This is a genomic window from Chitinimonas lacunae (assembly GCF_042650885.1).
Taxonomy (GTDB): Bacteria; Pseudomonadota; Gammaproteobacteria; order Burkholderiales; family Chitinimonadaceae; genus Chitinimonas_A; species Chitinimonas_A lacunae.
The window spans coordinates 626,166-741,508 of sequence record NZ_JBHSBU010000001.1; the positions used below are offsets into that span (position 1 = coordinate 626,166).

General features: G+C 61.9%; 99 protein-coding genes and 1 tRNA gene (2 of these 100 cut by a window edge). 61 read left to right on the plus strand and 39 right to left on the minus strand.

The window, feature by feature from the left end:
- From ACFOW7_RS02790 to ACFOW7_RS02885, 20 genes are all read left to right on the plus strand, one after another.
- Nucleotides 1-186, plus strand: the 3' portion of a protein-coding gene (locus ACFOW7_RS02790) for a head maturation protease, ClpP-related (RefSeq protein WP_378160779.1). Its footprint begins 966 nt before the window's first position; only the last 186 of its 1,152 coding nucleotides appear in the window; its start codon lies beyond the left edge, outside the window; the stop codon is at nt 184-186.
- Nucleotides 187-537, plus strand: coding sequence for a head decoration protein (locus tag ACFOW7_RS02795; RefSeq protein WP_378160781.1), 351 nt, complete (start codon nt 187-189; stop codon nt 535-537).
- A gap of 65 nt (nt 538-602) precedes the next feature.
- The gene (locus ACFOW7_RS02800) at nt 603-1,604 is read left to right on the plus strand and encodes a major capsid protein (protein ID WP_378160783.1); all 1,002 of its coding nucleotides are present in this window, start codon (nt 603-605) and stop codon (nt 1,602-1,604) included.
- A 4-nt stretch (nt 1,605-1,608) separates the two neighbouring features.
- Nucleotides 1,609-1,917: a head-tail joining protein gene (locus ACFOW7_RS02805; RefSeq protein ID WP_378160785.1), complete on the plus strand. Its 309-nt coding sequence runs from the start codon at nt 1,609-1,611 to the stop codon at nt 1,915-1,917.
- Nucleotides 1,918-1,919: 2 nt separating this feature from the next.
- Nucleotides 1,920-2,447 carry a hypothetical protein gene (locus tag ACFOW7_RS02810; protein WP_378160787.1) on the plus strand — a complete coding sequence of 176 codons (528 nt, stop codon included), beginning with the start codon at nt 1,920-1,922 and terminating at the stop codon, nt 2,445-2,447.
- Nucleotides 2,448-2,520: 73 nt separating this feature from the next.
- The gene (locus ACFOW7_RS02815) at nt 2,521-2,871 is read left to right on the plus strand and encodes a hypothetical protein (protein ID WP_378160789.1); all 351 of its coding nucleotides are present in this window, start codon (nt 2,521-2,523) and stop codon (nt 2,869-2,871) included.
- Between the two features lie 59 nt (nt 2,872-2,930).
- Nucleotides 2,931-3,137 carry a DUF7210 family protein gene (locus ACFOW7_RS02820; RefSeq protein ID WP_378160791.1) on the plus strand — a complete coding sequence of 69 codons (207 nt, stop codon included), beginning with the start codon at nt 2,931-2,933 and terminating at the stop codon, nt 3,135-3,137.
- Nucleotides 3,134-3,910: a phage tail tube protein gene (locus ACFOW7_RS02825; protein WP_378160793.1), complete on the plus strand. Its 777-nt coding sequence runs from the start codon at nt 3,134-3,136 to the stop codon at nt 3,908-3,910. Before ACFOW7_RS02820 ends, ACFOW7_RS02825 begins: the two co-directional genes overlap by 4 nt.
- 61 nt (nt 3,911-3,971) lie before the next feature.
- Nucleotides 3,972-8,882, plus strand: a complete 4,911-nt coding sequence (locus ACFOW7_RS02830; RefSeq protein ID WP_378160795.1) for a phage tail tape measure protein — start codon at nt 3,972-3,974, stop codon at nt 8,880-8,882.
- Nucleotides 8,879-9,274: a hypothetical protein gene (locus ACFOW7_RS02835; protein ID WP_378160797.1), complete on the plus strand. Its 396-nt coding sequence runs from the start codon at nt 8,879-8,881 to the stop codon at nt 9,272-9,274. Before ACFOW7_RS02830 ends, ACFOW7_RS02835 begins: the two co-directional genes overlap by 4 nt.
- A complete protein-coding gene (locus tag ACFOW7_RS02840) occupies nt 9,271-12,786 on the plus strand; it encodes a hypothetical protein (RefSeq protein WP_378160799.1) in 3,516 nt (1,171 codons plus the stop codon). The genes ACFOW7_RS02835 and ACFOW7_RS02840 overlap by 4 nt, the downstream gene beginning before the upstream one ends.
- A 16-nt stretch (nt 12,787-12,802) precedes the next feature.
- The gene (locus ACFOW7_RS02845) at nt 12,803-13,942 is read left to right on the plus strand and encodes a hypothetical protein (protein WP_378160801.1); all 1,140 of its coding nucleotides are present in this window, start codon (nt 12,803-12,805) and stop codon (nt 13,940-13,942) included.
- Nucleotides 13,933-14,943 carry a hypothetical protein gene (locus tag ACFOW7_RS02850; protein WP_378160803.1) on the plus strand — a complete coding sequence of 337 codons (1,011 nt, stop codon included), beginning with the start codon at nt 13,933-13,935 and terminating at the stop codon, nt 14,941-14,943. The genes ACFOW7_RS02845 and ACFOW7_RS02850 overlap by 10 nt, the downstream gene beginning before the upstream one ends.
- On the plus strand, nt 14,940-15,347 hold the full coding sequence (locus ACFOW7_RS02855; protein ID WP_378160805.1) for a hypothetical protein: 408 nt from the start codon (nt 14,940-14,942) through the stop codon (nt 15,345-15,347). The genes ACFOW7_RS02850 and ACFOW7_RS02855 overlap by 4 nt, the downstream gene beginning before the upstream one ends.
- 7 nt (nt 15,348-15,354) lie before the next feature.
- On the plus strand, nt 15,355-17,334 hold the full coding sequence (locus ACFOW7_RS02860; RefSeq protein ID WP_378160807.1) for a hypothetical protein: 1,980 nt from the start codon (nt 15,355-15,357) through the stop codon (nt 17,332-17,334).
- Nucleotides 17,331-17,561, plus strand: coding sequence for a hypothetical protein (locus ACFOW7_RS02865; protein ID WP_378160809.1), 231 nt, complete (start codon nt 17,331-17,333; stop codon nt 17,559-17,561). Before ACFOW7_RS02860 ends, ACFOW7_RS02865 begins: the two co-directional genes overlap by 4 nt.
- A 481-nt stretch (nt 17,562-18,042) precedes the next feature.
- Nucleotides 18,043-18,255, plus strand: coding sequence for a hypothetical protein (locus ACFOW7_RS02870; protein WP_378160811.1), 213 nt, complete (start codon nt 18,043-18,045; stop codon nt 18,253-18,255).
- Nucleotides 18,248-18,934 (plus strand): lysozyme, encoded by a 687-nt coding sequence (locus tag ACFOW7_RS02875; protein ID WP_378160813.1) that lies wholly within the window; start codon nt 18,248-18,250, stop codon nt 18,932-18,934. The genes ACFOW7_RS02870 and ACFOW7_RS02875 overlap by 8 nt, the downstream gene beginning before the upstream one ends.
- A 164-nt stretch (nt 18,935-19,098) precedes the next feature.
- The gene (locus ACFOW7_RS02880; protein ID WP_378160815.1) at nt 19,099-19,368 is read left to right on the plus strand and encodes a hypothetical protein; all 270 of its coding nucleotides are present in this window, start codon (nt 19,099-19,101) and stop codon (nt 19,366-19,368) included.
- Between the two features lie 134 nt (nt 19,369-19,502).
- Nucleotides 19,503-19,670, plus strand: coding sequence for a hypothetical protein (locus tag ACFOW7_RS02885; protein ID WP_378160817.1), 168 nt, complete (start codon nt 19,503-19,505; stop codon nt 19,668-19,670).
- Nucleotides 19,671-19,816: 146 nt separating this feature from the next.
- Here ACFOW7_RS02885 and ACFOW7_RS02890 read toward each other — a convergent pair whose 3' ends face one another.
- A complete protein-coding gene (locus ACFOW7_RS02890; protein ID WP_378160819.1) occupies nt 19,817-20,563 on the minus strand; it encodes a hypothetical protein in 747 nt (248 codons plus the stop codon).
- A 1,138-nt stretch (nt 20,564-21,701) separates the two neighbouring features.
- Between ACFOW7_RS02890 and ACFOW7_RS02895 the strand changes: the two genes are divergently transcribed.
- A complete protein-coding gene (locus ACFOW7_RS02895) occupies nt 21,702-21,962 on the plus strand; it encodes a phage antirepressor KilAC domain-containing protein (RefSeq protein ID WP_378160821.1) in 261 nt (86 codons plus the stop codon).
- A 64-nt stretch (nt 21,963-22,026) separates the two neighbouring features.
- Nucleotides 22,027-22,515 carry a hypothetical protein gene (locus tag ACFOW7_RS02900; RefSeq protein ID WP_378160823.1) on the plus strand — a complete coding sequence of 163 codons (489 nt, stop codon included), beginning with the start codon at nt 22,027-22,029 and terminating at the stop codon, nt 22,513-22,515.
- A gap of 198 nt (nt 22,516-22,713) precedes the next feature.
- Here ACFOW7_RS02900 and ACFOW7_RS02905 read toward each other — a convergent pair whose 3' ends face one another.
- The 6 genes from ACFOW7_RS02905 to ACFOW7_RS02930 form a co-directional block, all read right to left on the minus strand.
- Nucleotides 22,714-23,292 (minus strand): hypothetical protein, encoded by a 579-nt coding sequence (locus ACFOW7_RS02905; protein ID WP_378160825.1) that lies wholly within the window; start codon nt 23,290-23,292, stop codon nt 22,714-22,716.
- A gap of 67 nt (nt 23,293-23,359) precedes the next feature.
- Nucleotides 23,360-23,686 carry a hypothetical protein gene (locus tag ACFOW7_RS02910; protein WP_378160827.1) on the minus strand — a complete coding sequence of 109 codons (327 nt, stop codon included), beginning with the start codon at nt 23,684-23,686 and terminating at the stop codon, nt 23,360-23,362.
- Nucleotides 23,687-23,819: 133 nt separating this feature from the next.
- Complete coding sequence (locus ACFOW7_RS02915) at nt 23,820-24,140, minus strand: hypothetical protein (protein WP_378160829.1); 321 nt, start codon at nt 24,138-24,140, stop codon at nt 23,820-23,822.
- On the minus strand, nt 24,140-24,424 hold the full coding sequence (locus ACFOW7_RS02920; RefSeq protein WP_378160831.1) for a hypothetical protein: 285 nt from the start codon (nt 24,422-24,424) through the stop codon (nt 24,140-24,142). The genes ACFOW7_RS02915 and ACFOW7_RS02920 overlap by 1 nt, the downstream gene beginning before the upstream one ends.
- A 385-nt stretch (nt 24,425-24,809) precedes the next feature.
- Nucleotides 24,810-25,136, minus strand: a complete 327-nt coding sequence (locus ACFOW7_RS02925) for a hypothetical protein (protein ID WP_378160833.1) — start codon at nt 25,134-25,136, stop codon at nt 24,810-24,812.
- Between the two features lie 222 nt (nt 25,137-25,358).
- Entirely contained in the window at nt 25,359-25,919 is a 561-nt protein-coding gene (locus ACFOW7_RS02930) for a hypothetical protein (RefSeq protein ID WP_378160835.1), read from the minus strand.
- A gap of 505 nt (nt 25,920-26,424) precedes the next feature.
- Here ACFOW7_RS02930 and ACFOW7_RS02935 point away from each other — a divergent pair.
- A complete protein-coding gene (locus tag ACFOW7_RS02935; protein ID WP_378160837.1) occupies nt 26,425-28,599 on the plus strand; it encodes a putative bifunctional diguanylate cyclase/phosphodiesterase in 2,175 nt (724 codons plus the stop codon).
- Between the two features lie 26 nt (nt 28,600-28,625).
- Here the strand turns inward: ACFOW7_RS02935 and ACFOW7_RS02940 are convergent, their stop codons facing one another.
- The gene (locus ACFOW7_RS02940; RefSeq protein WP_378160839.1) at nt 28,626-29,444 is read right to left on the minus strand and encodes a TatD family hydrolase; all 819 of its coding nucleotides are present in this window, start codon (nt 29,442-29,444) and stop codon (nt 28,626-28,628) included.
- Between the two features lie 201 nt (nt 29,445-29,645).
- On the opposite strand from ACFOW7_RS02940, the gene ACFOW7_RS02945 reads away from it, so the two are divergent.
- Nucleotides 29,646-30,074, plus strand: a complete 429-nt coding sequence (locus ACFOW7_RS02945) for a DUF2147 domain-containing protein (protein ID WP_378167971.1) — start codon at nt 29,646-29,648, stop codon at nt 30,072-30,074.
- Between the two features lie 147 nt (nt 30,075-30,221).
- Here ACFOW7_RS02945 and ACFOW7_RS02950 read toward each other — a convergent pair whose 3' ends face one another.
- From ACFOW7_RS02950 to ACFOW7_RS02965, 4 genes are all read right to left on the minus strand, one after another.
- Entirely contained in the window at nt 30,222-30,818 is a 597-nt protein-coding gene (locus tag ACFOW7_RS02950; RefSeq protein WP_378160842.1) for a BON domain-containing protein, read from the minus strand.
- A gap of 76 nt (nt 30,819-30,894) precedes the next feature.
- On the minus strand, nt 30,895-31,485 hold the full coding sequence (locus ACFOW7_RS02955; protein WP_378160844.1) for a phosphoheptose isomerase: 591 nt from the start codon (nt 31,483-31,485) through the stop codon (nt 30,895-30,897).
- A 12-nt stretch (nt 31,486-31,497) separates the two neighbouring features.
- A complete protein-coding gene (locus ACFOW7_RS02960) occupies nt 31,498-31,836 on the minus strand; it encodes a YraN family protein (RefSeq protein ID WP_378160846.1) in 339 nt (112 codons plus the stop codon).
- Nucleotides 31,833-32,957 carry a penicillin-binding protein activator gene (locus ACFOW7_RS02965; RefSeq protein WP_378160848.1) on the minus strand — a complete coding sequence of 375 codons (1,125 nt, stop codon included), beginning with the start codon at nt 32,955-32,957 and terminating at the stop codon, nt 31,833-31,835. The genes ACFOW7_RS02960 and ACFOW7_RS02965 overlap by 4 nt, the downstream gene beginning before the upstream one ends.
- On the opposite strand from ACFOW7_RS02965, the gene rsmI reads away from it, so the two are divergent.
- Together rsmI and ACFOW7_RS02975 are read left to right on the plus strand one after the other, a co-directional pair.
- A complete protein-coding gene (gene rsmI, locus ACFOW7_RS02970; protein WP_378160850.1) occupies nt 32,952-33,830 on the plus strand; it encodes a 16S rRNA (cytidine(1402)-2'-O)-methyltransferase in 879 nt (292 codons plus the stop codon). The genes ACFOW7_RS02965 and rsmI overlap by 6 nt on opposite strands.
- Nucleotides 33,820-34,257 carry a DUF1801 domain-containing protein gene (locus ACFOW7_RS02975; RefSeq protein WP_378160853.1) on the plus strand — a complete coding sequence of 146 codons (438 nt, stop codon included), beginning with the start codon at nt 33,820-33,822 and terminating at the stop codon, nt 34,255-34,257. Before rsmI ends, ACFOW7_RS02975 begins: the two co-directional genes overlap by 11 nt.
- Before the next feature lie 519 nt (nt 34,258-34,776).
- Here ACFOW7_RS02975 and ACFOW7_RS02980 read toward each other — a convergent pair.
- Nucleotides 34,777-34,861: transfer RNA gene (locus ACFOW7_RS02980), tRNA-Leu, on the minus strand.
- Nucleotides 34,862-35,011: 150 nt separating this feature from the next.
- Here ACFOW7_RS02980 and ACFOW7_RS02985 point away from each other — a divergent pair.
- From ACFOW7_RS02985 to ACFOW7_RS03005, 5 genes are all read left to right on the plus strand, one after another.
- Nucleotides 35,012-37,027 (plus strand): methyl-accepting chemotaxis protein, encoded by a 2,016-nt coding sequence (locus ACFOW7_RS02985; protein ID WP_378160856.1) that lies wholly within the window; start codon nt 35,012-35,014, stop codon nt 37,025-37,027.
- A 313-nt stretch (nt 37,028-37,340) separates the two neighbouring features.
- Entirely contained in the window at nt 37,341-39,539 is a 2,199-nt protein-coding gene (locus ACFOW7_RS02990) for a YgiQ family radical SAM protein (protein WP_378160858.1), read from the plus strand.
- A gap of 80 nt (nt 39,540-39,619) precedes the next feature.
- The gene (locus ACFOW7_RS02995) at nt 39,620-40,165 is read left to right on the plus strand and encodes a YaeQ family protein (protein ID WP_378160860.1); all 546 of its coding nucleotides are present in this window, start codon (nt 39,620-39,622) and stop codon (nt 40,163-40,165) included.
- Nucleotides 40,166-40,175: 10 nt separating this feature from the next.
- Complete coding sequence (locus ACFOW7_RS03000; RefSeq protein WP_378160862.1) at nt 40,176-40,388, plus strand: SlyX family protein; 213 nt, start codon at nt 40,176-40,178, stop codon at nt 40,386-40,388.
- 499 nt (nt 40,389-40,887) lie between these two features.
- Nucleotides 40,888-41,511: an OmpW/AlkL family protein gene (locus tag ACFOW7_RS03005; protein WP_378160864.1), complete on the plus strand. Its 624-nt coding sequence runs from the start codon at nt 40,888-40,890 to the stop codon at nt 41,509-41,511.
- 113 nt (nt 41,512-41,624) lie between these two features.
- On the opposite strand, the gene ACFOW7_RS03010 is transcribed toward ACFOW7_RS03005, so the two are convergent.
- From ACFOW7_RS03010 to ACFOW7_RS03030, 5 genes are all read right to left on the minus strand, one after another.
- The gene (locus ACFOW7_RS03010) at nt 41,625-42,866 is read right to left on the minus strand and encodes a TIGR03862 family flavoprotein (protein WP_378160866.1); all 1,242 of its coding nucleotides are present in this window, start codon (nt 42,864-42,866) and stop codon (nt 41,625-41,627) included.
- Nucleotides 42,867-43,008: 142 nt separating this feature from the next.
- The gene (locus tag ACFOW7_RS03015; RefSeq protein WP_378160868.1) at nt 43,009-44,556 is read right to left on the minus strand and encodes an alkaline phosphatase D family protein; all 1,548 of its coding nucleotides are present in this window, start codon (nt 44,554-44,556) and stop codon (nt 43,009-43,011) included.
- Nucleotides 44,557-45,040: 484 nt separating this feature from the next.
- Nucleotides 45,041-45,814: a ferritin-like domain-containing protein gene (locus ACFOW7_RS03020; protein WP_378160870.1), complete on the minus strand. Its 774-nt coding sequence runs from the start codon at nt 45,812-45,814 to the stop codon at nt 45,041-45,043.
- Nucleotides 45,815-45,860: 46 nt separating this feature from the next.
- A complete protein-coding gene (locus ACFOW7_RS03025) occupies nt 45,861-47,036 on the minus strand; it encodes a hypothetical protein (RefSeq protein WP_378160872.1) in 1,176 nt (391 codons plus the stop codon).
- 442 nt (nt 47,037-47,478) lie between these two features.
- The gene (locus ACFOW7_RS03030) at nt 47,479-49,050 is read right to left on the minus strand and encodes an ABC transporter substrate-binding protein (RefSeq protein WP_378160874.1); all 1,572 of its coding nucleotides are present in this window, start codon (nt 49,048-49,050) and stop codon (nt 47,479-47,481) included.
- 173 nt (nt 49,051-49,223) lie between these two features.
- Between ACFOW7_RS03030 and ACFOW7_RS03035 the strand changes: the two genes are divergently transcribed.
- From ACFOW7_RS03035 to ACFOW7_RS03045, 3 genes are all read left to right on the plus strand, one after another.
- The gene (locus ACFOW7_RS03035; protein WP_378160876.1) at nt 49,224-52,313 is read left to right on the plus strand and encodes a hypothetical protein; all 3,090 of its coding nucleotides are present in this window, start codon (nt 49,224-49,226) and stop codon (nt 52,311-52,313) included.
- Nucleotides 52,313-53,983: an SWIM zinc finger family protein gene (locus ACFOW7_RS03040; RefSeq protein WP_378160878.1), complete on the plus strand. Its 1,671-nt coding sequence runs from the start codon at nt 52,313-52,315 to the stop codon at nt 53,981-53,983. Before ACFOW7_RS03035 ends, ACFOW7_RS03040 begins: the two co-directional genes overlap by 1 nt.
- Nucleotides 53,984-54,328: 345 nt before the next feature.
- Nucleotides 54,329-56,218 (plus strand): reverse transcriptase family protein, encoded by a 1,890-nt coding sequence (locus tag ACFOW7_RS03045; protein ID WP_378160881.1) that lies wholly within the window; start codon nt 54,329-54,331, stop codon nt 56,216-56,218.
- Nucleotides 56,219-56,280: 62 nt separating this feature from the next.
- On the opposite strand, the gene ACFOW7_RS03050 is transcribed toward ACFOW7_RS03045, so the two are convergent.
- Both ACFOW7_RS03050 and ACFOW7_RS03055 read right to left on the minus strand, forming a co-directional pair.
- Nucleotides 56,281-56,640: a hypothetical protein gene (locus tag ACFOW7_RS03050; RefSeq protein ID WP_378160884.1), complete on the minus strand. Its 360-nt coding sequence runs from the start codon at nt 56,638-56,640 to the stop codon at nt 56,281-56,283.
- Between the two features lie 430 nt (nt 56,641-57,070).
- On the minus strand, nt 57,071-57,955 hold the full coding sequence (locus ACFOW7_RS03055) for a hypothetical protein (protein WP_378160886.1): 885 nt from the start codon (nt 57,953-57,955) through the stop codon (nt 57,071-57,073).
- Nucleotides 57,956-58,055: 100 nt separating this feature from the next.
- Here ACFOW7_RS03055 and upp point away from each other — a divergent pair, with 100 nt between their 5' ends.
- Genes upp through ACFOW7_RS03070 form a run of 3 tightly spaced genes read left to right on the plus strand, consistent with a single transcriptional unit; the run spans nt 58,056 to nt 59,841 of the window.
- Nucleotides 58,056-58,688, plus strand: coding sequence for a uracil phosphoribosyltransferase (upp, locus tag ACFOW7_RS03060; protein ID WP_378160888.1), 633 nt, complete (start codon nt 58,056-58,058; stop codon nt 58,686-58,688).
- A gap of 53 nt (nt 58,689-58,741) precedes the next feature.
- Nucleotides 58,742-59,482: an alpha/beta fold hydrolase gene (locus tag ACFOW7_RS03065; RefSeq protein ID WP_378160890.1), complete on the plus strand. Its 741-nt coding sequence runs from the start codon at nt 58,742-58,744 to the stop codon at nt 59,480-59,482.
- 20 nt (nt 59,483-59,502) lie between these two features.
- Nucleotides 59,503-59,841: a hypothetical protein gene (locus ACFOW7_RS03070; RefSeq protein WP_378160892.1), complete on the plus strand. Its 339-nt coding sequence runs from the start codon at nt 59,503-59,505 to the stop codon at nt 59,839-59,841.
- A gap of 50 nt (nt 59,842-59,891) precedes the next feature.
- Here ACFOW7_RS03070 and acnA read toward each other — a convergent pair whose 3' ends face one another.
- Entirely contained in the window at nt 59,892-62,591 is a 2,700-nt protein-coding gene (gene acnA / locus ACFOW7_RS03075) for an aconitate hydratase AcnA (RefSeq protein WP_378160894.1), read from the minus strand.
- Between the two features lie 151 nt (nt 62,592-62,742).
- Complete coding sequence (gene gcvA, locus ACFOW7_RS03080; protein ID WP_378160896.1) at nt 62,743-63,642, minus strand: transcriptional regulator GcvA; 900 nt, start codon at nt 63,640-63,642, stop codon at nt 62,743-62,745.
- Nucleotides 63,643-63,829: 187 nt separating this feature from the next.
- Between gcvA and acnB the strand changes: the two genes are divergently transcribed.
- Entirely contained in the window at nt 63,830-66,415 is a 2,586-nt protein-coding gene (acnB, locus tag ACFOW7_RS03085) for a bifunctional aconitate hydratase 2/2-methylisocitrate dehydratase (protein ID WP_378160898.1), read from the plus strand.
- 171 nt (nt 66,416-66,586) lie between these two features.
- Here acnB and ACFOW7_RS03090 read toward each other — a convergent pair whose 3' ends face one another.
- The 3 genes from ACFOW7_RS03090 to ACFOW7_RS03100 all read right to left on the minus strand — a co-directional run bounded on the left by ACFOW7_RS03090 (nt 66,587) and on the right by ACFOW7_RS03100 (nt 70,137).
- Nucleotides 66,587-68,308 (minus strand): response regulator, encoded by a 1,722-nt coding sequence (locus ACFOW7_RS03090; RefSeq protein WP_378160900.1) that lies wholly within the window; start codon nt 68,306-68,308, stop codon nt 66,587-66,589.
- A 140-nt stretch (nt 68,309-68,448) separates the two neighbouring features.
- Nucleotides 68,449-69,042 (minus strand): CheB methylesterase domain-containing protein, encoded by a 594-nt coding sequence (locus ACFOW7_RS03095; RefSeq protein WP_378160902.1) that lies wholly within the window; start codon nt 69,040-69,042, stop codon nt 68,449-68,451.
- A 237-nt stretch (nt 69,043-69,279) separates the two neighbouring features.
- Nucleotides 69,280-70,137, minus strand: a complete 858-nt coding sequence (locus ACFOW7_RS03100; protein ID WP_378160904.1) for a DMT family transporter — start codon at nt 70,135-70,137, stop codon at nt 69,280-69,282.
- Nucleotides 70,138-70,278: 141 nt separating this feature from the next.
- Here ACFOW7_RS03100 and ACFOW7_RS03105 point away from each other — a divergent pair, with 141 nt between their 5' ends.
- The 3 genes from ACFOW7_RS03105 to ACFOW7_RS03115 all read left to right on the plus strand — a co-directional run bounded on the left by ACFOW7_RS03105 (nt 70,279) and on the right by ACFOW7_RS03115 (nt 72,588).
- The gene (locus tag ACFOW7_RS03105) at nt 70,279-70,839 is read left to right on the plus strand and encodes an NAD(P)H-dependent oxidoreductase (protein WP_378160906.1); all 561 of its coding nucleotides are present in this window, start codon (nt 70,279-70,281) and stop codon (nt 70,837-70,839) included.
- Between the two features lie 31 nt (nt 70,840-70,870).
- Nucleotides 70,871-71,665, plus strand: a complete 795-nt coding sequence (locus ACFOW7_RS03110; RefSeq protein WP_378160909.1) for an MOSC domain-containing protein — start codon at nt 70,871-70,873, stop codon at nt 71,663-71,665.
- Nucleotides 71,666-71,814: 149 nt separating this feature from the next.
- Nucleotides 71,815-72,588: a substrate-binding periplasmic protein gene (locus ACFOW7_RS03115; RefSeq protein ID WP_378160911.1), complete on the plus strand. Its 774-nt coding sequence runs from the start codon at nt 71,815-71,817 to the stop codon at nt 72,586-72,588.
- 96 nt (nt 72,589-72,684) lie between these two features.
- On the opposite strand, the gene ACFOW7_RS03120 is transcribed toward ACFOW7_RS03115, so the two are convergent.
- The 4 genes from ACFOW7_RS03120 to dapC form a co-directional block, all read right to left on the minus strand.
- Nucleotides 72,685-73,815, minus strand: coding sequence for a DUF4272 domain-containing protein (locus ACFOW7_RS03120; RefSeq protein WP_378160913.1), 1,131 nt, complete (start codon nt 73,813-73,815; stop codon nt 72,685-72,687).
- Nucleotides 73,816-73,940: 125 nt separating this feature from the next.
- Entirely contained in the window at nt 73,941-75,557 is a 1,617-nt protein-coding gene (locus ACFOW7_RS03125; RefSeq protein ID WP_378160915.1) for a GGDEF domain-containing response regulator, read from the minus strand.
- Nucleotides 75,558-75,661: 104 nt separating this feature from the next.
- The gene (dapD, locus tag ACFOW7_RS03130) at nt 75,662-76,489 is read right to left on the minus strand and encodes a 2,3,4,5-tetrahydropyridine-2,6-dicarboxylate N-succinyltransferase (protein ID WP_378160917.1); all 828 of its coding nucleotides are present in this window, start codon (nt 76,487-76,489) and stop codon (nt 75,662-75,664) included.
- Between the two features lie 73 nt (nt 76,490-76,562).
- On the minus strand, nt 76,563-77,771 hold the full coding sequence (gene dapC / locus ACFOW7_RS03135; protein WP_378160919.1) for a succinyldiaminopimelate transaminase: 1,209 nt from the start codon (nt 77,769-77,771) through the stop codon (nt 76,563-76,565).
- Between the two features lie 199 nt (nt 77,772-77,970).
- Here dapC and ACFOW7_RS03140 point away from each other — a divergent pair, with 199 nt between their 5' ends.
- The 4 genes from ACFOW7_RS03140 to mltG all read left to right on the plus strand — a co-directional run bounded on the left by ACFOW7_RS03140 (nt 77,971) and on the right by mltG (nt 81,765).
- Nucleotides 77,971-78,372: a hypothetical protein gene (locus ACFOW7_RS03140; RefSeq protein WP_378160921.1), complete on the plus strand. Its 402-nt coding sequence runs from the start codon at nt 77,971-77,973 to the stop codon at nt 78,370-78,372.
- 71 nt (nt 78,373-78,443) lie between these two features.
- Nucleotides 78,444-78,632, plus strand: a complete 189-nt coding sequence (locus tag ACFOW7_RS03145; RefSeq protein ID WP_378160923.1) for a putative motility protein — start codon at nt 78,444-78,446, stop codon at nt 78,630-78,632.
- 121 nt (nt 78,633-78,753) lie between these two features.
- On the plus strand, nt 78,754-80,715 hold the full coding sequence (locus ACFOW7_RS03150) for an ATP-dependent DNA helicase (RefSeq protein ID WP_378160925.1): 1,962 nt from the start codon (nt 78,754-78,756) through the stop codon (nt 80,713-80,715).
- A gap of 27 nt (nt 80,716-80,742) precedes the next feature.
- Nucleotides 80,743-81,765: an endolytic transglycosylase MltG gene (mltG, locus tag ACFOW7_RS03155; protein ID WP_378160927.1), complete on the plus strand. Its 1,023-nt coding sequence runs from the start codon at nt 80,743-80,745 to the stop codon at nt 81,763-81,765.
- A gap of 363 nt (nt 81,766-82,128) precedes the next feature.
- Here mltG and ACFOW7_RS03160 read toward each other — a convergent pair whose 3' ends face one another.
- The 3 genes from ACFOW7_RS03160 to ACFOW7_RS03170 all read right to left on the minus strand — a co-directional run bounded on the left by ACFOW7_RS03160 (nt 82,129) and on the right by ACFOW7_RS03170 (nt 83,581).
- A complete protein-coding gene (locus tag ACFOW7_RS03160) occupies nt 82,129-82,602 on the minus strand; it encodes an SDR family oxidoreductase (protein WP_378160929.1) in 474 nt (157 codons plus the stop codon).
- Nucleotides 82,560-82,895, minus strand: a complete 336-nt coding sequence (locus ACFOW7_RS03165) for an SDR family NAD(P)-dependent oxidoreductase (protein WP_378160932.1) — start codon at nt 82,893-82,895, stop codon at nt 82,560-82,562. Before ACFOW7_RS03165 ends, ACFOW7_RS03160 begins: the two co-directional genes overlap by 43 nt.
- A gap of 485 nt (nt 82,896-83,380) precedes the next feature.
- Nucleotides 83,381-83,581 (minus strand): hypothetical protein, encoded by a 201-nt coding sequence (locus tag ACFOW7_RS03170; RefSeq protein WP_378160934.1) that lies wholly within the window; start codon nt 83,579-83,581, stop codon nt 83,381-83,383.
- Here ACFOW7_RS03170 and ACFOW7_RS03175 point away from each other — a divergent pair.
- Nucleotides 83,580-85,373 (plus strand): ABCB family ABC transporter ATP-binding protein/permease, encoded by a 1,794-nt coding sequence (locus tag ACFOW7_RS03175; RefSeq protein WP_378160937.1) that lies wholly within the window; start codon nt 83,580-83,582, stop codon nt 85,371-85,373. The two genes, ACFOW7_RS03170 and ACFOW7_RS03175, sit on opposite strands and share 2 nt — an antisense overlap.
- Before the next feature lie 110 nt (nt 85,374-85,483).
- On the opposite strand, the gene ACFOW7_RS03180 is transcribed toward ACFOW7_RS03175, so the two are convergent.
- The 5 genes from ACFOW7_RS03180 to ACFOW7_RS03200 form a co-directional block, all read right to left on the minus strand.
- Nucleotides 85,484-87,709 (minus strand): S8 family serine peptidase, encoded by a 2,226-nt coding sequence (locus ACFOW7_RS03180; RefSeq protein WP_378160939.1) that lies wholly within the window; start codon nt 87,707-87,709, stop codon nt 85,484-85,486.
- Nucleotides 87,710-88,116: 407 nt separating this feature from the next.
- Nucleotides 88,117-89,145, minus strand: coding sequence for an anthranilate phosphoribosyltransferase (trpD, locus tag ACFOW7_RS03185; protein WP_378160941.1), 1,029 nt, complete (start codon nt 89,143-89,145; stop codon nt 88,117-88,119).
- 101 nt (nt 89,146-89,246) lie between these two features.
- Nucleotides 89,247-90,113, minus strand: coding sequence for a TIGR02452 family protein (locus ACFOW7_RS03190; RefSeq protein WP_378160943.1), 867 nt, complete (start codon nt 90,111-90,113; stop codon nt 89,247-89,249).
- Nucleotides 90,106-90,675: an aminodeoxychorismate/anthranilate synthase component II gene (locus ACFOW7_RS03195; protein WP_378160945.1), complete on the minus strand. Its 570-nt coding sequence runs from the start codon at nt 90,673-90,675 to the stop codon at nt 90,106-90,108. Before ACFOW7_RS03195 ends, ACFOW7_RS03190 begins: the two co-directional genes overlap by 8 nt.
- A gap of 325 nt (nt 90,676-91,000) precedes the next feature.
- A complete protein-coding gene (locus tag ACFOW7_RS03200; RefSeq protein ID WP_378160947.1) occupies nt 91,001-91,321 on the minus strand; it encodes a thioredoxin family protein in 321 nt (106 codons plus the stop codon).
- A gap of 231 nt (nt 91,322-91,552) precedes the next feature.
- On the opposite strand from ACFOW7_RS03200, the gene ACFOW7_RS03205 reads away from it, so the two are divergent.
- From ACFOW7_RS03205 to ACFOW7_RS03230, 6 genes are all read left to right on the plus strand, one after another.
- On the plus strand, nt 91,553-92,707 hold the full coding sequence (locus tag ACFOW7_RS03205; protein ID WP_378160949.1) for a glycosyltransferase family 4 protein: 1,155 nt from the start codon (nt 91,553-91,555) through the stop codon (nt 92,705-92,707).
- Nucleotides 92,708-93,077: 370 nt separating this feature from the next.
- Nucleotides 93,078-93,533, plus strand: coding sequence for a ferritin-like domain-containing protein (locus ACFOW7_RS03210; RefSeq protein ID WP_378160951.1), 456 nt, complete (start codon nt 93,078-93,080; stop codon nt 93,531-93,533).
- Nucleotides 93,534-93,774: 241 nt separating this feature from the next.
- Entirely contained in the window at nt 93,775-95,892 is a 2,118-nt protein-coding gene (gene katE, locus ACFOW7_RS03215) for a catalase HPII (RefSeq protein WP_378160953.1), read from the plus strand.
- 222 nt (nt 95,893-96,114) lie between these two features.
- On the plus strand, nt 96,115-96,348 hold the full coding sequence (locus ACFOW7_RS03220) for a hypothetical protein (RefSeq protein ID WP_378160955.1): 234 nt from the start codon (nt 96,115-96,117) through the stop codon (nt 96,346-96,348).
- 53 nt (nt 96,349-96,401) lie between these two features.
- Nucleotides 96,402-96,560 (plus strand): DUF3309 family protein, encoded by a 159-nt coding sequence (locus tag ACFOW7_RS03225; RefSeq protein ID WP_378160958.1) that lies wholly within the window; start codon nt 96,402-96,404, stop codon nt 96,558-96,560.
- A 181-nt stretch (nt 96,561-96,741) separates the two neighbouring features.
- Nucleotides 96,742-97,287 carry a DUF6939 family protein gene (locus ACFOW7_RS03230; protein WP_378160960.1) on the plus strand — a complete coding sequence of 182 codons (546 nt, stop codon included), beginning with the start codon at nt 96,742-96,744 and terminating at the stop codon, nt 97,285-97,287.
- A 192-nt stretch (nt 97,288-97,479) separates the two neighbouring features.
- On the opposite strand, the gene ACFOW7_RS03235 is transcribed toward ACFOW7_RS03230, so the two are convergent.
- Nucleotides 97,480-98,007, minus strand: a complete 528-nt coding sequence (locus tag ACFOW7_RS03235) for a hypothetical protein (protein WP_378160962.1) — start codon at nt 98,005-98,007, stop codon at nt 97,480-97,482.
- Between the two features lie 273 nt (nt 98,008-98,280).
- Between ACFOW7_RS03235 and ACFOW7_RS03240 the strand changes: the two genes are divergently transcribed.
- The 9 genes from ACFOW7_RS03240 (at nt 98,281) to ACFOW7_RS03280 (ending at nt 114,293) form a co-directional block, all read left to right on the plus strand.
- Nucleotides 98,281-99,444, plus strand: coding sequence for a mechanosensitive ion channel family protein (locus ACFOW7_RS03240; protein ID WP_378160964.1), 1,164 nt, complete (start codon nt 98,281-98,283; stop codon nt 99,442-99,444).
- A gap of 311 nt (nt 99,445-99,755) precedes the next feature.
- On the plus strand, nt 99,756-100,409 hold the full coding sequence (locus tag ACFOW7_RS03245) for a paraquat-inducible protein A (protein ID WP_378160966.1): 654 nt from the start codon (nt 99,756-99,758) through the stop codon (nt 100,407-100,409).
- Entirely contained in the window at nt 100,406-101,083 is a 678-nt protein-coding gene (locus ACFOW7_RS03250) for a paraquat-inducible protein A (protein ID WP_378160968.1), read from the plus strand. Before ACFOW7_RS03245 ends, ACFOW7_RS03250 begins: the two co-directional genes overlap by 4 nt.
- Nucleotides 101,046-102,761 carry a PqiB family protein gene (locus ACFOW7_RS03255; protein WP_378160970.1) on the plus strand — a complete coding sequence of 572 codons (1,716 nt, stop codon included), beginning with the start codon at nt 101,046-101,048 and terminating at the stop codon, nt 102,759-102,761. The genes ACFOW7_RS03250 and ACFOW7_RS03255 overlap by 38 nt, the downstream gene beginning before the upstream one ends.
- Nucleotides 102,758-103,372, plus strand: coding sequence for a PqiC family protein (locus ACFOW7_RS03260; RefSeq protein ID WP_378160972.1), 615 nt, complete (start codon nt 102,758-102,760; stop codon nt 103,370-103,372). Before ACFOW7_RS03255 ends, ACFOW7_RS03260 begins: the two co-directional genes overlap by 4 nt.
- 531 nt (nt 103,373-103,903) lie before the next feature.
- Nucleotides 103,904-107,437 carry a response regulator gene (locus ACFOW7_RS03265; protein WP_378160974.1) on the plus strand — a complete coding sequence of 1,178 codons (3,534 nt, stop codon included), beginning with the start codon at nt 103,904-103,906 and terminating at the stop codon, nt 107,435-107,437.
- Complete coding sequence (locus ACFOW7_RS03270) at nt 107,427-108,251, plus strand: CheR family methyltransferase (RefSeq protein WP_378160977.1); 825 nt, start codon at nt 107,427-107,429, stop codon at nt 108,249-108,251. The genes ACFOW7_RS03265 and ACFOW7_RS03270 overlap by 11 nt, the downstream gene beginning before the upstream one ends.
- 13 nt (nt 108,252-108,264) lie before the next feature.
- The gene (locus ACFOW7_RS03275) at nt 108,265-109,479 is read left to right on the plus strand and encodes a hybrid sensor histidine kinase/response regulator (protein ID WP_378160979.1); all 1,215 of its coding nucleotides are present in this window, start codon (nt 108,265-108,267) and stop codon (nt 109,477-109,479) included.
- A 275-nt stretch (nt 109,480-109,754) separates the two neighbouring features.
- Nucleotides 109,755-114,293 carry a response regulator gene (locus tag ACFOW7_RS03280; protein WP_378160981.1) on the plus strand — a complete coding sequence of 1,513 codons (4,539 nt, stop codon included), beginning with the start codon at nt 109,755-109,757 and terminating at the stop codon, nt 114,291-114,293.
- Between the two features lie 569 nt (nt 114,294-114,862).
- On the opposite strand, the gene egtB is transcribed toward ACFOW7_RS03280, so the two are convergent.
- Nucleotides 114,863-115,343 carry the 3' portion of an ergothioneine biosynthesis protein EgtB gene (egtB, locus tag ACFOW7_RS03285; RefSeq protein WP_378160983.1) on the minus strand. The gene runs 806 nt beyond the window's last position, so only the last 481 of its 1,287 coding nucleotides appear in the window; its start codon lies off the right edge, out of view; it ends in the stop codon at nt 114,863-114,865.

Here is a 115,343-nt window from a genome sequence, read left to right on the forward strand (position 1 = left end):
CGCGAAGGCAAGACGCTGGAAGAAGTGCAGGCGCAGCTGCTGGACAAGTACGTCGCGGCGGCCGGGCCGGAGATCGACAACACGCCGCCGGCTGATCCGCCAGCCCCCGCGCCGTCGGCTCTCTCGAAACTCAACCCGCTGGCGACGTTCGAGAAGCGCAAACAGCAAACTAAAGGAGTGAAGTAAATGGCTTACACCATCAAGACCGAAGGCCGGCATGCCGGCGAACACCTGCTGTCCGAAGGCAATGGCGAGATTTCCCGCGAAGGCATCGTACTGGCCGCCGGCCCGGCGCTACCCGCTGGCCAGGTGCTGGCGACCAAAACGGCGACCGGCGAATACATGCCCTACAAGAAGGGCGAGACGGGCGGCGTCGGCACGGCTACCGGAATTCTCTTCGCCCCCAAGCCCGAATCGGCCACGCCGCAGCGCGCTGTTGCCCACGTCCGCAATTGCGAGGTGGCGCAGGCTTGCCTGACCGGTCTCGACGACAAGGCCATCGCCGACCTTGCTGCGCGCAGTGTGATCGTCCGCTAACCCCGCACCCACCCAACCCAAGACCCCGCAATCGCGGGGTTTTTGCATTTCTGGAGCCGCAAAACATGGCCGATATGAACATCTTTCAGGACGAAGCTTTTTCGGTCCCGAACTTGACCTTCACCATCAACGACATGGAACCGGTGCCGTCGCGGCTCGGCTCGATGGGGTTGTTCGAGGAGGAGGGGGTCACCACCACTACTGTCCAGATCGAAAAAGACGGCGACACGCTGGCGCTTGTGCCGGCAGCCGAACGGGGCGCGCCTGGCCTGGTGGTCAACGGCAGCAAGCGCAGCCTGATTCCGTTCAACACCATCCACCTGCCCGAGCGCGCCACAATTGCCGCCGACCAGGTGCAGGGCATCCGCGCCTTCGGCAGCATGACCGAGCTGATGGGCGTGCAGGCCATCGTGAATAAGCGCTTGGCCAAGATGCGCAACCAGATCGACGCGACGCACGAATGGCACCGCATCGGCGCTGTAAAGGGTCAAATCCTGGACGCGGACGGTACGACCGTGCTGCTCGACCTCTACGACCGCTTCAAGATTCAGCAGACCGTGTTCAGTCTGGACCTGGACAAAGCCGATACGGACATGCGGCTGAAGTGCGCTGAGCTGCTCGACCTTATCGAAGACCTGCTGCCCGGCCAGACGACGACCGGGGTTCGGGTGCAGTGCGGCCGCCAGCTCTGGATGGCCCTGCTCGCCAACAAGTCCATCAAGGAAACCTACCTGAACACCCAGATGGCGGCGAGCCTGCGCGGCGATCCGCGCGAAGCCATCGACTTCTGTGGCGTCGTCTTCGAGCGCTATCGCGGCAAGGTGGGGAAAACCGCTTACGTGGGCGATGACGAGGGTTATGCAATTCCTATGGGTGTGCCGGGGCTTTTCCAGACGAAATTTGGCCCGGCCGACTACATGGATACCGTCAATACGATGGGCCTACCGTACTACGCCCAGCAAGAGCCGATGGACTTCAAGAAGGGCATCATGCTGGAAGCTCAGTCGAACCCCTTGCAGATCTGCACCCGTCCCGGCGCCATCGTCAAAATCAAGCTGAAGAAGTAGCACGATGGACGATTTTCGCGACCTGTTCGCCGAAGCCGACGCGACCATTCGCGAACACCTCGGCGACGACATCGAAATCGCCGGCCACCTGGTGCGCGGCTACTTCAGCGAGCCGACCACCGGGTCGAAGCTGGGTAAGTCGAAAACCCTGCTGACGCAGCCGGTAATCGAGATCCCCGACGCGGATGCTGCAACGGTTCAAAAGGGGGCCGTGGTCACGATCAAGGGCAGACCCAACACCTATAGGGTGCTGGGCCTGCCCGAGCCAGACGGGACAGGCATGTCCGCCATCCCTTTGCGCCGGGAGTCCTGATCATGGCCGCCACACTGAGCGCCCAGCTCGATATCCAACCGGCCCGCGAGATGTTCAGTTGCCTGACCGAAGCCGCCTTTGCTGCTGCCCAGCGTCGCGCGTTGCGTAAGCTGGGCGTCTGGTTCAAGGGGCAAGCCGCGCGGGCCGTTGCGAAAGAAACCGGCGTGCCGCAGAAGGCACTTCGGCCGCGCCTCGCCTTTTACTTCAAGACCAACGAAGTTGGAAAAGTCTGGTTCGGCATTAACGCCATACCCGCTGCCCGGCTCGGTACGCCGCGGCAAACCCGCACGGGTGTGAGCGTCGGCAAGTTCCGCTTCGATAAAGCATGGTTAGCGCGGAGTGGACGCGGCGCTGTGTTCCGTCGCGTCGGGCGGGATCGGCTACCGATCGAAGTCGTGACCGAGGACATTGAGGGTGAAGCGCGCGCCGCATGGCACGTCCACACGGCTGAAGTCGAAGCCCGTTTTCTGGCGCTACTGACGCAGGAATTGAATTTTGAGGAGCTGAAACGAAATGGCCGCATTACCTGATGACCACCGCACGAAGGTGCTGACGCGGGCAATCGTGGCCGGCATCCAGTCCCGGATCAAGGACTGCCCGCCCGTGGAGGCTCACCCCGAGATCGACGGCGCGCTGCCCGTTCCCCTGATCGCCATCGAGCTGGCGTCGATAGAGCCGGTCGAGATTCGGGACGGTGCCGGCGACTTCCGCCTGCTGTATCAGGCGCGCGTGGTTCTCGATCCTCTCGTGCCCGGCGCAGCACTCGAAGCGCCCGCCATGGCGAGCGACATCGCTTGCGCGGTGGCCGGACAGGACTGGGGGCTGGCCGTCGGCCCGGCCCAACTGGTCGGCGACATCGGCCAGGACGGCATGGACCCCAAGCTCGACGCCTATCTGGTCTGGCTGATCGAGTGGACGCACTTGGTCTGGCTCGACGGTAAGCCCTGGACCTGATCACCACCAACCACACCCGAGGGGCCGCAGACGCGGCCCTTTTCCTTTTGGAGAACCGCATGCGCGTCACTCGCGAATTGCTGAAACCGCATATCCACGCCGGCCAAGAGCTGCAGCCTGGCGCCCAGATTTCCCTCCTGCCCGGCCAAGCGCAGTGGCTCGACGGTCTGGGCGTGACTGGCCCGCCCACTGCCGCCGCCGCACCCGCACCGACAGAACCCGAAGGCGACGCCGTTCGCCGCACTACGAAGAAGGAAAAAGCATGACCCCGTTGATTGACCGCAAGACCGAGTACTACCAGGGGCAGGGTTCTGCCTACGTGGCCGAGGTGGTGAATGGCGTGCCCGGAAAATTCCGCCATTTGGGTAACCTCGCCAGTCTCAACGTGACCCAGAAGCGCAATGTCTCGAAGCACAAGGAGAGCCAATCGGGTATGGGCATGACCGACCTCGTGCTGTACGACGACCCCGAGATCGAGATCGAAATCCCGCTACAGAAGCTGAACGTCGCCAACCTGCTTTGGATGGTGAAAGGCTCGGCCCATGAGCTGCCGGAGCGCACCTCCACGGACGAGGCGTTCGAGGCGGGGCTGGTGGCGGGCGATCTGATCCGGCTGCCGTACCCCAACGTCTCGGACGTCCAGATTGTCGACAGCTCGGCGGCGCCGAAAACGCTGGAGCTGGGTAAACACTATCTATTCAGCCAGCAGGGCATGGTCGAATTCCTCGACCTGGATGGATTCACCCAGCCGCTCAAGCGCAGCTACAAGGCGGGCAAAGCCACCCGGGTCGCGATGCTGACCGATACGGAGCGGGAGCATTGGCTCCGGTTCGAAGGGCTGAACCGCGCGCGCAGCAACGAGCCGCTGCTGATCGAGTACTACCGGATTCAGACGGACCTTGCCGACAAGCTCGACCTGATCACCGACAAGTTGGCCGAATTCACCGTCAAGGCGCAGGCGCTGTCCGATCCGACCAAGCCACTGACCGGTGAATACGGTCAATTCGGCTCCATCACGAAGATGGCAAAAGCTGCATAACTCACCGTAACCCGAATAAGGCCACGCACTCGCGTGGCTTTTTCTTTTTCATGAGTCCGCCATGAGCCGCAATACTGCAATCGAAATGCTGATCCGCGCCCGCACGGAAGGACGTGCGGATCTGAACGCGCTGGCCGGCGAAATGGAAAAGCTGGGCGCGAAGGCGCGTGCCACCGGCGACCAACAGGCCCACATGTACGACCGGATCGCCGTCGGCCTGCGGGACGCTGCTGCGCGCACCGGGAAGCTGGGCGAGATGGGGCGCCAGCTACAGACGCTGGGCGAGACGGGCGCCGTAGTGGCGGACGAAATCGACGCGCTTGTCGACGAGATGAACAAGCTGGCCCGGGCTGACGAGGGCATTGCCAAGTTTCGCGCGCTCGATGCGCAGGCCAAGGCGGCAGCGAACAGCTTCGACAAGCTGCAGCTCGAGCTGCAGGCCACGCAGACCCGCGTCGCCACTACGGCCCAGTCTGTCGCTGGACTGAGCGCCAGCGTCAACACCCAGGCCACCGTTACCACGGCGGCAAAAGACAAGCTCGCTACGCTGAGGGTGGAAACCGCCGCGGCGGCCGAGGCGGCTAAAGCCGCTGGCGTGAGCACGAAGCAGCTGACCCAGAATCAGGGCCAGCTCGACGCGTCGATGGCGCCGCTGGTGCAGCGCTATCGCGACCTGGTAGCACAGGAAAGGGCGGCATCCGCTGAGCACGCCGCCGAGAAGGCCAAGCTCGAGCAGCTCCAGGGGCAGCTGGTCTCGGTCACGCGCGAGGAGGAAAAGCTTCAGCGATCGCTTAAGGCTCAGGCCGAGGCGAGCCGGTCAGCCCAAGGCGCAATGGAAACGATGAGGTCGAATGCGGCCGCTTTGGCTGCGCAGCTCAAGACGGCTGGCGTCGACGTCAACAATCTGCAGCGGGCCAATCAGGGACTGCGCGAGAGCTACGCTCAGTTGGTTCAGTCAGCCGCTCAGCTAAAGGTGCTGGGCGACGCCAGGCAGACCCTGGGATTGAAGGCTCACCAAGAGGTCGAGGCCGAGGTCCGCAAGTTGACCCAGGCGTACGAAACGCTGAAGAACAGCGGCAAGCTGACGGCGAAAGAGCTGACCCAGGCATACGTCGCCCTGAAACAGCAGACCGACGCACTGCGCCAGTCTGCCCAAGCTGCCGCGCAATCGTCCGGCGAGCTGCAAACCGTACTGGCCGCGACGGCGGCGAGCGCGGCGGGTTTGGCGTTCGCGGGCAAAGAAGCCATCTCGTTCGAATCAGCGATGGCCGAGGTGGCAAAAGTCGCCAACGGCACTGACGCTGAACTCGCTACGCTGGCGAATCGGCTCAAGCAAATGGCGTCGGAAGATCTGCCCTACGCCGCCACCGAACTCGCCCAGATCGCCGCTGCCGGCGCCAAGATGTTCCCGACGGCCGAGCTGGAAAAGTACGTCAGGATCGTCGGCGAAATCGGTATTGCTTTCGGGATGTCGGCCGAACAGGCCGGCACTGCGCTGTCCAACCTGCAGACCAACCTGGGGCTGAACCTCGACGAGTGCCTGAAGCTCGCCGACACCATCAATGCGTTGAACGGCAAGCTGGGCGTCGCCGAGGCGTCGATCACCGAAGTGCTGGTTCGCACGGGCAGTCTCGCCAAGCAATTCGGCCTCACCGCTGACGAGGCTGCCGGCCTATCTGCCTCGATGCTCAAGCTGGGCAAGACGCCAGAGGTAGCCGCAACAGCGCTGTCTGCCTTGCTCAACAAGCTGGCCAACGCCTCTTCACAGGGCGAGGATTTCCAGCAAGCCCTGGTCGCGATCGGGACGAGTTCGGAGCAGTTCGCCGCAGCGGTTCGGCGCAATCCTCAGCAAGCCCTGTCCGAGCTGCTGGGTACGCTCGAGCGACTCGACAACGCTACCCAGGGCCAGATCATCAGCCGCTTGTTCGGCCCCGAGTATGTGGCGTCCATTACCTCGCTGGTCAGCGCGGTTGGCACCTACAACAAGGCAATGGTCATTGCCTCCGACACCGCTAAAAACGCGGGCGCAGTGCATCGCGAGTTTAGTAACCGCATCAAGACCGCTGAAGTCCAATTGCAGTTCATGTCTAACTCGTTGCGCTACGCCGCGATCGAGCTGGGCACGACCTTTTTGCCACTCATTAAGAAGGTGGCAAATGGAGTGGGTGAAGCCGGCCAAGCTGTCGCGCAGTTCATCCAAGAATTCCCTCGCTTGTCGTTGGCTGCCGCGGCCATCGCCGCGGTTACATCGGCGCTGGCGGCGTTGGGGCTCGCATTCGTCGGGCTGGCAGGCATTGCTGGTCCGACGATTGCGACCGTTTCCTTGGCGATCGGCAAGCTCGCGCCGGTGATGGGAACGGCGCTCACCGCCGCTCGTGGGTTGGCGGGCGGATTGGCTGCTATCGGTGCCAGCGCGGCTGGCGTGCTGGCGGCCGGTGCCGCCGGCTACGGTCTTGGAAAGGTGCTGAGCGACAACTCGGTCTGGGCACGACAACTCGGCGTTGCGATGGTCGCGATGGTCGAAAGCACCAAGCTGGCGTTTAGGGGAATGGCCGAGACCGTTCGCGCCGCATTCAGCAGCACCGATACGGTGGCCGCTGCTGTGGCGCGCAACAGGCAGCAGTTCGACGACCTGAAGAAGACCCTGAAAGAGCTGTGGGATGAGGCTGAAAAGGGGCCGCCCAAGGCCGCCGAAGCCGCGCAGCAAGTCGCGACGGAGCTGGAGAAACACCGCGCCAACGTCAAGGCTACGGAGGAAGCCTACAAGGGGCTGAGCGAAGGGGCCAAGACCGCGCTAATCCAGCTGGCTGAGGCGGCAAAGGACGGCTCCGTCGGCGCACAGCAGCTATCCGACGCGATCGACAAAGCCATTCAGGCGGCCGACAGTCCCGAGGCGTTCAAGAAGATTCAGGAGCAGCTCAAGGGGTTGTTGGACAGCGGCAAGCTGACCCAGACCACGTTCGATGAGCTGTCCAAATCGATAACCATCACAGCCAACGCTCAAGCCGAGGCGCTGAGGCAGCAGCAAGAAGAGGCGCGTGCAAGTGAGGAAGCGCTGGCGGGCGTCTCCGGCAAAGCCAAGGAGGCGCTGGCCGCGCTGATCAAGCTGCGCGAAGACGGGAAGGCATCCGCCGATGAGCTGAAGACCGCGGTCGTGGCGGCGATCGACGCGGCAGACAGCCCGGCCGCCTTCGATGGGATTCGCAAGCAGCTCAGCGCGTTGATGGTCGATGGCAAGCTGACTCAGGCCACGTTCGATGAGCTGACGAAGTCGATCGAGGAGGCCGGCAACCAACTGGGCAAGCCGCTGGATCAGGCCGCCGACCTCGTCCGCGCGCTCAAAGGCGTGGGCGATGTTGCCAAGCAATCCAGCGAAGAAGCCGGCCGGCAGATTGAAGCCAACATCGGCGGTCGTCTCTCAAAGCTTCGCGACGAAGACCTGCCGGCAGTCGCGCGCGCCGTCGAGAAAGAGTTCGGGAAGATGTCGGCGGCCGCCAAGGTGGTCGCGGGCGAAGCGCTGAAGCGGCTGGGCATCGACGCCGATCTTGCGCTCGAGGGTATTTCGAGCGAAGCCAAGAAGGCGGCGGCCTCGCTCGAGGCATTGGGCGCCACAGGCGCAGCGACCGCGCGCGGATTGAAACTGGCGCTCGATGAGGCGCTGACGAAAGCCGACACGCCGGCCGCCGTGGACAAGATCCGAGTCGTCGTCAAATCCTTGGGCGAAGCGGGCAGGCTCAGCGGTGATCAGCTCGTCCGTGCGCTCGATGCCGTCAATCAGCGCGCTAAGGAGGTTTCGCTGTCAGTGTCCGAGCTGGAGGAAGACTTCCAGCGGCTGGGCATCACCAGTGCGGCAGCTATGCAGGCTCAAGCGGAAGCCGCGCAAACGTCGCTGCGCCGGGTTGAGGAAGCCTATCGATCCGGCAAGGCAACGGCGCTGGATTACGCCGGGGCAGCTCAAGCGGCGCTCGCCGCTGTAGAGAAAGTCGGTACCGATACCGAAGTGGCTATGGCGCGCGCCAAGGATGAGATGGCCGAGGCCGCCGTCACGGCGAGCGAGTTTAGAGGGGCGGCGGAACGAGCCGGGCTGATTGCCAAGAAAGCTGGCGAGGATGCTGCCACCGCCGCCAATAAGGCCAAGACCGCCGTCCAGGAGCAGGGGGCCGCCGCAGAGCAGGGCGCCGAGAAGCAAGCGAAAGCCGTCGAGAAAGTCGTCATCGCTTACGAAAAACTCGGCCTGTCGCTGAAAGCCTCTAAGCGTCTGGCCCAAGAAATCGACCTCGCCAACCAACAGGCCGGCGCCTCATCCGAAACCGCGATTGCGGCAATGGAACGGGCGCAGCAGTCCGTGAAATCCCAGCTCGCCGCAGCTGCTGCGCTGACCCAACAGTACGAGCAGATGCAGGTCGCGATCGGCGACCAAATCCCCACTCTTGATCGACTCCGCAACCAGTTCGACGCGCTCGATGATGCTCAACTGGAAGGGTTGCAGTCGGCGCTCGACGGCGCGCGCCAGCGCGTCATTGACCTTCGGAACGAAGTCCGCGACGCAGCGGCCGCGCTCGATGAAATGGCCGACGGTTTGCGCGACGAAATCGACCAGGAAGACGGGAACGACCAAGCCGTGCTAGCGCGTAAGTACGCGAAGGAGAAGGCGCGCCTGGACGAGCAGCGTGCCAAGGGCGGCGGAGATGCTGACGTTGAGCGGTCCTACCGGGAAGCTCTGACTCTGCTGCAAGAGAAGCAGCGGCGCGAAGAGACGGAGGCGAAAGCCAAGGCCGCCGAGCGCGCCAAGTCCGATATCGACAAGCCCAAGACAGCCCGGCCTGAAGCCACCCCATCCACCACAAAAACCGAACGCATCGAGATCGTCGTCGGCGGCCGCGAGCGGTCGATCGACGTCGCCGAGGGGCAGGGCGCCACCGTGCGCGACATCCTCGACGAGATCGCTCGAGCGAAACAGGTATCCCTATGACCCTGCGACACCACTACCTCGACGGCATCCGCTTGCCGGATCTGCCTTGGCCTGACGAGTGCGACTGGACGCCAGTCGGTCAGTCCGTCGAACGCGGCCTCGACGGCGCGCTAATCGTGCAAGTCAGCGCCTGCCAAGCCGGCAGGCCGATCACGCTTGCCGGCGGTGACGACCACGCATGGGTCCAGCGCGCCACGCTCGACCAGCTCTACAGCCTCGCCTTGCAGCCCGGCCGAGTCATGGCCCTGACGCTGGCAGACGGCCGACGCTGGTCCGTGATTTTCCGGCACGGCGAGACGCCGATCGAGGCTCGCCCCAAGCGCCGCAAAGTCGCCGCTGATCCGGACGACTGGTACACCCTCACCCTTCGATTTCTGAGCGTAGACGCATGATCAAAGACGACGATATCGTACTCGCGGAGCCTGAGCGGCTTGGCGACGATCCAGATGCAGGCGGCCCGATTAGCGGCCGCCTTATTATTTCCGGTCGCGAAAATAACCTGTTCGCCGACATCAGCCCGACCGACCGCATCAAAGGGTCCGTCGCGCTGGCGAAATGCTTCGTCGCAGTGCGTGGCATCGGCGCCGAACCCCTGTTCGATCCCCTTATATATATTAGTGCCCGACCCCGTGATCCCCGGGTCTCCGTGACCCTGTTCGGCACCCCGGATTCCACGGACCGCCGCCGCCACGCCCGTGACCGGGTCGAGCGCTATCTCGCGCGCGGTACGCGCTGGGCGGGGCAGCTGCTGGAGCGCCAGCTCCAGGGGCAGCGCTCGATTGCGATCATCCAGCGCGAGACGGCGCCGCTCCCGAAAATTGGTCAGGTTTTCGTGTTGATCCAAGACGAAGGCCGGCCCACGGAATACGAACAATACGTTCGCATCACCAAGCAAACCGACGTGGTCCGCGAGTTCACGGTCAACCTCGGCAGCTCGCTGCACACTTTCCGCCGCCGCGTGATCACCGCCGAGATTTCCGACCCGCTCCGTCGCGACTTCACTGGTACGGCACCGAGTCCGGTGGACGACGCCGGCGCTGGCGCAGTCATCCGCGAGACGGTCACCGCAAACGCTGCCCGCTACTACGGCGCCATGTCGTTGACCCGGCCCGGCAAGCCCGGCGAGTTCAGCATCCGCGTCGACAGCCCGTATAGCCGGCTCGTCCCCAGCGCGCAGACCGAGACGCAGCTCGTCCAGCTGTCGGCGGCAGGCCAAAGCGTTGCGCTCTTCGACGCGGGTAACAGCGAAGTCTCGCTCGTCGTGGCCAGCGCAGTCGCGCCCGGCGCGTCAATGCACGTCGGCTCCCCAATCCTGCCCGGCTCGCTCCAGATCTCACGCGGTGGCACCGACAAAATGACCGATGTCGGCGGCCGGCTCATGCTCGCCGGCGGCGAAGTCGGTCGCGTCGATTACGTTGGCGGCAAGATCGATTTCAACGTCGAGTGCCCGACGTGGCCGGGCGCAAAAACGGTCCGATTCATGCCGGCCGCCGCCGCCCACCGCGCGACGAATTCGTGGTCGATCCCAGTCACGGCCGAGTCGCGTGCGCAGAATCTGGTCGTGACCCTTGTGCCGGCGCCGGCTCCCGGCACCGTCACGCTGAGCTACCGTGCCGCTGAGCGCTGGACCGACCTGCGCGACGATGCGGCAGGTGGCATGCGTGCGGCGGAAGCAAGTCTCGGTGCCGGCACGCAGGACTACGAATCAGGAACGCTCGCCGCGACGCTCGGCGCGCTGCCCGATGTTGGTAGCGCGATCATCATTACCTGGTGCGGCCGAGTTGCGCTCTTCAACAGGGCAAACACACCGATGCACGTCGGCGTCCAGCTCCAGGCCGAGCTGCCGGCAGATAAACCGATGACTCCGGGCTCTGTCGCAATCGAGTGGCCGACCGACAATGGCACGGCGACGGCGGTGGACAACAAGATGGGCGGCCTGAGCGGCGACGCCACGGGACGACTCGATTATGCGCACGGCCGGATTCTGCTGCGGCCCGCGCGCCTGCCCTCCACCGGGCAGGGCTATCGCGTCACGCTGGGTGTCGCCGCATTACCCCTCAAAATCTACCAGCCCGGCCCGGTCTCCGAAACCGGCGATCCAGTCGGCGTCGTGCTGCCGGACGAGTGGGTGCGCGGCTCGCTGCGATTCGGCGTCGTGTATGCGCGCAACGGCAAACCGTACGAGCTGCAGCTCATCGATAACGGGGCAGGGCAACTGCTGGACCCCAATGGCGGGGCCGTCGGCACGATCAACTACGAAACCAAAACCGTCGGCATCCAGCGCTATCGCGAGTTTCCGGACGTTGGTTTCGGACTGTTCGCCACCGGCAATCAAGCGCCGACCGCCGTCACGATCGAGGCCGGCAGCCCGCAGTTCAGGTTGTCGAGCTTCACCGGTGCGCGCTACCAGGTCGGCACCGCTGCACCGCCGACCGTGATTGATGCGGTCGCGACCGAGATCGCCGTGGACCTCGTCAGCAATAGCGGCGAGCGGATCGTGCCCGGGTCCGTCCGCTTCAAGCTCGGCGGCCGGACCTACGTCGATCGCGTTGGCTCGCTCTACACCGATATCGACCCGGCGACGGGCTCGGGTATCCATGCGGGCGTAATCGACTACGGCTCGGGCCGCTGCGTGCTGTCGGTCTGGACGGTTGGCGCGCCGCTCGATCCCCAGATTGAATCGCTGGCGACGGCAATGGGTGGTCTTCTCGTTGGGGGCATTTCGTTCCGAACGCCTCTCGCGCCGATCAAGCCGAACTCGCTGAATCTGGTCGTGCCGGCGGATGGTGGTGGGACGGTATCGGTACAGGACAACGGCGATGGGACGGTCAGTGGCGCCGGTTTCGAGGGTACGGCAGACCTGCAGACCGGGGTGGTACATGTGCGGTTTGGGGATTGGGTTATCGCGTCCGGAAACGAAAAAGAGTGGTGGTTTAAACCTGATCTCGTTAGAGCTGATGGCAGGATTTTTAGGCCACGTCTCTATGACCCGGTGGGCATGCGCTACAACGCCATCGCCTACAGCTACCTACCCATGAGCGCCGAGCTTCTCGGCCTAGATCCCGTCAGGCTGCCGAGCGATGGCCGTGTCCCGATTGTCCGCCCCGGCGACGTGGTAGCGATCCACCACACGGCCCGAAAACTTGCCTCGGCTGCGGCACCCGGCGTCCGGATCGATGTCGGGCGGAATCGGCTCGTCGAAGTGCGCGTCATCGATGCCCTCGACAAAGAGCTGCCGCGCTCGATGTATGCGGCGGATCTCGACGGTGGCGTCGTGACGCTCGGCGCCGCGCTGGACCTGACCGGCTATACGCCGCCGCTCGCGGTGGAGCACCGCGTCGAAGATCAGTCGCTTTGTCTCGACGTGCAGATCAGCGGCGACATCGGCCTGATGCGCCCTCTCACCCACGACTACCCCGCAGGCGAAACCATCGTCAGCTCGTGCCTTGAAGTCGGCGACCTGATGGCGCGCGTCACGCCGCCGTTCTCGCAGCAGACCTGGACGACCGAGTGGTCTGACGGCCGGGTCGGCGCGGCAATCAATGCGCAGTACCAGACCGTCACGCACCCCATCGTCGTCTCGAATCTCGGCGCCGCCGACGAGCGCTGGGCCGTCGTGTTCGCCAGCCAGACGGGGTACCGCGTGATCGGTGAGCGGCTGGGCGAAATCGCGACCGGCTCGACGGCGAGTGACTGCGCACCGATCAATCCGGCCAGCGGCCAGCCGTATTTCGTCCTGAAAGCGGCCGGCTGGGGCGGCGCGTGGGCGACGGGCAACGTGCTGCGGTTCAACACCAGGTCGGCGTCTGCTGCGGTTTGGTTGGCACGCTCGGTCCAGATCGGGCCAGCCTCCGGCGGCAGCGACGGTTTCAGATTGCGCGTGTTCGGTGGCGTCGACGCATAACCATAAAGGTTTACCTATGAATTTCCCTGTTCACTACTACGACTCCGGCATGGCTGGTGCGCCGGTTCTCGCTGGCCAGCCCGGCAGCCTGCTCGCCCTGCTGCTCGGCTGTCTCGTCGATGGCTTCGGCCTGCGCTCGGTCGACAGCCTGACGCAAACCGGCGGCCTCGCCGTGGCGACGATCTCGACCGGCCACGGCCTGCGCCCTGGCGACGTGTTCGCGATCGCCGGTGCAAGCCCGACCGGCTGGGTCGGCGAATGGCGCGCGCTCCGCACGCCGACGCCTGCAACCGTCGAATTCGCCGTTCCGCTCGACCTGAATCTGCCGACGGCAACCGGCGCGATCACGATGCGTCGCCCCGGCGCGGGCTGGGAACGGCAGTTCACCGCACCCAATAAAGCTGTGTTCCGCAGCCTCGCCGGCAATCGTCGGCCGCTCCGCGTCGATGACTCTGACGCCCAATTCGCGCGCGTGCGCACGTACCTATCGATGGCCGACATCGACACGGGCGAGGGCGCTTGCCCACCGCTGGCGATTCGCCCGACCGGCCTGACCTGGCGCAAATCCTCGACGCGCGATGCGACGCCTCGGTCCTGGGCGCTGATCGCTGACGACCGGACCCTCTACCTCGTGATCGATGCAGCGGGTGATTTGTCTGCGGGGTGGTATGCATTCGGTGATTTGGCAGCACTCGGCGGCGCGGCCGACGCATACGGCACCGTCGTAACCGGCCAAGAGCACGACAGCCCCAGCTCCGCAGACATCGGATTCGCGCGCGACCAGCTCACAGCAGCAGACGAAACCGGTCGCTGGCTGATCAGCCGCGCGGGCGGGATGGGCGGCCCCGCACGCTTCACTGTGCAGGGTCATCGTGCAACTGACCGTCTGTGCGGGCAGGGGACGGTCCCATATCCGTGCCCACAGGGGGACCGCAATGCAGTGGTACTGCATCCGGTGCTGATCTTCGAGTCTGGCAGCCAGGTAGTCCGGGGCATGCTCCCCGGCGCGCTCCAATCGCTCCACGCGGCACAGGTCATCATGCCGTATGAGCGCACCAGCGGCCCCTCTGGCCGCGAGTATCGCTGGCTGCCAATGCGATCCGCGCCGCTGCCGTGGGGTACCGCCCCGCACGATGCGACGGGGCCATGGCGATGACGATTCTCGATGACGTACTAGCAGATCAGCCGGCAGCGCTGTGGGTATTCGATGGCGCCGGTCCGAATTTCCCGGACCGGACTGGGCGTGGGTTGGCGGCACAAGGCAAGGGAGTGCTGCAGGCGCAGCAGCGCATGTTCGACGGCGGTATCGGCGCTGGTTCATCCGGAGCCGGTTGGATTGAGCTGCCGGCGGACGCCGACTACTGCGGGGCGGATGGCGCGATCACGATTGAGCTGCTGGTGCAGCTCGGCCCAGCGCTGATATTTCCTCGCCGTCTGTTCGACTTCGGCGATGGCCCCGATGTGAACTGTCTGGTTCTGTTCTGCGGCCAGAGCGGAAACCTCACGTTCTATGCTGATGGCGGCACTGTGGTATCGCACCAGGCGTTCACTGGTTCACGTCTGGTGTACGCAGCAGTTCGGATCGCGAAGGAAGGACCGGCAACCCTGCTGATCAACGGCGCGTCGTGGTCGTTTACGATGCTGCCGAGGTCATCGGCGCGCCGCAAATTCTGGAAGATCCTTGCGAGCAACTGGCCCGGCGAAACACCAACGGACGGCATCGTCGCTTGGTGCGCGCTCTACCCGCGCGCGCTGCCTGTCGAGCGCCTGCTGGCGCGCCAGCAGCGGTATTGGTCTGACCTCGGAATCAGTGGCGCGGCGGCGCCCGGACCGGTCGTTCAGCTCGGGCAGGTACTCGCCGAGCCGACCACGGCAGCCGCGCCGCTGCCGCTCGCACTCACGCCGTGCTCGGGCGCCGGGTATTTGGAGGGCACGGTGGCCGTCGGCCCGTCGCAACTACCCGCGGCGCGCGCCGTGCGGATCTACGACAGGGAAACCGGGCTACTGGTGACGCACACCCGCAGCGGCACGGACGGCCGATACCGCGTCGACGGCCTGGACCCGACGCGGCAGTACTTCGCCGTTGGCATCGACGACCCCGCACCGGTCTGGCAAGCAGATGCCGCCGACGGTCTGATCCCGAGGTGCGCGCCATGATCGTCTACTCCACCGCAGTTCGCCGCGCCCGGGCCGCCGCTGTCCTGGGCGCGCTCGATGCCGGCAGCGCGCCGGCGAAACTGGCGATCTACGCTGGGGTGCCGCCGAGTGCTGGTGCGCCAGCGCCTGAGCTGCCGCTGATCACGTTCACCCTGGCGCGGCCAGTTGGCGAAGTGACTGACGCCGGGCTGGTGCTCGTGCCGCCGGCCGAGACCGTTTTGCTGCGCACGGGTGTCGCAACTTGGGCGCGGCTTTCGACGGGCGCCGACGCATGGGTCGGCGACGCCACCGTCGGCGACAAAGACAGCGGTGCTGATCTCAAGCTGGGCGTCGTCGGCGGCCCCAACGGCGTCATGCTCTACGCGGGCGGCTTGTTGCGCCTTCCTTCTCTGATCCTTCGGTAATCCCCCTATGACCAACTCCACCGCACGCCCAGTCAGCGGGGCGGGCGAGCTGATACTCGGCCGTCCGCTCGACGGCGCGGCGGACCTGCATCTGGGCCGACCGCGCGGCGATCCGGTTGAGGCCGTCGTCGGTGTGCTGGATGCACGAGACGATGCTGGCGCCGACGGCGAGCTGCAGGTCGTGGCGGCGGGAGTGCTGGCCGGCGCGGATGCGCGGGCCGACGGGTTTCTGTTGCCGGTGCTGTCTCTGGCCGGCTCTGGTGGCGACGCGGGGTCAGCCGCTGGCGTCCTCCATTACGACCACGCGGTGCCGCGCGGCGCTGGTGCGACGACGTCGAGCGGCTGGCGGCCAGCGGCTGGCCGGGGTGCTGGTGCAGCAGCAGGCTGGCGCGCGCACGACCCGGCCGGCACGACCTCCATATCGAGCTGGTCGCCTGCAGGTGCTGGTGCGGCATCGACATCGGCGCCCTGGGCGTCTCAGCTCGAGCGCGCCGGATCGGCGTCGAGCAGCTGGCGCGCCGCGGTCCCGACTGCTGCGGACTCCGCGGCGCCGTGGTCTGCGATGCCGGCACGCGCTGCGGCGTTCGAACTCGACCACCGCCACGCCTTGCCGGCCGGGATTGAGTCGGCCGCGCCGTGGATCGACCTCGTTCCTCGCGCCGGCGCCAGCACTCAGACGTGGCGCGAGGCTGGTTCTGCCGCGCTCGACATCAGCGCTTCAGCATCACCGGCCGCGCCCGTCCAGCTCGCCACCAGCATCCCCTGGCGCGAGGCGCGCCGGCCCGCCTATGGCCACACGCCGCCGATTCCCGTACCACCCACACCGCCCCCACCGCCGCCCGGCACGGTCCCACCGCCCCCGCCCGCCGGCTCAACGCCGACTCGCCTGCATCTCGCGCACCGGATCGAGCCGAGCGCCCCGACGCTGCTGTGGCTCGGCCGCGCCGACCCCGTCGGTATCCGTGTTCCTTCGCTCAGGGTTTATATCGTGGTCAACAAAATCAGGATGTGGCGCATCTCCGACGGCGCGCCGCTCAGCCCCACGTCGGTCTCCATTTCAACGGACGACGAGTCCTGGACGTGGTCGCTTACCGCGACGCTTCCCGGTAATCAGCGTCTGCTGGTCCTACGCCAGGACCCGCGCGAGCCGGTCGAAATCGGGGTCGAGCTGAATGGCTTGCGGTGGACGTTCGTGGTGACCGCGACCAGCGGCTCGCGGCAATTCGGCTCCGCCTCCGCCACGATCACAGGCCGTTCGCTCGCCGCTTATCTCGGCGACGGCTTCGCCGAAAAGCGTGCGTGGACAGAGTCGGCGCCGATCGCGGCGCGCCAGATTGCCGAGCGCGCCCTGGAAGGAACTGGAACCGCGCTCGACTGGCGGTTGCCGGATTGGCTGATCCCGCCTGGCTGTTGGTCGATGACGGATGCGACGCCGATCGACGTCATCAACCGGCTGGCTACGGCGGTCGGCGGAACCGTGCTCGCCGGCGCGGATTCGACATCCCTACGCCTGGCGCCGCGCTACCCGGTGGCGCCATGGGAGTGGGGCGCCGCTGTGCCCGACATCATTCTGCCGCCCGGGCCGGTCACGGTGCAGCAGTGGAACGACCAAGACATGCCCGACTACAACGCGGTCTACATCGCAGGCGATCGGACCGGCGGCGTTGTTGGACGTGTGGTCCGTCAGGGCTCCGCTGGCGACAAGCTGGCGCCGCAGGTGACCGACACATTGATCACCGATGTGGCCGCCGCGCGCGCCTGCGGCATGTCGATCCTCGCGAACACCGGCCCGCAGGCCAGCATCTCGCTGGAGCTGCCGCTGCTCCCCGATCTCGGTCGCGTCACTCACGGCCAACTGCTCGAATTCGACGGCCTGGGCGAGCTGTGGCGCAGCCTCGTGCGCGGCATCACGATCAACGCGCAGTCGGGCGGGGACCAGAAAACCGTCATCAAGCAGACCCTCACCGTGGAAAGACATTACACATGAACCCGTGGAAACAGCTCCAAGCCTTGCTCGCCGGCCCGCCGCGCTTGCTGGGCGACGTCGTGACCGATCACCAAGACGGCACCGTCACGGTCCAGCAGCTGGGCGGTGGTCTGCTACGCGTCGCCGTCGGCGAACAGTCGGCAGTCGAGGGCGCCCGCGTCTTCGTGCGCGACGGCCGGCTCGACGGCGAAGCGCCTGCGTTGCCGATGCACGAGATCGAGATATAGGAGGAGGGGATAAGCAGAAAAACTAGGAGGCGGTTAACACTTTTGATATGATTCTGCTAAAGCGTGTGTTTTTGCGTCCAGCAGTACCGTAGTTAACGAAGAGCCTTCCCCTGCAGCGGAGGGCTTTTGCTTTTTGTGGCTTGGGTTTTTGTAGAGGAATGTGCTCAGAGTGGCCGTAGACCGGCCTGCAAGACCCCAAAATAAGCTATTGCGACGTCGGGTCGACGCACGTAAAATGCGAAAAATCGCTATTGTTAGTTTTTGCGCCTGAACAAAACAGCTTGTTTTGTTTCAGCAAAACGATCAAAGCAAAGCCTTCCCGTGGTGGAGGGCTTTTTGTTTTTGGAATGGAAAGGCCCGGTTCGACTTTTGTCGCCCGGGCCTTTTGCATTTCTGCACCCAGATCCCTAGGTCCACTTACCGTAATTACTCACCATGCAGCCCGGCCATTGTGCCGGGCTTTTTCTTTGGAAGGTCCGAAATGCAGAAACACGAAATCGCCGCAGAAGCTGCGCGCGCTGTGCCGCCGGTCAGCGTTGCCGGCATCTCGCTGGCCGGCGTCGCGCTCGCCGATTGGGTGCTGATCGCCACCCTCGCGTACACCCTAGTGCAGCTCGGCTTCGTCGCCCACAAGTGGCACGTCTTCCGGCGCAAGCAACGCGCGCCGCAACAGGGGAGCGCCGACGATGAGTAAGCGCCGCGTCATTGCCACCGGGGTCGGCGTGCTGGCGCTGGCCGGCGCGCTCATCTTGCCCTTCGAGAGCGACCGGGAAACCGGGTACCGCGACGTCGTTGGCGTTGCAACGGCGGGAGCTGGGCATACAGGCGCCGACGTCGAAGTCGGCCAGCGCTACGACCTCGACCGCCGCCAGGCGTGGTTCGACGATGACCGCCGCGAGGCGCTGGCGACAGTCGATCGCTGTACACCCGGTTTGCCGGAGAAAGCGCGCGCTGCGTTCACGAGCTTCACGTTCAACGTCGGCGGCCGCGCCTATTGCGCTTCGACGCTTGCGCGCAAGGCGAACGCGGGCGACCTGCGCGGCGCCTGCGCTGAGCTGTCCCGCTGGACCTACGCCGGCGGCCGCGAGCTGCCCGGCCTGGTGCGACGGCGCGCCGCCGAGCGGAAGCTCTGCGAGGAGTCGCTCACAGCCGCTGTGGGTAAGTTCGCGTACAGCCGCTTGAAACCCGCGCCGAATCTCGCTTCTACCAGTCCGCCCAAAAAATCAGCTATAGAAAGGCCCGCTTATGTTCTCGCTCGTCCCTCTGCCGTACCGAATCGCGATCGGAGCTACCGCCCTGCTCGGGGCGCTGAGCCTGTCCGGTCTGGCCGGCTGGTCGATTCGCGACCGCGCCGCGCGTCTGGCCGCCGCTGAGCGCACAGCGGCGGAGCAAACCCGGCTCGCCGAGGCCATGGCCGCCGAGCGCCGCTCAGCCGAGCAGGTGCAGCAGCGCGTCGCCGCCGTCGATCTGGCCCAGGGTCAGCGCGTAGAGGCCACCCACAGCATCAACCAAACCATCACCCGCGAGGTAATCCGATATGTCCAAAGCCCTGACGCTCGCCGCTGTGTGCTGCCTGACCGCTGGCGGCTGCTCCACGACGCAGCCGCTGCCGGCGAGCTGCCCGCAGATGCCGACGCCGAGTGCTTCTTTACGGGTTGCTCCGGAGGAGCTGACGAGGCTGCCGGCCGGGCCGGTGGATGATGCCGTTGCTTTGGCAGTGGTGGCCGAGAACTACGGCCAGTGCCGGATCTGGCGCGATCGGTTGATCGGTTGGCAGTCGTGGCACAGAGCTATTTCGAGGGAGTGACGTCGACTGCGTTCCTCCCCTGTTTGCTGTGAATGAATCGCGCGACTATCGGTCGCGGCCAAAACAAAACCCCGCACGGTGGCCGCCGGCGGGGTTTCTGCATCTAACCCCCTAGTGCGAGTAGGAGATTGATCTTGTTCAAGTTTATCACCACTGATTTGAAGGTGAACGGAAAAATGGATAGTGACGGCGCAAACAAGGCCGGCTACCTGCAGGCTACGGCGGTGCTACTGGCCGTGGTCTTTGCCGGGGTCGGCGTGATATTGGGCGGTATTGCTGGGATTCTGGCTGTGCTGCGATAGGCTGATCTGGGCTGGTAACTTGAGCCGATTTCGCCAGCCCATGATTACTTTTCTATTAAGTGTATTAAGTGGATTGTTTTTTGGCTCTTAGGCAGGAGAATGCTCCGGATTTTATTAGCCACATCAAAAGAATTGAGTGTGTATTATCAAACCTTACTGTTGCGGAGCAAGGCTGATGCCTTTTGGATTATTGGGATATTGCTCCAATCAAACCACCGTATTACCATTGTGCCATTTTCTCTTAAGGTTATGGGGGCCATATTCAGGTTGGCATGAGATGAAGCGCTTATCCACCACCAAACGCCTCCATAAATAAAGCGATACCAACGCAAGCCATCAAATTTCTTTTGGTCTGCGCCAGCAATCAATTTACGAATACGATTGGTCTTGGGGTCAATGACAGCGTAGCCGAAGATTTGATAATCATTTTGCTTTCCCGGATTCAGTTCGAGAAGCATCTCCCGTAACTTTTCTTCATGAGAGCCGAGCCTAACACAATTGAATTGAGGGCGAGTGCTAACTCCAGCGCGAAATAGCACGCTCAGATGAAATAGTTTGAATAACGGATAATCTACTTTTATCTGCGCGATATGCTCTGTGCTAGGCCAAGGATCAGGTAAAGGATTGGCCTCTACCCACATAGCTTTAAATGCACTCTCTATCTTGTTTGCAAGATGCTGCTCACAGGATTCACAGAGAAGGTGTTCTCTCTCACCGATCTGGACAGGTTTCCATCCTTTGCGGAATCTTCCATTAATGCCCATCATCTGATGATTCTTGTTGTAAAGTTTCTTGTAAAGAAATTCGGGAATTATATGGGAATTGCACAGTTCGCCAACCTTTAAGCATAATTGGCAAATTCCAAGGATGGGATTGGTGTTTTGATTTTTCACAATTCAACCTCTGATTAACATAGACTTTGTTCTCTACTTATCTTAAAGGCCATTAACAAAAATATTCTGGCCTTGCTGGTTGGCCCCTAACTATTTTCCCTATCTCGAGACTTTTCCGTTCGGCCGATCCGATTCAACCTGAGGCGCCGGCTGTACGGGCTTAGGCTGCTTGTACTTGTAGGGGTGGATATACGGGTGCGACTTCCCGTGGCGACCACGGGCTTCTAATGGGACAGCGACAAGCACCGCCAGGACGGCAGGTGCCGGATAGACAGGACGCATACAGCCTCCGAGCTTCTTCTATTCTTCAGATCACTGTAGCGGGGATGGGGGAAATTGCTAGGCCGGGGGGGGGGAGGAAGACCATTGGTCGAGCGAGGGATAAAGTTTTTAGAGTCCCGTAGATCAGGAGGAGGCCTTGGCAAACGATAGAGTTCAAGAAACAGGCATGGTTTCGGGTTGTGCTGATACGATACCGAATGCTCTACCTCATTCGTAAATCGTTTCCGCATACTGGCTATCCACAAAATAATCCGGGATAGATCCAATAATTCGGCCAAGGATGGTTCGGAGTTCTGAGCAAGAAAAGCCCTAGCCCCTTGAACAGAAACTACCGTGTCCAAGTAGTGGCGTAAATTTTCTTGTTCAGATTCTTCATTCCATGACAGCATCAGCATTGTACCCTAGCAGCGCTACTTACTTTTTGGCGACCTGTTAAGCCTTAAGCAGTTTGCGGAGGTTCAAACCTCCTATTGCGAAAACGGTTAAGGAAAAAAATTAAGAGTCTTTTTTCTCATTGGCTTCCTTTTCTTTAGTTAAGTTGATTCGGTTTTTTGAAAAGGCACCCCAAATGCAGGAGGCCACAATTTGGAAAATGAAAAATACAATCGCTAATTCATCTCCTCTTTCTGCGTGAGCTATCAAGCGGTTGGGAAAATCAGACTTGGAAAGCGCGTGCAAGAAATTAAAAACTAGCACGGCTATTACGTTACGAAACTTCAGACTGCACCTCCAATAAAAACTGGAGGTTTGCTGCCCGTCGATGCAATAGCTAGGCGCTGCAGGACTAGCTATTGTCAGATTAGGGCGGCTCAAGAAAGTTTCTAGAGCAAATGCTGGCGTAGCAGGTCAACGTGTGATGACGGACGCGGCGAAGCAGCTTCAGATGCGCCCCAAGGATCTGATCGCGTGGCTGAGTCAACACCATTGGATTTACCGGCGCTCGGGCAGCGATGCGTGGACGGCGTACCAGGAACGGATCGAGCGCGGGTTGCTGGAACACAAGGTCACGACGGTCGAGCGGGAGGACGGGACGGAGAAGGTGGTCACGCAAGCGAGGGTGACGGCCAAGGGGTTGGCACGGTTGGCGGAGGAGGTGTCGCGGAGGGCGGCTGCATAAAGTTACTTGGCGAGACAGAAATTGTTTCGTCTGCTTCCTAATGTTTTGATTTGAGGAGCCAATAATGATTATTGAGGCGCATGAATTCTTAGTGGGGGTTAATGGATATTTCTACTTGGGGCCTATCCTTGGGGTTCTTGTTGGAGCATTCATTGGGTCTTTCTTTACTCGGTATCATAACGACAGAAATTCTTATGCTGCGGCTTGTGCAAAATTTCGAGCAGCTTTTGCTCCCCTGTTAGCAATTATTTATCTGGCAAGACACCATGGCTCGCACAACAAACCTTCAGTCCGGGCTGATGTGCAAAAGGCTCTATTGAGTCACGGAGCTGCTGTGGAAGAGTTCAGGCCATTTGTATCAAAGGGGAAAGCTAAGGCTTTTCAGGAGGCGTGGGAAGATTATCGTAAGAATGCTGCATTAGATGAATTTGAGGCTGCTGGGACAGAGTCGGCAGAATCCTCTTCTGGCAATGAGCTGCAGGCAGAAGAATTGCTTGAGGCGAAAATTAATAAATTACTAAGTTTTGCTAATTTTAAGAACTCTATAGTTTAGACGGGACGGAACTGAACTTTGTTCGGAATGTGATGGGGAAAGGCCCGGGAATTTGGGCCTTCTTGCTGGTGTTTTGACTTGGCACGGCTTTGTTGCATAAATATCTTCAAGTGTTTGATTTTTAAAGGAAATAACAAATTTTGTCGATCATAAAAAATCCATAACTTGGTTTGGGTTATGCAACAAAACCACTTGGCACTATAAGTTAATTAATAAAAAAACCATCTCATCTGGCCTCATCATCTTGACGGGGCGTGCTAATTTTGAGCTTGTCATGGCATTAATGCGCTCAAGGTTTCTGTGAAAGCCGCCGTCTATCGTGACGAAATAATCGTTGTCATACCAGATATGGCTCCATAGAGCGAAAACATCCCCCTTTGCATTCCTCACTTTTCTTTGTGTTTTGGGATCCTGAAGTTCCGCACACAAGTCAAGAGGCTCTTGAGGGGAAAGTATCGCATGAATTTCCTCCTCTAATGCCCAACCCTCTTCGGTGGCTGATGTGTGGCCCCATGATCCCATCTCCCAACAAAATGGATAATCAAGCATCTGAGGCTTGATTAACCCTATCCTTTCGCAATAGGCCAACCATTCTCCCTCAGGAACAATGTCTTTTCCTTCTTTGTTGTTTTCCACCAAATTGGCTGAGGAGATGCAAATCTGTATGGTCTGATCGTTATGAAGACGAAATAGCTCTCGCGCTGCTTCGGTGCAATCTTCTTCTTTTTCAGCAGCAAAAATAACGTTTCTGTCTATGGTGATCCTTGGCAGTTCCATATATCTGTTCTCCTGTTTAGTTAACCATGTCCGGTAACCAGTGTTGGGTTACCTTCTTTGCCTAGGGCTATCGCTGCATCCGCCTACGAACCAACGGCACCCACTGTCGCGCCGCCACCGATCCTGCGACAACAAGCGTCTGAACGAGCTGCGCCCCCTCATCGCCGATCCCATCCACCACTGTCGTAACGATCACCTCCGCGCCCACCGCCGGCCGCCGCTTTACCTCAATCACTTCCCCGCCTGCTACCGGTCGCCATGCCGTCCCCGCCTCGCTCTCGCGAAACCGTCTTTCCTCCGCTCGGAACAGTCGCATGATGGCGCCGCCCGTCATCCCTCGCGGCCCACAATCCGCCGCGCCGATTCGCACCGCCACCCGTTGATTGATCAACATGCCGGCCTCCCTGTCGTTGTTGAGCTGGATACGATAGCGCGGCCGGCCGGTGCTGTGACCCACCGTAAAGCGTTACGCGCGTCGAAAAGCAAAAAGCCCGGTTTCCCGGGCTTCTGTTCTGCTGCTGCACTCTTCAGCGCGACTCAAGCATAAAGCTCCAGGCGAAGCGCGCCGCGAAGCAGGCGGTGACCAGCCAAAGCACGGCCGCTAACCCCAATGCCACCGAGGATGCTTGAGCTTGGAGTACCAGCACCTCCGCGATCGAAGGAAGGCCGCCTATCGCTGGTGTGGCCGGGGGTTGCAACATCGCGCTGACCAGCACGGCAATTAGAGCGGGCGCGCCAAAGCCGATCATCCCCCGCACGGCGCCATATCGCATGATCAGAACCGGATCGCGCGGATGGGCCGTATAGGCATTCAGGATGCTCGAGAGAATGCCGAGGATGAACTCCATCACGCCGGATCCTTGACCGTGACCCGGACGGCCGTCTTGTCCTTCGGCGTCACCTCAACGTCGATATCGTCGACCTTCTTCGCGCCGTTGCCCTTGAGCGTGTATTCCACGCCGTCGAGCGTGACCTTCTTCGTCTCGCTCCGGCCAATCTGGGTCGTGTGCGTGCTGCCTTTAGGCGTCGCCAGATGGACTTCGATCTGGGGCTCCATCGGAAACGAGTTCGCGGCAAAAGCCGGGGCTAAGGCGAGTGCTGTGACGGTGGCGATAATAGTACGTCCGAACATTTTATTTTCCTCCTCAAGATGAGCCGGCGATTGTAGCCGGGCTGAGGTGGACCGGTGAAGCCGACCGTCGGTTCCGCAAGCAGGGCCCTGCAAATGGAGCTGCTTTCTGGCAAACTGGAGTGATGCAATTTCGTCAGAAAACGACGGTGTTGGGAAGCTTTCGGCTCGGGATGGTATTTTTCATGGCATGAACCCTATGACCCTCCCTGAGACCCGCATCAATCCTAGAGATTTTCCCCTCATTAACAATGGAGTGGGAATGATTGCGCCTCCGGTAACAGCGAGTACCCAAAAGCATTAAAATCCTCTGAAGCCCGCGTCACAGCGGGCTTCTTTATGTCTTGATCCAGTATTTTTGGTAATTGCGGGCGTCCTCACAGCTACTTCATTTACCCATCCGCTGGTGAGGCAGACGTTTTTTCAACGATGCCCGCTCTTGTGGTGTGCGTCCCTGGCGATTTGCACGGTGCTCGGCGATTTCGGCAAATTCCCGGGGAGACTGGTAATGGCGGCCGTCCTTGCCCATCTCCCATACCGTGCAGGCCTGGTTTTCCAGTAGGGGCAAATAAGCGCTCCAGGCTTCGGCAGAGGTGCCCGCCATCGCTGTGCGCTCAAGGGTACGCAGGCGGCGATGCCAGATTTTTTTCTCGTCCCGTTCGCTGGTGCAACTAGTGATGGCGAAAATAGGTTTTTTGCGGCGGCTGCGGCTCATAGTGCAGGGCTTGATCCCAAATCTTTAATTGTCATGCATTCATGCATTCGAGACGATCAACAGTCACGCACCTGGTCTTGTTGGCTGTGCATGCGTGATGTGCTCGTAAAAGAATAGAAAAGCAAGAGACCTGGAAAACCCAGGTCTTTTGCTTTGAAGCACTACCTTTTGGACAGGAGGATTGGGGGTGTTAATCAGTTCCAACCCACAAGATCTTATCTGTTACTCGTAGCGTTTTATAAATCCTGCCTGGGTCATGGTCGGATAAGCAGACCTTAACCAGACTCTGACAAAGGAAATCAGTGCCTGAAAGGTATTGAAGCTGGCCTGGCCATAATCCGGGTCGAAAAATTTATAAGACACGGCGTCGATTGCCAGCGCATGTCCAATAGGTCGGGTATTTGGAGCCATCCTGCTGGATATTCCTATGAAATAATAGCCTCGACCGAAAACCTTATTCAGCAGCGCATCTATTACCGATTCTGCTTGCGCCTCGAAATACTCAGTCTCTCTTATCCCCGCAAAGGACAGGTATTCTCCTACATAATCGACCATTGCCGGGGTGTGTTGGTTAATTTTCAACTGCATGACTTCATTTCGGCCCTCATCAAGAGCAGTATCGGCCTTGAAGTTGATGCCGATTTTGCGATTAAGAATCCACTTTGCCGCTAATGGTGCGCAAACACCATCCCTGCCGAAGGTGTTATTTCCTAGAAATCTATTCTGCGTCCACTTCTTCGCCGTTCCCCCATTTTCCTCTACGGTTTGTTTGAAACTAGCCATGCGACCTCCTTGATGGGTTGTTTTTTAGATGACCTGGATTGCCTATTGAATAGGCGTTCGAAAATCTTATCAGGAATGCCTGGGGAGCGCATGATGACTGTTGCTTTGCTTGTTGGATTTTTAAATGCACCGTTTTCAACGACGCGGCCTGAGAGGCAAGGTGTCAGACCCGCTGCTGTGGGAGGAGGGACTATATATTTCAATGATATATTTTGTTCGTCTGATGATAAAAAACGAGCAGCAAGGCTCTCTTGAGCCAACCATGGAGGAAATTCATTCCTTAAACTATCCATGGGTCGGACGTCAAGGATTCGTAGCGATCCGGAAATGCCGGTGCCGGTCGGATCGTAGAGGGGGGCGTCCGACCTTTGCTGGGTATCCTTGCTGGATCGGGCTTTGCTCTGCCCCATTGACCGAACTTTTGATAGCGGAAACCAGCTTTTCGCGCAGAGACGTCTACAATCGGAATCATTGCCGACCTAGAGGGTGGACAGGATTGGCTGCCGTGGTGCTATTGCTTTTCTGTTGCAGTGTCGGGGCGATTGGCCTGGTCTGGTACTTCCAGCGGCGCCAGGCGGCGACCTTCGCTGCCTTGGTGGATCGGACCGATGACCCTTGCCTGCTGTTACGGCGCGGCGGGTCTATTCTCTATGCCAATACTGCCTGCGCTCAGTTTGGTTGGCAAAACGGTGGCGAGACGGCAGCGGTACTGGCCAGTTTTGAGCCTGATCGGGGGCAGTCTGGCGAACCCTTGTTCGATCTGCTGGACCGTGAGGGCGAATACCGCAGTCTGCGCCGTTTGCAAAGCCGCACGGGCCATCTGCTGGAAGTTTCCCTTCATGCGGTGGCAATGGGCGATGGCCGCCGCTACTGGCTCACATTACGCGACGTCACTACGCATAAGGCCGCCGAACAGGCACTGCGCAAGAGCCAGGAACAACTGCGTGCGGCGCTCGACAGCTCCCATATGGCCCTCTATGACGTGGCTGCCAACGGGCGCGGCACCTGGACCATCAGTCCCGAATACGCCCGTATCCTTGGCGAAGACCCGGAAACCTTTGTGGTGACAGGGGAGAGCTGGGAAGAGCGCCTCCACCCCGATGACCGTGAAATGGCGGTTCAGACCTACGCCGACCATTATCGCGGCAAGACCGATTTCTACCTCAACGAATACCGCCAGCGCACCCGGCTCGGCAATTACCGCTGGTTGCAGGCGCGCGGCAGCTTCGTCGGTCAGCGCGAGGATGGACGGCCTGAACGGCTGGTTGGCGTCATCATCGATATCACCGAGCAGAAGGAAGCCCAGCGGCGTATTGCCGAGCTGGCCAATTTCGATCCGCTGACGGGGCTTGCCAACCGCAATCTGCTCAATGAGCGGCTGGGGCAGGCACTGCTGGCCGCCGAGCGCGACCGTAAGCGTCTGGCGCTGATGTTTCTCGATCTCGACCGCTTCAAGACTCTCAACGACACCTTGGGCCATTCGGCCGGCGACAGGGTATTGGCCCAGGCGGCCGATCGTCTGAAGAAGCTGGTGCGTCGTGCCGACATCCTGGCCCGGCTGGGCGGCGACGAATTCGTGATCGTGCTCACCGGTATCGACCATGCACTCGATGCGGTCCGGGTGGCAGAAGGCGCCTTGCTGGAGTTGGCGTTGCCCTTTGATATCGACGATGGCAATGCACCAAGCGATGCCACCATCGGCATGTTCACCACCTCAGGCAGCATCGGGATCAGCGTCTATCCCGACGACGGTCGCGATGCCGAAACCCTGGTACGCAATGCCGATACGGCCATGTACCAGGCCAAATCGGCCGGGCGCAACAACTACAAGTTCTACACCGCTGATATGAATGCCCGGGCGGCCGAGCGTCTGTCGCTCGAAGCCACTTTGCGTCGTGCCTTCGAAGGCAGCGAATTCCTGCTCCATTACCAACCTCAGCTCGATCTCGACAGCGGCCGCATTGTCGGTGCAGAGGCGCTGATCCGCTGGCAGAACCCCAAGCGTGGCCTGGTGCCGCCGAGCCGCTTTATCCCGGTTGCGGAGGAATCAAGGCTGATCGTCCCGATCGGCAACTGGGCATTGCGCGAAGCCTGCCGCCAGGCGCGTGAATGGCTCGATCGCGGTCTGCCGCCCCTGACCATCGCGGTCAATCTGTCGGCGCTTCAGTTCCAGCAGGCCAATCTGACCGAACTGATCGCCAGCATGCTCGACGAGTATGGTTTGCCGCCCAGTGCGCTCGAACTCGAAGTCACGGAGAGCGTCGTGATGCAGGAGGTTGACCGGGTGGTCAAGACCCTGGCCTCGCTGAAGGAGCTGGGCGTCAAGCTTGCCATCGACGACTTCGGTACCGGCTATTCGAGCCTGGCCTATCTGAAACGCTTCAGCTTCGACAAATTGAAGATCGACCGCTCCTTTGTGCACGATCTGGGGACTGATCGCAACGACGAGGCCATCTGTCTGGCCATCGTCGGTCTGGCCAAGGTGCTGGGGCTCAAATGTATTGCCGAAGGGGTGGAAACCCAGGCCCAGGCGATCTTCCTGCTGGCCGCAGGTTGCGACGAGATGCAGGGCTTTCTTGCCGCTGAACCGCTGACAGCCGATCGTTTTGCCACGCTGCTGGAACAGTCACGTCAACCTGATTTTCGCCTGATCCCTGCGGCGCAGGGGCTGACAGCCTGATCCTTCGGCAACCTCGGCTTGCCGCCTCAATGTGATATGACACTGGGCGCCGTGAAGGCCGCAGCACTTTTCAGCGTCAATCCCAGGACTTCACAGGCATTCGCGCTGGTGGCCGCGGCGATCCGTTCGGGCTCACTTTCACGCAGTTCTGCCAGGACCCGGGCAAGCCGCGCCAGATGGGCCGGTTCATTGCGATCGTGATAAGCCCAGGCGGGGGGAATATCGGGCGAGTCGGTTTCCAGCACCAATGACTCCAGCGGCAGATCGGCCGCCAGCCGGCGGATATTGCGGGCCCGCTCAAAGCTCATATTGCCGCCGAAACCGAGTTTGAAGCCAAGTGAGATAAAGGCTTCAGCCTGTTGCGGGCTGCCGTTGAAGGCGTGGGCGATTCCTCGGCGCAGGCCGAAGCGGCGCAGTTGCTTCAATACCTGATCTTGCGATTTGCGCACGTGAAGCAGCACCGGCAGATCGAAATCACGGGCCAGTTTCAGTTGCGCCGCGAAGAGATCGGTCTGGCGTTGGGCATCGAGACCCGGCACGAAGAAGTCGAGGCCGATTTCCCCTACCGCGATGGGGCGTTCGCGCTCCAGCAGCTCGCGTAAGGTGGTCAGATGCTCGTCGCGGTGCTGGGGCGTACAGATCGGATGCAGACCGAGCGCCACGGGGCAGCCATAGCGTCGCATCGATAAGCTCAACTCGAAGGTCGCGGCATTGATCGCTGGCACGACCACGATCGATACGCCGGCTGCCTGGGCTCGCTCGACCACAGCGTCGCGGTCAGGGTCGAATTCGGGCGCGTCGAGGTGGCAGTGGGTATCGATCAGCGGAGTGGATAGGGTGGTCATTGACGGGGCTTCCAAAGGCATCTGCGCCAAGTCTAGCAAGGGACGTGCGCCATTCCTGCCGGGTGGTGGTGAAAAGGGTTTCCGCTGCCCACTGGACAGCGCCGGGCAAGCGCTTGACCGATCGATCGGCAACCCCTAATGTTCGGCGCTGGACCGGCCGGGAACAGGCCGGTCGTCCATCGGGAGACAACATTGAAAGCAGTGATTTTCGCGCTGACGCTCGCGCTGGGCAGCCTTGCCCATGCTGCCGACCCTTCGCCGGTCGGACTGTGGAAAACCATCGATGACAGCACCGGTAAACCGCGCGGCATGGTCGAGTTGTTCCAGGAAGGCGGCGAACTCAAGGGACGGATTGTCAAAACCTTCCCCAAGCCCGGTGAGCCGGAAAATCCGGTCTGCGATCGCTGCAAAGGCGATCGACGCGGCAAGCCGGTGATCGGTATGGTGTTTCTATGGGGCCTCAAGGTCGATGGTGCCGGTTGGAGCGGCGGCGAAATCCTCGACCCCGACAACGGCAATATCTATAGCGCCAAGCTCGAATTGATCGACGAGGGCCAGAAGGCCAAAGTGCGCGGCTTTATGGGGCTCTCGCTGCTGGGACGCACCCAGGTCTGGCACCGCGAGAAGTGAGCGTGGATGCGGAAAGTGTTTCCGCACGGGCTTCTTATGTCGGGAGCCGCCGATATCGGAGCCGATAGTCATTTGGAAATAAATATGCAAAACGGGCGCTAGATATAGCGCCCGTTTTTGTTTGAATTTGAAAAAATCCACTAATTCTTATTCGATATACTCAAACAGCGTCACCACATTGTCGACACCTTGGGTGCGGCTGACGACTTCTGCTGCATCGCGGCCTTCCTGTACCTTGACCAACCCAAGCAGGAATACACTGCCGCGTTCGCTGACCACTTTGACATGAAGCGGTGAAAACTTGTTGGCTTCGACCATCCGGGCCTTGATCCGGGCGGTGAGGGCGGTGTCGGAGGCGCGGGCGGACAAGGTCGAGGGGAGGGCGACCTTGGTTTCATTGTGAACCTTGCGTACATCCTGGGTTTCGCGTGCCATGCGCTCGACTTCGGCGCGGGTGGCATCATCGGGCACTTCACCCGACAGCAGTACGGCACGGTTGAAGCTCGTGATATTGACATGGGTATCGGTGCCATAGCGGGCACGGATGCGTTCGGCGACGCGGCGCTCAATTTCCTGGTCGTTCCAGACCACTGAAGTGGCGCGGCGATCCTGTGCCACGGCAACACCGCCGGCGACCCCGGCGACCACCAGCCCGGCGCAGCCGCTCAGACCCACGCTCAGCAGCGTGGCGGCGGCAATGACGCCCAGGCGTTTAGGGGTAAAGAAGCTCGAAGGTTCGCGCATGGTTCCTCCTGGGGCGAATCGATGAAAAGGCTTTACGACCGGATGCGGCGCTGGTGGTTCTGGCCGGTCCTGCGGCTTATTCGCCGTCGAGCAGAATCAGGTCGATGGCGTCGCAGACGCTATGCATGAGCAGGAGATGTACCTCCTGGATCCGGGCGGTACGTTCGACTGGCACATTGAGCTGGATATCGTCGCCGGTCAGGATTTCGCCGATCTTGCCGCCGTCACGGCCGGTAAAGGCGATGACGTTCATCTGGCGCTCGTGGGCGGCATTGATCGCTTCGATCACATTGGCCGAATTGCCCGAGGTCGAGATCGCCAGCAGCACGTCGCCCGGCTGACCCAAGGCCCGGACCTGCTTGGAGAACACCAGATCGTAGTCGTAGTCGTTACCGATGGCCGTGAGGGCCGAGGTGTCGGTGGTAAGCGCCAGCGCGGCCAGCCCCGGGCGTTCGCGCTCGAAGCGGCCGACCATGCTGGCGGCGAAATGCTGGGCCTGGGCGGCCGAGCCGCCGTTGCCGCAGCACAGGATCTTGCGGTCGCTCATCATGGCAGCGACCATCCGTTCAGCGGCGGCAGCGGCCGGAGCGGCCAGCAGGTCGCGCACCTCGTCGAAGGTGGTGATGCTGTCGAGAAAATGCTGGTTGATGCGTTCGATCAGGTCCATGGTGGATTCGACTCAGGATTCGATGATATGGCGCAGCCAGCGTGGCGGTGCCGCGCCGTCGAGCAGGACGGCGTCGAAACGGCACGGGGGCAGCCGGGATAGGGTGGCCAGATAGCACTGGGCGGTGGCGATCAGCCGTGCCTGCTTGGCGGCGGTAATGCTGGCGGCGGCATCGCCGTAGCGGCCGCTGCCTCGCTGGCGGACTTCGACAAAGACCAGAGTGTCGCCGTCGCGGCCGATCAGGTCGATTTCGCCGAAACGGCAGCGCCAGTTGCGCGCCACGATCTCGACGCCTTGTTCGGCCAGATAGTGTGCAGCCAGGTTTTCTGCTGCCTGGCCGCGTCCGTTCATTGCACCGGGGCCAGCGGAACCGGCGCAGCTTCAGCCGTCGAAGCCTGCTCGGCTGGCGGTGCCGACGGGGCGTCGCCGCCGATTTCGCCGCTGCTCAGCTCGCGGCTGAATTGACGTTTTTCCGACAGACGCAGCGAGCCGGTAACCCCTTGCAGCTCGATGGCGGCATCGGGGGCGGCGACCAGCAGCATCAGGCTGAGCCGATAGGCATCGATGCCTAGCGCGTAGAAGCGCTCCAGATCGGCCGACAAAGCGCTCTTGTCGGCACGGCGATAGGGCAGATGGTCGCTGCGGTTGGGGTCGAGCAGCCAGGGCATATCGACAAAGCGCACGCCCAGCAGATCGACATTGGCAAGCGTTTTGCCGAACTTGCCGCCCCAGACTTGCGAAGTGGCATAGACCGGGCGGTCGTTGCCAAGGTAGGGGCGGGCAGTGCGGGCTTTCTTGAGGTCGGCGGCCAGAAATACCGAGTCGATCTCGGGGTTGGCGGCGCTGTCGCGCAGTCTGGGGCCTAGGGCGGTGGCAGAGGCGACGGTCGGGGCTTCGCCGCTGAGCAGTTTCCACTCTTCGACAAAGGCGGTACGCATCCGCTTGGGCAGCGGGCCGTCGGTTTCGACCACCAGGGGTCGGCGGCGGCCTTCGCCATGCATCAGGCGGGCCACCTGGCGTGATTCGGCTTCGATCGACAGGCCCAGCGCATAGAGATTATTGACGGGACGGTCGCCATCGACGCTGTTGAGGGCAAGGACCGGGATTTCCGGGCTGCCGAATTCGGCCAGTTTGGCGATGGCGCCACGCGTGAGTGGGCCGATCACGCCGACAGCGCCATTACGCAAGGCGTCTTGATAGGCCACGAGCGCCTCATCGTCGCGCTCGCCGGTCGGATAGAGCCGGACCCGCGGGGTGCGGTCGTCGCCGAGTTTCTGTTCGGCAGCAAGTACGCCCTGATGAACCGCCTCGGCGGCGCCGGCAAGGGGTTTGGCCTTGGTCGGCAGAATCACCGCCAGATGCGGGGCGGGAGCGGGGCCTTCGGCGCTGGCGTGGGTGGCGAGGCCAAGGTAGAGTAGCGCCGCCGCAACAAGCGGCGACACCATCCGTGCGAAAGGATGCCTGCGGTGCATGACGACTCTTTTCCGGTTGAGCGACCGGCATTATATGTGGTGGCTACGCCCATCGGGAACCTCGGCGATATCAGTCAGCGTGCGCTGGCCATATTGCGTCGGGTCGACTGGATCGCTGCCGAGGATACCAGGGTAAGCGGGCAATTGTTGCGTCACTTTGGCATTGATGCCCGTTTGCTGAGTCTACGCGAACATAACGAAGCCAGTGCCAGTGCAGCAATTATCGAGCGCTTGCGTGCCGGGCAGGCGGTGGCTCAAGTGTCTGATGCAGGCACACCGGCTGTCAGTGACCCCGGGGCCAGGCTGGTGGCAGCGGTCCATGCAGCGGGCTTCAAGGTGATTCCCCTGCCTGGCGCCTCGGCCACTTTGGCGGCCTTGGCCGCCGCTGGCATGCGCTCACCGCGTTTTCTGTTTCATGGTTTTCCCGAACCCAAGTCGGCTGCCCGGCGTGAAGAATTTTCCCGCCTGGCTCAATTGGATTGCTCGCTGGTGTTGTTTGAAGCACCACACCGGATCGAGGAAAGCCTGGCCGATATGGCCGCGGTATTCGGTCCTGCCCGCGAAGCAGTGCTGGCGCGCGAGCTGACCAAGACTTTCGAGACCATTCGGCGCGCCACGCTTGGCGAATTGCTCGAATGGGTCAAATCCGACCCCAATCAGCGGCGCGGCGAATTGGTGGTGCTGATCGAAGCGGCCCCTCCAGTCGAAGATGAGGACCTTGCCGTTCATGACAAGGTGCTGCTGCCATTGCTGCGTGAGCTGCCGGTCAAGCAGGCGGTGAAGCTGGCCATCGAGATCAGCGGCGCATCGCGTAATGCCCTGTATCAACGCGCCTTGGCCTTGAAGGCCGAAAATGAGGGCGATGATGCCTGATGTCGATGGTGTGAAAAGCATTTGCGGCGGACCCCGACTCCCCAACCTTTTCCCCTTCTATAAGCCCATGTCCGACTCCCGCGTTGAACAACTGCTGGAAGACATTAAGCTGGTCAGTGTCGCCCGCCACGATCTGGTTCAAGAAGTCAGGTCCTCGATTCTTGGCCTGAATGACCGGATCAGCGAACAGGTCAAATACGGCGGCATCCTGTTTTCTGCCGATCAGCCTTTTTGTGGCATCTTTTCCTATACCCACCATGTCTCGCTGGAATTCGGCGACGGTGCTGCGCTGCCGGACCAGTTCAAGGTGCTCGAAGGAACCGGCAAGCAGCGTCGCCATATCAAGCTGTTTACGCAGACGGATGTCGTGGACAAATGTGTGTCGCACTACCTTGGCTTGGCCTTGAGTGCGAGCCAGAAAGCCTAGCTGACGTAGCAGACCTGCCTGGAGTGGTGGAACTTGACGGGAATATGGCGTTGATCTGGCTGGTTGGGTGTCCTGCCTCAGCAGGTGAGGCGCCAGAATGCCATCCATATCCGGCTGGTGAATGAACTGGAAACCATACGCTCTGTGCTGTCAGCAAGGAACCGTGAAGTAAGCAGTAGCTTCACGCATCCCGCTGTTGAGGGAGGCTAAACAAGAACCCACCGTAGGGGCGTGAAGGGCATCCCTGCTCACGCAGGGAATATTCCTGGCTCGACCTTCGCGGCCATTCACTCCGGCCGATCCCCATGAACATAAGACGATCTCAGCGGGGGGATTGGTGCGGCAAAGGACCTGTTAGGCCATAGTACAGAGGCGATGACCAAGGACTATATTCGTCATCGTGCCGGCAAGCTTGCGACGCCGACGAAGTGAAAGATTGCGAAGCGCTCCGCAATCGGGCTTTTCCATGAAGGGAAAAACAAAGCGGCTTCCATTACTGGAAGCCGCTTTCTATCTAACTGGTGCCCAGAGACGGACTCGAACCGTCACGCCTTGCGGCGGGGGATTTTGAGTCCCCTGTGTCTACCGATTTCACCACCTGGGCAGATGGGAGGCGCGCATTGTGCAGGAAACCTGCCAGGATGGCAAGCGCCTCCATGCAGAAATTCAATGTATCTAGCGAGACAGCCTTGGAAACCCCTATCGAGCCTGCCATAACTATCTTGTCGTGCTTTACCGCGCCAAAGGGGAATAAATGGGCATTTTCAATCGCTTGTCACTGGGCGGTAAGCTGATTCTGGTCCAGGGTGGTGCGCTGCTGATTACCTTGGTGGCGGTGATGGCCGTGGCCACGACCAAGCTCTCCGAGAGCTATGGGCAAATGGCAAAGGATCAGTTCAATGCGCTCAGTAAGCTCTCGGTTGAGTTGGTGGGGGCTTATGACCAGAGTCTGCGCGAGCAATCCGAGCGGCTGTTGCGTGTATTTGCCGATGATCTGCCGCAACCGTTGACGCTCGATGAGACCAATACCGTCAAGATCGGCGATTTCGATACTCCCCTGCTGCAACTGGGCGGCCAGACCGCCAATCTGGACTTTACCGCCGTCGACCGCTTTACCGCTGTGACCGGGGCCGTGGCCACCTTGTTTGTGCGTAAGGGCGAGGACTATATCCGTGTCTCCACATCGGTCAAGAAGGAAAACGGCGATCGCGCCATCGGCACGGTGCTGGCGCATGACCATCCGGCCTATGCCATGCTCGGACGTGGCGAAACCTACACCGGCAAGGCCGTACTGTTCGGCCGCAACTATATGACTACCTACCAGCCGATCAAGGACGCCGGTGGTCGCACCATCGGCGTACTGTTTATCGGCCTCGATTTCAGCTCCGGCCTCAAAGCACTCGGTGACAAGCTGCGTAATATCCGGCTGGGCGACAGCGGCCATCTGTTTGTGGTCGATGTGGGCAAGGAACGCGGCAAGCTGGTGGTACACCCGACCCTGGAAGGACAGAATCAGCTCGACGTGCGCGATAGCGAAGGTGTGGCTTATATCGCCCGGATCGTGGAATCCCCGACGGGCGAGGTTCGCTATATCGATGCCCAGCGTGGCCCGATGCAAGCCGCCTGGACCAGCCTCGAATCATGGAATTGGCGTCTGGTCGCCGTGGCACCCGAAGCCGAGTTGCTGGCGGGTGCCAGGCAGATGCTCTACCTCCTGATCGGCGAGACTGTGGCGGTGCTGGCCCTATTAAGCCTCTTGCTATGGTTCTCGATCCGCATTCTGGTCAAACGGCCGCTGGCGGAGGCAGTGAAGGTGGCCGGACATCTGGCTGATGGCGAATTCAATTATCCGGTGCGGCCGCGCAGTGGCGATGAGGCGGGACAACTGCTGGCGGCGATGGATCGGACTGCACAAAAACTCTCCGATACCCTCAAGACCGTCAGCGATTCCACCTTGCAACTGGTCAGCGACGCCAATCAGCTTGCTCTGAGCGCCGAGCATGTTGCGACTGCTTCGCTGGCGCAGAAAGAGGCGTCTGCGAGCACGTCCGCTGCTGTCGAGCAGGTGGCGACCAGTATCGATGTGGTGGCTGGCAATACCCAGGATGTGGCCGAGCTGTCGACCCGTGGACTCAACGAAACCCGCCTGGGTCAGGAACGGCTGGGACATCTCAATGAAGCCATGGCGGCGTTGCAGCACGATGTCGAGGATATTGCCAACAAGGTACGCGAATTTGTCGACAGTACCGCGCGTATCGCCGTGTTTACCAATGAGGTCAAGGCGATTGCCGAGCAGACCAATCTGCTGGCGCTCAATGCCGCGATCGAGGCCGCTCGGGCCGGCGAGCAGGGTCGAGGCTTTGCCGTGGTGGCCGATGAAGTGCGCAAGCTAGCCGAGAAATCCGGCCATTCGGCTACCCAGATCGGCGAAGTCACCACTGCCATCGCCAACCAGTCACATACCGTCGGCACAGTCATGGACCGGGGTCTTCAGTCGCTGCGCGAAGGCCGCGAGGCCATGCAGGAATTGGTGGAAGTGCTGGAGCGGGCAGCCGGCGCAGTGGTCAAGTCGAGTGAAGGCACGCAGTTGATCGCTGTGTCGGTGCGGGAGCAGAGCAGCGCCAACGAGGAGATTGCCCGTAATGTCGAGCGTATTGCCCGGATGATCGACGAAAACGATATTGCCACCCGCGAAGTGGCGCTGGCAGCGGCCAATCTGTCAGGATTGTCCGAGCGACTGTCGGCGTTGACGGCGCGTTTTGTCTATTGAAGTGCTGGCCTGGCTAGGGAAATCGATTGTTGGGTCGGACGGTTGCGCTGGAAATGTATGCCGGATACTGACACTAAAGCCCTTATTCATGTTGATGAGGACGGTTCGGGCTTTACAGCTGGCCTGCCGTGAGCGATAGGGATCGGCCTGTCCGCTGGCAGACCCGGCGGAAAGGCCGCTTGGTCTTCTTCTTGAATTTTCAAGTGCTTGCTGTCGACTGGCGGCGCTATCTCACTGAAAACAAAAGATTTACCTGACGTTGCCCGGCAAATCTGCGAAAATGCGCGATTCCTTCCCGTCGATTGCGCCGTCCATGTCCGTGAGTCTGCCCGCTGCTAAGCCTATCCAGAGTTACCGACCCTTCTGGGGAACGCATGGCCGTACCGCCCCCTTCCTGCCGATGAGCCGGGCCGAGATGGATGAGCTGGGTTGGGAAGAATGCGACATCATCCTGGTCACAGGCGACGCCTATATCGACCACCCGAGTTTCGGTATGGCCCTGATCGGCCGCCTGCTCGAAGCGCAAGGCTTCCGGGTCGGCATCATCAGCCAGCCTGACTGGCAATCGGCCGAACCGTTCCGTGCCCTGGGCCGGCCGCGCCTGTTCTTTGGCATCACTGCCGGCAATATGGACTCGATGATCAACCGCTACACGGCCGACCGCAAACCACGCTCGGACGATGCCTATACCCCGCATGGTGCGGCAGGCAAGCGGCCTGATCGGGCGGTCACCATCTATTCGCAGCGCTGCCGTGAAGCCTATCCCGGCGTGCAGATCATGATCGGCGGCATCGAAGCCAGTCTGCGCCGGATTGCCCAATACGATTACTGGAGCGACAAGGTGCGCCAATCGGCGCTGGTCTATGCCAAGGCCGATATTCTGCTGTTCGGCAATGCCGAACGTGCCCTGGTCGAGATCGCCCACCGCGCCGCTGCCGGTGAAAAACTCAATCAGATCCGCGATGTGCGCGGCACCGCCTTTCTGGCGCCACAAGGCTGGCGGCCCGATGCCGAATGGCGGGAAGAGGATTCGAGCACTGTCGATCTGCCCGGTCGGGTCGATCCGCATCCCGACCCCTATGCCATGGAGCCGGAGCAGCCCAAGACCGCTGCGGCAGAAGCAGGTGCGCCGCAGCCGATCCGCTTGGTGAGCAAGGCCGAGCGGCTGGCTGCCAAGCTGGCCCAGCGCAGCAAGACCGTGGTGCGGATTCCCTCCTATGAGGCGGTGGCGTTCGATCCGGTGCTCTATGCCCACGCCAGCCGCGTGCTCCACCTCGAATCGAACCCCGGCAATGCCCGCGCCATGGTGCAGACCCACGGTGAGCGCGATGTCTGGCTCAATCCGCCGCCGATTCCGCTGTCGACCGAGGAAATGGATTTCGTCTACGGGCTCCATTACGCCCGCAATCCGCATCCGGCCTATCAGGGGGCCCGGATTCCGGCCTGGGAGATGATCCGGTTCTCGATCAATATCATGCGCGGCTGCTTCGGCGGCTGTACCTTCTGTTCGATCACCGAACACGAAGGCCGCATCATCCAGAGCCGCTCGGAAGGCTCGATCCTGCGCGAGATCGAGGAGATCCGCGACAAGACCGAAGGCTTTACCGGCCATATCACCGATCTGGGCGGCCCGACCGCCAATATGTACCGGCTGGCCTGCAAAGACCCGAAGATCGAATCGGCCTGTCGCCGTCTGTCCTGTGTTTACCCGGGTATCTGCGAAAACCTCAATACCGACCATGCGCCGCTGGTCCAACTCTACCGCAAGGCGCGGGCGATTCCGGGCGTGAAGAAGATCACCATCGGTTCGGGCCTGCGCTACGACATCGCGGTGCGCTCGCCCGAATACATCAAGGAGCTGGTGACGCACCATGTCAGCGGCTACCTCAAGATCGCCCCCGAGCATACCGAGGACGGACCACTGTCGAAGATGATGAAGCCCGGCATCGGGGCTTTCGAGCGCTTCAAGGAGCTGTTCGAGCGGTTCTCCAAACAGGCGGGCAAGCAGCAGTATCTGATTCCTTACTTTATCGCCGCCCACCCGGGCACGGCCGACGAGGACATGCTCAACCTCGCGCTATGGCTGAAGGAAAACAATTTCAAGCCAGACCAGGTGCAGGCGTTTACCCCGACACCGATGGCGCTGGCCACCACCATGTGGCATACCCGGCGCAATCCGCTCAAAAAACTCGGCCGCAGCTCGGAAAAGGTCGATGTGATCCGTGATGCACAGCGGCGCAAGCTGCACAAGGCGTTCTTGCGCTATCACGATCCGGTCAACTGGCCCTTGCTGCGTGAAGCCCTGCTGCGGATGGGCCGGGCCGATCTGATCGGCAATGGCCCGCAGCATCTGATCCCGGCCCAGCAGCCCGGTGAGCGGCTGGTTTCCGCGCCGCGTGAGCAGGGCGCAGGCGGACGTGGCCACGACCGGCCGCGCAGCGCGCCGCCCAAACGGCCCAATCTCGGCCAGGGGCGTGGTAAGCAGACCGGCAAGTCCTCGCGCGGCCGCTAGGTGCGTAAACACTTTTCCTTTTTCGTCGAGGCGGGCTGTGGCCCGCTTCGTTGTCCCTTTTCAATTTCCCGGACCCGTCTATGGCGCTTAAAGCCACGATTCACAAAGCCGAACTGTCGATCAGCGATATGGACCGAGGCTATTACGCCAGCCATAGTCTGACGCTGGCCCAGCATCCTTCCGAAACCATCGAGCGGCTGATGCTGCGGTTGGCGGTATTTGCCCTCAATGCCGACGAGCGGCTGAGCTTTACCCGCGATATCTGCGCCGATGATGAGCCGGCCTTATGGCGCAAGAACTATGGCGATGAGGTGGAGCTGTGGATCGATCTGGGCGAGCCCGACGAGCGTCGTCTGCGCCAAGCCTGCGGCCGCTCGCCCGAGGTGCGGCTCTATAGCTATGGTGGTCGGGCCGCTGATGTGTGGTGGAGCGGCATTCAAGGCAAACTCAGCCGGCTCAACAATCTGAGCATCTTCAGCATTGCCCCGGCAACGCTGGCTGAGCTGGCTGCGCTCAACCAGCGCAGTATGCAGTTGCAGGTGACGATCCAGGATGGGCAGATGTGGCTGTCAGATGGCACGACCACGGTGCTGCTCGAAGCGACCGTGCTGAAAGCGGCGCAATAGGAACAACCCGATGGAAAACGATTTCGAGTCGCGCCTGACCGAGTTGGAAATCCGCCTGGCCCTCCAGGACAACCTGGTCGATGAGCTGAACCGCGTCATTGCGCTCCAGCAACAGCAGATCGATCGCCTACAGGCGGAGTTGCGTTCGCTGCACCAGCATGTCCGCACGCTGGAACCTGCCGGGCGCGGTTCACCTGAGCAGGAAATTCCGCCACATTACTAAGTGCACTAGATATTAAAATAATGTGCAAAATATCTGCAAGGATTGATGCTTAATGAGTCAATATTTGAAAAATAAATGACTTGTTTCTTTGCAGGCCTCCCCCTCTGCCACCACACCCGGCCGGGCTCCTTATCGCTGTTTCGTTCAGCAACAACGGCCGTCTCCTCCACCTCTTCGCGCGCATCAGTCGCAACGCGGCGTCATGCCCTGGCCAATTTCCGCACCCAGGTCGAATTTGAGGCAAGGGCAGGTGATGGGCTGGTCAGAAGGGCTTCAGGGACGTCGTGTTTCTTCGGGCTCGTTGTGTCTCCAGACTCGGCGGCTGTTTCCTGCCAAAAGTCCGTTTACACAAAACTCAGTACACGCCCCTGACGCAGCGGCATTGGAGTCGTCTCAATCCTGCCTAAGCAGTCCTGCCTTGACTCAGGTCAACAGCCGTTTCTCACGGATGAGCTTCAATAGCGCCGAGGATTTTTCCCTCGGCAATAAAGGAAATCAGATGATGAGGACAACGATGCTCAAACGCGCCGCAACGGCCCTGACCCTGCTTGGCATGACGGCGCTGCCGCTGGTGGCCCAGGCCGATGAACCGTGGCTTGTGCGCGTGCGTGCCGTCAACCTCGACAGCGCTAACAAAGATTCGACCGGGCTTGGTCTGTCGATCAACGACAAGGTGATTCCCGAAGTCGATATTTCGTATTTCTTTACTCCGCAACTGGCGGCCGAGCTGGTGCTGACCTATCCGCAAAAGCACAAGGTCCGTTCCTATGGCGTTGAAATCGGCTCGCTCAAGCATCTGCCGCCGACGCTGATGCTCCAATATCACTTCACCAATGCCAGCGCCTTCAAGCCCTATCTCGGCGCCGGGGTCAACTACACCCGCTTCTCCAGCGTCCATTTCCACCCGGCCGTTGCCGCAGTGCTGCAACCGAGCGTGGACAAAAACAGCTTCGGCCTGGCCGCCCAGGCCGGTTTTGACTATCAGATCAACAAGAATCTGCTGCTGAACGTCGATCTGAAAAAGGTACAGATTCGCACCGATGTGAAATCGTTTGGTCGCAAGGCTGGCGAATTCCGGGTTGATCCGTGGTTGTTGGGCGTCGGTCTTGGCTGGCGTTTCTGAGAAAGCCCGATCCCGTCCAGACAAGATAGCGCAGATGGGATGATGGCCTGGCGTGCAAGGCCGGAAAGGTCGGAACTGGCCTGCACGCCAACGGTGCAAACACTTTCCGCCAGCTACTTCTCCTCGCGCTGCGACAACCAGTCGAGCGCGCCCAGCCCCGCCATGCGACCGCTGGCAAAGCAGGCCGTCAGCAGATAACCGCCCGTTGGCGCTTCCCAGTCGAGCATTTCTCCGGCGCAGAATACGCCGGGCATCGTTTTCAGCATCAAGTGGCTGTCGAGCGCTTCGAAGCGGACGCCTCCGGCGCTGCTGATCGCTTCATCGATCGGTCGTGGTGCGTGCAGGGTTAGCGGTAGCGCCTTGATGGCAGCAGCTAGACGCTTGGAGTCGTTGAAGGCTTCCTTGTCGAGGCACTCGCGCAGGAGACCGGCTTTGACACCGGTGAGGCCAAGCCGGCTTTGCAGATGGCTGGACCACGAGCGCGAGCCGCGCGGGTGGCTCACCTCGGCGTAAACCTTTTCCGCTGTGCGATCGGGCAGCAGGTCAAGCAGCAAGGTGGCGCTGCCTTGTTGCGTAATCGCTTTACGCAGTCGGGCTGAAAAGGCATAGATCAGGCTGCCTTCCACCCCGCTGGCGCTCACCACGAACTCACCCCGGCGCCGTTCGCCGGCGAATTCCACCGCCACGGTCTTGAGCGGCGCGCCGGCATGGCGTGCGCGGAAATGCTCGCTCCAGCCGATATCAAAGCCGCAGTTGGCCGGTTCAAGCTCGGCGATATCGACCCCATGCGGTCGCAACAGCGCTACCCAGGCGCCATCCGAACCTAGCCGCGACCAACTGGCCCCGCCCAGTGCGAGAATCAGTGCATCGGCCTCAAGGCTGTGTTCGCCATCGGGTCCGGCAAAGCGCAGCCGACCGGCTTCGTCCCAGCCCAGCCAGCGCTGACGCACATGGCATTGCACCCCGGCCTCGCGCAGCCGGTGCAGCCAGGCGCGCAGCAGTGGTGCAGCTTTCATATCGGTCGGGAAGACCCGGCCGGAGCTGCCGACAAAGGTGTCGATGCCAAGGCCATGTATCCAGTAGCGCAACTGTTCCGGACCCAAGCCATCGAGCCATGGCGCGATCTGTTCGGCCCGCTCGGCATAGCGGCTGAGAAAGGGGGCGAGCGGTTCGGAGTGGGTGATATTCATGCCTCCCACGCCCGCCAACAGGAATTTGCGGCCCAGCGAGGGCATCGCATCGAAAAGGTCGATCTGCAAGCCGTGACCGGCCAGGGTCTCGGCTGCCATCAGCCCGGCCGGGCCGCCGCCGACAATGACGACCCGGCGTGGCCGGTCAGAAAGGGAAGGGCGCATGCGTAGAGGCGAAAAGCGGAAAAGGGCGCCATTCTAGCCGCGCTGGCCATGATTGGGCGTGCCCGGCTGGCGGATGGGTGTCCAAGGGTTTGTGCGGTAGGAAGTGGTGGCGTCCTGTTTGGCTATTTTTGCCTGGTGGAGACTATGACTCTTGCAACGAGTTTTCCTTATTTTTTCCTCGGGAAGAGGTTTCCACTTCAGCCACTGGCGGCTCGAAGGCGACCGGATGGATGACCTTGGTAATCGGCGCGTCTTCTTCCTCGACATGCCAGTTGGCCCATAACCGTCCTTGCGTGTCGGGTTCGATGGCCAGCCAGTTGCGCTGTCCGATCAGATATTTGCGCCGACCGGCGATGGGAAGCATTGCAGCGGTAATGCCGCGGTCGATCTTTTCGATATGGCTGGCATTGGTTTCGAGCAGATAGCGCACCAGTGCAGGCGGCCCCGGGTGGACGACGCCCGAGGAGATCAGTTGATTGATCACCGCCGCATTGCCGACCGGGCCATGGCGGGTCGATTCGACGGCACAGGCAGCGCCGACATGGACATCACCCGACAGCAGCGTGACGCGGCAGCGTTTGGCGATGGCGAAATCGAGCAGGCGGTGGATCAGCCGCAGTCTTTCCTGTAGATGGGGCACGCTGCGCCAATGGTCGCGCAGATCGTCTTCGAGTTCCTGCTGGCCCGGCAGTGCTTCGAGCAGTTGTTCGAGCATGGCCAGATCGAGATAGGCCACCGGCACGCTCGACATCACCAGCAGATGCTGCTGCGGCGGCAGCCGGTCGAGCCAGTCGAACATCGCCTGCCACGACTGCGCCGATACAACCCGGTCTGGCGAGCGCTCGGAGCGCAGATCGAGTACCCACAGCGCCAGCTCGCCCAACTGGCTGAAGCCGAGATTGAAGGTCGTCTGGCCAGGGATGGCAGCCGGGTGTTTCTCGCGCAGGCCAAGTTGGAGCTGGAATATCCGGAAATAGTCGCGGGCCATCTCGAACAGCCCCTGAAATACCGGCGACTGATGCAGCTCAAGCGGGTAAGAGCCCCAGCCGTCGAAGATATCGTGGTCGTCCCACATCATCACGGTGGGAATCGAGCCCAGCGTCACCTGCGGTTCGGCCTGGGTCCAGCGCTTCAGGTAGACCTCGCAGAAGAACAGATCGGCCTGCTGCTGCATGGTGCGGCTCCAGGCCGACCTGATCCGGCGTTGGTAGGGCAGTTCGGTCCATTGGTAGAGGCTGTCGATGGTGCGCCACATCTCGTCGGAATAGATCTGGTCACCGCCAAGCAGCAGCAGATGGTAGGGCTCGCGCTGGTGCTGCGCCTGGAGATGCTTCCAGCGCTCGTTCTTGTCATCGACCTTCTTCATCAGCTTGGGGTCGGAGAAGCCGTTGCACGAGGCATAAGCGAGCCGTGGTGTAGCGGCCGGCACAGACAACTGGCGTTTAAGGCCGCCGATCTCGTACTCGACTTGACCCGCATCGAGTGGCAGATCGATATCGAGCCGCCAGACCTTATAGGCCGGTGCCGTAAACGGCACCTTGGCGATGGTGCGGGTTTTGACGATCAGCGCCTTGGCCATCTGGAGGACCGGCGCTGTCTTATCAAGCTCGGTGACGCAGAGCAGGGAAATGCACCAGCGCTTGGCGCGCAAACCACGAAATTGCAGGATGGGACCGAGAACCAGGGACATCGGGGGCTCCTGGGAAAAAGGAAGGGCCGCTCCGCCGGCCCGGGTGGAGGTATTGTACGATAGAAAAAATCATGAAATAAGTGTGCAAGGAATATGGCGACCTATGATTTGTTTATAAAATATTTAGTATCCGATCTTGGCAAGCCGCTCCATGCTCTCCAAGGCCATAGCCCAAGCACAAGAGAAGGGTATGCGGTCACTGCCAAAGCAGGACGCCAGGGAAAATGGCTTGACTCAGAGTGATGGACGAGGAGCCGGAAAGCATGCGCTTCCCCAGCATCCGGGCCAGGTTCCGGTCCCGCTGCCAGGTAAGCGCCATCAGTGCCCAAGCAGGTTCCGGCAGGCCGGGGCGCGAAGGTGGCGAGAGAGCGGGGGTAAGGGAGAGGCAGCAATAAGATCGGGAGGAAAACGGCGTGAGGCTGATCGCCCCCACCGCTTCCTCCCGCCAGCCGTCCGTTACAGCGCAGACGGCATTGATTCAGCCTCAGGCTGCTGCCAGCACCAGCTTCGACAGCCAGTTCTTGATGATGGCGAGGTGTTGCTGTTCCTGATGAAGTGCCTGGCGGAACTGAGCGGCCATATCGGGGTGGCCGGCCTGTTCGGTCAGATCAGCGAGCAGTTCCCAGCCGGCGTTGTCGGTCATCTCGGCAGTCAGGATGGCGTTGAGGCACTGCGGCAGATTGGTGCGTGGGTCGGTGAGGACTTGCATCACCCCAAGCGAAGACACGGCGCTGATATCGGCGCATGGGGTCTGGGCGGTGGGGTCGGCGCCAAGTTTTTCCATGGCATCGGACAGCAGTTTGAAGTGCTGCAATTCCTCCGAGCGGATGCGTTGCAGGGTATCGAGTGGCATTTCCGGCAGATCGCTGCCGGGAATGGCGCCCAGCTCGTTGCGTAGCGGTTCTTCGCCGGCTGTGGCGATGGCTGCCTGATATTTGGCGATCAGCGCGTCGTACAGCCGGGTACCGCTGCGCTCGAAAGCCAGTCGTTCGCCCAGTTTGTCGATCAGCATCTCGGGGTGTTTGCCGCTCAGTTTGGACACGGTCATATTGATCGCGCCCTTGAGGGAGCCCGGCATAGGTACCGAGCCGACGATGCCCGCGTCGGCAATATAGTTCTGCCGCTGGGCATCGAGGCCCAGGGCGGCGGTATCGGGCGTGGGCGAGCGTTCTTCGGCGGCTTCGAGCAGCTCCTCGGTATCGAAGGGCGACATTTGAAAGCCGGTACGGTTGAGTCCGATGGAAGGGGTGTTCTGCATGGTGATAGACCTCTCTCGATAAGGGGAAACCGGCCAGTCCACGTTTTCAGACTGGGGTGACGTCGCGGTTGAGTTCGGTGCCTGGGGTGAAGCGGTAGCCTTCGGCCACGATGCGCGACGGCGAACCCTGGGCGTTCATGGCACGGCGATAGGCCAGTGACACCTCGGACTCGGCTTCCTGGCCGACGAACTCAGTACCGGTGGCACGCATCCCCACTTCGGCATCGAGTACGCTGCGGACGAATTCGCGCTGACTGGTAAAGGGAATGGAGCGCGGCAACTGATCGGCCAGCAGCTCGGCCGGGTCACGGCGCTCGTACTGCTTGAACAGTTCGCCGACAAAGTGCAGATGACCCAGTTCGTAGTCGAGAAAGCGCTCCCAGAGCGCCTTGATGCGCGGATTGCTCTCCTGCTCGACGCAGGAGAAATAGTTGTAGACCTCGGTGGCTTCGTGGATCAGCCACTTTTCCAGATAACTCTCTTCCGGGTCCTGCAAGGAGCTGTACTGGGTGACGTGCTGCTCTTCGATCGAGGCGATCTCGGCATAGAGCTGGCGGGCAATCGGGTCGGCAAACAGCGGACCGACATTCATGTAGTAGTCATGGGTCTGATACTCGGCCGCCGTGATCATGGTGGCATGGAGCCGGGTAATCAGCGCCGCATTGTGGCGGTCGTAGGAGCGCCGGACATCGTCTTCCGGGGCACGGTGCTCATCGGGGGTGGGGCGGCCCGGCACGATATCGGTGTAGCCCTGGGTGATATTGTTGGCGTCCTTGCCTTCGAGCCGGTCGAGCAGGGCCGAGTAGCGGTACAGATGGTCGAAATCCTCAAGCAGACCAAAGCGGTACGCCTGGGCCTGATACGGATCGGGCTCGTTCTGCGCCACGGCCGCCGTCACTTCGATGGCCACCTGCTCGTAGGCAATGGTGGTTTCCAGCGGCGAGTGATCGGGGCCGAGCAGGCCGTTGATCAGCGTGGCCTGGTGTTGTTCCACCCGCCGGATCTGTGCCAGCGGCACGCGCAGCTCACGGTTGAAACGGGCGATCAGATGCTTGAGCCGCAGGGCATCGAGTTCCAGGCCATTCATCAGAATGATGCGGACCCGGGTAAAGGCATCGTCATCGAGTTTGCTGATCGGGTTCTGTACGAGATCGCGCCAGGTAAAGCGTTGCTGGTCGAGCGGACAGCCCTTGGCGTCGAACAGATGGGAAAGACTGGTCATGACGTCTCCTTTGCTGCGTCGGGAATCGAGTGTTTCTACGCAGCAAACCGGAGTCCTGGATGACTGAGCGCCTCAATTAGAGAAAATCTGCATCGAGTCACGGCTCTGTTGAAAATGCGTCAGCGTCGGAATGTAAAAAAGACGTCGTGAGGTGGGAGAGATGCCTGCTTGGGCGGAGGACGAGGATGGGTAGAAGGAGCTCAAGGAAATGTAAAAATATTTTATATTTTTCTCTTTCTGGCCTCCCATCTTGCGGGTATTTGGCACTTTTGTTGATCAGCTGTGCCTTCTACAGAATTCTCCTCCCCAACAGCGGTGATCCACGAAGTATCCACGCTACAGCAGGTCACTGCCTGCGGTCTTGACCGTCTGATGAGCCTGGTCGAATTGGACGCCAGCTTGAAGCGGATGGGTAGGAAACCCATCCGTAGCCCTCACTGCCTTAGCGCCAGCTCAGCCGTTCGACCTTGTAGCTGTCGTTGACCGTGGCCTCGACCCCCTTGAGATCGCGGTCGAACACCACGGTCTGGGTCGGGTAGGCGAGGGTGGCGAAAGGCAGCTCGTCGAGCAGAAGGTTCTGTACATTGAGATAGCGCCGGGTACGGGCGGCCTCGGTGGTGGCGAGGCGGCCGGCGTCGAGTTCGGCGTCGAGCCTGTTATTGCAGTATTGAGCGAAGTTGTAGCCGTTACGGGTGGCATCGCATGAGGCGAGGCTGCTGTAGAAGCCATCGGGATCAAGCGCTCCCGACCAGCCCGACAGCATCGACGGCGGCTCGCCGGCGCGGGCGCGCTTGACCAGCTCGGTCCAGTCGATCACCCGCAGCGTGGTCTTGACGCCGATCTTGGCCCAGTCAGCCTGGATCAGCTCGGCAGTCAGCTTGAAATTCGGATTGGTGCCCGAGCCGCCCGGCCGCACCCACAGCTCGACTTCGGTGCCGTTGGGGTAGCCTGCCTCGGCCAGCAGTTTTTTGGCGCGAACCAGATCCTGGCTGGTCGCGGCGACTTTCTCCACCCCCCACAGGCTGCGTGGCGAATAGGGCGTGCTGCCGACTTCGGCGCGCTGATCGTACACAGTCTTGACGATGGCTTCGCGATCGAGCGCCAGATTGAGCGCTTGCCGCACCCGCTTATCGTCGAACGGCTTCTTGCTGACATTGAAGAACAGGAAGCTCGACGCCTGACTGCGCTGCGGCGTGGTGCTCAGCTTGGGATGGTTCTCGACCCGCGGCAAATCCTGCGGCTTGATCGCATCGGTCAATTGGCACTCGCCGGCGAGCAGCTTCTGCACCCGCACCGATGCATCGCTGACCGGCACCAGCACCAGCCGTTCAATGGCCAGACGGCCACGGAAATAGTTGGGGTGCGCTTCATAGCGGATCGCCTGGCCCTTGTCGTACTTCTTCAGCAGATAGGGGCCGGTGCCGACCGGCTGGGAGGAAATCGCCAGCGGGGTATTGGCACGTTCGAGTTGGCTGGCGTATTCGGCCGAGACGATGGAGAGCGCCGGATGGGCGAAACGCTCGAGCAGCGGCGCGAACGGCCGGTGCAGTTCGAGCCGGATCGTGTAGTCGTCGACTTTCTCGACCCGCTTGAACAGATTGTTCCATTCGCCGCTCAGGGCATACGGAAAACCGCCTGGGGCGCCACGGGCGCCGGGGTGTTTGGGGTCAAGCTGACGTTGCAGGGTGAACAGCACGTCGTCGGCGTTGAAATCGCGGCTGGGTTTGAACCAGTCGGTGGTATGGAACTTGACGCCACGCCGCAGATGGAAGGTGTAGAGGCGGCCATCGTCGGAGATGGTCCAGCGTTCGGCCAGCGCCGGGTTGAACTTGAACGGGCCGGGTTCGTAATCGATTAGGGTGTTATAGATCTTCGAGGCCGAAGCACCATGGGTGGCATTATTGGCCGATTGGGCCGGATCAAAGCCATCGGGATCGGCATCGGTGCAGACCACCAGCGGCTTGGCGACCGCGGGCAGGGCGAAAGCGAGCAGCAAAAGGGTGGACAAACGCATAGAGTGGGTATCCGTTGCAGAAGAACGCAGGGTTATAGAGCGTATCGGCCTGTTCGGGGAACTGTCTAAGAATAGATCAGCTTGAATAAAGAACTATTGCAATAGGCAATGGCTATGCCCGCTTCTATAATCGGCCCCGACCTATCACAACCAGCGACGCAGGGGATGCAAGGGTGAACGCGAACGACACGGCCGCGATGACGGTTGAGCTCTACCGGCCCGGTCCGGCGCCACAGCAGGCCCAAGTCGCGCTGGAAGCCAGTGCTGGCGCTTATTGGGTGGTGCTGCGACAGCATGATGGCAACCAGTGGCGGACGCTGCGCAAACACAGCACTGCGCTTGCCTGGGAAGCTGCCTGCGAGCGGCATCGGCAGGCCGTGGCGGCTCTGCTCGACGATGGCTTTCTGGGGGTGGTCAGTATGGTGCCTCCTGTCGATACACCACCGTTTGAACTCCCCGCCGGTCAGCGTGCCACCTTGCTGGCAAGGCTTGAGGCCGAAAACTGGCGTCTGCTGAGTCCGCTGCGCCGCTCGCGTACTGCCTGGCGTCTGGGTGAATTACGGCTTGCGGCCGCTGTCCCGCGTCTTGTCGAGTTGCTGGGGACAGGCGAGGCCCTGCTCGACTATTCGATTGCCTGGGCCTGCGGCCGTTGTGGCGACCCTGGGGCCAAGGTCGCGCTGGACGAACTATCGCGTCGCTCGGCCGATGAGATGGTGCGGCGGATGGCCCGGCTGGCCTGGCTGGAGCTCGCTGAGACGAGCGAGCGTGAGGTGCTGGCCGCCCGCTTGATCGCCGACTGGCCGGCCGTATTGCGCGAAGCCTGGCGCGCGGGCGAGCCGGCGCGGCTGTATCCCGTCATCGACGCCCCCTCGACCTGGAAAAATTTTTCCTATGCCGACTGGCTGGAACAACTCGATCAGGTCGCCCGTATCGATCCCGCCATCCGTCCGCTGCTGCAACGCGAAATCGCCCGAATGCCACTGGAAGCCGGCTATTTCCGTACCCTGCGTCGGCTGTACAAAGCCGCTGAATTGCGGGGCGATGCGGAAATCTGGTCCTTGCTGCAACGACGCTTCGAGCAGACGTCCGGCCGTTTTCGCAGCGACCAGGGACTCTATCTCGATGGCCGCTGGGTCCGTCCGGAAAAAGAACTGAGCCGCCCGGACAGCCGGCTCGCCTATTCGGTCGATACCCGCAACTATCTGATCCGCCGTGGCTGGCGTCTGCTGCGCCGGCTTGGCGAAGCTGGCAGCCCCGAATTTGCCCTGCTGGCCTTTGCGGTCCTGCTGCGTTACGACGACCGGGATGGCGAGCCGCCGTTTCTGCGCACCTTCTATGTGCAGGAGGGCCGACGGTGGACTGCGGTGCAGCGCCACTACCACCGCCATAGCGAGGCGGTGCTGTTCAATCGTCTGCTCTACCGGCCCGGTGGCCCGGTTCACTTATCACGCCATGGTCTGCGCAGTTGGGCGCTCGACAAGCTGACGGCCGAGCGGGAACAGCGGGTTGAATCGCTGCCCGAGCAGTGGAACCGCCGGCCCGACCTGCTGCTGCGGCTGGCGCTGGAGAGCCACTCGGAGTGGGTGCAGGGTTTTGCGGTACGCGCCCTGGCCGACCAGCCGCTCTACTGCGCCCGGCTGGACGACCAGCTATGGCGCCGTCTGCTTAATAGTCCATTTGCCGTGACCGCCAACTTTGCCCATCGCCAGTTGAGCGAACGGATCGCTGCTGGCGCCGAGCGGCGCGAGGACTGGCTGGCCCTGCTGCTGGGCAGCCGCCATGAGGCGATTGCCCGTGCGGGACTGGAACTCCTGGCCGCCGATCCGGCCAGCCATGCGGCAAGCTCCCGCCTGGTCACGGCAGCGTTGACAGCCCGTCTGGCCGAAGTCCGCCGCCAGGCAAGGCTACTGGCTCAGGCGGCGACTGCGGTAGCCGGCGTGGCCGAGGCGGTGCTAGCTGCGCTGCTGGACTGGCTTGAAGCCGCCGACCCGTTTACCGAGTCGCTCGATGAGATCGCCCCTGAACTCACCTGGGCGCTGACTCAGCCGTTTCGCACCGCTGCGAGCCAAGTCGAGCGCCAGCGTCTGCTGGCCTTGCTCGACCATCCCTGTGTGGCCGTGCGCTGTCTGGCGGTCGAGTGGCTGCTGCTCTACCCGCAAGCGCCGCAGGATCTGCCCACCACGCGCTACCACGCGCTGCTCGACAGCGAGGACGAGCGCCTGGTGGCGGCGGGCATCCGACTGCTTGGCGCACTGCCCGAACCGGTGCTGTTTACCCAGGCCGAGCTGATCGCACGGTTCTGCCTGTCGCCCCATCGTTTGGCGCGGCAGGCGGCCTTGCAGGTGGCCGGGCGTCTGGCGGGGCACGATGCAGGCTTCTGCGCCACGCTGTTGCCCAGGCTGCTCGATGGATTGTTCCGCACCGAGTCCTCGCCTGACCTGCACGACGACCTGTACAGCGCGCTGACCGGTTCGCTGGCCGAACCGCTGCGGACTCAGCCGCTCGATCTGACGCTGCGGCTGCTTGAATCGCGCAGCCGTGGGGCGCAGCGTCTGGGGGCATGGCTGTTGGCAGGACGCGCCGATGGCGACCTGTCCGCCGCCCAATGGGCCAGACTGGCCCGCCATGAAACCCTGGCGATTCGCCAGCGTGCTGTGACGATCCTGACCGAGCACTTTGCCGAGATCGGCCTGGTTGACCTGTTGCCGGTGCTGGACAGCCGTTGGGACGACAGCCGGGCTGCGGTGTTGACCTTGTTGCGTGAGCGGGTCGAGGCGGCGGTCTGGACACCCGAGCAGTTGATCGCGCTGTGCGACCACGCTTATGGGGATGTGCAGCAGTTGGGCTGCGAGCTGTTGGCAGCGCGACTGGCGGCTGGACAGAACAGCCAGTGTCTGCTGGCGCTGGCGCAGCATCCCTCGCTGCGGATTCAGGGTTTCGTCGCCGACTGGCTGCAGCGCAGCGTCGGCGACCAGGCGGCCGAGCTGGCGCGCCTGCGGCCGTATTTCCTGACCGTGCTGTCGCAGGTCAACCGTGGCCGCGCCGCCAAAACGGCGCTGTTCGAGTTTCTGGGCGCACGGGCTGCCGCTTCCGAAGCCGCCGCCCGCGAAGTCGCGGCGCTGTTCGAGCGGCTGGCCGTCACGGTGGCGCTGACCGACCGGGCGCAGTATGTGGCGGGGCTTTATGCGATCCGGCGTCGCTATCCCGAGCTGGCCACGGCCTTGACCATCCATACGCCCACCGTCCGTCAGGGAGAGGCTTGATGCAGTTTCACTACCGTTATTACGGCGAGAGCCGGGTGGTCGACGACAGCGCCACGACGGCAATCTCGTTTGCGCCCGATACCTTGCGCAAGCCTGTCCACTTCGTCGCCGATATCGGCCGCCATCTGCCGTTTCGCGAAGCCATCTCGGCGCTACATTCGGTGGTGGTGTCCGATCTGCGTACCCGGACCCGCGATACCAGCGAGTATCAAGCTTGGCTGCGCAGTCAGGAAGGTGTGCTGCTGGCGCAATTCATGGCGCGCAGCGGCGAATTGCGCGGCCGGGCCGCTACGGTCAAGGCCGAGCTGGAAGCGGTGCAGCAGCAGAAGCAGGCGCTGCTCGACCCGTTCTGGCGCGCGCGGCGGCAATACTTCGAGCATCTGTATCAGAGCGATCGTTCGCTCTGGATCGTGCTCGACCCGGTGATTACCGTGCATCCGGACCGGGTGTTCTTCGAATGTTTCAGCCGCGACGAATCGACCTACGGCAGCCTGAGTTGCAGCCATGAGGTGTTCTCGCGTCTGGGCGACTTTTCCTGCGGTACCACCAATATCGATTACTCGGCGGCGCTGTACGACGAATTCCAGAAAATCCGCGACTACAAGACCACCCGTCTGGCCATCGAGCCGGGCGGCTTTGCGGTGCAGACCGGCGACGATCCGGGCTTTGTCGAACACAAGATCGATGTGCCCGACAGCTGGGTGCGCGGTTTTCTGCAAGTCAGCGCGGCGATGGCCCAGCCGGGGCGGCGGCTGAGTCTGCATCCGATGGACCTGCACAACTTCTGTCTGCTGTTGCGGCGGCGCAAGGAAAAGGTCGGGCCGCGCTCGATCCGTTTCGTGCTTGAGCCAGGACGGCCGGTCAAGGCGGTGTTCGAGCCATGGGGGACTGAGGTGGTCTGTCCGCGTTCGAGCCATGATGCCGCTGAGCCGGAAACCATACGCATCTGGGGCCGCCGCCGGCTGTTGACCCTGGAGCGGCTGATTCCGCTGGCTGAGCGGGTCGAGGTCCATCTGCTGGGAACCGGCCTGCCGAGCTTTTGGATGGTCGAAGGCAGCGATCTGCGCTTTACCCTGGGCTTGTCGGGCTGGACCGCCAACGATTGGTCGCGCTCCGGCCAGTTCGATCTGTTTGGGCCACGTCAGCACGCCGACGCGGCCACGCGCGAGCAGGTCTACGCCACCTTGGCGCGGCACTGGCGTATGACGCCGCAGCAGCTCGGGGCCGAAGCGGGGCTCGATCCGGTGCTGGCGGAGTCTTGTCTGCTGCTGTTTGCCGAAGCAGGGCGGGTCGTGTACGACCTGGGCGACCGGGTCTACCGGCTGCGCGAATTGTCGCGCGAACCGCTGCCGCTCGATCGGCTGCGCTTTGCCAATGAACGGGAAGCGGCGGCCAGCGAGCTGGTGGCGGGCGGTGCGGTGAGCGGACTCACGCTGAGCGACAGCAACGGTGGTCAGGTGATTGCGGCCGAGGTCAAGGACAGGCGTTCCTATCGCGTGCGGCTGGTGATCGACGGCGACGAGCGTCTGGTCGAGGCGGAGTGCCAGTGCGACGACTTTATCCGCCACCGGCTCTATCGCGGTCCATGTGCCCATATGCTGGCGGCTCGGCTGCTGGCACAGCGGCGGACCCGGCTGCAAAAGACGGTGGCAGAGGCTGCCAACGGCTGAATGAGGACCGGTCCGCGCCTCGGCCGGACCGGAATGTCGAACCGAATTTAATCGATTGAGGAGAAATCGCCGGGTCTGCTAGACTCGGGTCCGCGAGCGACGGGGTGGCTCTTGCAACCCGGACGGTGGATCGCCGTCCTTGCTTATAGCTGTCCCACGCGTCACTGGCCGACTCTTCACTGTGCCGGGGCTGTCACCTAGCGCGCATGACGGTGTGGCTTGTTCCAAGCCCATGCGCGCTAGGTGACGCCCCGGCGTCGAGTGGAGCCGTCCAGTCTACAAGGCTCTTCGATGAGAACCCCGTCGCTCGCTTCCCCTGTCTAGCCGTTCCGGCGTTGCGCCACCATGAGCGACGCCCCCTCCAGCCGCGATGCGGTGTTGGCGCGTATCCGCGCCGGCAGCAAAGATTCCGTGGTCCTTGAAGAAATGCGCCGACTGGGCTTCTGGCCGGTCGATCAGGCTTCGCCCGAAGAAGGTCGGGCCGCCGAACTGATCGGGCGTGAAACCGAGTTGATCCAGGAGCTCTATACCCTCCAGCGCGAACTGTCCCGCGTCGAAGACCCCGAGGCCGCCCTGAAAGCCATGCGGCGTGAACGGATGGACGCGGCACTGGCCCGGCGCGAGGAAACCCGCCGCCAGCATGCCCGGCAGCGCTATGAACGGGCACTGGCCTGGCAGGAGCGGCGCGGGCGCGAGATGCTCTATCTGGGCGCCGGTGTCTCCAGTGCGCTCAACGATCAGCGCAGCGACCCGGTGCGACTGGCCCGCAACGGCCTGCCCGATTTCGATTCCCCGCTGACGCTGGCCGGCGCCATGGGCCTCACCCTGGCCGAATTGCGCTTTTTGGCCTATCACCGCGCCGTGTCGCGCATCAGTCACTACCGACGCTTCGGCATCCCGAAAAAGACCGGTGGCGTGCGTCTGATCTCGGCGCCCATGCCCCGGCTCAAGCGTGTCCAGTACTGGGTGCTCGACCGGCTGCTGGCAAGCCAGGCGGTCCACGATGCTGCCCACGGCTTTGTGCCGGGCCGCTCCATCGTCGGTAACGCCATCCCACACGTCGGTCGGGCGGTGGTGGTCAATTTCGACCTCAAGGATTTCTTCCCCTCGATCGAATACCCGCGCGTGCGCGGTCTATTCCAGTCACTGGGCTATTCGCGGCAGATCGCCACGCTGCTTGGTCTGCTCTGCACCGAGACGCCCTGCGACGAAGTCGAACTCGACGGTATCCGCTACCACGTCCAGACCGGCCCGCGTTGCCTGCCGCAAGGGGCGCCGACCAGTCCTGCGCTGACCAATCTGCTCTGCCGCCGGCTTGATCGCCGACTGAGTGCCCTGGCGACCCGGCTGGGTTTTCGCTACACCCGCTATGCCGACGATATGACCTTTTCGGCCGACCAGGAAGCCGCCGCGCAACTGAGCCGGCTGTTGTGGCAGGTCAGGCGCATCGTGGCGGAAGAAGGGTTTGTGCTTCATCCGGACAAGCAGCGCATCATGCGTGCCGCGGCACGGCAGGAAGTGACGGGCATCGTGGTCAACCGTAAACCGTCGATCTGCCGTGAAACGCTGCGGCGTTTCCGCGCCACGCTCCATCAGGTGGAAAAGGACGGCCCGGTCGGCAAGCACTGGCAGGGCAGTGCCGATGTGATTGCAGCGTTAGAAGGCTATGCCCGCTTTATCCGGATGGTCGACCCGGCCAAGGGCCAGCCGCTGTGTGAACGTACCGCTGCGCTGCGGGCGCGTTATGCCACGGCCCCGACCACGACCGGCAGCCGATACCGCCAATTGTTCCGCGAGGCCAGCGCTGCCGGTCGACAGCCGCCAGGCCAGGTCTGGCGGCCGGCGGAGACCGCCGCGCCGCAACAGGAGAAGACCGCTCAGCAGCTCAAGGAAGAAAAGATCGCCGCCCGAACTGCGGCCCAAGCTGACCCGTCCGCTACGCCGACTGCCTCGCCGGCGCAATCCGAGGCCGATTCGGCCTCGGAAGCCGAGACCGTGCTGCTCGAAGAGACCGAGCCGCCTCTGCACGAGGTGGCGGAAATCTCGACCGGCCATTATCTGGTCATCGCCTTGCAGTTTGTGCTGATGGTGGTGCTGGGACTGTTGAGCAGAAACCTGTTTCTGCCGATCGGGGCGCTGATTCTGCTGTCGTGGTCGCTGCGGCGGCGGCGGGCCAGCTGGATCGGCTTTGCGCTGATGTTTCTGCTGTGCCGCTGGCTGTGGACCTTGGCTTGAGCGGGCCGGGCAATAAGGGCAGGGGCAGGGTGCCTATCCGTCGAGGCTCGACCCGTCGGGGTTCAGTGAAGCCGTTCGGCCAGGATGCGAAAGCCGGCCAGCAGACGCAGGGTGTCGGTAAAGCAACCCTCCTCGTCGCAGCCGGCGCGGCATTCGCGCCAGCGTTGGGCCAGACGGTCGTCGAGATGGCGCTTCCAGTCGAAATCCGGGTCGCGGAATACGCTGGCGATCCCATGTTCCTGTAGCGCGGCCTTGATCTGCGGGCAGATCACCAGATCGAAATACAGACGGCGAAATACCCCGTCGGAGATATCGTGATGGCTGACCAGCGTGGCCAGACGGGCCCGGAACAGTTCGGGAAAGCCCTCGGGCATCGGGGTGGGGAGGGCATGTGTGGCAGAGGTGCCTTGTTCGGTATTCATGACTGCGATCTCCTGTCTGATCACAAGACAGACAATGCAGAGAACATGCCACGGGCCTGGAAGTGCCTTGGTAATTCTGCGGGCACCATGGAGATTGGATGAGGTTGTTTTTGGAAAATTTTCTGAAAAACGTATGCCAGATCTGGTGCTGGAAATGTCTATTTTAGAATAAAATCTGCGAAGCCTATTAAGGGCAAGCTCGGCAAAGACTATTCACATCAGTTTGCCGCCAGACGGTCGAATAACGCCGCTTCTGAAAGTGTCCAGCAGATTACCGACTGATGAAATCCTGCTCGCCACGCCGTCCGCCTGAGCGGTTAACCGGCTCAAGAAGCGGAAACATGGCGGAGACGGCTTTTGCCGCTCCGCCGTGTAAAGCCTGCTGCGACAGCGGCTATTTACTGCATGGTTGACTGTAAAGCGAACAGGTCTACAGGCTGGGGAAGGCTTCGCCCTGCCAGTATTGCGGCGGCAGACGGCTGCCATCGGGGCGGACGTCTATGCTGTGGTAGGGCAGCACCGCCAGATTGAGCTGCCGGCGCAAGGTGGCCAGATCGACCAGCTTATAGCCGCGCTCGCGCCAGCCACTCAGCATCCGGTCGAACTGGGCCAGATAGCGGCCGCCATCGACGGCTGCGTCGCCGTTATAGACATGGCCGTGTGGCTCGGGACTGGCACTCAGATGGATCAGCCGTTCAGCCGCCGCATCGGGCTGGGCGCCGCTCTGGAGCAGTTCGAGCAGCGAGGGCAGGGTGACCGGCAGTTGCGGGCAGCGCACCGGTTCGCCATCGACCACCGGCCAGAACGGATGGCGACCCCGACAGTGGCTGGCATACGACAGTCCATAACGCTGATCGAGCCGGAACAGGCTGCGGCCGGCCCGGCAATCGGGGGCGGCGTGGGCGGCCGGCGCGGCGCCGAACAGCTGGGCAAAGCGACGGCGGGCGGTGTCGTACTCGCTGGCGATCCGGGATTGATCGGCCTGGCCGATGTCGCGCAGCCAGCGATAGCGGTCCCAGCCTTGCAGAATCATTTCGAAACCGGCGTTGTGGGCGGCCCGCAGTACCTCAAAGCCGCGCACGCCGATCTCGGGCGCGGGCAGCCAATTGCCCCAGCCTCGGCTAGCAAAACCCTGTAGACCGAAACGGCCGGCCGGATCGCGTCCCGTCAGCCAGGCACGGCCGCTTCGATCCTGGCCCAGCGACAGGGAAAACGTCGCGCCGCAACCATGGCGTTGCAGCACCTCGACCAGCCGAGGCAGCCCGTCGCGGGTGGCGAGACAGCTTCCGACATCGATTTTCAACGCAAGTAACATGGGGTTTTCCGGAACACAGAAGTGGTGGGCGGCAAACCCGTGATTTTCCCGTGCCACGACGCGAATCACAAGCGTTGTGGCCCATTTTCGAGGAGTTCGTATGGCTGTACATGAAATCAGGCATCCCCTGGTCCGCCACAAGATCGGTCTGTTGCGTGAAGCGGGCATCAGCACCGCCAAATTCCGCCAGCTCACCGCCGAGCTGGGACGCCTGCTGGCCTATGAGGCTTGCCAGGATCTGCCGCTGGAAAACGTCACCATCGACTGCTGGAGCGGTCCGGTGGAAATCCAGCAGATCAAGGGCAAGAAGATCAGCATCGTACCGATTCTGCGCGCCGGCCTTGGCATGATGGACGGGGTGCTCGATCTGATCCCGAGCGCACGGATCAGTGTAGTGGGGCTGTCGCGCAACGAAGAGACGCTGCAACCTGAGCCGTATTTCGAGAAATTCGTCGGTCAGCTCGATGAGCGTCAGGCGCTGATCGTCGATCCGATGCTGGCCACCGGCGGCTCGATGATTGCCACGGTCGATATGCTCAAGCGCGCCGGCTGCCGCTCGATCAAGGCGCTGACCCTGGTCTGCGCGCCCGAGGGCATCGCGGCCTTGCAGGCGGTCCATCCCGAGGTGGATATCTACACCGCCGCCATCGACAGCCATCTCAATGAACACGGCTATATCATCCCGGGTCTTGGCGACGCGGGTGACAAGCTGTTCGGCACCAAGCACGGTTGAACCACGGACGCCGACGCATACAGCCGGCGCCATTGAGGAGGAGAGCTTTCGCGATGCATCCCACCACTCCGCTTGTGATGATCCATGGCCTGTTGGGCTCGATCAGCTATTTTTCGCCGGCCGCCCGTCTGCCCGAGCTGGCTGTCTATACGCCCGACCTGCTCGGTTACGGCCGGCACAGCGGCTGTAGCGAGGTGCTGACCTTGCAGCGGCAGGCCCACCATGTGGCGAGCTATATCCGCACTCAGGTCGGCCGTCCGTGCCATCTGCTGGGTCATAGCGTGGGCGGCGCCGTGGCCATGCTGCTGGCCTGGCTCGAACCCGGACTGGTGCAGAGCGTGATCAGCGTCGAAGGCAATCTCACCCTCAACGACGCCTTCTGGTGTCGTCGCATTGCGCCGCTGGAAGAGTCGGAATGGGCCGCCGAATATCGCGAGATGCAGGCCCATCCCGAAAACTGGCTGATCGATGCCGAGATCGATCCCAATCCGCAACGGATCGGCTGGGCCCGCCGGATTCTCGACAACCAGCCGGCCAGCACGGTCCAGGCCATGGCGCGCGCGGTGGTCAGCGAGACGGTCGATCTGCTCGATCCGGTCAAGGCCCTGGTCGACCGTGGCCTGCCGATCCGCCTGCTGGCCGGCGAGAAATCGGCCGTCGGCTGGGATGTGCCGCCATGGCTGCGCGAGGCCGCCAGCGCCGATATGGTGCTGCCCGGGGTGGGACATATGATGATGCTGGAGCAGCCCGATCGCTTCTGCGCCACAGTGGAGGCGATGCTGGGCGACCGTTGAGTCGGCTCGGCAGTCTGCCTGTGGACGGGCTGAAAATCGTGCTGCTTTGGGGGCGTCCGCGATCGTTTGATCAGGCAGTTCAGATCCAACCCGGACGCTGGCGCATTTCCAGCCGATTCGGTGTCAGCGTGGGCGGACCTCAAAGCGCAGCCGTACGGCGCTCCACCGGGCTTGGCAGCGACGCCGATTCAACTGCCTATGCGCTGACCTGGCTGGGCGTGATGGGACGAAAAAAGCGGAAGTACGAGGCTTCCGCTTTCTTCATCTCTCAGTGTCCGAGGCTGAATGACCATGTGGACCTAATAATTTCATTTATTAATAAAACCGGCTACGTATCTAGAAAATGGTTTGCCGGATAGTTTCTATTGTCCCCGGGTCGAGGCTGGCTGCGCCTCCACCCATCCCCGTCTCACTCGCGTGCCATCAACTCCCGCAGTACATAGGGTAGGATGCCGCCGTGGCGGTAGTAGTCGACCTCGATCGGGGTGTCGATGCGGCACAGCAGGGTGACCGAAGTCTGGCTGCCGTCGGCACGATGGATCAGCAGGCCCAGCTCCTGTTGCGGCCGCAGATCGTCGCCCACGCCAACGATATCGAAGGTTTCGTTGCCGACCAGTTTGAGGCTGTCCACGCTTTCACCGGGCTTGAACTGCAAGGGCAGCACCCCCATGCCGACCAGATTGGAGCGGTGGATACGCTCGAACGAGCGGGCCACCACGGCCTTGATCCCGAGCAGTTGAGTGCCCTTGGCCGCCCAGTCGCGGCTCGAACCGGTCCCGTATTCCTCGCCGGCGAACACGATGGTCGGGGTGCCACGGCGCAGGTATTCCATTGCCGCTTCGTAGACCGTGGTCTGCCGGCCGTCGAGCAGGGTAAAGCCACCTTCGATGCGGCTGCCGTCTTCCTTGGGCGGCAGCATCAGGTTCTTCACCCGCACATTGGCGAAGGTGCCACGGATCATCACCTCATGATTGCCGCGCCGCGAGCCGTAGCTGTTGAAGTCGGGCTTCTGCACGCCTTTGGACAGCAGATAAAGCCCGGCCGGCGTGGTCTCCTTGAACGAGCCGGCCGGCGAGATATGGTCGGTGGTGACCGAATCGCCCAGGATCAGCAATGCGCGTGCATGCTGGATCGGGTTGACGGGCTTGGGCTGCATCGAGAAGCCGTCGAAGAACGGCGGGCGGGCGATATAGGTCGATTCGGGCCAGGTATAGACCTGACCTTCGGGCGCCGGGATGGCGTTCCACAGATCGTGTTCGCTGGTGAAGTCGCCATAGAGGCGGCGGAAGGTCTCGGGATCGAGCGCGTATTTCATCCCGGCGGCCACTTCCTCGGAAGTCGGCCAGATATCGCGCAGATAGACCGGCTGGCCATCCTGGTCGTGGCCAAGCGGCTCGGTATCGAGATCGATATTGACCCGACCGGCCAGTGCAAACGCCACCACCAGTGGCGGCGAGGCCAGATAGTTGGCGCGGATATTGGGGTGGATACGGGCCTCGAAGTTGCGGTTGCCGCTGAGCACGGCTGCCGCCACCACATCATGCTGAACGATGGCCTCGTTGAGTTCGGGCGCCAGGTCGCCGGCGTTGCCGATACAGGTGGTGCAGCCAAAGGCGGCGACGTTGAAGCCCAGCTGGTCGAGATAGGGTTGCAAGCCTGAGCGCATCAGATAGTCGGCCACCACGCGCGAACCGGGGCCGAGCGAGGTCTTGATATGCGGTTTGACCTTGAGGCCCTTTTCCACCGCTTTCTTGGCCAGGACCCCGGCTGCCAGCATCACGCCCGGATTCGAGGTATTGGTGCACGAGGTGATCGCGGCAATCAGCACATCGCCATGACCCAGATCGACTCCGCTCAGATGGGTGTGATGGCGCTGGGTCAGTTGCTCGGCCGGTTTGTTGAAGCCATTCTCGGCGACCGGCTTGCTGAAGCCGGCCTCGAAGGCTTCCTTCATCCGGTTGAGCTCGATCCGGTCCTGCGGCCGTTTCGGACCGGCCAGGCTTGGCACGATGCTGTCCAGATCGAGCACCAGGGTCTTGCTGTAGGCGATATCGCCGGCGGCAGGCATGCCGAACAGGCCCTGGACTTTGAAGTAGTGCTCGAACGCCTCGATTTCGGCTTCGCTGCGGCCGGTGCCGCGCATATAGTCGACCGTGCGGTCGTCCACCGGGAAGAAGCCCATGGTGGCGCCATATTCGGGCGCCATATTGGCAATCGTGGCGCGGTCGACCACCGACAGGCTGGCGCTGCCCTGGCCGAAGAATTCGACGAACTTGCCCACCACTTTCTCTTTGCGCAGCATCTGGGTGACAGCGAGCACCAGATCGGTGGCGGTAATCCCTTCGCGCAGCCGGCCCCGCAATTCGACCCCGACCACATCGGGCGTAAGGAAATAGACCGGCTGACCCAGCATGCCCGCTTCGGCTTCGATCCCTCCGACGCCCCAGCCGACCACGCCCACCCCATTGATCATGGTGGTATGGCTGTCGGTCCCGACCAGCGTGTCGGGGAAGGCCAGGTCGCCGCGAATCTGTACGCCACGGAACAGATATTCCAGATTGACCTGATGGACGATACCGATGCCGGGTGGCACCACCTTGAAGGTGTCGAAGGCCTGCATGCCCCATTTCATGAACTGGTAGCGCTCGCCGTTACGCTGGAATTCGAGTTCCATATTGCGACGCAGGGCATCCTGGCTGCCGTAGAAATCGACCTGGACCGAGTGGTCCACCACCAGATCGACCGGCACCAGCGGCTCGATGGTCTTGGGATTCTTGTTGAGATCACGCGCCACATTGCGCATGGCAGCCAGGTCGGCCAGCAGCGGGACGCCGGTGAAATCCTGGAGGACCACCCGGGCCACCACAAAGGGAATCTCGTCGGTACGCGCGGCCTCGGGTTGCCAATTGGCCAACTGGCGTACATGGGCCTCCGTCACTTTCTTGCCGTCGCAATTGCGCAGTACCGCTTCCAGCACGATACGGATCGACACCGGCAGCTTCGACACCGGGCCGATACCCGCGGCTTCGAGTGCCGGCAGGCTGTAGTATTTCAGGCTGCGGCCCGAGGGCAGTGACAAGGTTTGCAAGGTCTGTTCTAGGTGCGACATAAGCGGACTCCTTCGGGTAGGACGTGTGTCGTGTGATTGTTGTGATGCACGGCAGATGCAGGGGCCGACCAGTGGATATGACGGTGTTGCGGTGCAGCGGTTCTTTGTCCCTTATCTTCGACCATGGGGCGAGGGATGCAAGCAGCAAGCCTTAGACCGGCCGTTCGAGCGCGGCCGCCCGTTGTTCCAGCCATTGGCAGAAGGCCATCGCCGCGCTGTCGGCCAATACGGTGCGCGGCACGATCCAGCAATAACCACGCACGCTGACCAGCGGTCCGGCAAGTGGCGCCACCAGCAGACCGGCGTCGAGCTTGGGCCGCAGCATGGGCAAGGGGCCCAGTGTGACGCCAAGTCCATCGATCGCCGCTTGCAGGGCCAGATAGAAATGATCGAACTGCTGGCTGGCGGCCGGCTTGAGGTCGGGGACGCCGGCGAGCGTCAGCCAGCGCTGCCAGGCAGTCGGCCTGGTGTCGGCGTAGAGCAGGGTGTGGCGGGCCAGGTCGGCCGGCGAATCGATCGGCAGCCGCCCCAGCAGCGCCGGGCTGCACAGCGGCAGTTCCGATTCGGCCAGAAACGGCTTGCCCACATGGCCGGGCCAGTCGGCCGGACCGCGGCGGATCGCCACATCGAACGGGGCGTCGAGCCGGCTGATGTCGCGGTCTGACGTGGTCAGCCGCAGCTCCACATCGGGCCGCTGCTGGCGGAAATCGTCGAGCTGCGGCAGCAGCCAGTGCATGGCGAGCGTCGGGGTCGAATTGACCACCAGACGGCGCCGTTGGTCAGGTTGCATGATCTGGGCCGTGGCATTGGCGATGATATCTAGACCATCCTGCACTTGAACCAGATAGCGCCAGCCCACCTCGGTCAGCCGTACCCGACCGCCGCTGCGCTCGAACAGTCGTACACCGAGCCAGGCTTCGAGCTGTTTTATCTGTTTGCTCACAGCGCCATGGGTGACGAACAGCTCGTCGGCTGCCGCCGAAAAGCTCTGTAGACGTGCCGCCGCTTCAAAGGCACGCAGCGAGTTCAGGGGAGGAAGGGGGCCACTCATGGTGTGAGTTTACCTCACAGTCTGTGTGGCAAATACTCGTTTGTATCTTGTAACCGTTACAAGTACGCTTCGGCCACTTTTAAAAATGGCGTCGGCGACCGGGAATGCGTTTCCCGCAGCGTCGACCCAAGCGCGGGCTTTGCCCGTCCCGATGATTATCCCGTATCCGCAAGCAAAGGTTATCGCCATGCTAGAAGCCTACCGCCAGCACGTCGCCGAACGCGCCGCCCTCGGCATTCCGCCGCTTCCGCTCAACGCCCAGCAGGTCGCCGATCTGGTCGAGCTGCTGAAGACCCCGCCTGCTGGCGAAGAAGCCTTCCTGGTTGAACTGATCACCCACCGCGTGCCGCCGGGCGTTGACGATGCCGCCAAGGTCAAGGCGTCCTTCCTGGCTGCCCTGGCAGAGCGCAGCGTCACCAGCCCGCTGCTGTCGCGCGCCCAGGCCACCGAGCTGCTCGGCACCATGGTGGGCGGCTACAACGTCAAGCCGCTGATCGACCTGCTCGACGACGCCGAAGTCGGCCAGATCGCCGCCGCTGGCCTGAAGAAGACCCTGCTGGTGTTTGATTACTTCCACGATATCCAGGTCAAGGCCGAGGCCGGCAACGCCAATGCCCAGGCCGTGCTCAAGTCCTGGGCCGATGCCGAGTGGTTCACCAGCCGCCCCGAAGTCCCCAAGCAGATCACCGTCACCGTGTTCAAGGTTGGCGGCGAAACCAATACCGACGACCTGTCACCCGCTCCCGATGCCTGGAGCCGCCCCGATATTCCGCTCCATGCGCTGGCGATGCTGAAGAACCCGCGCGAAGGCATCGTGCCCGACGATTCGGGCAAGGTCGGTCCGCTCAAGCTGATCGATGAACTGAAGAAGAAGGGCCATCTGGTCGCCTACGTCGGCGATGTGGTCGGCACCGGCTCGAGCCGCAAGTCGGCCACCAACTCGGTGATCTGGCATACCGGCGAGGACATCCCCTTCGTGCCCAACAAGCGCTTTGGCGGTGTCTGTCTGGGCAGCAAGATTGCGCCGATCTTCTTCAATACCCAGGAAGACTCGGGCGCGCTGCCGATCGAAGTCGATGTCTCCAAGATGGAGATGGGCGATGTGGTCGATATCTTCCCCTATGAAGGCCGGGTCGAGAAAAACGGCGAGACCATCGCCCAGTTCTCGCTCAAGTCCGAGGTGCTGCTCGACGAAGTGCGCGCCGGCGGCCGGATCAACCTGATCATCGGCCGTGGCCTGACTGCCAAGGCCCGCGAAGCGTTGAAGCTGCCGGCATCGACCGAATTCCGCCTGCCCAAGTCGCCGGTCGATTCGGGCAAGGGCTTCTCGCTGGCCCAGAAGATGGTCGGCCGCGCCTGCGGTCTGCCTGAAGGCCAGGGCGTGCGTCCGGGCACCTATTGCGAGCCGCGCATGACCACCGTGGGTTCGCAGGACACCACCGGCCCGATGACCCGCGACGAACTGAAGGATCTGGCCTGCCTCGGCTTCTCGGCCGATCTGGTGATGCAGTCGTTCTGCCATACCGCCGCCTATCCGAAGCCGGTCGATGTGCGCATGCACAAGGAACTGCCGAACTTCATCTCGACCCGTGGCGGCGTGGCGCTGCGTCCGGGCGACGGCGTGATCCACAGCTGGCTCAACCGTCTGCTGATGCCCGACACCGTCGGCACCGGCGGCGATTCGCATACCCGTTTCCCGATCGGCATCTCGTTCCCGGCAGGTTCGGGACTGGTGGCCTTTGCCGCAGCGACCGGCGTGATGCCGCTCGATATGCCGGAATCGGTGCTGGTGCGCTTCAAGGGCGAAATGCAGCCGGGCGTGACCCTGCGCGACCTGGTCAACGCCATTCCGCTCTATGCGATCAAGCAAGGTCTGCTGACCGTGGCCAAGCAAGGCAAGAAGAACATCTTCTCGGGCCGCATCCTGGAAATCGAAGGTCTGCCCAACCTCAAGGTCGAGCAGGCGTTCGAACTGTCCGACGCCTCGGCCGAGCGCTCGGCTGCCGGCTGTACCGTGCATCTCGATCAAGCGCCGATCATCGAGTACATGCAGTCCAACATCACCCTGATGAAATGGATGATCGCCAACGGCTACGAAGACGCCCGCACCCTGGAGCGCCGCATCAAGTCGATGGAAGCCTGGATTGCCGATCCGAAGCTGCTGTCGCCTGACGCCGACGCCGAATACGCCGCCGTGATCGAGATCGATCTGGCCGACGTCAAGGAGCCGATCGTCGCCTGCCCGAACGATCCGGACGATGTGAAGACGCTGAGCGAAGTGGCCGGGACCAAGATCGATGAAGTGTTTATCGGTTCGTGCATGACCAACATCGGCCACTTCCGCGCCGCCGGCAAACTGCTCGAAGGCAAGGCCGATATTCCGGTGCGCCTGTGGGTGGCTCCGCCGACCAAGATGGACGCCCAGCAACTGACCGAAGAAGGCTATTACGGCATCCTCGGCCGTGCCGGCGCCCGGATGGAAATGCCCGGCTGCTCGCTCTGCATGGGTAACCAGGCCCAGGTGCGCGAAGGCGCTACCGTGATGTCTACCTCGACCCGTAACTTCCCCAACCGTCTGGGCAAGAACACCAATGTGTTCCTGGGCTCGGCCGAACTGGCGGCAATCTGCTCCAAGCTCGGCAAGATCCCGTCGTTTGAGGAGTACGCGGCCAATATCGGCATCATCAATGAGAAGGGCGCCGAGGTTTACCGCTATATGAACTTCAATGAAATCAAGGATTACCAGGACGTCGCCGACAAGGTGTCGGTCTGAGTCCAGCGCGCTAGACGCTGATCCGATTGAAACCCGCTGGAGCGATCCAGCGGGTTTTTTATTGCCGGAAGACCGATGGCGGCAGGGTAGTAATCATCCAAGACGGTGGACAGGCTGAACACCGGGCTTTTTCGGGCTGTCCGGGGTCAGGTTTGACGCGCGTCCAAACGCTCAGACTGACTTGGCGACATTGCCTTTGGGCAGCGAGAAATAAAAAGTCGCCCCTTCACCGGGTCGCCCATCGGCCCATACCCGGCCGCCATGGCGGCTGACGATCCGTTTGACGTTAGCGAGACCAATGCCGGTGCCCTGGAACTGCTGGTCGCTATGGAGACGCTGGAAGACCCCGAACAGCTTGTCGTAGTAGGCCATGTTGAAGCCGGCGCCGTGGTCGGCCACGGCGTAGATGGTTTCGATTCCGCTGTCGATGCCGCTGACTTCGATCTCGATCCGCTCGCGCTGGCCTGAATATTTGATGGCGTTGGACAGCAGATTGGTCCACACCTGGCGCAGCAAGGAGCGATCGCCAAAGGCGGGCGGTAGAGGTCTGAGCGAGAAATCCACCGGTTTGCCTTCGCACTCGCCGCGTACTTCCTCGAAAACATTGCGGACCTGCGCCGTTATATCGAATTCCACGGTGGCGAGCTTGGCGGTATTGAGATGGGAAAAGGCCAGCAGATCGTTGATCAGCTGGTTCATCCGGCTGGTGCTGTCGCGGATCACATTGAGCAGGCGCAAGCCCTCGCTGCTCAGGCTGTTGCTCTCCTTGGTCTGCAATAGCCTCGAGAAGCCGTCGATGGCACGCAGCGGCGAGCGCAGGTCGTGCGAGACCGAATAGCTGAAACTCTCCAGCTCGCGGTTGGCACTCTCGAGTTGTACCGCGCGTTGCTTGAGGCTGGCGAGCAGCCGGACCCGGGCCAGGGCGATGCTGATCTGGCTGGCGATGGTGCCGAGGATCTTCAGCTCCGCTTCCCCAAAACGCACGCCATGGGCAGGCACCACATGGATGGCACCGACGTTCAATTGATCGACGCGCAGTGAGGCACTGGCATGCGGTTCGCCGCCCAGGGTCGGGCAGGGCTTGACCCCGGGCGAGCCGGACGGCTGGCAGCCGCTGGCGCCGTGCTCGGCCACCTGCTCGGCGTTGACGCTGCCGGCGGCCTGGGTGGGCAGTGGCTCGTCGTACCAGTCTATCCAGCCACCGGCGAAAGCGGGCAGCGAGACCAGACCGGCCAATGCCCGGCGGCCGATCTCGGCGGCGGTGTCGGCGTCGAGCAGGGTGTCGACGATACGGTTGAGGCTGCGCAGCACCTGATTGGCATGGCTGATCTCACGCTGCCGCGCTTGCAGTTCCTCGTTCATGCGCAGGGTTTCCTGATAAGTGGAAACCAGCAGATCGACCATCTGCTCACGCTGGGTATTGATCAGATGGGTCTTGCCATCGAGCAGCAGCGGAATCTCCGCTTCGACCGACTGGGCCGGCCGGCGGCGGCGCAGTTCCTGATTCATCAGAATATGGTTGAGCCGCGACACCAGTATCTGTGGGTCGTAGGGCTTGCGGAGAAAATTGTCGGCGCCGCATTCGAGGCTGCGGGTCATATCGTCCCAGTTGCTCAGTGCCGTGACGATCACGACTGGAATATCACGCAGCGCCGGGTCAGCCTTGATCGCGGCGCATAGCTCATAGCCATCCATCTCGGGCATCACCACATCGGTAATGATGATATTGGGGCGCTGCCGGCTGGCTGTTTCAAGGGCGATCCGGCCATTGCCGGCCATCAGTACCGAGAAATGCTGCGATTCAAGCAGATATCTCAACTGTTCGGCCTGGGCCGGGCTGTCTTCGGCGATCAGGATGCGGACGGGGGAGCTTGGCTCCAACAGTTCCATCATGCGGCCTCCTTCCGCGCCGCTTGTCCGGGCGCGGTCATTATGCTGAGAACAAATGATCGTTTTGGGTGAAAAATTTGTTTTCTTATTTTTATGGCTCTATTGCTTGTAATGTTTTTGCTGAATATTTGAATTTTTGGCCATCAGCCTGCCAGCCGCCGCAACAGGTCGGCAATCGCTTGTGGCGGCAGAATATATTGGGCGGCATCGAGCCGGATCGCCGCGCCCGGCATGCCGAACACCGTGGCACTCGCTTCATCCTGCGCCACCGTCACGGCACCGGCCCGGCGCATGGTCAATAACTCGCCGGCGCCATCCTCGCCCATCCCGGTCAGCAGCACGCCGATGGCGTGACGACCATAGCGGTGGGCCACCGAGCGAAACAGATAATCGACCGAGGGGCAGGCACCATGCTCGGCAGGCGCGACTTCCAGGTTCAGTACGCCATATTCCCCTATCCCCAACTGCTGGCCGGCCGGCGCCAGATAGGCCCGTCCGGGCCGAAGCGGTGTGCCCTGCGTTGCTGCTTCGACCGGAAAGCCAGTTGCCTGACCAAGCCAGTTCACAAAGCTGCGATCAAGACGGGGCGCCATATGTTGCACGATCACGACAGGCGCTCGCAGCGTCGGCGGCATCTGCGCCAGGATGGTCCTGAGCACGGGCGGTCCCCCTGTCGAGGCGCCAATGGCGATCAAACGCGGCGAAGCGGTGAGGGATGGGTCCTGACGCTGGCTCATCGGGCCTCCTGGGGCCGGCTTGACCGATGCGTTGATTACTAGTTGCCGCTGAGCGGGAAATCCAGTCGAGCCAGCAATGCAAATCCGATGTCGTGGTGTTGACCGTCTGTCGTTTTTATTGGTGGGAGGTAGGGAAGAGCTTGGGGATGTGGAGATTAATAAAAAAACCAGCATACCGATTTCAAGGGAGGTAGCTGGTTTTGTTTATTTATAAATATATTCTGTTGATCTGGCTGTCTAATGGCGTTTTGCCATCCATACTCCGGCCACAATCACGGCGGCGCCGGCAAACTGAAGCGGCGAAATCTGCTCGCCAAACAAGGCCCAGGCCGCCAGCGCCGAGACGATGGGCTGGAACATCAGACACAGCGCCGACAGATGGGCCGGCAGATGGCCCAGGCCATAGGCAATCAAGGTCTGGCCCAGCACCTGGGTCACGATCGCCAGCCCCGCCAGCGTGGCCCAGCCGTGCAGCGAGGCAGGCACCAGCTTCTCGCCGCTCATCAGGGCCACCGCCAGCAATACCACAGCCGCGCCCACCCCGCTCACTGCCATCAAGCGTGCGACATCGACTTCGCGCCGCACGCTTTTCATCAGCAATAGATAAGCGCAATAGAACGCGGCTGCGACCGTGGCCAGCAGGTCGCCCCGAAAGCGCTCGGGCGACAGGGTGACGTTTTCGCCCGTGAGCAGCGCGACACCCAGCAAGGTGATCAGAAAACTGGGCACGAAGGCCCGCTCTATCTTGTCGCGCCAGATCAGCCAGCCAAGCAGCGGCACAAAGAACACCGGTACGCAGTTGGCAAGCAGGGTGGCATTGGCCACCGTGGTGATATGCAGGGAGTGATGCCATACCGCCAGATCGGCGGCAAAAAAAGCGCCAAGCAGGAGCGATGCGCCAAGCCGACTTTGGCCCGGACGGACGGCCGGGCTGGTACGAGCGCTCAGTAGCCACAAAAAAGGCAGCGCCAACGCCATCCGCCAGAAACCGGTAGCGGCGGGGCCAACCTCGCTGACGCGGACGAAAATGCCGGCAAAGCCGATACAGGCAGCCCCGAGAAGCAGGGCCGGGAAAGCGTAACGTGAGGCGGACATGAAGGGGTGCAACAAGGAAAAAGCCTTCGATTCTAGAACGGCCGTGCCGGGCAGTATAGGAAAAACCCTGCGTGTAACGGTGTTGTAAGCACCAGAGAAATAGGTAAAATACCCGACAAAATTACTCGGGAATAAACTTTTATGTCCAAACCGCTGGTAGTGGTTGCCCATCCGTCCCTGAACGGCGAGTCGCGCATCAATCTCGCCATGGCCGAGGTGGCCCGACAGGCCGGGTTGCCGGTACATGATCTGTATGCCTGCTATCCCGATTTCCGCATCGATTGCGCGGCTGAGCAGGCCCGCATGGCCGAAGCCTCGGCGCTGGTGCTGCAATTCCCGCTCTATTGGTACGCGGCGCCGGCGCTGCTCAAGGAATGGCTCGATGTGGTGCTGACGTATGGCTTTGCCTATGGCCGCGAGGCACGGGGTCTGCGTGGCAAACCTTTATTGCTGGCGGTGAGTGTGGGCAGCCCTGAAGCGGATTTCCGGGCCGAAGGCCGGGCCGGGGCCAGTCTCGATGAATTGCTGCTGCCGATCAGCCATACCTTTCGCTATTGCGATATGCAGCTTGAACCGAGCTACGCCATTTTCGGTGTCGATCGCATCGACGAAGTGGGGCTGGCGGCGGCGATGGTCGACTACCGGCGGCGTCTGGGCGCGCTGACCGCCTCAGCGCTTGCCGAAGCCCAACCCGTTTGTTAGCGTGGCCTCTTTTTTGATCGTGGGGCCGGGCATGCATCTTTCCGAGATTTTTGTTTATCCACTCAAGTCGTGCCGTGGCAATTCGCTGACCATGGCCGAGGTCGAGGCGATGGGGCTGCGTCATGATCGGCGCTGGATGCTGGTGGACGAACAGGGCAGTTTCCTGACCGGCCGTGCCCACCCCAGGCTGGTGCTGATCGAAGTCGAGATGAGTGATGAGGCGGTGGTATTCCGTGCCCCGGGAATGGAGCCGCTACAGATGGCGCCAGGCCGGCTGACGGATTCGATGCCCGTGACGGTATGGAGCAGCAACTTTGCCGCCCAGGTGGGCGATGACGAGGCCGATTTCTGGTTCTCGGAATTCCTGGGTCTGTCCTGCCGTCTGGTCTACACCGACCAGCAGACCACCCGGCGGGTCAAACGGGCGCCGGAATTGCCCGTCAGTTTTGCCGATGGCGCGCCGCTATTGCTGATCGGCTCGGCCTCGCTCGACGATCTCAATAGCCGGCTGGCCAAACCGGTCTCGATCCGCAATTTCCGCACCAATCTGCTGGTACAGACCGAGACGCCCTATATCGAAGACGGCTGGCGTTATCTGCGGATCGGCGAGGCGGTATTCGAGCAGACCCACCGTTGCAGCCGCTGCCTGTTCACCACGGTCGACCCCGATCTGGCCGAACCCGATCCGCAGCGCCAGCCGCTGGCGACCCTGAACGATTATCGCCGTGCCGATGATGGTGTCTGCTTCGGGGTCAATCTGGTGGCGAGACGGCTGGGGATGATCCGGCTAGGCGACACCGTCGAGTTGCTCGACAAACTCGACTGATAACAAATCCTCGAGTCTTGGCCGTGCGGTTTCTTTTGAGAAATCCAGGGTTTACTTGCACAGGGCTGTCGCAAATCAAAGCAGCGGCGCGACAATTGTCTACACTCCTTAGGTAGCGGGCCTTCACCGCATCACCATGGAGATTTCTGATGAAACCCTGTTGGATCCTGCTGGCACTGGCTGCGACGGCCCCGGTCGCAGCCTGGGCCGAAGACAAGCCGGCCTCGATCAAGCTGTGTTACGAGAACGAAGACGTCTATCCCTGGATTCTCAAAAGCGGCAAGGGCCTCAATATCCTGCATCTGGAAGCCGTTGCCAAAAAGACCGGTTTGAAGTTGGAATTGGTCGGTCTGCCCTGGAAGCGCTGCCTGTCCGAATTGCAGGCCGGGACCATGGATGGCGCTTTCGCCGCCAGTTACAAGGATGACCGCGCCGTCTACGCCGCCTACCCGATGAAGGACGGCAAACACGATCCGGCACGCCGCATGATGTTCGACAGCTACAGCCTCTATCGGACCAAGGGCAGCAATCTTGGTTGGGATGGCAGCAAATTCAGCAATCTCAGCGGCAAGATCGGCGTGCAGTCGGGCTATTCGATCATTGACCAGCTCAAGGCCGCCGGCGCCAACCTCGACGAAGGCGCCAAGGCCGCCGATGACAATCTGAAGAAACTGGCCGGCGGGCGGGTTCAGGGCGTGGCACTGCTGACCGTTGAAGCCGACAACTCGCTCAAGGGCAATCCCGAGTTCGCCAATATCGAAAAGGTGTCGCCGCCCCTGGTGGAAAAACCCTATTACCTGATGCTGGCCAAGCCCTTCCACGCCAAGTATCCCAAGGCCAGCGAAGACTTGTGGGCCGCCGTGGCGGCGGTGCGCGAGTCGCCTGAATACAAGGCGCAGGAACAGGCGTTCTTCAAGAAGTAATCCCCAACTTCGCTGCGGCGAAAACAAAAACCGGCCGTTTCTGCGGCCGGTTTTGCTTTGCTGTCCGGGCAGGAGCCGGCCTCAAGTCCGGACCGATCAGGTATTGGTCTCCACCTCCGAATACACCGCGCCATGGCCCAACAGCCAGTTGATCGCCCGATGACGCTCCAGCGTAATGCTGTGGCAAGCCTGCCGTGCGGCGTCGTCCGCCTGATCGATGGCGCGGCCGTCGATCGACAAATCGTTATCGACCAGCCGCAGACTGTCGATTTTCAGCGGGCCGAACCAGGCGGTGTCGGCGAACTCACGCCAGTTCATGGCTTCCGGCTCAAGCCGGTACTGCTGTAGTCGCCAGTGCAGCGCAAACAGCGTCTCGCCAAGTTCGAGCAGCGCTTCTGCCGGCCGCAGTGTCGGCGCACTCAGCAGCATGGGGGCCGGCGCCAGAAAGTCGAGGCTCTCCACAACCGCGTTGGGCTGCACTATCGACTGGTAATCGGGCAGCGGATGACGACCGAGCGCCCAGGCCAGCACCGCGAGTCCTTCCACTTGCCAGGTGCCGTTGACCTGATCTTCCTGGCTCAATTCACCAAGCGGCGTCTCCAGCAAAGCCCGCTCTTGCGGCTCCAGCTCGTCCGCGATGCCCAGGCGTTCCAGCCACGGCAACAGTTGCGCCACGGTCGCCGCACTGCCTGGCTCATCGGCTTCCCGCTCAAGAAAGGCCCGGCACACCAAAGCCGACATCACCAGCGCCCGCTGTGCCACCCGCCCGGCCGTGGGGGGATGGAGCTGGAAATCCTCGTCCAGATCATCCACACACAAGGCCCCCACCAACAGCTCGCGATCGGGCTGCCAGAGCGAGTCATGGCTCAACAGCAGGCCATCGAACTGCCGGGCCAGGTCGAAAGCGCTTTCCCAGATATCGAGATTCTGTTCAGCCCGCTCCGGGTCGTCAGTGTCGATCTGGAGAATCAGCACCGTCTGGCAGCGGCGCAGCCACTCGATGGCCTGGGCGCGGGCGCCGGCCTCGCCCGGCTGGGTGCCGGCCCAGTTCTGACGGTCGATCAGATGGGCAGGGACGGCGGCGCGCGGCAGGGGAGCGAGGCGCAGTACATCGCCTTCGAGCGGCAGTATCCAACAGCCGTCGGCAGCACGATCGATCTGCGGAAACAGTTGGCGCAGATCGGGGTCGGCGACGGGGAGATAGAGGGCGGCTTGCGCAGACAGCATGGAGGTGATCCGGGTAAAGAGGGAGGAAGCCGGAACTAAGGCGACCGGCTCTAAAGAATATTTATTTATGGATAAATGGCAATCCAGATCTTGCAGAGGTTTTTCCGATTATTTGTATCGGATCATCAATGATTGCGCTTGGGCAGCATCACCCGGTTGCGGCCGCCGCGTTTGGCCTGATAGAGGGCCTCGTCGGCGAATTTGACCAGTCCTTCGCTGCTCTCGATGGCCGGGAAGCTGGCGATGCCGCTGGAGAAGGTGGTGTTGAACCAGGTCTCGTTGAAGGGGTGCTTGATCTGCGAGAAGTCGCGCCGGATGCGGTCGAGTACTTCGAAAGCATGGTCGGCGGCGGTGCCGGGCAGCCCGACCAGAAATTCCTCGCCGCCATAGCGGCCGACGATATCGGTTTTGCGCAAGCGCTGTTTGAGCAGCCAGGCCAGGCTGCGGATGATCTGATCGCCGACCGGATGGCCATAGGTATCGTTGACCTTCTTGAAATGGTCGATATCGATCATCGCCACGCTCAGCACGCCGTTGTCGCTCGCGGCCGCACTGACGGCCTGGTCGAGCACCCGTTTGGTGCTGGTGTGGTTAAGCAGGCCGGTCAGGCTGTCATGGAACATCGAGCGGCGCAGGGCGCGATAACGTTCGATCTTGGTCTTGACGATGGCGTTGAGCCAGACCGGGTTGACCGGTTTGGTCAGGAAATGGTCGCCACCGAGCCGCAGCGCATCGATCTGCATGCCGACATCGGTCTCGCCCGACAGATAGACGATGGGAATCGACAGGAACTGCGGATGCTGCCGGATCACCCGTGCCGCTTCGACCCCGGTGCAGTTGGGCATATGCATGTCCATCAGGATCAGATCGGGGTTGTAGCGCTTCAAGGCGTCGAGCACTTCGCGCGGGTTGGAGACGGCCGAGCTCTGGATGCCGTTTTCCTCCAGCGTGCGCTGGATCAGCTTGATGGCGGTGATCGAATCTTCGACCACCAGTACCCGATATTCCTCCTGCTCCTCGCTATCGTTGAGTTCGAGCACCTTGGCCACGATGGTGGGCAGCGAGGTGCCGCGCGGGAAGCAGTAGTCGCAGCCGGCCGCGAGCGCGGTCTGTAGACTCAGGAAATCGGTCTGGACGGTGAGCGCCAGCAGATTGCTGGCGTCGAAACGGGCGCGCAGGGTGCGGATCCGGGCGCTCCACTCGCTGGTGAGCAGGCCCGCCACATCGAGCAGCAGTAAGGGAACGGAAGGGGATTCGGCCGGGACCGCGTCCCAGCGGAAGATATCGACTTCGATACCGAAATAGCCGAGCTGGGCGATCAGGTCGCGCCAGCTTTCTTCATTCTGCGATACCAGCCAGAGCTGGCGTACCGGTTGCAGATCGCTCGGGGCGGCCAGCGGGCTGGTGCTGATCCGGCGCTCTTCGCGCGGACGGCTGTTGGCGGCGATATAGTCGCTGACCCGTTCGACCAGACCTTTGAGCTTCTGGTCCAGCTCAGCCATGGTTTCGGGCTTGATCGGGTGGCTGCGCTCGTCACCGAACAGCGCCAGTGCCACCTGTTCGAGATCGCGGCCCAGATGGTGCAAACCCGAGAGGCCGCGGGCGATCAGGAATTCGGCAAAGCTGTTGAGCGTTACCGCGAATTCCACAAAGTTTTCAAAGGTGGGGGTCGAACAGTAACCGTCCCAGGTGGCGGTAAGGGCGGTGCATTTCTGCTGTAGTTCGACAGAGGAGCAGGACATTGGAGACTTGAGTCGGGAAGCCCGGCGATCTCATCGATATTAGCACGCCAATACCGAGATCGCCGAACGTTTATGACAAATGCGTTGCTGGATGCGCGATCCGCTCAGACCCCGCGCAGCAACTCATTGATGCCGACCTTGGCACGGGTCTTGGCATCGACCTTTTTCACGATAATCGCGGCATAAAGGCTGTGGCTGCCATCGGCAGCGGGCAGGCTGCCTGACACCACCACCGAACCTGCCGGCACGCGGCCATAGAGGATTTCACCGGTTTCGCGGTCGTAGATCCGGGTCGACTGGCTGATATAGACGCCCATCGAAATCACCGAACCCTGTTCGACCACCACGCCTTCGACAATCTCGGAGCGGGCGCCGATAAAGCAGTCGTCTTCGATGATGGTGGGGCTCGCTTGCAGCGGTTCAAGCACGCCACCGATCCCGACGCCGCCCGACAGATGGACGTTCTTGCCGATCTGGGCGCACGAGCCGACCGTTACCCAGGTGTCCACCATGGTGCCTTCATCGACATAGGCGCCGATATTGACATAGGACGGCATCAGCACCACGTTGCGGCCGATGAAGCTGCCGCGCCGTGCCAGCGCCGGCGGCACCACCCGGGCGCCGGTAGCCTTGAAGTCGGCTTCGCCGTAGCCCTGGAACTTGGACGGCACCTTATCGAAGAAGCGGGTGAAGCCGCCGCCGTCCATCACTTCGTTGTCGTGGGTGCGGAAATACAGCAGCACCGCTTTTTTCAGCCATTCATTGACCTGCCAGCTACCGTCACGTTTCTCCGCCACGCGCAGTGCGCCGCTATCGAGCTGGGCGATGGCGTATTCGATGGCCTCGCGCAGCTCCGGCGTCACCGTGTGCGGGGTGATTTCGCTGCGATGTTCGAAGGCTTGTTCGATCAGGGACTGGGTCGGGTGTTGCATCGGCAGGTTTCCTTGAAAAAGGCGCGGGTCGTGGTGATCCGCCAATAAAAACAATCAAAAACTCAACAATCGATCAAGCTGCGGCGCAGAAGGCGGCTATCCGGCGCGCCGCCTCGACACAGTCGGCAAGCGGGGCCACCAGTGCCAACCGCACGCGGCCACGGCCTGGATTGCCACCATGGGCATCGCGCGCCAGAAAGCTGCCCGGCAGCACGGTGATATGGCAGTGGCGGAACAGATCGCGCGCAAACGCCTGATCATCGCCGGCATAGCGCTCAGGCACGCCAGCCCATAGATAGAAGGCCGCCGCCGGGCGCTCGACCGCCAGCGGGCCGGCCAGGAGCGGCAGGACGGCGTCGAACTTGGCCCGGTAGCACGCACGGTTGACTTCGACATGGGGCTCGTCCTGCCACACCACCGCACTGGCGGCCTGCACTGCCGGCGCCATGGCCGAGCCATGGTAGGTGCGGTAGAGCAGGAATGGCGCAAGTACCTGCGCGTCGCCGGCCACAAAGCCCGAGCGCAGGCCCGGGGCGTTGGAGCGCTTTGACAGGCTGGAGAACACCACCAGACGGCGATAGTCGCGGCCGAGCCGCTGGGCGGCTTCCAGGGCGCCTAGCGGGGGGGCATCGAACCAGATTTCCGAGTAGCACTCGTCGGCGGCAATCACGAAACCATAGCGGTCGGACAGCTCGAACAGGCTGCGCCATTGCGGCAGGTCCATCACCGCACCGGTGGGATTGCCTGGTGAACAGACGAACACCAATTGGGTGCGGCGCCAGACTTCAGCAGGAACAGCGGCCCAATCGGGCTGGAAACCGTTTTCCGGCAGACAGTTCAGGTAGTAGGGCTCGGCCCCGGCCAGCAGCGCGGCGCCCTCATAGATCTGGTAGAAGGGATTGGGCGACAGCACCAGCGGCGGGGTGCAGTCCGGGGTGCGACGGTTGATCACTGCCTGGACAAAGGAGAACAGCGCCTCGCGGCTGCCGTTGACGGGCAATACCTCGCGTTCGGGATCGGGCGGGGTAATGCCGTAGCGGCGGGCAAGCCAGCCTGAGATCGCCTGACGCAAGGCAGTGCTGCCCTGAGTGGCCGGGTATTGGGCCAGGCCGCGTTCGAGCGCGGACATCAGCGCCTCGGTCAATAAGGCGGGAGTCGGGTGTTTCGGTTCGCCGATCGACAGATCGATCGGGGCAAGTCCGGTCGGGGCGTTGCAGTCGGCCAGCAGGGCACGCAGACGCTGGAACGGATAGGGCTGCAAGCGGTCTAGGAGCGGGTTCATCGATGGCGGGGCAGGGCGGAAGCGCTCGATTATAGGCGGCTTTCCCGTGCCGCAAAACCGGGGCGACCAGCCAGGCGGGATAGGCTCATCTGCATCATGACGGTAAAATGGCGCGCTTCCGGACCGGGACCGCCCCTGCCGCCCCGGCCGCTTTCATTTATCCGCGTCACTTCACGCGTCATTGCAAAGCAGGAGAAATATGATGCGCCCGATTCGCACCTTCTGTACCGCCACTGCCCGCCATCTCTGTCTGATGCTGACGGCACTGGTGCTGGTAGCACCGGCAGTGGCCGTTCCTCAGGACGGTATCGTTGATTCCCAGGGCTTGCTGGCCGAACCGGTCACGGTCCTGCCCAGCACGGCCGCCGTGCCCGATGCCCCGCTGCCCGGTGACACGGCCGCCGCCGCCGAACCGATTGCTGCGGTCAAGCGGCCGCAAGCGCGTGGCAGCAAATCGCCGCGCGTCCGGCGCGAGGCGCGCACCAGCAAGCGCGGTCGCGCCATGGCCGGCAAGGCTGCCGCGCGCGGCAGTAAGGCCAAGGCGGTCAAGGGAGGTAAATCTTCCAGCAAGGCTTCAAGAAAGGGCGGCAAGCGTCGATAGGGGAAAAAGTCCGCTGGCGCTCCCCTGCGCAGTGGACTAGAGTGAACCGGCAATTCCCTGGGAGTACCGCCATGAATATCAGCGCAATCGCCAATGCGGCCAGCAACGCCGCTGCTGCTCAGACCACCGGTGCCGCTTCGATCCTGATGTTGCGCAAGGCACTCGATCTGCAACAGCAAAGCGCGGCGCAATTGCTTCAGGCGCTGCCGCAACCGAGCAATCCCGCCCATCTGGGCAACGCGGTCGATATCCGCGCCTGAGCCCACCAATTTCTCGATCTCTGCCGCCCTTGGGCGGCATTTTTATTGCATAACGGCGAAGCGGGCCACTCCCTGCTAAGATAGCTGGCTTGCCCTCCCACAGATCGCATCTTCCCTGCGCATGACCCTAGACGACGTCTTCTCCGCCACCGGCTTATTCGCCAAAGCCGAGCCCGGTTATCGCCCCCGACCCCAGCAAATCGAGATGGCCCGGGCGGTCGAGGCTGCTATCCAGGGCAAGAAACCGCTGATTGCGGAGGCGGGCACCGGTACGGGCAAGACCTATGCCTATCTGATTCCGGCATTGCTGTCAGGCGGCAAGGTGGTGGTTTCGACCGGGACCAAGCCGCTGCAAGACCAACTGTTCCATCGCGATCTGCCCAAGGTCCGTGCCGTGCTCAATCTGCCGGTGACGACCGCCCTGCTCAAAGGTCGCTCCAATTACGTCTGTCACTATCACCTTGAGCGCGCTCAGTCCGATGGCCGCTTCGCCCGCAAGGAAGAGGTGACCCAGCTGCACGAGATCGCCCGTTTCGCCAAGGTGTCGCGCGATGGCGATAAATCGGGCTGCAATAAAGTGCCCGAATCCTCGCCCGTCTGGCTCCATGCCACCTCGACCAAGGAAAACTGCCTGGGCGGCGACTGCCCCTATCACCAGGAATGCTTTGTGATGAAGGCCCGCCGTGAGGCGCTCGAAGCCGATGTGGTGGTGGTCAACCATCATCTGTTCTTCGCCGATCTGTGGCTCAAGGGCGAGGGTGCCGGTGAGCTGCTGCCGCGTTGCAATACGGTGATCTTTGACGAAGCCCACCAATTGCCCGAAGTGGCGAGTGCCTTCTTCGGTGAGACGGTGGCCTCGGGCCAGTTGCTTGAACTGGCCCGCGATGCCCGGGCCGAGGCACTGGTATCGGCCAAGGACTTTATCCATCTGCCCCAGGCGGCACTCGATCTGGAGAAGACCACCCGCGATCTGCGGCTGGTGTTCGGTCCCGAAACCCTGCGTCTGCCGCAACATCAGCTGAGCGACAACGAGGCTTTTCACGATGCGCTCGATGAGCTGGCCACCCGGCTGAATCATTTGGCCGATCTGCTGAGCCGCCAGGCCGAGCGCTCGGAAGGTCTGGAGAATTGCCGCCGTCGCGCCGCCGAGCTGCTGGCCATTCTGCGCCGCTGGCAGGATGCCGAGAGTGCCGAGACCGTCCATTGGATCGAAGTCGGCAGTCAGGGCTATCAGCTCAATGTCACGCCGCTCGACATCGCCAAGCTGTTTGCCCGGCAGATCGACCAGGAGCGTGCCTGGATCTTTACTTCGGCCACCTTGGCGATGAATGGCAACTTCAACCACTACGCCTATGAGATGGGCCTGTGGGAGGCCGATCAGGCGGCCTGGGAGTCGCCGTTTGCCTACAAGAGCCAGGCGGTGCTCTATGTGCCGCAAGGCATGCCTGACCCCAATTCGCGCGAATACACGGCTGCCGTGGTCGAGGCGGCGCTGCCTCTGCTCAAGATGTCGCAGGGACGGGCTTTTCTGCTGTTCACCAGTCTGCGGGCGATGCGGGAAGCCTATGATCTGCTCAATGCCCGGTTGCCGGCGCTGGGGCTGAAATTCCCGCTGCTATTGCAAGGCGAAGGCTCGCGCAGTGAATTGCTCGACCGTTTCCGTAAACTGCCCAATGCCGTGCTGGTGGCCAGTCAGACCTTTTGGGAAGGCATCGACGTCAAAGGCGAGCAGCTCCAGCTGGTGGTGATCGATAAGCTGCCGTTTGCCCCGCCTGACGATCCCGTGCTGTCTGCCAAGGTCGACAAGATCAACAAAGCCGGCCGCAATGCCTTTATCGAATATCAGTTGCCACGGGCGGCGATCACCCTGAAACAGGGGGCCGGTCGTCTGATCCGCGATGAGCACGATAAAGGGGTGTTGATGATCGCCGATCCGCGTCTGGTCGAGAAACCCTACGGCAAGCGGATCTGGCAGGCCCTGCCGCCGATGCTCCGGACCCGCGAGCAGAGCGTGGTCGAACGTTTCTTTGCCAAGGTGATCGGTGTGGGAACGAAAGCTGCCGCGACGGTCAAGCCGTCCTAACCTATTCCGATTGCCGTTCTACCCGTCATGTCGAAATCCTCTGTCGGACTCGCCGGCCGTCTTGCCGCCATCACGCTGACGCTGATCCTGCTGGTGCTGGTGGCCTCGGCCGCTTATGTCTACCGCTATATCTCGACGCCGTTACCGCTGGGTGCGCAGCCGCACAGCTTTACCCTCGAACCCGGCACCACGATGCGCGGCGCGGCCAATCAGCTGGCGGCGCAAGGGTTGGTGGAACAGCCCTGGTTGTTGATATGGATCGCCCGCGCCACCGGCCAGGATTCACGGATCAAGGCCGGCAGCTACGAATTCACCGCGCCGCTGACCGTGCTGGGTCTGCTCGACAAGCTCAGCGACGGTGATGTGTCGAGTGCCACGCTGATGGTGGTCGAAGGCTGGAACTGGCGGCAGGTGAGGGCGGCGCTGGCGCGCCATCCGCATCTGAAGCACGATTCCGCCGCACTTGACGATGCGGCCTTGATGGCCGCGATCGGTGCCGGCGAAACCTCGCCTGAAGGGATGTTCTTTCCCGATACCTATCATTTCGCCAAAGGCAGTTCCGATCTCAAAGTGTTGAGCCGGGCCTATCAGGCCATGCAAAAGCAACTGGCCGTGGCCTGGGAAGCCCGTGCGGCCGACCTGCCGCTGAAAACGCCTTATGAAGCCCTGATCCTGGCTTCGATGATCGAGAAGGAAACGGGTAAGCCCACCGATCGCGGGATGATTGCCTCGGTCTTCGTCAATCGGCTGCGGATCGGTATGCGTCTACAGACCGATCCAAGCGTGATCTACGGCCTGGGCGAGCGTTTCGACGGCAATCTGCGTCGGGTCGATCTGGAAACCGATACGCCTTACAACACCTACACCCGCAGCGGCCTTACTCCGACCCCGATTGCCATGCCCGGCCGCGAGGCCCTCTTGGCAGCCGTCAATCCGGCCAGCAGTAAATGGCTCTACTTCGTCGCCAAAGGTGACGGCACTTCCCACTTCTCCGAAACCCTGGAACAGCACAATCAAGCTGTGCGCCGCTACCAACTGGGTGCCCACTAAGCAGTAAGCAGAAAAATAAATATTCCTGCAAAATCTGTGCAAGATTTGGTGCTGGATATAGACAAAAAGGAATGTTTATATCCGGCAGCCCTTTGACTATTCTCTCCTTGCTGTCCCAAACCCGCCCCCCTCAGCACCACTGCCTGCTTCCCATCTATTTCCATGGTTGGTTATAAAATATTCTGTATTTACATAATGAAAAGGGAGGAAGAGCGCTGTTGGGGAGGGGTGTCTGTGCCCTGTTGGTTTGTGGGGGGGCGACCGCAATTCTTGGGCTGATGCCGGAGCATCGGGTCGTGGACATCTGAGCGAGCTTAGGGCGTCCGAGCTTGGGGGAGGGCGCAGGATGCATGGATCGCCAGATCAGATCACGCTGCTTCGCCCGCCATCGATCGTCATCACCGTACTCACCACATGACTGGCCCGCTCGCTGGCCAGAAACACGGCCATATCGGCGATTTCTGCCGGATCGGCGTAAGGCCCGAGGGGAATCTCCGCCAGAAGCCTTGCCAATACCGCATCGCGGCTGCTGCCTTGGCGGCAGGCGTCGACTTCGAGTGCGGCGTCGGCCCGTCCGGTCAGGGTGGTGGCGGGGTTGATCGCATTGATGCGGATGCCGACTCGGGCGTAGTGGCTGGCCAGGCCGACCGTCACCAGCAGCAGGGCAACATTGGCCGCACCGCCCGCTCCATGGACCGCACTGGCAACCTTGCCGCCCATCCTGACGATATTGACGATGGCGCCGGTCTGGCAACGACCGGTGGAAGACTGCTCGGCACGCTGGCGCATCCGTTTCAACACGGCGTCCTGGGCGTGCAGATAGGGGAAGTACGGCATGGGACGCTGGAGCCAGCGATCGCCGGATCGTACCGCCGCGTGGCGCCGGCGCTGTTGACCAGAATATCAAGCGATCCCAGCTCGTCTTCGATCCAGGCAATGGCCTCGGCGGCTTGTGGATCGCTCAGATCGGCCGATACACCCATGACCTGACCACCCTTGGCGCGCAGGGTGCTACAGGCTGCTTCCATCCTCTGCGGGTCGCGGGCAATCAACGCAACTTCGGCACCTTCACGGACAAAGGCCTGGGCACAGGCGTAGCCGATGCCTTGGCTGCCACTGGTAATCACCACACGTTTTCCTTGCAGCCATCAATCCATGGTTGGGTCCTCCTGGCCTGGGGAAGTAGTCAGGCTTATATGGGATTTCTACTTAACATAATCAAAAAAGAGGGGCGGCGAGTTAACTACGATCCTGGGATTATTTTTGTTTTTTACTTTACATAATTTATATTGGATATTTTGCAGATGAATCCCGAACAGTCAGCAAGAAGGGGAGGCGCTTGGCAGTGCCGTTTCATTGTGCTTGGCTATCTAGCGGTGAGGCCCACTCTGGTCAGAGAAAGCGCTGAAAGGGCTTGAGTCGGTAGGGGAGATGGGGCTTGGCGGCCGTTGCTCAGGCTTTTGTCCATCGGACGCTGCTTGTGTGCTGGACGCCCGGCGGAAGGGGGAGTCGGGAGTGGCCTGGATGGCCACTCCTTTCATCACGAACCCGCGGCATGATCAGGGCAGGGCACAGCGAATAAGCCTGCGGCAGGGGACGTGATCAGGCTGGTTGTTCAAGACGGTGTTTTGTCATGTTCTTTTTTCTTCTTGGGTAGAGTCCACCACACGATAAACACCAGCAGTAGGCCAGCGATACCGGCTTCGAGCAGTAACCAAGTCATGTCTTTTTCCTCCTTTGTCGCGCGCCCCAGGCTTGATATCGAGGCGTTCGCCGCCATGATACGGAAATTCGCGTCTCGAAGAAGAACAACCATGTCCAGTCCCGCAGTCCCGAAACCGCGCAATGATTGGCGGACCTTAAGTACCCTGTTTCCCTATCTCTGGCGCTACAAATTCCGTGTACTGGGCGCGCTGACGCTGCTGGTGGGGGCCAAGATCGCCAACGTCAGCGTACCGCTGATCCTGAAGGACGTCGTTGACCATCTCGACCGCTCGGGACAGGCCAGCGCCGATGCCATGCTGGTGGTACCGGTCATGCTGATCGCCGCCTATGGTGCGTTGCGACTGGCTTCGACCGCGCTGGGCGAGCTGCGTGATGCGCTGTTTGCCAAGGTATCGCAAGGGGCGATCCGTCGGATCGCCTTGCAGGTATTCGAGCATCTGCATCGTCTGAGTCTGCGTTTCCATATCAACCGCCAGACCGGCGGCGTTACCCGCGACATCGAGCGCGGTACGCGCGGGATTGCCACGCTGCTCAACTTCATGCTGTTCAATATCCTGCCGACCCTGGTCGAAATCGGCCTGGTGGCAGCGATTCTGATGAGCAAGTACCACTGGCATTTCACCGCCGTCACCTTGTTGACCATCGTCGCCTATATCGCCTACACCCTGACTGTCACCGAATGGCGCACCAAGACCCGCCGCTCGATGAATGAACTGGACTCCAAGGCCAATGTCCGCGCCGTCGACTCGCTGATCAATTACGAGACGGTCAAATATTTCAGCAATGAAAAATTCGAATCGGCCCGTTACGACGAGAGCCTGAGTAAATGGGAGCGGGCCTCGATCAAGAACGAGGTCAGCCTGGCGATTCTCAACACCGGTCAGTCGGCGATCATCGCCTTGGGGGTGACGATGCTGGTCTGGCTCGCTGCCGATGGTGTGGCGCGTGGCGAGATGAGCCTGGGCGATCTGGTTCTGGTCAATGCCTTCCTGATCCAGCTCTATGCACCGCTCAACTTCCTCGGCATGGTCTACCGCGAGATCAAGCAGGCGCTGACCGATATGGAAAAGATGTTCAGCCTGCTCGAACAAAATGAAGAGGTGCAGGACCGTCCCGGTGCCGTCGCACTGTCCACCCAGGCCGCCACGATCCGTTTCGAGAATGTGGACTTTGGCTACGATGCCAAGCGACAGATCCTGCATATGGTCGATTTCGACATTCCTGCCGGCCATACCGTCGCCGTGGTGGGCAGCTCCGGAGCGGGCAAATCGACGCTGTCGCGCCTGCTGTTCCGTTTCTACGATGTCAGCGGCGGCCGGCTCAGCATCAACGGCATCGATGTGCGCGACTACACCCAGGAAAGCCTGCGCGCCCATATCGGCATCGTTCCGCAGGATACTGTGCTGTTCAACGACACGATCTACTACAACATCGCCTACGGCCGCCCGGGCGCGAGCCGCGAGGAAGTGGTCGAAGCAGCCCGCTCGGCCCATATCCTCGACTTTATCGAACGACTGCCCGACGGTTGGGAGACCGAAGTGGGCGAGCGTGGCCTGAAGTTGTCCGGTGGCGAAAAACAGCGGGTGGCGATTGCCCGCACCATTCTGAAAAACCCGCCTATCCTGGTGTTCGACGAAGCCACCTCGGCGCTCGATTCCAAGACCGAGAAGTCGATCCAGGCTGAACTTGCCGCCATCGCCGAACATCGCACCACGCTGGTGATCGCGCATCGGCTCTCCACCATCGTCGATGCCGACCAGATTCTGGTCATGGACCACGGCCGGGTGGTCGAGCGCGGTACCCATCGCCAGCTGATCGAGCAGGGCGGCATGTATGCCCGGATGTGGGCGCTGCAACAGCAAAGCGAGATCGAAGCGGCTTGACCATGAAAAGAGGCTGTCGGTGACAGCCTCTTTCCCTATGGAAGGTTAGTTATCAGGCAAAAGGCAATCGATCATTAATATCGATGCATTTTTCTGCCTTGAATCCATCGTTATTTGACCTGATGGATTCTTACTAACTGTCCTTCTTTTTGCATCGCTTCCATATCAACACCGTAACCGACCCACACCTCGCTGCCGCTCAGGCCGCTGGTATTGAGTCCGCTGTAGATCGGCAACTCGAACTGTTCGGTCGCTTTGAGTCGCATGGCCGGGTTCAGCGGCCAGCGCAGTGTCTGCCAGCCACGCGGGCCGTCGAGCATATACCAGCTGCCTGCGAGGCTGACGCCGACGAAGACCGCGACTTCACGCCCTCGGTCGCCCAGACGCGGGGTAATCTCGGCCGTCAAGGACTGGGCTTGCGCACTACCGTCCAGCCGGCCGGCAATACGCATCGGCTGATAGGCGGGAGTCGCCCGATAGGCCGCTGCGGCATCGAGCAGACCGTAGCCGTAATGGATATTGGCCGTCGCCGGCAGCGCAACTGCCGGGTCGAACCGAGGCAGCACGCCGGTATGCGCGTTGGCGCGGGCGGTGGAGAACAAGGCCTTGCGCACTTCAGCCGGAGTCAGATCCGGGTTCTTTTGCAGCAGCAGCGCCACGGCACCTGCCACATGGGGCGAAGCCATGCTGGTGCCGCTGCCTTGCTGGTAGAAGCCCGGGTTTTGGCTGTCATAGGCCAGCACTGCGTCGATGTTCACGCCCGGCGCGACAATTTCGGGTTTCATCTGCGGCGGGCATTTGCTGGTGTTGCTGCACTGGCGACGCGGACCACGGCCCGAGAAGTCGGCCAGTTCCCCGGCGGCGAGTTCACGGCTGGTCGCGTCGTCAGGATCAGCCGGCGCAGCATTGACGCTATAGGCCCCCACGGCGATCACTTCGGCTGCCGAAGCCGGTACGGCCATGGTTTCCAGCGTCAAACCGTTGCGTTGGCCATTGGCGTCCACCGTGCCGTAACGGCCGTAGAACATGCCGCCTTCCTTGGTGTCGATCCAGGCAAAGCTGCTGCCGGGCGCTGCGGCATCGGCGCGCAGATCGATTTCCCAGCGTGGTTTCTGGTCCATCTGCTGGCCAGTCAGCTCGATCACTACCTGACGGTCGTCATTGTTCAGGTTGACCTCGGTCGATACGATGCTGCCCTGCCCGCAGGCGGCTGGGAGGATCAACTGCTGTCCGGCCGCCACGAAATCGGTTTCGCAACGCAAGGTGTCGCCATGGTAGCCGCGCAGCCGTACCGAATAGCGGTTGGCGCCCGGATACCACATCTCCAGCCGCGAACTGGGCGTCTCGACGGGACGGTAGCTGGCCGTCACCACTTCGCCCGCCGCAATGCTGCCCTGGGCGCGCAAGGGCAGGCTGGCTTCGTTGCCGGCGGCGGCCACCAGGATCAGGCCGCGTCCTGCCAGCGCCGACAAGGCCCGTTCAAAGTTGGAGGTACCATCGCGCGGCCCTTCGAAATGGCCTACCGACAGATTGACCACCGCCGGCCGACCGAGCGTGCGGGCGTATTGCTTGATCCGGCTTACCCCATCGATCAGCCGAGCCGTCGTTTCTCCGCCATCAGCCGCCATCACGATATCCGCTTCCGGCGCCATCCCGACGTGGGTGGCGGGGCTGCCGCTGGCGGCGCCATTGCCTGCACCGATGCTGCTGACGTGGCTGCCATGGCCCACATCGTCGATATGGGGACAGGCGGTCGAGTTGCGTCCTTCACGGATGGCCCGATCGATCGTTGCCTGGTCGCACGCCAAGCCACTGTCCAGTTCCCACAACTGTAATACCCGGCTGCTGCCGTCGGGGCGCAGAAAGTCGGGATGACGGAAATCGATTCCGCTGTCGTAGACCCCGAAAATCACGCCGCGGCCGCTGGCTCCCTCAAAGTCCTGTCCGACCTGCCGCCGCAGCAGATCGGCCCCGGTGGCCGCCACGCTGCTGGTCAGCCGCGACTTAAGCGGCCGCGAGGCTTCGATGAACATCACGCCGTCGAGCGCAGCCAGCCCTTCGAGACGGCTGAAGGGCAGGCTGACCGTAGCGATATCACCCGCTACCGAGCCGATCGTGGCGCCATAGGCGCGCATATTGTCCAGACCCTGCGCCTTGAAGCGGACCAGCAGATCAAGGGTGACTTCATTATCCGCCGCGCGGACCCCCCTCTTATGTTCAGCCGGCTGAGCCGCGCTCAGCAGTCTCGCTTGCAGGGTGGCATCGAGCTGACCTTGGGCCAGCAAAGGGGAACAGGCTGTCAACGACAGCAGAATTGCGACATGCTTGGGTTGCATAGACATTGTTATGGGTTGGTGAAAAAAGCCGGGGATCTTGCGTCCCCGTTGCATAGGAACCAGGGCGACCACACAGTTCCACCGCACTGTGGTTTACCCGTGGAAAGGATTTCACCAATTGCTGTAGTAGACAGACCGTGCTTCGGAAGCAGGAATAGATGAAAAAAGCCGCAAACAAGCGTTGCGGCTCTGCTGGAGGCGGCGGAGCCGTTGCTGGCTCGCCTGCGAGGATATTGGCTGGCGATTTTCCTTAAGCCCGGCCTCCAGATCCAGGCCGCAGTTGCAGCCTGGAGTGGAGGAGAAGAGGGCGCGGCGCTTGTTCAGCCGGACGCCATATGGGAAGCGAATCTGGCTTGGCCGCAGGGCCGCGACGACGTAAAGGCTTTCCGTCCCGCGACCGCTTTGCTTCACGCCTTCCAGTGCTGGGTCTTGTCGATCAGCGCATCGAGCTTGCGTCGTGCGGCACCCGATGCCAGCGCCTGGTCGGCGGCGGCGAAACCGTCGGCCAGGGTGGGGACCAGCCCCGCAGCATAGATCGCCGCACCCGCATTGAGTTGCACGATATCGCGGCAGGGGCCGGCTTGGTTATCGAGCACAGCTTCGACTTTCTGGCGCGACTGCTGGGCATCGGACGCCTTGAGGTCGTCCGGCTGGCAGAAGGCAAAGCCATGCTCGCGCGGGTCGAATTCATATTCCTCGATCACCCCATCCTTCAATTCGGCAATCAAGGTCTTGTCGAACAGGCTGATTTCATCGAGCCCGTCGCGACCGTGCACGATCAGTACATGACGGCTGCCAAGCTGCTTGAGGACCCTGGCCTGGATGCCCACCAGATCGGGATGGAACACTCCCATCACCTGACGCTCGGCGCCGGCCGGGTTGGTCAGCGGACCGAGGATATTGAAGATGGTCCGCACCCCCAGTTCACGCCGTACCGGGGCCACATGCTTCATGGCGCCGTGGTGATTGGGCGCGAACATAAAGCCGACGCCGAGTTCATCGATGCATTGGCCGACCTGTTCTGGCATCAGGGCCAGATTGACGCCGAGCGCTTCGAGCACGTCGGCCGAGCCCGAGGACGACGACACGCTGCGATTGCCATGCTTGGCGACCCGCGCTCCCGCTGCCGCCGCCACAAAGGCGGCGGTGGTCGAGATATTGAAGGTATGGGCACCATCGCCGCCGGTGCCGCAGGTATCGATCAGATGGGTCCGGTCGGTCACGGCCACGGTGGTGGCGAGTTCGCGCATCACGGTGGCGGCGGCGGCAATCTCCGACACGGTTTCCACCTTGACCCGCAGGCCGATCAGGATGGCGGCAGTCTGCACCGGCGTCACCTCGCCGCGCATGATCTGGCGCATCAACGACAACATCTCGTCGTAAAACAATTCATTGCCGTCGATCAGACGGTTGAGAGCGGCTTGCGGGGTAATCACAGGAACGGGCCTCCATGCCAATAACGGTCTATCAGTTGCTTGGACAGTATAAAGACAAATCTTCGCAATACGAGAAGCGGGCTACAAAGGTTTTTTAATAATTAAGGACGAGATGTCAAGGTCTCTTCAAACGCCCGGAACACCGTGCGTTCCTTGCTGCGGTCATGGATGGCAAAGCAGACCTTGGCAAAGCGGCCATGGTAGGGCGCACCGGGGGCGAGCAACTGACGGAAGACATTGGCCACGAGCAAAGGATCGTTGCGGAACACCCCACAACCCCAGGCACCCAGCACCAGGGCCGGAATATCGGCATCAGCCGCCAGCGCCAGCACCTTGGCAGCCCGCCCGGCCAGGGCCGTCGGGACAGCGGAAAGCGATTCCGCTTCGTGCTGGGCAATCGCGCCGGCATTGGGCGCGGCAGCGGTGATGAACGTGACGGCGTAGGGCGTTTCCAGCAGATGGTCGTTATCGTCGCGGAACACCGGGCAATCGGGGCTGACGATGGCGCGGTCGGAATAGAGCAGGGTCTTGCGCTGGTGGAAGTCGTAGAACGGCGCCTGGAAGCGAGTCAGCGAAGGGTAGAGCGCCGACGCCCGCGCCAGACTTTCTTCCTGAGCCTGGCTGCCGCCGAGAAAGCCGCCGCCAGGATGCTTGGCCGAGGCGAAATTCAATGCCGCGACCCGGCTATGCCGGCCAAGCAGGCGCTGGGCAGCCGCCAGCGTGGTTTCGGCCGTGACGGTGCAATGCATCTCGGTATAGGGCGCCGTGCGCGCTTCGACGGAATGGCAAAGCTGGGTCAGGGTGTCGGGGTCATAAAAACGTGCACCTTCGACACAGGTGACGATGGCATCGGCCAGGTCGACATGGCGGCCCGACGGGGCTTGGTAGCCACCGGCAGACAGGATGCTCAGGGTTTCCGTCGCAATCGAGGCACGGCGGGAACGGTTGTCGATCAGGGGTTCAGACATAGGCTTTCAGGAAATTGTCGAGCATCTGATGACCGTGCTCGGTCAGGATGGCTTCGGGATGAAACTGTACGCCCTCGATGGGCAGGGTTTTGTGACGCACCCCCATGATCTCGCCGTCGTCGGTCCAGGCGGTGATCTCAAGGCAGTCCGGGCAACTTTCGCGTTCGATCACCAGCGAGTGGTAACGGGTGGCGGTAAACGGCGAGGGCAGGTCGCGGAAGACGCCCGTATTGGTATGGCTGACCGGGGAGGTCTTGCCGTGCATCAATTGGCGGGCGTGAATGATTTTTCCACCGAAAGCCTGACCGATCGACTGATGGCCCAGACAGACCCCCAGAATCGGCAGCTTGCCGGCGAAATGATGAATGGCCGAGACCGAAATCCCGGCCTCGTTGGGCGAGCAAGGACCAGGCGACACCACCAGATAATCCGGCGCCTTGGCCTCGATCTCGGCCACGGTGATCTCGTCATTACGATAGACCTCGACCTGCTGGCCAAGCTCGCCGAAGTACTGCACCAGGTTGTAGGTGAAGGAATCGTAGTTGTCGATGATGAGTAGCATGATTTGCCTAATCGATTGATTTTTCAGAAAGAGGTCCGGTCGGGTGGGAAATGATCTGATTCATTGTCCCAGTCGTCACTAAGCCATCTTTGGACATCGTTTTATTGCGAGTGCCCCCGCGAAGACCAGCCGATTCCCGCCAGGGCAGAGAATTCGCCGCCATGGATCATGCTATAGATGCTCGCGCGATGGTAGTCCGGCAGTGGTCGGGCCAGGGGGCAGGGATAAAAGACCAGGGGTGGATTGGCGCCTACTTCCCACCTGGGCGGAAGTTTGTGTCACCTGGGGACATGCCGCCCCAGCCAGGGTTCGGCCTGTCCCACTCTCAAGCAAGGATGCTGTGGAGTGCCCGGCGGATGGCTTCCACATTGGCCGGTCGTACCAGCCTTTCCACTTCCTGGCCATCACGCAGAAAGATCAGGGTCGGCCACAGCTTGACCCGGAAGGAGCGGCCCAGTGGGCGGCCGCTGCCATCCTCCACCTTGAGATGGCGCAGTGACGGTTGATTGGCCAAGGCTTCGGCCAAGAGCGGTTGCGCTGCTTGGCAGTAACCACACCAGGGCGCACCGAATTCGAGAACGGTCGGGCCGGGCAGCACATCGATGGCGCTGCGCGGCGGCTCTTGGGTGGCGTAATCGGTGTTCATCGCGATATCTCCTTCTCCAGACGATCTGGGCGATCGTTGATTCGACCAGCAGTTGACGCGCCTGTGACAGGTCAATTTTTCCATTGCCTGGGCTTGGGTATGGGTTTTTCTGCACAAAGTTGGGCAAATTTTGCACGCCATCATTCAAATGGATAAACCACTTGGTGGAAGGCGGCAGGAACCTGGTTTGCTCGGCAGTAGCCATCTCTTGTCCCGATCTGGAGAGCCGCCGTGCGTATTGCTTATGTCACTGAAACCTATCCGCCGGAATTCAACGGGGTATCGCTCAACGCGGCCCGTTCCGTCGGTTATCTGCGCAAGCGCGGTCATGTCGTCGAATTGATCCGCCCGATGCGCCAAGACGAAATCGAACGCGACAGCCCCGAAGAATGGCTGACGCCCAGCTTGGCACTGCCGTTATCGCAGGATCAGCGCCTGGGCCTGCCTATCCTGTGGCGCCTACAAAAGCGCTGGGAAAAGCGACGGCCGCAGGTGGTTCATGTGGCGACCGAAGGGCCGCTGGCCTGGGCCGCGGTGCGGGCAGCGCAGACCTTGTCGATTCCTGTCACTTCCGACTTCTGTGCCAATGCCAACGAATACAGCAGCCATTACGGTCGGGGCTGGGCGGGGCCGGTGGTGATGGCTTATCTGCGCCATTTCCATAATGCGGCCGACCTGACTTTCGTGCCGACCCAGACCTTGCGGCATCGGCTGTTCACCGAGGGTTTCCAGGCGCTTGAAGTGCTGGGGCGCGGCGTCGATACCCGGCTGTTCAGTCCTGACCACTATCAAGTCAGTCTGCGCGAGCAGTGGGGGGCGGCGCCTGGTGAGCCGGTCATGCTGTATTCGGGCCAACTCAATGCCGAAGAAAACGCCGAGCTGGCCTGCCAGACCTTTCAGGCCGTTCACGCCTATATGCCGGAATTGCGCATGGTGGTGGTCGGTGACGGGCCGCTGCTGGAAACCTTGCGCCAGCGGCACCCCGAGGTGCACTTCGTCGGCAATCAGCGTGGCAGCACTTTGGCTGAGCATTATGCATCGGCCGATATTCTGCTTTATCCGAGCCTCAGTGACGGCTGCAGCAATGTCCTGTTGGAAGCGATGGCCAGCGGCATGGCCGTGCTGGCTTTCGATTGCGGCGCCGCTGCCGAGTATATCGACGACTGTGTCAACGGCATGCTGGTGACGCCGGGCGATGTGCAGGGCTTTGTTGACGATGCCTACCAGATGGCCAATGAGCTGTCGCGTTTTCTGAGTCTGCGGCTACAGGCCAGAACCAGCGCGCAGCGCCATCAATGGGACACGGTATTGAGCCGCTTTGAAGGCGCGCTGCGCCAACTTGGCAGCGAAACCGAGCAAAGGGAAGTCGCCTATCTGCCCACTTGAAGCTGGTCGGAGAACTTTGCCAAGCCACGCCGCATGCGTGGCTTCCCTTTGGACAGGGAATGTTGAAGAAAATTTATTTATGTATTAACGCCGCTATCTGTCTTGCAGGTATGTTGCGAAATTTTTTCTAATCAACTTGGACCAGTCATAAAAAATGCCCCGCTGCGAAGCGGGGCATAAGCGCCTACTAGGGAGGAAAAGCGGGTGGAGCCGTGGTCGGACAGCGAGAGAGGAACGATGCCCGGCCACATCGTCCCTGTGGCAAGCGGTGTGCCCACCACCATGGGCACGCGGTTTGCCCCATCTAGGCACAACGCTTCCTACCAACAAGCCAGCCACTGTCCGGATTTCTCCTCAGAAAGGAACCGCCATGAACAATGAAGAGCTCGTCGATACGCTCAACGATCTGATCGAAACCTGTAAGGACGGCGAATACGGGTTCAGCCAATGTGCCCAGTACGCCAGTGCCAGCGATCTGCGCAACCTGTTCCAGGCCCGCGCAGCCGAATGCCGGCAGGCCGCTCAGGAGTTGGCCTCGCTGGTTCGGCTGTATGGCGGCGACCCCGATATGAGCGGCACCATCGCAGGCGCGATCCACCGTGGTTGGGTCAGCGTGCGCAGCGCCGTGACCACCGATGAAGATGCCGCCATGCTGGAGGAATGCGAACGCGGCGAAGATCGGGCCAAGGCCCAGTACCGCAAGGCACTGAGCAAGCCGCTGCCCGAGTCGGTGCTGGCCGTCGTCACCCGGCAGAATGCCGGCGTGGTGCGCAACCATGATCAAGTCAAAGCATTGCGCGAACGCTATCGCGCCTTGCACCACTAGTTATCCCTCACCTGCCTCGGTCCGGTCGCAAGGGTTTCAAGTGCCGAGTGCGGGATAACCTGCGCCTCAGGCTGCGTATCCCAGGCTGTCTTCAGCCACTGAGCGTTACGGGAAACCAGCCGAAGTCGACGCCCAGGGCCGGCCATTATGGCCGGCCTTTCTTATGGCTGAGGCGGCATGTGGTTTGCTCGAATTCGGCCATTCCAAGCCCCGACCACTTCCCGCCGCAGGAGACACTCCGATGGAAAAACACGATAAGCCCGGCACCCCTTCAGCCAGCCAGGACAAGCTCGACGCGCTCGACCCGTTCCGTCAGGGACCGGGGCAGGCACTGACCACCAATCAAGGCACGCCGATCAGCGACAACCAGAATTCCCTGCGCGCCGGCATCCGCGGCCCCAGCCTGCTGGAAGATTTTATCCTGCGCGAGAAGATCACCCATTTCGACCATGAGCGGATTCCCGAACGGGTAGTCCATGCCCGGGGCGAGGGGGCGCACGGTTTTTTCCAGGTCTACCGCTGCATGAGCGATCTGACGAGCGCCGACTTTCTGCAAAACCCCGAAGACCGCACCCCGGTATTCGTGCGTTTTTCCACCGTGGCCGGCTCGCGTGGCTCGACCGATACGGCGCGCGATGTACGCGGCTTTGCCGTCAAGTTCTACACCCGGGCCGGTAATTTCGACCTGGTGGGCAACAATATCCCAGTGTTTTTCGTGCAGGACGCGATGAAGTTTCCCGACCTGGTCCATGCGGTCAAACCTGAGCCGCATAACGAAATCCCGCAGGCGGCCAGCGCCCACGATACATTTTGGGACTTCGCCTCGCTGACCACCGAGACCACCCATATGCTGATGTGGGTCATGTCGGACCGCGCGCTGCCGCGCAGTCATCGGATGATGGAGGGCTTTGGCGTTCACACCTTCCGGCTGGTCAACGCCGAAGGCCACTCGCGTCTGGTCAAGTTCCACTGGAAACCGGTACTCGGCATCCATGGCCTGGCGTGGGACGAGGCACAGAAGATCAGTGGCAAGGACCCCGATTTTCACCGCCGCGATCTATGGGAAGCGATCGAGCGCGGCGATTATCCCGAGTGGGAGCTGGGTATCCAGGTGATCGAGGAGGATCAGGCCGACAAGTTCGGTTTCGACCTGCTCGATGCCACCAAGATCGTGCCCGAGGAGCTGGTGCCGGTGCAGCGGATTGGCCGGCTGACCTTGAATCGCAATCCCGACAACTTCTTTGCCGAAACCGAACAGGTGGCTTTCCACCCGGGTCATATCGTGCCCGGGATCGATTTCACCAACGATCCTTTATTGCAGGGGCGTCTGTTTTCCTACACCGATACTCAGTTGTCGCGACTGGGCGGGCCGAACTTCCATGAAATTCCGATCAGTCGGTCGATCTGTCCGTTCCATAACCACCAGCGCGACGGTATGCACCGGATGACCATCAATACCGGCCGGGTCAACTATGACCGCAATTCGCTGGGCGCCGGTCTGCCGGCCGAGCTGCCGCCCGAGCAGGGCGGCTTTGCCAGCGTGGCCGAGACGATGGAATCGCCCAAGCTGCGCGGGCGCAGTCCCAGCTTTGCCGACCATTTCAGCCAGGCCAATCTGTTCTGGCGCAGCCAGACTGCGGTCGAGCAGGACCATATCGTGGCGGCATTCGCCTTTGAGTTGGGCAAGGTCGAGACGGTGGCGATCCGGGAACGGATGGTGGCCAATCTGGCCCAGGTCGATAGCGGTCTGGCCGAGCGAGTAGCCCGGGAACTCGGGCTGCCCGCGCCGACCGGCATCACGGTATGCGCCTGGCCCGGCTCGCCTTCGCCGGCGCTGAGTATGGTGGGCAGCGGCGACGGCAGCGCCTTGACGCGCAGCGTGGCCATTCTGACGGCGGACGGAGTCGATGGCGAACAGGTGGCTGCGATGCGCAGCGCCCTCAATTCGGCCGGGGCGCAGTGCAAGCTGCTGGCGGCGCGGCTGGGCGACGTGGCGAGTGCCGATGGGACGGCGCTGGCAGTCGATGCCACCTTCGCGGCCATGCCCTCGGTGATGTTCGACGCGGTGTTCGTGCCGGGTGGTCATTCGACCTGTATCGGCGCGTTGCGCGCCAACGGCGACGCGGTGCATTACCTGCGGGAAGCCTATAAGCATTGCAAGCCGATTGCGGTGGCGGCCGATGGGGTCGGTCTGCTTGAGGAAGCGGCGCTGGCGCCGGTGCCGCATCAGCCGGCCGAGCCCGGGGTGCTGGTTGCGGCGCCGGGCGACGCAATCGATGGGCTGGCGCACGACTTTATCGCGGCGATCGGCAAACACCGCTTCTGGTCGCGGGCAGGATTGGCCTCGATCGCTGCCTGACCAGACATCTGCCCTCACCACGGCCGCCCGCTCGGGCGGCCGTTTTGTTTGGCGCAGGGCTTTGTAAATTTTGTTCTGCACGAATGTAGAACATCTACTTGATATGGATGAACCGGCGCGATAAGCGATTAATGCAGTGGGCACATTATCTGCAACAGGGGAAATATCTAATAAGGGCAGCGAATCAGGCCCATCCCTGACTGACAATTGGTGGAGGTGAATATGAACCCGCGAATCTCCGGCCACGGCAATCACGCCACATTGCCACAAAACGGTACCGAAGAATGGCAGCAGATCGTCGCAGAGGAAAGAAGGCAGCTTGAGCAGAAAATGAATCGGCTGCGCATCCAACGCCAGATGGCCAATCGGCAAGACAGCGTCAGCCCCAAGGGGTCCGACGCGCAAGGAGATAAGTGGGAAGAAGACGAGGAACACACCGAACGTCTCAATGCTTGAGTCACCCGCTGCGCTGGACGAGCTGTCCGGCCCAACTTCCTGGAGTAAAGACCATGACACTAGGCACCATTCTGTTGATTTTGGTCGTGTTGGCGCTTATCGGCGCTTTTCCGGCCTGGCCGTATAGTCGCGACTGGGGATATCGTCCCATCAGTGTGATCGGTGTGGTATTGCTGGTCCTGATCGTGTTGTTGCTGACCGGTCGAATATAGTTTTCGCTGAACCGGCACAAGCAATCGGTAAATAGAAAAATACTGTTGTGAATATTCGGATAACCGGGGCAGGATGCTCCGGTTGTTTTTTGTGGGATAATTCCAATCCGTACTGCGGCGCCTCGATTGGGCGCTGTTTGCTTTTTTGAAATATCCAATTTTCAAAAGAATAGCTATTCCCATGGAAATCATTGTCGCCAGTCGGCGCAGCAGCAAGGCCGCCATCGTCGATCACGCCAATCGGGTGGTCATCGATCTGACTTCCAAAGCAGCCCAGCCGTGGGTCCGCTTCAGTCCCTTCTATCCCCACGGCGCCATTCCCGTCCCCGGCTGGCCCGACCTCACTGCCCAGTCGGTCGAAGGCATATGGCAGGGTCTCAAAGTATTCGAGCACGAGGGCACTGATCTGTCGCGCCTTGAGCTGAGCACCATGCGCGGCATCAAGCGCAGTGGCGCCAAACGGGGCCGGGTGCTCGGGCATCAGGCGGGTCCGTCGGGGGAATTGCTGAGCTATGTGACAGCAAGACGGGCGATCTATCTGCCTGCCTACCGCTGGGTGCTCGAACATTGCCTCCAGGCCGAAGTGGCGGCATTGCGCGAGCTGGCGCAAGAGAAGTCGATCCGCCTGCTCGATTACGAAACCAATTGTTCGGTTGACGATACGACAGCACCGTTGTCGCATGCATTTCTGGTGGCTTGTTTCGTGCGCGGGGAATGGCCTGGCTAGCCAGGCTGGGCGGTGACGCAAAAGGGTGTCCAGGCAGTCGGGACCGCAGGATATGTTAGTTGCCCAATGGCACCGAGGTGAGCGTCGTCACCGGTGTCAGGGGAATACGGAGCCATGGCAAAAAAAGCCGACGGGACCATTGCCCGTCGGCGAGCCTCATGCAAAACAAAACGGGGAACAGCGGGGTACGGCTTAGCGCTTGGTGACCTTTTCCCAGGCGGCGCGGGTGGCCGGGCGACCCTGGGTCCAGTCGAGCGAGTTTTCACCGCGTGCCGCTTCGTAGTGAGCCCTGAGTTCCGGCTCGATCTCGTCGTAATTGCGACCTTGATAGCGGTTGGCGGCGGTATAGCCCAGCTCGTAGAACGGCGCATACGAGTTGTAATCGCCAGTGCTGGCATAGGGCTGTTTGGCATGACTTTCACGCCAGTAGCGTTCCTCGGTCTGCGGGTCGACCACGGTCGGGTTCAGCGATTCACCGGCGCTGCTGCCCAGCAGGCCGCCGGCCACTGCACCGACCACGGCACCGGCGGCCGTGCCGACCGGGCCTACAGCCGAACCCATGGCGGCGCCGGCCGCGGCCGCTGCACCGATACCTGCGGCGCCACCCACGGCGGCCCCGATGGCCGTACCGACCGGATGGGCTCCCGGCTCATCGGTGATCGGGTCACGGTTGGCCGGGTCTTCATCGAGCTTTTTGTCGTTGGGATTGTTGGGATTCATGATCTCTCTCCTTCGGTTATTGCCGAAATGGCGGCGGGAAGCGTGTTATTCCTGCCTACGCTGCTTGTTCTGCTCAGCAAGCCCCGCGCCCGCTCTCAGCAGAGTCGTTTTCCTCTCCTTGTCCTGATCTCATCCTCTGGCGGGCCTGGCCAGGCAGGATTTGCATCGTGCCGATCGATTTTTTACATGGGCGGCCACGGACCGGCGCGCACGAGAGTTGCAGGAAAGGCTGGATCGAACAACGCCATGTCGCATTGCCTTGGGAGGTCCGTTATGCAAACCATCAATTACCTGTTACAGCACAATTCCTGGGAGTCGCTGGCAGTGGCCATCGTGGTCGGCGCTGCTGCCTTGCTGGTTCTGACCCTGCTGCGTCGTCTGGTCTGCGAACGCCTGAAGCATCTGGCGCCGCGTACCCATACCCGGCTCGATGAGGTATTGCTGGGCATGGTCGGTCAGACCAAGCAACTGATCCTGATCGTGATCGCCATCTATATCGGGGCGTATCAATTGGTGTTGGGCGACACCGTCGAGCGCGCGCTCGATCGGGTGCTGATGGTGGCCTTGATGGTGCAAGCCGGGCTGTGGCTGAGTCATGCTGCACTCGACTGGCTGCGCTACCGTGCCGAGAGCAGTGCCGATCAGCACAAGCAATCGATGGCCACCCATATGGCCCTGGTCGGGTTTATGGCGCAGATGGTGATCTGGGTGGTGGTGGTGTTGTCCATCCTGGCCAATCTGGGCTTCAACATCAGCGCCCTGATCGCTTCGCTGGGCATCGGCGGCGTGGCGGTGGCGCTGGCGGTACAGAATATTCTGGGCGATCTGTTCGCCTCGATGTCGATTGCGCTCGACAAGCCTTTCGTGGCCGGCGACTCGATCGTGGTCGACACCATTTCCGGCACCGTCAAGCAAGTCGGCCTCAAGACCACCCGGGTCCAGGCCGATTCGGGCGAAGAGGTGGTATTTGCCAATGCCGATCTGCTCAAGAGCCGGATTCGCAACTACAAGCGCATGGAAGAGCGGCGGGCGCTGTTCAGCTTCAGTGTCAGCTACGACACGCCGCCGGAAAAGCTGCGGCAGATTCCCGATATCGTGCGCGACCTGATCCTCGAACAGCCCGACACCCGGTTTGATCGGGCCAGCCTGAAGGCGCTGAGCCAGAGCAGTCTTGACTACGAAGTCACCTACTACATGCTGAAGCCGGCGTATGCGTTGTTCATGGCGACCCAGCACGCCATCAATATCAGCCTGATCGAACGCTTTGCCGAGGAAGGCATCCGCTTTGCGATCGTCGGCCAGTTCACCCTGCCGACCTTGTCGGCCCCACAGTTGTCCAGCTCTGCCCAGCCTGCCCCGTCGCCGCTTGCCGAATCGCGCAGCAGTGCCCGTGCTGGCGCAGGCGGGCAGGGGCGGCCGATACCGGCTGGAGGGTGAGTGGGACAGGGAAAAGCGGAGGCTCGAAGAGGAAAGTGTAAGAATTACTTATTTTTTAGCATAACTGCTTACTAGTCTTGCAGTTATTTTTCCTGAAATTTTCTATTCCAATTTACTCTTCTTCCCATCCAGCACCATCCCCTCCCGTTTCTCCACATCCGTTTCCCCAGCACGGCGGGGTTTTTCCCCGCCTTGACAGCGCTGATGGGCCACAATGGATTGAGCGCGACACCCCTGTATCCGGGAATCATTTTTGCGCAGTGGGGCTATCATGTCGCTTTTTGCCGATATTCCTCCCGTCGGAGCCGGCCATGTCGCTCGATTCCACCACCGTTTCCCCGCAACCGAACCCTTCCTGTCGCGGCCAACTGCTGGCCTGTCCCGAATGTGATCTCTTGCAGAGAGCCCAGCTCTCCGCCTGGCACGGCACGTTGCGCTGTGCCCGCTGCTCGGCGGTGCTGGTGCGTTCGCGCCACGACAGTATCGAACACACGCTGGCGCTGCTGGTTGCCGCCTGCATCCTGTTTGTGGTGGCCAACAGTGCCCAGTTGGTCACGCTCGATTTGCAGGGCAGCATCCACACCTGCACGCTGCCCGGGGCCGTGCAGGCGCTATGGCAGCAAAAGCGCGAGCTGGTGGCCTTGATGGTGTTGGTGACGGCGATTCTGGTGCCGGGCGGTCTGCTGGCGCTGATGCTGTATCTGTTGCTGCCGCTGGCCCGCAATCAGGTGCCGCCCGGGGTCAAGCTGGTAATGCGGCTGCTGCACCATATTCGGCCCTGGGGGATGATCGAGGTGTTGTTGCTGGGGATCCTGGTGGCGGTGGTCAAGCTGTCAGGCCACGCTACTGTGCTGCCCGGGCCGGCCTTGTGGGCACTGGCCGGGCTGCTGCCCATCACGGCCGGGATGTTGACTGCCTGGCGTCCCGATGATGTCTGGCTGCGTCTGGGAGAATTACAAAAATGAATACCACGACCGATTCCGCCCTCAACGCGCCGGGGCTGCGAGCCGCGGCGCATGGCCTGGCCGTATGTCTGGTCTGTCATCAACTGTGCCGGCTGCATGGCTCGCATGGCCGCTGTCCGCGCTGCGGCGAGTCGGTCTATCTGCGCAAACCGGGCAGCGTGGCCAAGTGCTGGTCGTTTCTGATCGCTGCCGCCTTGCTGTATCTGCCAGCCAATATGCTGCCGGTGATGTCGTCCAACTCGATCAGCGTGCGCCAGAGCGACACCATCATGAGCGGAGTGATCTATCTGTGGACCCAGGGCTCGTGGCCGCTGGCGCTGGTGGTGTTCGTGGCCAGCATCATGGTGCCGCTGCTGAAGATCCTGGTGCTTTTGCTGCTGTTGATCTCGGTGCAGCGCCGTTCGGTGCGGCAGCCGATGCAGCGGCTGAAGCTCTACCATCTGGTCGAATTTGTCGGGCGCTGGTCGATGCTCGATATCTATGCCGTCGCCACGTTGGCGGCGCTGGTGCAGTTGCAGGCGCTGGGCACCATTTACGCAGGCCCGGGCGCTGCGGCATTCGGCGGAGTCGTCGTCTGTACCATGCTCGCCTCGCAGAGCTTCGACCCGCGCCTGATCTGGGATCCGATCGCCGAGCATGCCGCCACTGCCGGGGGAGACGATGGCCGAGCCTAATCTGCCGCCGCGTTCTCCGCTGCCCAATGAAATTCCCGACCCGCTGGCCGAGGCCCTGCCCGAGGCGATCAATGAACCGGCCAAGCGGCGGGTTATTCCGCTGGTGTGGATCGTTCCGATCATTGCCGCACTGGTGGGCGGCTGGCTCGCTTTCAGCAGCTTTCTGGCGCGTGGACCGCGTATCACCATCAGCTTCGAGACCGCCGAAGGGATCGAGGTCAACAAGACCCGGATCAAATACAAGAATGTCGATATGGGCGTGGTCTATGGCGTCAGCCTGTCGCCCGACCGTCAGCGCGTGCTGGTCCATGCCGAGCTGCGGCGTGATATGAAGGATGTACTGGTCGAGGGTACCCGTTTCTGGGTGGTAAGGCCCCGGGTGGCACTGGGAAGCGTATCCGGCCTCGGCACGCTGCTGTCGGGGCCGTATATCGGCATGGACATCGGCAAGTCGGCGCGCCGCCGCGATGAGTTCGTCGGGCTGGAAGTGCCGCCGGTGGTGACGACCGGCCTGCGCGGGCGGCATTTCACCTTGCGGACCTGGCAGCTTGGGTCGCTCGATATCGGCTCACCGATCTATTACCGCCGGCTGCGGGTCGGTCAGGTCACGGCCTATGCGCTGGAGCCGGACGGACGCTCGATCAAGGTGCGCATCTTCATCGAAGACCCGTACCAGCGCTATGTCACCCAGAACAGCCGTTTCTGGCACGCCAGCGGTATGGATGTGCGGCTCGATGCCAATGGTTTCCGGATCAGTACCGAGTCGCTGGCCACCATCATCGCTGGCGGCATCGCCTTTCAGACGCCTCGCGACGAGGAAACCGGGCCGCCCAGCCCGGAGAACGCCGAGTTCAAGCTCGCCTCCTCGCGCAACGATGCCATGTCCGAGCCGACCACGGGCGAGAAGCGCTATCTGGTCTATTTCACTGATTCGTTGCGTGGGCTGTCGGTCGGGGCGCCGGTGGACTTCCGTGGCATTACGATTGGCGAGGTCAAATATATCGGGATGGAATATCAGGCCAAGACGCGCAATTTCCGCTTCCCGGTAGAAATCGCCCTCTATCCCGAGCAGATGCGCAGTCGTGTGCTCGCTGGCCGTACCAAGTCCGACGAGCCGCCGCCGTCCGATCAGTTGATCGACGATCTGGCCGACCAGGGACTGCGTGCCCAGTTGCGTTCGTCCAATCTGTTGACCGGTCAGCTCTATGTGGCGCTCGACTTCTTCCCGAAGGCTGGCCCGGCCAAGGTTGACCGCAGCCGGGCGATGCCGGTACTGGCGTCACAGCCCAATTACCTGGGGCAGATCCAGGATTCGGTCGCCAGCATCGCCGCCAAGATCGACCGGATGCCCCTCGAAGAGATCGGCCAGGACCTGCGCCGGGCTCTGCAGGATCTCGACGACACCATCAAGCGCGCCGGCAAGGTGGTGGATCGGGTCGATCGCGAACTGGCGCCACAGGCGTCTGCCGCGCTGGAGCAGGCACGCCGGACCTTCCAGGCGGGCGAGCAGGTGCTGCGCGAAGATACGCCGCTACAGCAGGATCTGCGCAATACGCTTCAGGGCGTGCGGCGTGCCGCCGACTCGCTGCGCAATCTGACCGACTATCTCGAACGCCACCCGGAAACCCTGCTGCGTGGCAAGCCCGATGACCCGCGCCAACCGGAGCCTGTCCGATGACGCCTTTCTTCCGCCGTTTTCTGCTGCTCGCTGGCTGTCTGCTGCTCGCTGCCTGTACCAATACCCCGCGCGACCGGTTCTATACCCTGTTGCCGCCGATGACCGCCGGCCAGTCGGCAGTGCCGGTTCACAGCACCGATACCATCGTGGTCGGTCCGGTCGGGGTACCCGATGCGATTGATCGGCCACAGATGGTGGTGCGCTTTGGCGATACCCTCAATGTGCTGGAACAGAACCGCTGGGTGCAGTCGCCCCGGTTCGAGATCGGCGCCGCACTGGCCCACTATCTGAGCCGGCGACTGGGAGTTGCCGTGATCACTGCCCAGCAGATTGCCGTCAGCGGCAGCCGCTATCGGATCGGGCTCGAAGTGCTGCGCTTCGATTCGGAACCGGGCCAGGCGGCCGGATTCGATGCGATCTGGATCGTCCGCGACAGCGCCGGCAAGACCTTGGCCAGCGGCCGTTCCACCCAACGCGTGCCATGTCGAGATGGCAGTTACGAGGCAGTTGCGGTGGCGCATAGCCAAGCTATCGATAGGCTGAGCGGCGAAATTGCCGCTGCGCTGGCGGGACTGCCCGTAGCTGGCCGGCGCGAAACCCAACGTCCCTGAGTCCGCAGCGGCCAGAATCTCTCCTCTGCCTGTCCTCCAACCTGATCCAGGCAGCGAAGTCAGTCTGAAATGGCGGGGGCAGCGGTCATGGGCGCACTGCAAAGCGTGCTTGTCGGTTTGCTCACAATCTCTGACCGGGCGCCATCGCTCCCAGGGCTTCGGTGCGTCTCCGGCCCGGTCCACGAAAATGGTTTACGCCTTGAGCCGAGGCGCTGTTTCCAGCCACGGCGTACTCGTTGAATGGCCGCGTTGTGGTGGTGAGCCATCGATAAGTGGAAAGCAATGACTTGTCTGATGGAAGAGGCGAGCAGCAGGCGTAGAGTGGAGCGACTGGCGGAGGGGCTTGTCCGAGCGGTTGACGATGTTTCGTCTGATGAACCGGTTGTTTTTAGTGACGAATACTGGTGATTGGCGCTATCGCTCGTTTATTGTTGATTGACAACGGCCTAATTAAAATCGGCACCCATCCGATTCCCACAACCCAGATACCATGTGCCTGCCGGCCGTGGTTTCCTTCCGGTCTATGACGCAATGAATGTCGCCAACACCGATTCCACGCTGCAAGCCGGGGTATTCCGTCGCCTGCTGGTCCGTAATATCGCCCTGCCGTTGGCTGCCAGCGCGGTCAGCGCTGCGGTATTCGTCGGTCTGATCTTCTACCTGATCTCGGCGATGAACTGGGTCGATCATGCCAACCGGGTGATCGGCGAAGCCTATTACATCAGCAAGCTGCTCGGCGACGGCGAAAGCGGCATGCGCGGTTTCGTGCTGACCGGCAACGACACTTTCCTGGACACCTATAACAGCTCGATCAGCTATCTGCCGCCGAGCATCCAGCAACTGCGCAATCTGGTGGCCGATAACCCCGAGCAGCTCAAGCGTCTGCAACGGATCAACGAGTTGCAGACGCAGTGGTTCGTGTTGGCCAATGAAGTGATCGAACAGAAACGTTCCGGGCGCGACCCTACCTCGATTGTTCGCTCGGTCCGCCCCAAGGCGCTGACCGACAGCATCCGACGTGAATTCGATGAATTCATCCAGGCCGAGACGGCCCTGCGTACCGAGCGCAACAGCTCGGTCAATAGCACCGTGCAGGTGATGATCGGGGTGATCCTGCTGCTGATGCTGCTGTTCGGCGGCAGTATCGCCCTGTCGGGACGGCGGCAGCTCTTCCAATTGGCGGCGGTATACGACGATCTGCTCGGGGTGCAGCAGAAACAGAACGAGGCCCTGCAGCGGCAGGACTGGTTCAAGTCGGGCTTTAACGAACTCAATATCTCGATTCTGGGGCAGCCATCGATCAACCAGCTCAGCGACAGCGCGCTGCGCTTTCTGGCCAACTATCTCAATGCCGCGGTCGGCACGATCTATGTGCTGCAAAGCGAGATGTTTCTGCGCCGGGTGGCCAGTTATGCGCTGGCCCCGTCCGACACCACCCCGACCGAGTTCCGTTTCGGTGAAAGCCTGATCGGCCAGACGGCAGTAAGCGGGCGCATGCTGCGTCTGGAAGAGGTGCCGCCGGGCTACACCACCATCAGCTCGGGCCTGGGCAGTGCGCCGCCTCGCTATCTGCTGCTGGTGCCGGCCCGGATCGACGATGGGGTGATCGGGGTGGTGGAGTTGGGCTTTTTCGAGCCGCCTTCGGCCGATATGGCGGAGTTTCTGCAACAGGCGGCCGACCAGCTTGCCACGGCGCTGAAGGCGGCGCAGTACCGGCAACAGCTCCGGGAAGCGCTGGAGCAGAGCCAGCAGCTCAATGAAGAGCTGCAAGCCCAACAGGAGGAATTGCGCGCAGCCAACGAGGAGCTGGAAGAACAGTCGCGCACGCTGCGCGAAACCCAGAGCCGGCTCGAAACCCAGCAGTCCGAGCTGGAGCAGAACAATGCCCAGCTCGACGAGCAGGCCCAGAAGCTCCAGCAGCAGCGCGACTGGCTGCGGGAACGCAATCTGGCCCTCGATCAGGCGCGCAGCGAATTGCAGCAGAAGGCACTCGATCTGCAACGGGCCAGCCAGTACAAGAGCGAGTTCCTGGCCAATATGTCGCATGAGTTGCGCACGCCGCTCAACAGCACGCTGATCTTTGCCAAGCTGCTGGCGGACAACCCGCAAGGCAATCTGACCGAGGAACAGGTCCGCTTCGCCACGCTGACCACCTCGTCGGGCAACGATCTGCTCAATCTGATCAACGATATTCTCGACCTGTCCAAGGTCGAGGCCGGCATGCTCGATATCCAGCCTGAGCCGACCGATTTCGGTCCGATGCTGGAGAGTGCCGCCGAACCGTTCCAGGCACTGGCGCGCGAGAAAGGGCTCGATTTCGAGGTGACGCTGGAGCCGGACCTGCCGCTCCAGATCGAAACCGACCCGCGCCGGGTGCGGCAGGTGCTCAAGAACCTCCTGTCGAATGCCTTTAAATTCACCCGCGAAGGCAAGGTCGAGCTCTATGCCTACTGCCGCGATGCCAGCCATGTTGCGATCGAGGTCCGCGATTCGGGCATCGGTATCGCGGCTGAGCATCAGGAAATGGTGTTCGAAGCCTTCCGCCAGGTCGATGGTGCCAGCAATCGAGAATTCGGCGGCACCGGTCTTGGCCTGCCCATCTCACGCAATCTGGCCCAGTTGCTCGGTGGCAATATCGAACTGAAAAGTGAACTGGGGCAGGGCAGCGTGTTCACCCTGGTGTTGCCGCATCAGTCGCCCAAGCCTGATGTAAAAAAACAGGAAAATACTCTGCAAGAAACAGAGCAAGTAATAGAAAAAAGAGAAAATATAAAGTCTCATGCTCCCGCCAAGCCGACCACCAAGCGCAGAGCCACTTCACGGCCGCAGGCGGATTTCAGCGACGACCGCGAGCAATTCCCCACCAGCAACCGCAGCCTGCTGGTGATCGAAGACGACCGCAATTTCGGCGAGATCCTGTACGGGCTGGCGCATAAGCGCGGCTTCACCTGTCTGGTGGCCTTGACCGCCGCCGAAGGGATCGAGCTGGCCTGTCAGTACACCCCCGATGCGATTCTGCTCGATATGAAACTGCCCGATCAGTCGGGGCTGGCGGTGCTGGGCGAACTCAAGGAAGACCCCCGTACCCGGCATATCCCGATCCATGTGATCTCGGGTGTCGATCGCAGCGAATCGGCCTTGCAGATGGGAGCCGTGGGGTATCTGCTCAAACCGGCCGACCAGGCGGCGCTCCAGGCGGCTTTCGAGCGGCTGGAGAATAAGTTGGCACAGGAGATCAAGCATGTCCTGGTGGTCGAGGACGATCCGGTACAGCGCGAAAGCATCCGCGCCCTGATCTCAGGCACGGGAGTTGCCATCACCGACGTAGCGCTGGCGAGCGAAGCGCTGGAGCGACTCGGCGAACAGGTCTTCGACTGCATGGTGGTCGATCTGTCGCTGCCCGATATGCAGGGGCTGGAGCTGTTGCAGCGCATGGTGGCCAATGGGCTGAGTTCCTTGCCACCGGTGATTATCTATACCGGCCGTCAATTGTCGGCGGAAGAGGAAGAGGCGCTGCACCGCTATTCGCGCTCGATCATCATCAAGGGCGCGCGTTCGCCCGAGCGGCTGCTCGATGAAGTCACCCTGTTCCTGCATCAGGTCGAGACCGAGCTGCCGCCTGAACGGCAACGGATGCTGCAAGCGGCGCGCAACCGCGACAAGGCGCTCGAAGGCGCCACGGTGCTACTGGTCGATGACGATGTGCGCAATATCTTCGCCCTGACCAGCGCGCTCGAAATGAAGGGAGCCCGGGTGGAGATTGCCCGCAATGGCCAGCAGGCGCTGGAGCGGCTCAATCAGAACCCGGGAATCGATTTGGTATTGATGGACATCATGATGCCGGTGATGGATGGCTACGAAGCAATCACCGAAATCCGCAAGCAGCCGCAGTTTGCCCGCTTGCCGGTGATCGCCGTGACGGCCAAGGCCATGAAGGACGATCAGGAACGCTGCCTCGCTGTCGGCGCCAACGACTATCTGGCCAAACCCATCGATGTCGATAACCTGATTTCGCTGGTCCGGGTGTGGATCTCCACTCCGGGGAGACAGTTCGATGAACTATAGCGAGCAGGATTTCGAGATCGAGTTGCAGCTGCTGGTCGAGGCGATCTATCGCAAATACAACTACGACTTCCGCAACTATTCGCCAGTATCGCTGCGTCGGCGGGTGAAGCTGGCGCTCAGTCAGCTTGGCTGCGACACGGTATCGAACCTGCAAGGCCGGATCATCCATTCGGCCAGCTGTTTCTCCAATCTGCTGCAATACCTGACGATTTCGGTCAGCGAGATGTTCCGCGACCCCGAGTACTTTCTGGCCCTGCGCGAGCAGGTGGTGCCGTTGCTGCACACCTATCCCTCGCTGAAAGTCTGGGTTGCCGGTTGCAGCACGGGTGAAGAGGTCTATTCGATGGCCATTCTGCTGCAGGAAGAGGGCTTGCTCGAGCGGACCATTGTCTATGCCACCGATATCAACCCTCACAATCTGGAGAAGGCCGAAGCGGGTATCTACCCGATCGAGAACATGCAGCGCTTTACCGTCAACTATCAACGGGCGGGTGGCAAACAGGCGTTTTCCGATTACTACACCGCCGCCTACGGTGCCGCGATCCTCGACCAGTCGCTGCGTCGTCAGGTGGTGTTTGCCGACCACAGCCTGGCGACCGATGCGGTATTTGCCGAGACCCAACTGATTTCCTGTCGCAACGTGCTGATCTATTTCAACCGTGAGTTGCAGGATCGGGCCTGTGGCTTATTCGCCGACTCGTTGTGCCGCAAGGGTTTCCTCGGGCTCGGGGCCAAGGAGACCGTGCAGTTTTCCAGTCATGCCGCGGCCTTTACCCCATTTGCCCCACAGGAAAAGATTTTCAGAAAGAATTGACGGACGAGCTGCCATGGAACACAAGGAAAAAATCAAACTGCTGCTCGTAGACGATATACCGACCAATCTGGTGGCGTTGGAGGCATTGATCGAGCGTGACGATGCCGAGATCTACAAGGCCAATTCGGGGGTCGAGGCACTGGAGATGCTGCTTCATCACGAGTTTGCCCTGGCGATCGTCGATGTGCATATGCCGGGCATGGACGGTTTCGAGCTGGCCGAACTGATGCGCTGCACCGAACGGACCAAGCAGGTGCCTATCGTCTTTGTCAGTGCCGGTGGCCAGGACCTCAACTACGCCTTCAAGGGCTATGAAAGCGGTGCGGTCGATTTCCTGCCCAAGCCGCTCGATACCCAGGCGGTGCGTACCAAGGTCAATGTGTTTTTTGAGCTGTACCAGCAAAAACGCACCCTGAAGCAGCAGTTGCAGGCGCTGGAGAAGATCCGGCTGGAACAGGAAAGCCTGCTGGCCGAATTGCAGAAAACCCAGGCCGAGCTGCACGCGGCGATCCGGATGCGTGACGATTTCCTGTCGATTGCCGCCCACGAACTGCGCACGCCGCTGTCGGTGCTGCGCCTGCAATTGCAGATTCGCCAGAAGCAACTGGAAAAGGGCGATCTGAGCCGTTTCACTCCTGATCGCCTGCCCAAGCTGTTCGAGCAGGACGACCGGCTGGTGACGATCCTGTTTCGCCAGATCAACGAGATGGTCGATATCGCCCGTATCCGCGCCGGCACGCTCTACCTTGAGCCGAGCGAGTTCGAGCTGGGCGAGATGGTGCGTGAGGTGGCCAATCAGTTCGGCGAGCAGATGGCCAGCGTCGGCTGTAGCCTCCATCTCGACATCGCCGCCACCTTGCTCGGTTGCTGGGACCGTTTCCGGCTCGAACAGGTGCTGATCAATCTGCTGACCAATGCCATGCGTTATGCCCCGGGCACGCCTATCCATCTGAGCCTCAGCCGCGCCGGCCAACGGGCACGGCTCAGCGTGCGCGACGGCGGACCGGGTATTGCCCCGGAATACCATGAACGGATCTTCCAGCAGTTCGAGCGGGCGGCGCTGCCCAACCGCGACAATGGTCTGGGCCTTGGACTGTATATCGCCCGCGAGATCGTCGAGGGCCATGGCGGGCGGATCTGGGTCGAGAGCAGCCAGGGGCAGGGCGCCAATTTTGTGATCGAGCTGCCGCTTGACCTGGCTTGCGTCAAGAACGGCACCGACAGATAAGCCCGGTTTGCTTTCCCTATGGCGTCCAGAAAAATCCATGACCTGGGGCAGCGCAGAGCGAAGACTGTTACCCCTGCTGGTTGTCGGGGCGGACAGCCAGGCCGGGGTATGTGTTCGCGGCCTTGGACGCCATTGCCAGCACCAATTCGATGAAGACCGGGCAGAACGATACGGCCGGGCGGCGGCTGCCGTGCGGCAGGGGAATGGTTCGGATGACACAAGAAAGACAGTCAGACTCGTCATGCAACGCTGGTATTGATACCGCTGAAGCGGGGTTGGACGGGGCCGTCCAGGGCGAGTCCGATGAGAACGGACCTGGCGCGGGCGCTGCCGGCCGGGTTCCCGCCTGTCTGCGCGCCGGTGGCGAAATGGGACGCCTGATGCGTGAACATGACTGGAGCACCACGCTGCTTGGGTCGCCCGAATACTGGCCGCAGTGTTTGCAGAGTGCCTTGGGCATCTGCCTTGAAGCGCGTTTTGCCTTGTTGATCTGGTGGGGCGAGCAACTGGTCCTGCTGTACAACGATGCCTATAGCCTGATCCTTGGTGACAAGCATCCCCGTTCGCTTGGCACGCCGGGCAGCGAAGTTTGGTCCGATGTGTGGCCGGTGGTGGGGCCGATGCTGCGACGGGTGGTCGAGCAGGGCGAGTCGATACAGGCGAGCGATCTGTTTCTGGTGATGAATCGCTATGGCTATGACGAGGAGACTTATTTCTCCTTCTCCTATAGCCCGATCTACGACGAACAAGGTCGGGTACGCGGCGTCTTCACCCCGGTGATCGAAACCACCGACAAGGTGATCGGCGCCCGCCGCTCCCATACCCTGCGCGAGCTGCTGCCGCTGGCCACGGAAGACGACGCTGCTGCCTGTGCCGCCCTGGCCCAGGTGCTGGCGCAGAATCCCTACGATTTGCCGTTCGCAGCCTTCTATCTGCTCGACGAGGCGGGCGACACCGCCACGCTGGCGGCAGCGGCCGGCATTGCTGCCAATCATCCGGCTTTTCCGGCCAGTCAGGTGTTGCGGGCCGAGCCGGCTGCCGGTGGGCCAGTATGGCCGTTTGCGGCGGCAGTCGAGCGGTGCGAGTCGGTGTTTATCGCCGATCTGCGCCTGGTCTACCAGGGCGAACTGCCGCACGGTGCCTGGCCTGTGCCGCCGCAAAGCGCCATGCTGCTGCCGATCGGCCTGCCTGGCCGTCACCGGCCGCATGCCTTGCTGCTGGTCGGTCTGAGCCCGCGCCGACGGCTCGATGAATCGTATTGCGACTTTCTGGAACTGGTGGCCGCCCGGATCGCCCAGGCGCTCGGCGAAACCGACGCCCGTCGCGAAGCCTGTCGCCGGGCCGAGATGCTGGCCGAGCTGGACCAGGCCAAAACCACCTTCTTCACCAATATCAGCCATGAGTTCCGCACCCCGCTGACCCTGATGCTGGGGCCGATCGAGACTCTCCTGAACGATCCGGCCTTGACCTCGCCCACCCAGCGCTCCTTGCTCGAACTGGTGCAGCACAACAGCCGACGGCTGCTCAAACTGGTCAATACCCTGCTCGACTTTGCCGCCATCGAGGCCGATCGGCTTGAAGCCGTGCCGGTGCCGCTCGATCTGGCAGCCTTCACCAGTCAGCTTGCGGCCACCTTCCGCCCGACGCTCGAAGCCGCCGGCTTGCAATTCCGGGTCGATTGTCCCTCGCTGGGCTGTCCGGTGGCGGTTGACCGCGATATGTGGGAGAAGATCGTCCTCAATCTGCTGTCCAATGCCTTCAAATTCACCTTTGAAGGGGAAATCACGCTGACGCTCGCGGCAAGTCCCGACGGGAAGTCGGTGCAGCTTCGGGTCAGCGACACCGGAGTGGGCATCGAGCCTGCGATGATGGCGCGTCTATTCGAGCGCTTTCATCGTTCGACCAGTTCGCATGGTCGCTCGTCCGAGGGTAGCGGTATCGGCCTGTCGCTGGTACGTGAGCTGGCCCGTCTGCATGGGGGCGAAGTCGAGGTGGACAGCACGCCCGGCCAGGGCAGTTGCTTCATCGTGACCTTGCCGTTCGAGCAGTCGGGCCGGCCGGACGAGCTGGTGCAGCCTTCCGTCCGCGCCAGCGATTACGCCGAAGAGGCCAAGCGCTGGCTGCCCGATCGCCTGCCGGCGTTTGGCGCCGTGGCCGACGCCTTTGCGCCCTATGGCCGTATCGTGCTTGCCGACGACAACGCCGATATGCGCGCCTATGTCTGCCAGTTGCTGAGCGGTGAAGGATATGCCGTCGAGAGCTACGAAGATGGCGCCTCGGTGCTGGCCGCGCTGCAACGAGCGCCGGCCGATCTGGTGCTTGCCGATGTGATGATGCCGCATGGCGACGGCTTCGAGCTGTTGCAGGCGATCCGCAGCGATCCGGCACTGCGCGATACGGCGGTGATCCTGCTGTCGGCCCGGGCCGGCAATGAAAGTCGGCTCGAAGGCTTCAGCGCCGGCGCCGACGACTATCTGGTCAAGCCCTTCGATGGCCGGGAACTGGCGATCCGGGTAACGGCCGCCGTGCGGATGGCCCGGCTGCGGCGCCAGACCAATCTGGCGCTGCGCGAAGAGGCGCATGCGCTGGAGCGGCTTAACCAGATCGGCACCGTGGTGGCGGCCGAGCCCGATACGGCGCGTGCGCTGCAATTGGTGACCGATGCGGCCACCGAACTGGCCGGGGCGGCCTTCGGTGCCTTCTTCCATAACAACAGCGACGAGCCCGGTGGCGGCTATCGGCTCTACACCTTGTCCGGGGCGGCCAGCGCGGCGTTCCACGGCCTGCCGATGCCACGGCGCACTCCCTTGTTCGCGCCGACTTTCGACGGCTCGACGGTGGTGCGCAGCGACGACATCACGGCCGATCTGCGCTACGGCCGCAATCCGCCGCATCTCGGCCTGCCGCCTGGTCATCCTTTGGTGCGCAGCTATCTGGCGGCGCCGGTGATCTCGCGCTCGGGCGAGGTATTGGGCGGGCTGTTTCTTGGCCATCCCTCGCCGGCCCGCTTCAATGCGCGCGACGAGCGGCTGGTGGTGGGCATCGCGGCCCAGGCCGCCAGCGTGCTCGACAAGGCCAAGCTCTATCAGGCAGCCCAGCAGGAATTGGCGGAGCGGCGCCGGATGGAGCTGGCGCTGCGCGAACGCGAAGAAGAGCTGCAACGGCTCAATGAAACCCTCGAAGCCCGGGTCAAGGCGCGCACCCAGGAGCTTGGCCACGCCTATCAGCAGCTGCTGGCCCAGATCGACGAGAAAAAGCAGGTCGAGGCGACGCTCCATCAGATGCAGCGGCTCGAAGCCGTCGGCCAGCTCACGGCCGGGGTGGCGCATGACTTCAATAATCTGCTGACCGTGGTGCTTGGCAATCTGTCGCCACTGGCGCGGGTGCTGAACGAACCGGCTCTGAAGCGCCGGATCGATATGATCCGGGTGGCAGCCGAGCGCGGCGCCATGCTGACCTCGCAACTGCTGGCCTTTTCGCGCCGGCAGCGGCTCGACCCCAAGGCCATCAACCTCAACTACACCGTGATCGGTCTGCGCGATCTGCTGCAAAGCAGTATGGGCGGCAATATCGAGATCGAGATGCGGCTCGACCCGGGCCTGTGGGCCGCGCTGGTCGATCCGACCCAGATCGAGCTGGTGATCCTCAATCTGTCGCTCAACGCCCGCGATGCGATGAAGAACGGCGGCCGGCTGGCGATTTCCACTAATAATGTGGTGCTTCAGGCGCCGACCCGGCCCGGTGAGCCCGAAGCCGGCGAATATGTGCGGCTGTCGGTCAGCGATAACGGCAGCGGGATGAGCGAGGAAGTGCTGGCCAAGGCGTTCGACCCCTTCTTCACCACCAAGGAAGTCGGCAAGGGCTCGGGCCTGGGTCTGGCGCAGGTTTACGGCTTTGCCAAGCAGTCGCGCGGTGGCGTGCATATCGATACCAAGCTCGGCATCGGCACCTCGGTCGAGGTGCTGCTGCCACGCGCCGAAACGGGCGACCAGACCCTGTCACTACAGGCCGAGCCGCATGTACGGCGGCAGGAGCGCAGTGTCGCCACGATCCTGCTGGTCGATGACGATCCGGCAGTGCGCGAAGTGACCGCGCTGATGCTGCGCGATCTGGGCTATGGCGTCGTGGAGGCAGGGAGCGGGGTGACAGCGCTCGATCTGCTGGAGCGACGTCAGGATATCGATCTGGTCCTGGCCGATTTCGCCATGCCGGGCATGCACGGCGTGGAGCTGTCCCGGCGGGCGCGGGAGCGGCGGCCGGATTTCCCCTTTGTCTTCGTCACCGGCTATTTCGACCTCGATGCCCTGGCCGACCTGGGCGATGATCTGGTGGTGCAGAAACCTTTCCGCGACCAGGAACTGGCCGAAAAGATCGAACAGACCCTGGCCCGTCATGCCGGCAAGGACGCTGAGGCGGTGCCTGATCCGGTCAGACGAGGGCTGACGGTGCTGTATGTGGAAAACAGCCGCGCCATGCGTGAGCCGGTGTGCGAATACCTCGATGAACTGGGCCATCAGGTGATCGCCCTTGCCAGCGCCGAAGAAGCGCTGGCCGTGCTCGATCAGCAACCGTTCGATGTGCTGTTTACCGATGTGCGGCTGCCCGGCATGCCGGGCACCGAGCTGGCCCGGATCGTGGTCAACCGTTTCCCCGGTAAACCCATCGTGCTGGCCTCGGGTTATGGTCGGCAGATCGATATTCGCCAGTTGGGCGACCGGGTGGAATTCCTGCCCAAACCGTTCGATCTCGAATTGCTCGAAGCCATGCTCAATAAGGTGGCTGGCATGGTGGCGGCAGATGCCAACCCCCCGTGAGGACGAAGCCGCCGATGCCGGTGTGGGTCCGAACCGAGCCGGCCCCCCGATAAGCGCCCTTGGCGCATTTGCATTTGAATCGGCGTCGCCGCCAAACCTGGTGAGGCGCAGTACGCCTGCGCTTTGAGGACCGGACGCCCCATTGGCTGGCCATGCGCTAGTACATTGCCGGAAACGCGTCCGGCCACCGAGCCTCAGTCCCTGGCCGGTCAAGCAACATGGCTGCTGACGCCGATCCGAAGCGAAATCCGCCAAGCTGCCGCTTTGTGGCTGGCGCATTTCCACTGAAATCGGCGTCGCAGCAAGTCTGGTCGAGCGCTAGGAACCGGCGCTCTGAGGGCTGGACACACTGACTCTGAATTGACTGGCTGACAAGCACCCTATGGCTCCGTTGAGTCGGACACCGAGGTGCTCGATGAAGCAGACCCGTGGCTCGGCTTTGACCGGACGTGTTCTGGTCGGAGGTGTCGGGTTGATGCTGATGTGGAAGGGATAGGGATTGAACGAAAAGATGTATTTCTCTTTGTAAATTGCAATATGTCTTGCAATGGTTTTGCAGAATATTTTATCTACCGTATATCGCGTGCCAGCCTTATCCCTGAGAACTGCCAGCGGGCGCCAGGCATAAAGAAATTACGGTAGCTGGGCCGGATATGGTTGAGCGGGGTGGTGCAGGAGCCGCCACGCAGCACCATCTGGTTGATCATGAACTTGCCGTTGTACTCACCGACCGCGCCCGGGGCGGGATGAAAGCCGGGGTAGGGCAGATAGGCGCTCGATGTCCACTGCCAGGTTTCGCCGAACATCTGTTGAGGCAGTTCGCTCTCGCCCGTCGCGGCCGCCGGATGTAGCCGGTCGCCTTCGAGAAAATGGCCATCGCAGTCACCGCCACGCCAGACCATGCCGGCCGCGTGTTCCCATTCGGCCTCGGTCGGCAGCCGGGCGCCGGCCCAGCGGGCATAGGCGTCGGCCTCGTAATAGCTGATATGGCAGACCGGCTCGGTCGGCGCCAGCGTCCGGGTGCCGGCCAGGGTGAAGATTTCCCATACC

Coding starts and splice junctions, on each gene's coding strand:
- ACFOW7_RS03270 (WP_378160977.1), top strand. CDS start 107,427: ATGAACTATAGCGAGCAGGATTTCGAGATCGAGTTGCAGCTGCTGGTC.
- ACFOW7_RS03150 (WP_378160925.1), top strand. CDS start 78,754: ATGACCCTAGACGACGTCTTCTCCGCCACCGGCTTATTCGCCAAAGCC.
- ACFOW7_RS03045 (WP_378160881.1), top strand. CDS start 54,329: ATGAGCGACGCCCCCTCCAGCCGCGATGCGGTGTTGGCGCGTATCCGC.
- ACFOW7_RS03020 (WP_378160870.1), bottom strand. CDS start 45,814: ATGCAGAACACCCCTTCCATCGGACTCAACCGTACCGGCTTTCAAATG.
- ACFOW7_RS03050 (WP_378160884.1), bottom strand. CDS start 56,640: ATGAATACCGAACAAGGCACCTCTGCCACACATGCCCTCCCCACCCCG.
- ACFOW7_RS03250 (WP_378160968.1), top strand. CDS start 100,406: ATGAATACCACGACCGATTCCGCCCTCAACGCGCCGGGGCTGCGAGCC.
- upp (WP_378160888.1), top strand. CDS start 58,056: ATGGCTGTACATGAAATCAGGCATCCCCTGGTCCGCCACAAGATCGGT.
- ACFOW7_RS02960 (WP_378160846.1), bottom strand. CDS start 31,836: ATGAACGGACGCGGCCAGGCAGCAGAAAACCTGGCTGCACACTATCTG.
- ACFOW7_RS02895 (WP_378160821.1), top strand. CDS start 21,702: ATGACGGACGCGGCGAAGCAGCTTCAGATGCGCCCCAAGGATCTGATC.
- ACFOW7_RS03110 (WP_378160909.1), top strand. CDS start 70,871: ATGCATCTTTCCGAGATTTTTGTTTATCCACTCAAGTCGTGCCGTGGC.
- ACFOW7_RS02905 (WP_378160825.1), bottom strand. CDS start 23,292: ATGGAACTGCCAAGGATCACCATAGACAGAAACGTTATTTTTGCTGCT.
- ACFOW7_RS02810 (WP_378160787.1), top strand. CDS start 1,920: ATGGCCGCCACACTGAGCGCCCAGCTCGATATCCAACCGGCCCGCGAG.
- ACFOW7_RS02950 (WP_378160842.1), bottom strand. CDS start 30,818: ATGCGCGAACCTTCGAGCTTCTTTACCCCTAAACGCCTGGGCGTCATT.
- acnA (WP_378160894.1), bottom strand. CDS start 62,591: ATGTCGCACCTAGAACAGACCTTGCAAACCTTGTCACTGCCCTCGGGC.
- ACFOW7_RS03265 (WP_378160974.1), top strand. CDS start 103,904: ATGAATGTCGCCAACACCGATTCCACGCTGCAAGCCGGGGTATTCCGT.
- katE (WP_378160953.1), top strand. CDS start 93,775: ATGGAAAAACACGATAAGCCCGGCACCCCTTCAGCCAGCCAGGACAAG.
- ACFOW7_RS03255 (WP_378160970.1), top strand. CDS start 101,046: ATGCCGCCACTGCCGGGGGAGACGATGGCCGAGCCTAATCTGCCGCCG.
- ACFOW7_RS03175 (WP_378160937.1), top strand. CDS start 83,580: ATGTCCAGTCCCGCAGTCCCGAAACCGCGCAATGATTGGCGGACCTTA.
- ACFOW7_RS03240 (WP_378160964.1), top strand. CDS start 98,281: ATGCAAACCATCAATTACCTGTTACAGCACAATTCCTGGGAGTCGCTG.
- ACFOW7_RS02820 (WP_378160791.1), top strand. CDS start 2,931: ATGCGCGTCACTCGCGAATTGCTGAAACCGCATATCCACGCCGGCCAA.
- ACFOW7_RS03010 (WP_378160866.1), bottom strand. CDS start 42,866: ATGCGCCCTTCCCTTTCTGACCGGCCACGCCGGGTCGTCATTGTCGGC.
- ACFOW7_RS03145 (WP_378160923.1), top strand. CDS start 78,444: ATGAATATCAGCGCAATCGCCAATGCGGCCAGCAACGCCGCTGCTGCT.
- ACFOW7_RS02930 (WP_378160835.1), bottom strand. CDS start 25,919: ATGGCTAGTTTCAAACAAACCGTAGAGGAAAATGGGGGAACGGCGAAG.
- ACFOW7_RS02910 (WP_378160827.1), bottom strand. CDS start 23,686: ATGTTGATCAATCAACGGGTGGCGGTGCGAATCGGCGCGGCGGATTGT.
- ACFOW7_RS03210 (WP_378160951.1), top strand. CDS start 93,078: ATGAACAATGAAGAGCTCGTCGATACGCTCAACGATCTGATCGAAACC.
- ACFOW7_RS02965 (WP_378160848.1), bottom strand. CDS start 32,957: ATGCACCGCAGGCATCCTTTCGCACGGATGGTGTCGCCGCTTGTTGCG.
- ACFOW7_RS02975 (WP_378160853.1), top strand. CDS start 33,820: ATGATGCCTGATGTCGATGGTGTGAAAAGCATTTGCGGCGGACCCCGA.
- mltG (WP_378160927.1), top strand. CDS start 80,743: ATGTCGAAATCCTCTGTCGGACTCGCCGGCCGTCTTGCCGCCATCACG.
- ACFOW7_RS03105 (WP_378160906.1), top strand. CDS start 70,279: ATGTCCAAACCGCTGGTAGTGGTTGCCCATCCGTCCCTGAACGGCGAG.
- ACFOW7_RS03025 (WP_378160872.1), bottom strand. CDS start 47,036: ATGACCAGTCTTTCCCATCTGTTCGACGCCAAGGGCTGTCCGCTCGAC.
- ACFOW7_RS03125 (WP_378160915.1), bottom strand. CDS start 75,557: ATGTCCTGCTCCTCTGTCGAACTACAGCAGAAATGCACCGCCCTTACC.
- ACFOW7_RS02830 (WP_378160795.1), top strand. CDS start 3,972: ATGAGCCGCAATACTGCAATCGAAATGCTGATCCGCGCCCGCACGGAA.
- ACFOW7_RS03095 (WP_378160902.1), bottom strand. CDS start 69,042: ATGAGCCAGCGTCAGGACCCATCCCTCACCGCTTCGCCGCGTTTGATC.
- ACFOW7_RS02855 (WP_378160805.1), top strand. CDS start 14,940: ATGATCGTCTACTCCACCGCAGTTCGCCGCGCCCGGGCCGCCGCTGTC.
- ACFOW7_RS03190 (WP_378160943.1), bottom strand. CDS start 90,113: ATGTCTGAACCCCTGATCGACAACCGTTCCCGCCGTGCCTCGATTGCG.
- ACFOW7_RS03245 (WP_378160966.1), top strand. CDS start 99,756: ATGTCGCTCGATTCCACCACCGTTTCCCCGCAACCGAACCCTTCCTGT.
- ACFOW7_RS02955 (WP_378160844.1), bottom strand. CDS start 31,485: ATGGACCTGATCGAACGCATCAACCAGCATTTTCTCGACAGCATCACC.
- ACFOW7_RS03005 (WP_378160864.1), top strand. CDS start 40,888: ATGATGAGGACAACGATGCTCAAACGCGCCGCAACGGCCCTGACCCTG.
- ACFOW7_RS03180 (WP_378160939.1), bottom strand. CDS start 87,709: ATGCAACCCAAGCATGTCGCAATTCTGCTGTCGTTGACAGCCTGTTCC.
- ACFOW7_RS02990 (WP_378160858.1), top strand. CDS start 37,341: ATGTCCGTGAGTCTGCCCGCTGCTAAGCCTATCCAGAGTTACCGACCC.
- ACFOW7_RS03200 (WP_378160947.1), bottom strand. CDS start 91,321: ATGAACACCGATTACGCCACCCAAGAGCCGCCGCGCAGCGCCATCGAT.
- ACFOW7_RS03275 (WP_378160979.1), top strand. CDS start 108,265: ATGGAACACAAGGAAAAAATCAAACTGCTGCTCGTAGACGATATACCG.
- ACFOW7_RS02880 (WP_378160815.1), top strand. CDS start 19,099: ATGTCCAAAGCCCTGACGCTCGCCGCTGTGTGCTGCCTGACCGCTGGC.
- ACFOW7_RS02900 (WP_378160823.1), top strand. CDS start 22,027: ATGATTATTGAGGCGCATGAATTCTTAGTGGGGGTTAATGGATATTTC.
- ACFOW7_RS02800 (WP_378160783.1), top strand. CDS start 603: ATGGCCGATATGAACATCTTTCAGGACGAAGCTTTTTCGGTCCCGAAC.
- ACFOW7_RS02825 (WP_378160793.1), top strand. CDS start 3,134: ATGACCCCGTTGATTGACCGCAAGACCGAGTACTACCAGGGGCAGGGT.
- ACFOW7_RS02875 (WP_378160813.1), top strand. CDS start 18,248: ATGAGTAAGCGCCGCGTCATTGCCACCGGGGTCGGCGTGCTGGCGCTG.
- ACFOW7_RS03195 (WP_378160945.1), bottom strand. CDS start 90,675: ATGCTACTCATCATCGACAACTACGATTCCTTCACCTACAACCTGGTG.
- ACFOW7_RS03090 (WP_378160900.1), bottom strand. CDS start 68,308: ATGATGGAACTGTTGGAGCCAAGCTCCCCCGTCCGCATCCTGATCGCC.
- ACFOW7_RS03015 (WP_378160868.1), bottom strand. CDS start 44,556: ATGTCCCTGGTTCTCGGTCCCATCCTGCAATTTCGTGGTTTGCGCGCC.
- ACFOW7_RS02835 (WP_378160797.1), top strand. CDS start 8,879: ATGACCCTGCGACACCACTACCTCGACGGCATCCGCTTGCCGGATCTG.
- ACFOW7_RS03115 (WP_378160911.1), top strand. CDS start 71,815: ATGAAACCCTGTTGGATCCTGCTGGCACTGGCTGCGACGGCCCCGGTC.
- ACFOW7_RS03260 (WP_378160972.1), top strand. CDS start 102,758: ATGACGCCTTTCTTCCGCCGTTTTCTGCTGCTCGCTGGCTGTCTGCTG.
- ACFOW7_RS02860 (WP_378160807.1), top strand. CDS start 15,355: ATGACCAACTCCACCGCACGCCCAGTCAGCGGGGCGGGCGAGCTGATA.
- ACFOW7_RS02850 (WP_378160803.1), top strand. CDS start 13,933: ATGGCGATGACGATTCTCGATGACGTACTAGCAGATCAGCCGGCAGCG.
- ACFOW7_RS03040 (WP_378160878.1), top strand. CDS start 52,313: ATGCAGTTTCACTACCGTTATTACGGCGAGAGCCGGGTGGTCGACGAC.
- ACFOW7_RS02915 (WP_378160829.1), bottom strand. CDS start 24,140: ATGGAGTTCATCCTCGGCATTCTCTCGAGCATCCTGAATGCCTATACG.
- gcvA (WP_378160896.1), bottom strand. CDS start 63,642: ATGAGTGGCCCCCTTCCTCCCCTGAACTCGCTGCGTGCCTTTGAAGCG.
- ACFOW7_RS03235 (WP_378160962.1), bottom strand. CDS start 98,007: ATGAATCCCAACAATCCCAACGACAAAAAGCTCGATGAAGACCCGGCC.
- ACFOW7_RS03160 (WP_378160929.1), bottom strand. CDS start 82,602: ATGCCGTACTTCCCCTATCTGCACGCCCAGGACGCCGTGTTGAAACGG.
- ACFOW7_RS03230 (WP_378160960.1), top strand. CDS start 96,742: ATGGAAATCATTGTCGCCAGTCGGCGCAGCAGCAAGGCCGCCATCGTC.
- ACFOW7_RS02865 (WP_378160809.1), top strand. CDS start 17,331: ATGAACCCGTGGAAACAGCTCCAAGCCTTGCTCGCCGGCCCGCCGCGC.
- ACFOW7_RS02845 (WP_378160801.1), top strand. CDS start 12,803: ATGAATTTCCCTGTTCACTACTACGACTCCGGCATGGCTGGTGCGCCG.
- ACFOW7_RS03120 (WP_378160913.1), bottom strand. CDS start 73,815: ATGCTGTCTGCGCAAGCCGCCCTCTATCTCCCCGTCGCCGACCCCGAT.
- dapC (WP_378160919.1), bottom strand. CDS start 77,771: ATGAACCCGCTCCTAGACCGCTTGCAGCCCTATCCGTTCCAGCGTCTG.
- ACFOW7_RS02920 (WP_378160831.1), bottom strand. CDS start 24,424: ATGTTCGGACGTACTATTATCGCCACCGTCACAGCACTCGCCTTAGCC.
- ACFOW7_RS02925 (WP_378160833.1), bottom strand. CDS start 25,136: ATGAGCCGCAGCCGCCGCAAAAAACCTATTTTCGCCATCACTAGTTGC.
- ACFOW7_RS03170 (WP_378160934.1), bottom strand. CDS start 83,581: ATGGTTGTTCTTCTTCGAGACGCGAATTTCCGTATCATGGCGGCGAAC.
- ACFOW7_RS03065 (WP_378160890.1), top strand. CDS start 58,742: ATGCATCCCACCACTCCGCTTGTGATGATCCATGGCCTGTTGGGCTCG.
- ACFOW7_RS03140 (WP_378160921.1), top strand. CDS start 77,971: ATGATGCGCCCGATTCGCACCTTCTGTACCGCCACTGCCCGCCATCTC.
- ACFOW7_RS02870 (WP_378160811.1), top strand. CDS start 18,043: ATGCAGAAACACGAAATCGCCGCAGAAGCTGCGCGCGCTGTGCCGCCG.
- ACFOW7_RS02985 (WP_378160856.1), top strand. CDS start 35,012: ATGGGCATTTTCAATCGCTTGTCACTGGGCGGTAAGCTGATTCTGGTC.
- ACFOW7_RS03100 (WP_378160904.1), bottom strand. CDS start 70,137: ATGTCCGCCTCACGTTACGCTTTCCCGGCCCTGCTTCTCGGGGCTGCC.
- ACFOW7_RS02995 (WP_378160860.1), top strand. CDS start 39,620: ATGGCGCTTAAAGCCACGATTCACAAAGCCGAACTGTCGATCAGCGAT.
- acnB (WP_378160898.1), top strand. CDS start 63,830: ATGCTAGAAGCCTACCGCCAGCACGTCGCCGAACGCGCCGCCCTCGGC.
- ACFOW7_RS02840 (WP_378160799.1), top strand. CDS start 9,271: ATGATCAAAGACGACGATATCGTACTCGCGGAGCCTGAGCGGCTTGGC.
- ACFOW7_RS03220 (WP_378160955.1), top strand. CDS start 96,115: ATGAACCCGCGAATCTCCGGCCACGGCAATCACGCCACATTGCCACAA.
- ACFOW7_RS03055 (WP_378160886.1), bottom strand. CDS start 57,955: ATGTTACTTGCGTTGAAAATCGATGTCGGAAGCTGTCTCGCCACCCGC.
- ACFOW7_RS03000 (WP_378160862.1), top strand. CDS start 40,176: ATGGAAAACGATTTCGAGTCGCGCCTGACCGAGTTGGAAATCCGCCTG.
- ACFOW7_RS02795 (WP_378160781.1), top strand. CDS start 187: ATGGCTTACACCATCAAGACCGAAGGCCGGCATGCCGGCGAACACCTG.
- ACFOW7_RS02940 (WP_378160839.1), bottom strand. CDS start 29,444: ATGACCACCCTATCCACTCCGCTGATCGATACCCACTGCCACCTCGAC.
- dapD (WP_378160917.1), bottom strand. CDS start 76,489: ATGCAACACCCGACCCAGTCCCTGATCGAACAAGCCTTCGAACATCGC.
- ACFOW7_RS03030 (WP_378160874.1), bottom strand. CDS start 49,050: ATGCGTTTGTCCACCCTTTTGCTGCTCGCTTTCGCCCTGCCCGCGGTC.
- ACFOW7_RS02805 (WP_378160785.1), top strand. CDS start 1,609: ATGGACGATTTTCGCGACCTGTTCGCCGAAGCCGACGCGACCATTCGC.
- ACFOW7_RS03225 (WP_378160958.1), top strand. CDS start 96,402: ATGACACTAGGCACCATTCTGTTGATTTTGGTCGTGTTGGCGCTTATC.